Below are 115,343 nucleotides of genomic sequence, written 5' to 3' on the forward strand. Positions count from 1 at the left end.
GCCAAGCAAGTAAACAGCCCTGAGATGAGCTGGTGGTATAATCAGCCAGCAAAAAAGTATTGGGAAGGTTTACCTATAGCAACAGGCAGATTTGCGGCTATGATTGGTGGCAGTATCAACCAAGAAGTTATTCCTTTTAACGATGAAACTTTATGGTCTGGTGGGCCTTACAATCCTAATAATCCACAAGGGCCACAAGTATTGGAAGACATCAGAAAGAAAATCCTCATTGAAAAAGATTATACTGCGGCAAGTAAGGCTTCATCTAGGTTAGGTAGCATCCCGTTAAGGGTACAACACTACCAACCTATGGGTATTCTTCATTTGGGTTTTAATCATGATGAAGCAAAAGCACAAAACTATCAGCGTAAGCTAAGTATGGATAGCGCTACAGTTACCATTACCTACCAGCTAAACGGTATAAACTACAAAAGAGAAATTTTTGCCAGTTACCCAGACCAAGTGGTGGTGATGCGTATTACTGCGAGTAAACCTCAAAGCATCAACCTAAAGGCTTCTTTAAGTAGTTTACAATCATCGGCAGTAACTCAGTTGTTAAACGGCGATATCGTGATGAACGGTACAACCACAGAGCTTAACCGAGAAGAGTATGCTAAAAAGATTTTACCCGCCGCTATCAAATGGCAATCGCGTTTAAAAGTAAATGCAGAAGGTGGTAAAACTAATTTTATAAAAAAGGAAGGACAAACGGGCGATGAAATTCATATCACCAATGCCAATACAGTGGTTTTAATACTTGCTGGGGCTACCAATTGGGTAAATTATAATGATGTTAGCGCTAACGAGAAACAAAGATGTAATGATTACATCGCTAAAGCAGCGAAATTTAAGTATACGGAGCTTAAAAATCGTCATCTGAAAGATTATATGCCGCTTTTTGCAAGTTGTAAAATTGATTTAGGCGGACATGAAAAAGCTAAGATGAATACTACTGATAGGATTTTAGCTTTACGTAAAGGGGCTCATGATCCCTTATATATTTCGCAGTATTTCCAATATGGTAGATACCTGATGTTGGCCGGAGCTAGAGAAAATACCTTAGCTTTTAATAATCATAATATTTGGTTAGACAACATGGAGGGGCGTTGGCAAGGGCGTTGGACATTAAACATCAATATACAAGAATGTTATTGGCCTGTAGAAAGTACAAACTTGGCTGGTTTAAACGAGTCTTTATTAACCTTTACAGAGATGTTAGCGCAAGCCGGAGCCAGAACAGCCAAAGAATTATATGGATGTAGAGGCTGGGTTGCACATCATGGTACAGATATTTGGTTTAATACGGCACCAACAGATCCAAATCCAAAAGCATCTGTTTGGCCAATGGGCGGTGCTTGGATTATGCAACAATTATTCGATCATTACAACTACGAGCCTGATGCTGCTTATCTTAAAAGAATATATCCTTTAATGAAAGGTTCGGCAGAGTTCATTTTAGATTTTCTGGTTAAAGATCCAGAAACTGGTTATTTGGTTACTTGCCCGTCTACCTCGCCAGAGAATAATTTCTTTACCGCTAAAGGAGAAGAAGCTTCTGTTTCTGCAGGTTCTTCTATGGATAATCAAATCATAAGAAACCTGTTTAGAAATTGTATAACAGCTATAAAAGTTTTAGGTGAAGATGCTGCTTTTGCTAAAAAATTAGAAGATACCATGAAACAATTGCCACCACATCAAATTGGGCAATTTGGTCAGTTGCAAGAGTGGCTACATGATTTTAAAGAAATGCAAGTAGGTCACAGGCATATTTCGCATCTTTTTGCTTCATATCCTGATGATGATATCACCCTAAGGAAAACACCAGAACTGGCTAAAGCTGTAAAAGTTGTTTTAGATAGAAGAGGTAATATCAACAAGGGATGGTCTGGTGCTTGGAAAATTAATCAACAAGCCCGTTTTGAACAGCCTGAAGAAGCATATCAGATTTTAAAATCTATGCTTACCGATATCAGCATCCACCCACGAGCAGAGGATAGTGATATCACACCTTCTTTTGAAGGAAACCAAGGTATACAAGGTATTACTGCTGGTGTAGTAGAAATGCTGATGCAAAGTCACTCTAACGAATTATACTTGCTGCCAGCTGTGCCAAAAGATTTAAAAGATGGCAATATCAAGGGCTTAAGAGCCAGAGGAGGCTATGGTGTTAATATCAGTTGGACAAACCGCGAATTAAAAGAGGCCACAATTACCTCAAAATTTACTCAAACCTGCAATTTAAGAAGCAAAACACCAGTGAAAATCCTGCTGAATAAACAGGTAATTAAGCTTACAAAAACAGCGGAAAATTTATATACTTTTAACGTAGAAGCAGGTAAGACTTATACCGTTTTACCCAACTAACCTAAACTAATGACAGATACTACTTTTAAGCCATCTAAAATGCGCTGGGTCATGATAGGCTTTGCGTTTTTAGCAACCGTTTTAAATTATATAGACCGTTTGGCTTTTAATTATTTAAGTGCCGAGGGAGCCTTAAGGGAAATCATTCCAGATGATGCTTTTGGATATATTACCACTGCATTTTTTGTGGCTTATATGGTTTCTAACGGTTTTTCTGGCTTTGCTATAGACAAGTTGGGAACTAAATTAGGTTATGCTATCTGCATGGCCTTTTGGACTACCTCCGCTATGTTACACGCATTAGCAAGGTTACCTTGGCATTTTGGTTTAGCTCGTTTCTTTTTGGGCATAGGCGAAGCAGGTAACTGGCCAGCGGCTATTAAATTAACCAGCGAGTGGTTCCCACAAAGCGAGCGTTCTACCGCATCGGGTATTTTTAATAGTGGTTCTGCTATAGGTGCTGTAGTTGCACCACCATTAATTGCCTTTTTAGGTACTGTATATGGCTGGAAAGCAACATTTATCATCGTAGGTTCTTTAGGCTATATATGGCTTATTGCATTTTGGTTTACTTATTATACCCCCAAACAAGCTCTAGAAGAAACCAAATTAAGAACCATCCCCGCTAAAAAACTCATCAAAAACAAATTTGTATTGGGTTTTACTTTATCTAAAGTACTGATGGATCCTGTGTGGTATTTCATAACCTTTTGGATTGGGCGGTATTTGGTTGATGTACACGGTTGGGATTTAGCCATGATTGGCTGGTTTGCCATGATACCCTTTATCTCTGCCGATTTTGGTAATATTTTAGGAGGCTTATTTACTCAAACCTTAATTAAAAGAGGCATGCCAGTACCTAGAGCCAGAAAATTAGCCGTTACCATCTTCGGTTTGATGACGGCTGGCTCATTAATATTAGGTCCGTTGATTATCACCTCGCCAGCAATTGCAATAGCTGTTTTAGCAGTAGCGGGTTTTGGCTACTCTTCTTACACCGCTAACTCTATGGCTTTCCCTGCTGATGTTGTTCCAAAAAATGCAACAGCTTCTGTTTGGGGTTTGGCAAGTGTTGGTTCTGGTTTAGGAGGCGCTATTTTTCAATCTATATCTGGTGTAACGGTTAAGAATTTTTCTGATGCATACGGCTACTCATCGGCATACAATACGGTTTTCATAGGTTATGGCGTATTAGCACTTTTAGGCTTATGTGTAGTGTTATTTGTTATAGGGCCTTTGGTAAGAGACGAAGAATTACATGCTTATGTAAATCAGGATAATCTTCAAGAAAATCAATCAAATTAAATTTGCCATGTTAAAAACACAACTACTACACCCCGAGATATTAATGGAATTAGGCCGAAATGGACATGGCGCTAAAATTTTAATTTCTGATGGTAACTTTCCAGTAAATACCTGTACGCCACAAACAGCAAAAAAGGTTTACTTAAATCTTACTCCCGGAGTTTTAAATGTTATTGATGTATTAAAAGTAATCAAAAACTTCATACCGGTAGAAAAAGCTTACATCATGCAACCACCAGATGAAACACCACAACCTATCCATCATGAATTTAAACAAATTCTTGATGAGGATACGCCATTTGAAGTGCTTAAAAGGTACGAGTTTTATGATATTGCCAAAACGCCTGATGTTTGTTTAGCTATTGCTACTGCAGAGGTTAGAAGATTTGCCAATATCATTTTAGAAATAGGAGTTATTAGGCCTGAATAAATCAACAACATGCAAACATTACATCATATATATCAACATAAAATAGTAGCCATTATCAGAGGCGTTTCCGCCGATAAAGCTAAGGATGTGGCTTTTGCTTTAGCAGATGGAGGTGTGAAAATTTTAGAAATCACCCTAAACTCACCAAAAGCCTTACAAGTTATAGAACAACTGGCAGATAGTATTGGAGACCAAGTTTTAATAGGCGCAGGTACTGTATTAGATCCTGAATCTGCTAGAGCAGCAATTTACGCTGGGGCAAAATTTATTTTATCGCCAACGGTAAATATCGATACCATACACATGACCAGAAGACATGGTGCGGTAAGTATTCCTGGGGCATACACACCTACAGAAATTCTAAATGCTTATGCCTGGGGCGGCGATATTGTGAAAGTTTTTCCAGCAAGCGCAGGTGTAGCCTATATCAAAGATGTAAAAGGGCCTTTGCCACAAATTCCTATTATGCCAACTGGAGGTGTAGGTTTAGATAATATCAAAGAGTTTAAGAAAATTGGTGCTGTGGCTTATGGTATTGGCAGTTCTTTGGTTGATGCTAAGCAAACCATCAATGATGAATATTTAAAACAATTGAGCTTAAAAGCGAAGCAGTTTATAGATGCTGTTCAATAATATCCATATTTAAAATGAAAATTACAGGTTACGAATTATATCAGGTTCCACCAAGATGGTTATTTCTTAAAATAGAAACCAGTGAAGGTATTGTAGGTTGGGGCGAGCCCGTTGTGGAAGGTAAAGCAGCTACAGTTAAAGCCGCTGTTATAGAATTAATGGAAGGCCTAATCGGTAAGGATCCTCAAAATATAGAAGACCATTGGAATATGATGTACCGGGCAGGTTTTTATCGTGGTGGCCCTATTTTAATGAGTGCCATTGCTGGTATAGACCAAGCACTTTGGGATATAAAAGGTAAATTCTATAATGCACCAATTTATCAACTATTAGGTGGTAAAGCTCGTGATACCATGAAGGTTTACTCATGGATTGGTGGCGACCGCCCGGCTGAAGTAGGCACTGCCGCCAAAGAAATGATAGACAAAGGCTTCAAAGCAGTAAAAATGAATGCTACCGAAGAGCTTCAAATTATAGATACTTATGATAAAATAGATGCCGCTATAGCTCGTATTGCCGCTGTTAGGGAAGCTGTTGGTCCGGCGGTTGGTATAGGTATAGATTTTCATGGTAGGGTACACAAACCTATGGCTAAAATTTTAGCCAAAGAGCTAGAGGCTTACAGGCCGATGTTTATTGAAGAACCTGTTTTACCAGAAAATAACGAAGCATTAAGAGAAATTGTTAACCTAACCTCTATTCCTATCGCAACTGGAGAGCGTATGTTTTCTAGATGGCAGTTTAAAGATTTATTAATAGGTGGTTATGCAGATATCATTCAGCCCGATTTATCCCACGCAGGTGGTATAACAGAGTGTAAGAAAATATTCTCTATGGCTGAGGCTTTTGATGTTGCCGTTGCGCCACATTGCCCATTAGGGCCTATTGCTTTAGCAGCCTGTTTACAAGTAGATGCCACCAGCTACAATGCTTTTATTCAAGAGCAAAGTTTGGGTATCCATTATAATCAGGGTAGTGATATTTTAGATTATATCGTTGATAAAAATGTGTTTAAATACGAGGATGGTTATGTTAAAATACCAGACGGACCAGGCCTCGGGATAGAAATAAATGAAGACCACGTAAAAGCTATGGCTAAAATTGGGCACAACTGGAAAAATCCGGTTTGGCGCCATCAGGACGGCAGTATAGCAGAGTGGTAATCATTAAAAGATAAAAAGAAGGAGTCATAAGCGTTCATTGTTTGAAGGGTGTATTCATTGGTTTGGTTTAATAAATCTTCTTTCAGAAAGATGTGCATTTTTGATTTCCTTCTTTTCTTAATTCTCCTACATGAATAATTTGTTTTTAAGTTGCGACTGGGGTACATCATCTTTCAGACTACGTTTGGTAGATGCTTACGGTTTAAAGGTTTTAGCAGAAGTAAGCAATGCCGAAGGTAATGCTAGCTTATTCCAGAAATGGAAAGCCGCTGGAGCTGATACTGATAGAAGAACAGACTTTTATCTATCCTTTTTAGAGGAAAATATAGATAAAATAAGTTCAGAATTTGGTAAAAGCTTAGATGGCCGTCCTATCATCATCTCTGGTATGGCATCTTCTACAGTAGGCATGCAGGAGGTACCTTATAAAGAGCTTCCATTCTCTTTAAACGGTGCCGATTTAAAAACTGTTCATTTTTCTGCTACCTCAAATTTTCCGCATCCCTTTACCCTAGTTTCAGGTGTTTGCTCTACAGATGATGTAATCAGAGGCGAAGAAATACAACTAGTAGGTTGCCAGCCCGATAAGAGAATTAAAGAACAGGTTTTTATTATTCCGGGTACACATTCTAAACACGTTTTTACTGTTGATGATAAAGCTGTAGGCTTCTGTACTTACATGACGGGCGAACTTTTTAGCTTATTAAGCACCCAAAGTATTTTAGCAACAACAGTAGAAAAGCAAGGTGTTTTAGCAGATGAAGACAATGCCAAAAGCTTTAAACAAGGTGTTTTAGATAGTTTTAAAGCCAATTTACTGCATGCCATGTTTTGGGTAAGAACCAACCAACTGTTTAATAAGTTTAGTAAAGAGAGCAATTACTATTATTTAAGTGGCTTGTTAATTGGTGCAGAATTAAAAGAATTAAAAGGAACGGATAAAGCTATAACCTTATTGGCTTCCGGTATTTTAAGCGAGAGTTATTTATGTGCTTTGGAAGCCCTTGATTTGACCAAGCAAGTATCACAAAAAAGTATAGATGAAGCTATCATAAATGGGCACTACCAGCTATATATGCTCCATTATCAATAGAAAATACTTACTTTCATCGGCAAAATAAGATGAATGATATTTAAAGCTCGCTACTGTTTGGTTTTAATAGGTCTCATTTGTTCCTCCTTTATGCCCAGCCAAAGGGTGGTGGAAACTTACGAAATCAAAGGCTATACCCAAGGTACAACCTATAGCATAAAGTATTACGCATCTAAAGCTTTAATTGCTGAAGCAGAAATTGAAGCTATTTTAGCCGAATTAAATCAATCTTTATCGGTTTATCATGATACATCACTCATCAGCCAGTTTAACCAAAGCAAAAGAGGCGTAGTATTAGATAAGCATTTGAAAAAAGTGGTAAACGAAGCTCAGAAAGTAGCTAAAGCCTCTAACGGAGCCTTTGACATCACCGTTTTTCCTTTAGTAGAGGCATGGGGTTTTTTAGGGAAACCCAAACAGTCTTTACCAGATAGCCTAACAGTAAAAAAAATACTAAAAAATGTAGGGTATCAGCAATTAATCCTTAAAAAGGATAGCCTAATCAAAAGTAATCCTGCTGTAAAAATAGATGTAAACGGTATAGCACAAGGCTATTCGGTAGATATTCTTGCCGATTTTTTAGAGCAAAGAGGTATCAAAAGATATATTGTAGAAATAGGTGGCGAATTAAGAATGAAAGGAAAAAAGCCTGATGGTTCTTATCCTAAAATTGGTATAGAAGCCCCCAATCTACAGGAAACAGCCTTTCAAAAAATCATCATCCCTAAAAAAGGAGCTATCACCACATCCGGAAGCTACCGTAAATTTGTAGAGACCAAAGGTTTAAAGCAAACACACTTGATTGATACCAAAACTGGTTATTCTATCAAAAGTAAAAATATCAGTGTGACGGTTTATGCTAAAACCGCTATGCTGGCAGATGCTTATGATAATGTTTTAATGGGTATGGATGTAGCAGAAGCTCTTCACTTTTTAAAAAAACATCCAGAGTTGGAGGCCTTTTTTATTTACCAACAGCAAGGTCTGCTAAAAGATACCGCTACAACTGGATTTTACAAGCTCCTAGCGCCTTAATTGACTATAAGTTATGTTGTTTTCTTTAGCCAAGAAAGCGTGTGTATCATGATGTCTAAATCTATAGCTAACAGGGTACTAACAGGGTGCTAACAGGGTCATAACAGGGTTGTTATAAGGTTAGTTACCCTGTTATATTCCTATAAATACCCTGTTATTTACTTATTAATTCCTAATAAATACCCGATATGGCTCTTTCTTGGACTTTTATAGAAGATGCTACTTAACAGTTTTCTAAATAAATGGGCTGTAGGTCTAGGTAATGAGATGGATGAAGGGGTGTTTCCTATTCAAAATCGGGTGTAATTTATATCAATCTATTTAACTCATACTAACAAATCGAATTAGTATTTATAGGTTTACATAACCAATTAAACCAATTGTAAACTAATTAATTTTCGTATGAAGTTTTATACCCTTTTATTATTGATGTTAATTTCATCGAGTGTCTTAGTGGCACAAAATGTCATTAGCGGAAAAGTTGTTTCTGATGATGACAAAGAACCTTTGCCTGGTGTAGCTGTTAAAGTTTATAATACAGATAGGAGTACAGTAACCCAATTAGATGGATCTTTTAAAATTAATGCTCAGCCGACTGATATTCTTGTTTTTTCTTTTGTGGGTTTTGAAAGTAGGAATATCACAGTAGGAAATCAAAAAGTCATTAATGTAAGTTTAAAATTATCTACAACCTTATTAGATGAAATTGCTGTAGTAGGTTACGGTACTCAAAAGAAAATTAATTTAACTGGTTCTGTTCAAACTTTAAGGTTGGATAGCGCTGTTAATGTCCCTGTTACCAATACTGCCCAATTAATGTATGGGAAGTTTTCTGGTGTGCAACTAACCCAAGGTAGTGGTTTGGCTGGTGAAGATGGTTCAAATATCAATATTAGAGGATTAGGAACTTTTGGAAACTCAGCACCCTTAGTGGTGATTGATGGTATGCAGTTTGAAGGATTGGCTGAATTTAACCGATTAGCCCCATCAGACATCGAGTCTATAACTGTTTTAAAAGACGCTTCTGCTGGTGCCATTTATGGTGCTAGAGGCGCAAATGGTGTAATAGTAATTACTACTAAGCAAGGCGATGGAAACACATTTAAATTGGAATATAATAATTTTGTAGGTTTACAAGAAGCTACCGTTGTTCCTGAGTTTTTAGATTCTTACAACTACGCAATTTTAAATAACGAGAAATTTAAAAATTTAGCAAACGGTGGAACATTTGCACCAAGATACACTGATGAGCAAGTTCAGTTAATTTTAACAGGATCTGATCCATTTAGATTTGCAAACACCAATTGGGCAAAATCATCACTTCAACAAGCTCTTTTACAAAACCATTTTATAGCAATCTCAGGAGGAAAGGGCGATACCAGATACAGAATGTCTTTAGGCTATTTAACTCAAGATGCGATTGTTAAAGGTGATTTCGAAACTGACAGGTATAATTTTAGATTGAATGTAAATTCGAAGTTAAGAAAGTGGCTAGATATGGGGAATAATTTAGCTGCAAATTATCGTCAGATAAATGGTCCTACTGGTGGATTGGGGGCCGTAAATGGTATAATTTCTTCTTTTGCCCGTAATGCGCCAACTATCCCTTTGATAGCTGAAAATGGAAGACCAGGATTTCAGGATGGAGCAAGAGGAAATCAAAATGCATCATTCCCAGTAGAATTTAACTTCGTAAGATCTGGTGTTGTTGGTGATTACCGTTTAGACGATTATGACTTTAACAATAGATCGTTTCTTAGAGCCACAATCGTGAAAAATTTAACTATAGAAACTGCCGTTACCTTAAATTTAAATTTTACAAATACTTCTGATTTTAATCCTACCAATACTGACCAAGATGACTTTGTAGTATCAACTCAATTAAACAGATTGTTAAACATTAGCTCTTTCAATTATGGTATTTTGAGCGATAACTTATTACGTTATAATTTTAAAATTAATAAAAAGCACAACTTCAATACATTAATTGGGTACTCAACAGTTTATCGTAAAAATGATGGTTTCAGAGCTTCATTATCTGGTTTTCCTTCAAATGCTATTCAAGAGTTCGAAGGTGGTGGTACAGCAAATCCGATAGCTGAAGGTGGTGGCGCAAATGAAAATGCTATACAATCTATTTTTGGTCGTATTAATTATAACTTTAAAGAGAAGTATCTATTTGAATTTAACCTAAGACGAGATGGTTCTTCAAGGTTTGCTCCAGTTAACAGGTATGCCAATTTCCCTTCTCTATCAGCAGGGTGGAATATTTTTAAAGAGGAGTTTATGTCTGGCTTAATTAAAAACGATGTTTTATCAAGCTTAAAGTTGAGAGGAAGCTGGGGTAGAACGGGGAATAATGGTATTGGAAACTATTTATTCGCTCAAACTTATAATGCAGGTTTAGATTATATTTTAGGTAATAATAATAACGTAGGAACAGTTGTTTCAGGGATAGCATTAACAAGGCTAGCCAATCCAACTATTAGATGGGAGACTACTGAACAATACGATATTGGTTTGGATGCAGCATTCTTTAAAAATAAATTGACTTTGGAGGCCGATTATTTTAATAGAAAAAGTTTTGATGTTTTATATACTAATTTCCCAGTTCCAGCAACCTTAGGGGTATCTAGCTTAGCAGCGCAAAACTCAGCAACGGTTTTAAATAGAGGGCTAGAGTTAAATGTAAACTTTACTCATAAAAAGAGAAACGGTTTAAATTATAACATTGGTTTTAATGTGACAAAAAATGCTAAAAACAGAGTTCTAGATTTAGGTGATGGAGTGCAAACTGTTAATCTATCAGATATTATTAGACCAGGAGACCCTTTCAGAGCATATTACGGATATCAAAGAATTGGTATTTTTCAAACACCAGAAGAGATAGCTGCTGCACCCGTTCAGTTCGGAAGTACTACTACACGTCCTGGAGATATCAGATACGCCGATTTAAGCGGTCCAGATGGTGTTCCTGATGGTATTATAGATGGTAATGACCGTACAGTAATTGGTAATCCATATCCAATTTGGTTATATGGTTTAAATACTAGCTTCAACTATAAGGGTTTTAGTTTATCAACATCTATTCAAGGCGTAGCCGGAGTTGATAGATTATTAACTTCTGGCGGTGCCGAACCACTAGCTGGTGATAGAGATAATGCATTATCTTACTGGGTAAATAGATGGACTCCAGAAAACCCTAGTACTACATTACCAAGAATTGGAGGCGTTAATAATACCCTTGTTTCATCTTTTTATGTACAAAACGCATCTTATTTAAGATTAAGAAATATAGAATTAGGATACGATTTTCCTAGAAAAGTACTTAACAGAATGAAGATTAACGGTCTCAGGTTGTTCGTGTCGGGGCAAAACTTAATTACTTTCACCAAAATGGAGAACTATGATCCAGAAAGACCTGCACAATCAAACGGGAGATTAGTGCCTTTATATAAAACTTATACAGCTGGTTTAAACTTCAATCTATAACTATAAAATTAACATGAAAAAGATATTTGTTTTATTCATAGCAGCAGCCTTGTTTACAGGCTGCAAAAAGGATTTCCTTTCAAGGTCATCATTAACTGAGCTTGCAGAAGATAACTTTTGGCAAAATTCTTCGGATGCACAATTAGGTATCAATGGTATCTATGATGTATTGCAGGATAGAATTATGTATGGAGGTGGTTTAAACGAATTTAATGGTATAGGCATACCTGTTTATGATACCTTTACTGATAATGCATTTAACTCCTATAGATTTGAAGGCCCAGCGAATTACATTGAAGGAAACATTGATCCATCGATAACTAATGGTAGAATATTTAATGGTTTTTGGGCTTCTAATTACCGAGGCATTGCTAGAAGTAACGCGGCTATAACTAGTATCGGACGAATGACAACAGAACAAATTACGGATGAGAATAAAGCATTTTTAATTGCTCAGGCTCGTTTTCTTAGAGCACTATTTTATTTTAACATCGCTGTTTATTTTGAAGATGCCCCTTTGATTACCACTGTACAAACAGTACAAACTGCGTCTGTTCCAAAAAATACACAAGCAGAAATCCTTGCTCAAGTTGTAGAAGATTTAACGGCTGCAAGTGAAATTTTACCTATAACAGTTCCTACATCATTAACTGGATATGCAACCAAAGGTTCTGCTTTAGGTTTATTAGCTCGTGTACAATTATTCAATAAAAATCACGAAGCAGCAGCAGCGGCAGCAAAGGCTGTAATAGATTTGAATTATTACAATTTGAATACACCTTTTGGAACCATTTTCACAGAAGCTGGTGAAAATACTAGGGAAATTGTATTTTCTGTAAAATTTCAAGAAGCGGCTGGTTTTAGCACTGGGTCAACTTTTGGAGCATCTTTTAATGGTCAACCTAAAGTAAATAGTCAGCCATTGGCAAATTTAGTTAACGAATTTTATAACACCGCTGGGCAGCCAGTTAGCTTTCCTACAACAGCAACCGGTGCAGTGCAAAAAGCGAACAGAGACCCAAGATTAGCCTTAACCATCTGGTTTAGAGGGGATGCTTTTGCTGTTCAAAATAATGGCAATAATGTATTTTTTAATGCTAATAGCGCATCTAACTTTACAAGTTATGGGCAAAGAAAATATGCGCATACCAGAACTTCTCCCTTGGGTACAGCAATTGCCGGGGCACAATCGCAAGATTTTTATATCCTAAGATACGCCGATATATTATTGATGAGAGCAGAGGCGTTGATAGAATCTGACCCTACCAATCCAGAGATTTATACACTTATTAACGCTGTAAGAGCTAGGGTAAATATGCCAAGTATTGAAACTGCAGAAGGTGCAGGTAGGTCTCAATCACAATTGAGGGATATTTTAAGACACGAGAGAAGAGTTGAATTGGCGTTTGAAGGTTTACGCTTTTTTGATTTGAAAAGATGGGGAGAAGTGGAAGCCGCTTACAATAGAATGAGAGCTGATAATATTACTGGTTATAACCCCCAGTATAGAGGTTTAAAATCAGAAACTTTCCCTATTCCACAAGGCGAGTTAGATGCTAATAAGAAATTAGAGCAACATCCGGCTTGGAAATAATAAAATGACTAACTGAATTTCATGCAAATCCGTAGCTTAACTATCTAAGCTCCGGATTTGTAATTTTAACTACTATGGTATTATCCTTATAGGCTAAACAATCTTTTAAAACTTATTTATGAAAATAGCTGTCTTATCCATTTTGTTATTTTACTTTTCTACTGGTTCTATATCCGCCCAACAACCACCTTTACCAGAAACTAAAGAAGCATTTGAGACTCGTATGAAATGGTTTAAAGATGCCAAATATGGTATGTTTATTCATTTTGGGCTATATAGTCAGCTAGGAGGAGTTTGGAATGGTCAGGATATTCCCAAATATGCAGAGTGGCTACAGGCTAACGCAGATATATCACCACAAGAATATGCGTTGTTAGCGCACCATTTTAACCCTAAAAACTTTAATGTTGAAGCTATAGTGAAAATGGCTAAGAAAGCTGGGATGAAATACATTATAATTACAACTAAGCATCACGAAGGTTTTTGCCTTTGGGATAGCAAATACACCAGTTTTGATGTAGGTAATTCGCCATTTAAAAGAGATATCTTAAAAGAACTAAGCGATGCCTGCCGTAAACACGGTATTAAATTTGGTACTTACTACAGCCTTTTTGATTGGCATCATCCATCACAAGAAAAAAATAATATTAATAAAGGTAAGGATGATGAATGGCCTTGGGCTAACAACATCATGAAACAAGGGCAAAAAACAGCCTATGTTAACTACATGAAAAATCAGGTTAAAGAGTTAATAGACCTTTACGATACTGATTTGATGTGGTTTGATGGAGATTGGGTTAGCTGGTGGACTTTAGAAGATGGTTTAGATTTGTATACCTATATTAGAGAATTAAAGCCTAACATCATCATCAATAACAGGGTAGCCAAAAGGAAATCATTTACCAAAGATTACGGTACACCAGAACAATTTCACTTTGATAGTGCAGTTGATTATGAATGGGAAGCTTGCTATACTTTAAACGATAATTGGGGCTTTAAAAAGAACGATTCTAATTGGAAATCTCCTGAAAAAGTTTACCAAATGTTGCAAGATATTAATGGTAAAGGTGGTAACTTTTTACTAAATATTGGTCCGGATGGTACTGGTAAAATACCAGTAAAAAGCAAAGAGATTTTGTTGCAAGTGGGTAAGATGTTGGAAGCCGATAATAAAAAATAGCTTTAATCTATTATGAAAAGAAATGCCATTATTACTGCTTTATTTAGTGTTTTCTGTTTAGCCACCCAGGCTCAAGAAGTTGCTAAACCTAATATTATGTTTTTTTTGGTTGATGATTTAGGCTGGGCAGATACAGAACCTTACGGAAGCAAATTTTACGAAACACCTAACATCAAAAAGCTGGCTCAAGATGGTTTGCTTTTTACGCAGGCCTATGCAGCAAACCCAGTTTGTTCGCCAACCAGAGCAAGTATCATGAGCGGTAAGTATCCTAGCAGTATAAAAGCTACCAATTGGTTTGGTGCGCCACAACCCGATGAAGAATTGGCAAATCTTAAAACAAAAGCTAACAACTCATTGCTATCGGCAGCATATCATGAAGATTTACCTTTAAAAGAAGTAACCATAGCCGAGGCTTTAAAAAGTGCGGGCTATAAAACTTTTTTTGCAGGTAAATGGCATTTGGGCGAAACCGAAGATTTTTGGCCAGAGCATCAAGGTTTTGATATCAATAAAGGTGGATATCACAGCGGAAGCCCTAAGAGTTATTTCTCTCCTTATAAAAACCCACGATTAACTGATGGCCCTGTAGGAGAGCATTTGCCGGATAGATTGGCCACAGAAACCAATCAGTTTATACAAGCTAATAGCAAAGAACCTTTCTTTGCTGTTTTATCTTTCTATTCGGTACATAATCCTTTAGCCGGAAGAAAAGATTTGCTAGAAAAATACGAGGCTAAGAAAAAGGCTATGGGTTTAAAAGATGAATTTGGCTTAGAAGGGAAATTTAAACTACGTTTAAACCAAAGTCATGCTACTTATGCCGCTGTAGTAGAGGGTATGGATTTAGCCGTGGGCAAGGTAATGCAAAAACTAAAAGACTTAGGCTTAGAAGATAATACTATCATAGTTTTCTTTTCTGATAATGGTGGTTTAGCTATTAATGAGGGTACACCAACATCAAATTTTCCGTTAAGAGCAGGTAAAGGCTGGTTGTATGAAGGTGGAATAAGAGAACCCTTAATTGTGAAATGGCCTAAAGTTATCAAAGCAGGGAGTAGAACAGAGATACCTGTAATTAGTAATGATTTTTATGCAACTTTCTTGGCGGCAGCTAAACTTCCTTTAATGCCGAAACAGCATACAGGTAGCACCAATCTTTTACCACTTTTGAAAGGGCAGCATTTAAAGGAACGAACCTTATTCTGGCATTATCCACATTACAGTAATCAGGGAGGAAGCCCAGGCTCTGCTGTAAGAAAAGGAGATTGGAAATTGATTCGTTGGTATGAAACCGGAAAAGAAGAGCTTTTTAATTTGAAAGATGATATAAGCGAGCAAAATAATTTATTGACTAAAGAACCTAAAATAGCCAAGAGCTTAAGTAAAGCGCTTAATAAATGGTTAAAAAGGGAAAAGGCATTATTCCCTACCGAATACCCGGCATATCCAAATAATTAGATTAAGTTTTAATACAATTATATTGTCATTTATAAAAAAGCTTTGATTCGTGATTTTATATTAATGTACAATAAATTTTAAAGCCATGTTTTTATCTGCACTATTAATGGTAATGATGTAGATATTATTGATTTCTAACTTTCCTGAAGTAGTTAGATTGATTAGATTCTTTCCGTTTTGTAAAGCAATTTTATCATTAAAGATTCTTTGTCCTTTTAGATTAAAAATACTGGTGTTTACAGTTTCGTCTTGGTTCCAGTTTAGCCTTAATTGGGTAGATTGTAAATTACTATAAACTTTTAACTGCGTATCTTCATCTGTAATTTTAAAATTAATAGCAATGGGTGGGAACGTTTCTGTTTTACCATCTCTATCTATTTGAGAGAGTTGGTAATAATTAACACCATTAGCAGGGAATTTATCAGTAAAATGATAAGCCCTCGTTACAGAAGAATTCATGGCTCCTGGTATAGATGCAATTTGAGTGAAATTTTTACCGTTAGTACTATGGGATAAAGTAAACTTTTCGTTATTAACCTCAGTACTTGTTTGCCAATTTAAATTTATTCCATCCTTATTTGCTTTACCAGTAAATGATAAAAGCTGTATAGGTAATGGGATAAGCTCTATAAGGGAAACATCATCTAAATAAGCTATATCTGCCGTTTTATTGAATCTCAACCTGATTGATGCTTGGCTCATGGGCACAGTATAACTAGCAAAGCGTGTGATATTGTTTGATGATGTGGTTGTTAAAGGAGTAAACGTTGTTGCAGCCTGATCGCTTCCGTTTACAATGGTAGCACTAAAAACTCCACCTCTGCTAGGGCCTGTACCGCCACTTGGGCCAGCGGCAGATTGTATGCGGGCAGTAAATTGTAATTGATAAGTTTTACCGGGTATTACGGTTATTTCATTTGAGGTTAAGGTTCTATTGTTTGTAGCCGAGGCAAACCTTACAGTGGTTATATTAATATCATCTATAGTTTCTTTTACAAAATCTGCCGGATTTGCAGTTATCCATCCATTAATAAAAGAAGTGTTATTTTCAAAATCGCCGTTAAAAACTAAATTCTCGTCAGATGAGGCGATATTGGTAGTCCTATTGTCTATAATATTGTTAGTTAAACTAGGAGTAGATACATGGTTTTTATAAGTTTCTCCTAAAGGTGTGAGCGTTCCATTTATCGATGCTGGGAAACTAGTTTCAAAAAAATAAGCATACCGTTCTATTCTGTTATCGTTTTCTAAATAGGGCAATGCCAGTCTCATAAAGGCATCTTGTACAGCTGCCGGCCTGTTAACATTAGCGTTAAATTCGGTTATCCAAATTGGCTTTTTATAAAGTGCATAAACGGCGTCTATATAATTCTTAAATCTATTGAATAAATCATTAACATTTGGATTGGCATTTTGTGTAGCAGACCAATTTCCCCAATCATACCAATGTATAGCAACAAAATCTATTCTTGCATCTTGGGCTTCTGCTATAGTAGTAAAATCGGCTAACCACCTATTCCAGTTTTCTTCTTTGGTAGCTGGCGAACCCATCCTGTAACCTGTTCTTAGTAAATTTTTATATACCGGAAATGCAACATTTACATCCGGAATATTAGCTTGTCCAGTACCGTCGGGTTCGTTAAACGCTAATAATGTATTTACATCTGTTCTGGTTGGGTAAGTATTTAAATTTAAGAAGTTATTGGTCAAATTGATATCCCAAGCCATAAGTACAAACTCATTATTTACTGTACTTACATCTAAAGCACCCCAATCATAAAACCAGCTTGGGTTTACGTTTGCAACTAAATTATTATCCTTTGTACCCATACCTTTTTTAGTGATATTGCGTAGCGGCATTACTCTTATAAAAGAAACTTTGTTTTGCAAAACAGCGGCTAAATCTACGGTTATAGTACTTACAGCTGCAACATAATTAAAGCTTTTCCCGGTTCCGTCTTCATTCTCTGCTAGGGTAGCCATATAGCCCCTATCAAGCTTTATGGATTTTATTTTATTATGAAGCCCTCCAGGAATGTTAGCACCTATATATAAACCACTAGCCGTAATTAAATGGCCAGTGCCACCTTGGTTAAAAGCTGGGTAAATGGTTAATTGTGCTTTCGCAGGATGAAAAATATTTAAACATATAAATAGGGCTATAAGTTTCTTTACCATGATGTTGATTATTGTTTTTTCTGATAAATTCTTACATAATCTACTTCGTACGTGATAGGAAATTTAGATAATGATGGATTTCCTCCATTTTGTCCTCCAATAGCCAGATTAAGTAAAAAATAATGTTCTTGATGAAAGGGATTAAAGCCATCAGGGTTACGTGTATTTGCGATATCAATATCATTAAGTAACTCGTCATCTAAATAAATTTTTATAGCTTTTTCATCCCAATCCATACGCCATACATGAAATTTTTCTAACCATTTTGGGTCTTTTTCCAAGAAATAGCCAAGTGGTATAACTTTATTATTCCATTTAGGCTTTAAGTTATTGCCTAAGTGTGCGGCATTGGCTAAAATGCTTTGCTTTTGGTTTTTGATATAAAATTCCATAATATCTATTTCGCCATTAGCAGGCCATTTTTCTTGATTACCTAAAGTCCATATAGCAGGCCAAGAGCCTTTGGTAGAATCTATTCTAGCTCTAATTTCAAAACGCCCGTACTTCCAAGATTTTAGTCCTCTAGTATTAATACTTGCGGAGGTATAATGTCCAAAAGCTCTGTTTTTCCTCCAATCTTTACTATTTGCATCGTAATCTGGGTTTTTTACTTTTTCTCTTAAAGCAGTAATGGTAAGAATCCCATCTTTACAATTGGCATTTTCTGCTTGATACCATTGCAATTCGTTATTGCGCTTAAAACCTGTTTCATAAGACCAATATTTATTGTCGGGTTTTCCGTTTTGATTAAACTCATCGTTCCACACTAATTGGTAATCTTTTATTTGTTGAGGTGGGTTAAAATCTGCTTTTGTAGCATCGTTTTGTTGGCCAAAAAGCTGTAAAGAAGCTGATATTGTAATAAAGGTTAAAAAGATCTTTTTCATGATGAATGTTACCTGCTAATTTTAATACTTTTTTGATAGTTGTTTGCTGTAAAATTAATGATGCCTATAGCTCCGCTTGATTTAGGAACGGGAATATCAAAAGTATTTAAGCCCTTTTCTAAATAAACCTGTTTTTTAAACAAGACCCTTCCATCTGTAGCTATGTAAGCAAGCATAGCCTCTTTAGCTTTTGAGGTAGACAAACTTACAGTTACCGAATTTTCTGAAGAGTTTAAGAGTTTTAAATCCTCGGCTTTAAATCCAAAATTTAGAGCTATTGGATTGAAACTTTCTGATTTTCCATCACTATCATATTGTTTTAACTGATAATAGTTTGTACCTGTTTTTGGGTTAAAATCTGTAAATCTGTAAAATTTAGGAGTATTAGAATTTACGGCACCATCAATTTTTGCAATGGCTTTAAATTCATTTTGATCATCTGCTTTAAGTAATTCAAAGTATTGATTGTTAGTTTCTTGTGCCGTTTGCCAATTTAATTTGATACCATAATCTTTTACCTCTGCACTAAAATTTGTTAAGGTAATAGGAAGTACAGAAGATGGTAATTTAATAATTTGTATCCTATCTAAAATAGGTGTTTCTGAAAACTCTATATTGTTATTGCCTGAAGTTAGTGCTATAGTTACATCGTGAAAACCGGCATTAGCACCTTCAAAACAAAATTGAGAACCTGTTGCAGGTAAAGCAATAGTGTTTGATTGTCCGTTATTTATTTTATAGGTAATATTTTTAGCTGTGTTGATGGCATAATAGTAAATTCTGAGTTTATAATTTCCAGCAGTTGTGGCAAACAGGTTTTCAAAAATAACTTTTTGACTACCAGTTCTTACAGGTACTATTTTACTTCCGGATGCAAAATTACAATTAGATGTAGTGGTTAGCCCAGTAAGAGTTGCATTTTCTGCTTCTAAAGAAAGCGTATCAGGCATACCATCCATATCTGATTTTATTGCCAATGTAGAGGTGTTAAAATTGCTATAGGCTGTACCAATTGGCGTTAAATTCCCATTTATATCAACCGGTTGTAAAGTCGGAGGAAAGAAATAAGCATAGCGCTCTACAAAAGGTTGTGCTTCTAGCCATGGTAAAGCTAAAGCAATAAAATTTACATGCGTTTGTTGGCTAGTGTTTCTATTAGCGTTAAACTCAGTAATCCAAATAGGTTTTTTATAGGTATTGTAGATGTTATTAACATAGGCCTTAAACCTGTTAAAAACGTCTTGAGCGCTGGGGTTAATATTTCCAGTACTTAACCAGCTACCCCAATCGTACCAGTGTATGGCTACATAATCAACCCTAACATTATTTGTAGTTGCCAAGTTCATGAAATTACCCAGCCATTTTCCGGTTTGTGCTTCACTTTCTGTAGGTGCCGGAGAACCAAGTCTGTAGCCTGTAGCTTGTAAATTGCTATGTAAAGTTACAGCTTCGTTAAAAGGGATATCAGATTGCTCTGTGTTGTCTGGCTCATTAAAAGAAAGTAAATGTGTGATTTCTGTTTTAGCAATATAATTATTTACATTGGTTGAATTAGCTGCGTTTCTGCCCCAAGCTAAAGGAGCATATTCTTTTGAAGTGGTAGAGACATCAGCAGTGCCCCAATCGTAAAACCAAGAAATATTTAATTGATTTATAGCCGAATTGTCTTGAAAACCTACTCCTTTTTTTAAGGTATTTCTGATAGGTAAAATCCTTATGAAGGATACTTTATTTTTTAAATTATCATTTAACTCAATAAATAGATCACTATTTACAGCTATAAATGGATAAGAACTACCTGAGCCATCTTCATTCTCAGCTAAAGTAGCCATATAACCTTTAGTTAATCTGATAGAGGCTATTTGATTGTCTAAACCAGCAGGAATGCTACTACCTCTATAAATGGTACTTATCGCACAATCAGCAAAGGTACCCGTTTGCTGCGACCCTTGATAAATTCTTAGCTGTGCAGAAACGCTATTTATATATACAATACTAAAAACGAATGTAGCTGATAGTAGGCTTAAAAAGCTTTTTGTATAAAGATTAAAAGTCATATACAGTTTTTTATATGAGGTACCTAAGGTTTAAATGAGACAAATGTTAATTTAAAATTTAAGTTTTGTTGTAGCTAAGCGGAGTTAAAGATTATTATCTTTTAACTCCTTGCCTACTGCGGGCAAATGCTAGGATTACATTCCCTTTAACTCTGCTTAATTTTATAATTTTGATATAAAATATATTAAAATCTTAGCGTGAAACTTTAATGCTTTGCTGCTCTTTATGAGCGCTTACGCTGATGATTCCAATATTTCCTGTTGATTTATTAACCGGAAGCGTTACACTATTTAAGCCAGCTGTTAGATAAGTTTTTTGTTGAAAAACTATTCTCCCGTCTAAACTTAGATAAGTAATTACTGCTGCTTTATCCGTAGCTGATGATATGCTTACGGTAACAGCCATGTCAGAAGAGCTTAATAAACTAATTTTATTACTGGTTAAACCAAAACTAACAGCTATAGGTGTAAATGATTCTGTTTTTCCATCATAATCTATCTGTCTTAATTGGTAATAGTTATTACCTGTTACTGGGTTAAAATCATCAAAAGAATAAGATTTAGTAGTTGTAGAATTTCCAGAACCATCAACTCTTCCTATACTTACAAAGTTTTTGTTTTCTCCTGCTTTTAATATTTCAAAGTATTGGTTATTGGTTTCGCTAGCGGTTGTCCAATTTAACTTGATACCATAATTACTAGCTTGACCAACAAAACTTGTTAATGTAATGGGTAATACCCCTAAATCTTCTAATGTTACATCATCTAAATAAGCAATACCTCCATCTTTAGTAAATTGGAGCTTAATTTTTGGAGTAGGATTGGTAATGGTAAAATTAAAACTAAGTTGTGTATTTGTAGGTGAAGTGGTAGATACAGAAGCTATAGTAGCTCCAATTGTAGAACCATCTGCTATGGTTTCAATAGCTCTTCCGGTAAAAGTATTATTGTCTGTATTCACACCTCCTGAAGCACCAGCTGCTGTTTGTATTCTACAATTAAAGGTAACTCTGTAAGTTTTCCCAAGTTCAACAGCAAATGATTTTGCATTAGCGGTTGTAAGTGTTCTTGTATTACTTGCTCCTGCTCCTGTGAATCTAACAGAATAAGTCCCATTAATCTGATTTAATAATTCAGGTTGCATATCTGCGTTAGATTCAAACCAATCGCCAGCCCAATTTTGAACGTTTGTACCTGTAGGATTAGCTGGAGTTTCAAAATCGCCATTAGGAACTGCTATAGTTTGTGCTATAGTAAAAAAAGGAATGCATATTAATGCAAAAAGTAATTGTTTTTTCATAATTCTAAATTTTAAGATTTAATACTTTGGTTAAAGTAAAATTAGATGATAGCATGGTAATGAAAGGGGTTACAAAATTCAAAAAGGGGATAAAAAGCGGTCATTTTATCCCCACCCTAGAATGAAGTTGTAAACAAGTTATTTAATTTCTTCAAAAACTATATCATCTACATAGGCAATATCTTTATTCTTACTTATAAGTAATTTTATGGATGTTACACCTGTTGCAGGTACTTTAAATGTTCCGGTAACGGTTTCATTTGAGCCAGATGTAATGCTAAGTGCTTGAAATTTTGTTGGAGTAGTTTTATTACCATCCCAAATGAGAATGTTTAATTTTAATGAAGCACCTTCAGAAGTTTCTAATGTGCCTGATGCACCTGCTGTTTTATGAATTCTACCAGTAAATTTTAAACGATAGTTCTTATTTGGTTCAACGGTAATAGCGTCTGATGTGATATATGCCGGAGAAGTATTGGCAGTTAGTCTTAGGCTTATTTGTCCGTTAATTTTAACCGGAGATATATCTTTTGCGATGTTAGAATAGGTTGCAGCATGTGTCCAATTAGCAAAGTTTTGTGGTGAAGTGCCTGATATTTCAAAATCTCCATTTTGTACCAGATTTTGTGCTTTTACAAGAAAAGGAGTACATATAAGTACTATTAGCCATAATTTTTTCATTTTTTTGTTGATTTAATAATTTATTATTTTGTTAGTTTTTTCTGGTATAGTCTGCTTTTATTTTTTCTAGTAATGCCTGCATTTTTTTTACCTTTTTGGGATAAATAGTTGCAATGTTGTTTCTTTCGGATGGATCTGTTTTTAAATCATAAAGTTGTACATTCTTACTTAGTCCGGCTTCAACGTTTTTGTCGTTTAACCATTCGGGTGTTGCCATACTTACAGGGTGTATGTATTTCCAATTTCTATTCCTAATTGCTAAAGTAAAAGCTTCTTCAATGATGTATTTACGGCCTTTTTTACTTTTACCTAACAATAGTGGTAAAGCATCAAAACTGTCTAAAGCTTCGTTACTATTAAGTTTACTATTGGTTAGTTTTGCTAATGAATGATACAAGTCAACTTGCGTAAATAAAGCGTTACTTACCCCAGGTTTTATTTTAGAAGGCCAATAAGTAATGGTAGGTACTCTGGTTCCAGCTTCAAAAGCACTGTATTTACCACCTCTGTATGGTCCGGCAGGTTTATGGTTGCCTAGCATTTCAACGGCTTTATCATCATATCCATCATCTAAAACAGGTCCATTGTCACTACTAAAAATAACTAGCGTATTTTCTGCAATGCCTAAACTGTCTAAAGTTTTGAGTAGTTCGCCGGTATAATAGTCCATTTGTGCAATAGCATCACCTCTAGGGCCCATGCTGCTTTTTCCAACGAAATCAGGATGTGGTACTCTGGGTACATGTATATCTTGGAAAGCGAAGTATAAGAAAAACGGGTTGTTTTTATTAGAATTGATATATGCTTTGGCTTTTTGAGTAAAAATTAAAGAAAAATCTTCATCCTTCCATAAGGCAGATTCGCCACCACTCATAAAGCCAATTCTACTTACACCATTCACAATGGTATTACTATGTTGTAAATCGGCCTTCATTTTTAATAATTCAGGATTTTCTATTCCAGTAGGTCGGTTACCAATTTTTTGACCATAACTTACCTGAATAGGGTCTTTAGGGTTTAGGTTTACCACTCTTTGATTTTCGGCATATACGGTAGGTACTCTATCACCTGTTGCCGGGATTAAGAAGCTATAATCAAACCCTATTTCTTTAGGCCCCATATTAATGTAACCATTCCAATTGATATTACCTGTGCCTAAGCCTAAATGCCATTTACCAATTACAGCCGTGTTGTAGCCACTTCTTTTTAACATAGACGCAATAGTTGGTGTTTCGGGGGTAATTAATGCAGGTGCATCACCAGGTAAAATAGCTGCTTTATTTCTAAAGGCATAGTTACCTGTGAGTAAAGAGTATCTGGAAGGCGTACAGGTAGAGGCACCACAATGCCCATCAGTAAGTATTAATCCTTCAGTAGCCATGCGGTCTAAATTTGGCGTTTTTACACCTTTTGCACCAGTAATACCTAAATCGCCATAGCCTAAATCATCTACATAAATAATTATAATGTTAGGTTTTTTTTCTTGAGCGTATATTGCTATTGACCATGTTAAAGCCATTGTTAAGGCAGAATAAAAGCTAAAAAAGAATTTTTTCATAATCGAAAATCTGAATCTTAAAACTAATGTGTAAGCAAGGTTTTATAAGTGGTTTATATTTTCAAAAATAGATATCAAGAATTTTAGCGATGGGTATTTACCATTCAAAAGGGTAGCCTATCCATGTCAAAATTTAGAATCTGATAGCTTTAGTAACTTCACACTGGTTTATGATAGCTTATATCCTGAACAGATAGAAAATTGTATAATCATTTAAAATAGGTATTCCATGACAGGTCTTATTGAACTAAAATTGCCCTTATATTGAGTGCTTTGTAGCTGATAGGATAATTTGTTTGCTCTATTTTTGGAAGAAACAAACCGATTATATTTAACCGTATTTGTAACATGAAAAAAATATTATTAGCATTTTTGCTTACCTGCGCCTTTTTACCTGGCGAAGCCAAAAATTATTACTTTAATGCTCAAAATGGGCAAGATAATTATAGTGGTTTATCTCCTAATCATGCTTTTAGGAGTTTAGCTAAAATAGCCGAATTAAAACTTATTGCCGGAGATTCTATCTTATTGGCCGGTGGAATAACTTTTTATGAGCCTTTAATTTTAAAAGGATTAAAAGGAAATCATGACAAACCTATTGTGATATCAACTTATAAAACTGAAGGATTTACAAAAGCTAAGATTGATGCAAAAGATTTTGCAAATGGAGTCTTACTATTGAATTGTTCTTCTGTAGAAGTTAGCAATCTATTTATAACAGCAAATGCAGGTAGGTTAGAACCCGTAAATGGTAAATTACCAGAGATGAGGTGTGGGGTATTGGTAAAGTCAAACTATGCTGGCAAGTTTAGCCATATAAATCTTAAAAACTTAACCATAAAGGATGTTTATTATGAAGAACCAGGCTTTACCAGAGGGAAAGACGAAGTAAAAACATCAAATGGTACTCAAAAATATGGTTGGGGTATACGTTTTATTGTCGAGGGTGAGGCTCTATTGGACAATATTAAAGTAGAGGCCTGCGATATTGCTCATGTAAGCCACACTGGATTAAAACTAACTGGTAAAAAGGAAAGTATCCTGAATATCAAACTCCTGAATAATAAAGTTACCAATGTGGGTGGGCCAGGAATACAAATGTCTGGTGTAAAGAAAGGTTTGGTAAGCGGTAATCTTATTGATAGTTCTGGCAGTAAAAAAGATAGTAGAAACTGGGGTAGAGGAAGCGGTTTATGGACATGGGGTACCTCTGATGTTATTATTGAGAAAAATGCTTTCTTAAATGCTAACGGTCCTGGGGATTCTGCCGGATGCCACATTGATTATAACTGCAACAACATTATTGTACAATATAATTTAAGTGCAAACAACGCTGGAGGTTTTTGCGAGATTTTAGGTAATAATTACAATTGCGCTTACCGTTATAACATCAGTATAAACGATGGTTTTAGGATAAAGGGAAAAGATGGCGCTTTTCAGGAGGGTAAAATATTTTGGTTAAGCGGATACGTTGGCAACAAGATTAAACCTAAAGGGCCGTTTAATAGCTACATTTATAACAATACCATTTATACCAAAAATGAGATGATAGCACAAGTAGCTATAGCAACAAGTGCTTCGGGTGTATTGGTAGCTAATAATATTTTTCATCTAGAGGGGGTAAGTAAATTTGTTGCAGGCGATCAGTTAAAGGCAGAAAGTATTGAACAGGTTGAAATCGATAACTGTTTTTTCCAGAATAACCTATTCTTAAGAAAAAATAGTTGGCCTAAAGAAGCCATTATAAAAGATACAAAGCCCCTTTACGGTGATGCCGCTTTTACCAATAAAGGTGGTTTTAAATTAGAAGATTATATCCCCAAAAACACCGCTTTAATAAAAGATAAAGGTATAGAAATAAAAAAAATTAATGGCGATGCTGTTGGTTTAACAGTAGGATTAGCCGTTGAGTACGATATTTTAGGAAATAAAATAACAGCTATGCCAGATTTAGGCGCCATTGAAATTAAATAGTAGTATGAAAAAAATCATGTTTTTACTGCCTTTATTAGTGTATTCGGTAATACACATCAAGGCGCAATCTAATAACCAAAAACCTAATGTTATTATTATTCTTGCTGATGATTTAGGTTATCAAGATGTTGGTTTTAACGGTTGTAAAGATATTCCTACACCAAACATAGACCGTATTGCTAAAAATGGTGTAACATTTAAAAATGGTTATGTTACGTTTGCGGTTTGTGGACCTAGTAGGGCAGGTTTAATTACGGGAAGGTATCAAGATAGGTTTGGCTATTCAAGAAATCCGTTATATGCACCGCAAGATGTTGAAATGGGCTTGCCATTAACCGAAGAAACCATGGCCGATATCCTAAAAAGAAATGGATATTATAGTACTGCAATTGGTAAATGGCATTTAGGTACACACCCAGATTTACATCCTCAAAAAAGAGGATTTAACGAGTTTTTTGGCTTTTTAGAAGGTGGACATCATTACATGCCAGAAATGTGGACTTTAGAAGATGATACTAAAGCTAAAACACAATACGATGGCTATAAAACCAAGATATTAAGAAATACAACACCTATTGAAGAAAAGGAATATCTAACAGATGCTTTATCAAGAGAAGCGGTTAGCTTTATAGATAAAAATGTGCAAAAACCATTCTTCATTTACTTAGCCTACAACGCTCCGCATACCCCATTGCAAGCAACCAGTAAGTATTTAAATAGATTTTCGCATATCCAAAACCCAAAAAGAAAAACTTATGCAGCCATGGTTAGTGCCATGGATGATGGTATTGGTGCCGTACTTAAACAATTAGAAGATAAAGGTTTAGATAAAAATACCATTGTTGTTTTCCTTTCGGATAACGGAGGCCCAGAAAATGATAATGCCTCTGACAATGGCCCGCTACGCGGCCAGAAATCTAACTTTTGGGATGGAGGCATTAAAGTGCCTTTTGCCATACAATGGCCTGCTAAAATTAAGGCGGGTACTGTTTACGAAAAACCAGTTATATCTCTAGATATTTTAGCTACAGTGGCCGCAACTGTTAAATCAAAAATTAATCCTGAAAAACCTTTAGACGGTGTTAACTTATTGCCTTATTTAAACGGAGAGAATAAAAAAGCGCCACACCAATATTTGTTTTGGAGAAATTATGATAAAGATATAATTGCAGTAAGAACCGAAGAGCATAAAATAGTGGTGACTAAAACACACAACGAAGAATTATTCAATAGCTTAAAAGATATTTCGGAGAAAACAAATCTTTATCAACAAGAAAAGGACACTTTTGATAAACTTCTACAACAATGGAAGGTTTGGAATAAGCAGTTAAAAAATCCCTTATTTTTAGGTTTGACGCAAGAAAAACAATATAACGAACTTTACCCTAAGCGCTTTGTTTTTGATAAATAAAATTGGTTTTATTATTTGTTAATAGTTTGTTATAGTTGTCAACAGCGTCTATCTTCTTGAGGACGCTGTTTTTATTTCTAGTTAGTGTTAAATGTTTTAATGCTCTCCTGGAGTAAAAATTCTAGCTATCAGTCTTCGTCTTTTACCTGTTGCCCGCCTTCTTTCTTGATATAATCAGAAGGAGTCATATTATACTGTTTAATAAAACATTTTCTAAAATGTTTGGTATCATTAAACCCAACTTCATAAGCAATTTGCTTAATAGTAAACTCTCCGGATAAAAGCAATTGTGCACTCCTTTGGATTTTAATAAATCTGATAAATTCTGAGCCAGACATGTCTGTAATAGCTTTTAGCTTACGATAAAAGGTAGAACGACTCATGTTCATTTCTTCTGCTAATTCATCCGTATTAAAATCGGAATTACCTAAATTTTCTTCTATTTTAGTGATGATTTTCTTGATAAACTCGCCCTCAAAAGATGTGATTTCTACTTCGCTTGGTCCTAAGCTAACTTTTTGTGTAAATAGTTCTTTTAGCTTTTTTCTTGATTCTAGCACATTTCTAACATGCGAAAGCAAAATAGGAGAATTAAAAGGTTTAGATAAGTAAACATCGGCACCTTTATTCACTCCTTTCAAATGGGCAGATGAATCTGACTGTGCTGTAAGTAAAATAACAGGAATATGAGAAGTGCTTAGTGCTGATTTTACTGCATGACATAATTCATAGCCATCCATTTCTGGCATCATCACATCGCTGATAATTACATCCGGGATAGTATCTAGCGCTAATGCTAAGCCCTCTTTTCCATTAAAGGCAGTAAAAGTTTGATAGTTTGGTTGTAGTAAAGAGACCAGATATTCATTAACTTCTATATTATCTTCTACAATAAGTGCTATAGGTTTTACAGTTTCTGTAGTTGAATTAAGTACTATCGCTGTTTCTTCTTCAACATCCTTTTCGGGTATTGAATCTTCTCCAAGATTTTCATAAATAGGTAATTGGTCTACTTCATGGTGTGCATGTAGGGGTAGTAATATGCGGAAAGAACTTCCTTTTTGCAGCTCACTATCAACCTTAATGCTACCATTATGTAATAATACCAAGTCTTTAGTAAAAGCTAAGCCAATACCTGTACCTGCAAATTTACCAGCTTCTGCTTTTGCAACTTGGTAAAATCTGTCAAATATTTTTTCTTTTTCGCTCTCGCTGATGCCTTTACCTGTATCGCTAACAATAATTTCACAAAAAGGAGTTTCTTGCTTTTCTATAGCGTTCACTGTTAAACTAACCGTTCCTCCAGATTCAGAAAACTTAAAAGCATTAGCCAATAAGTTATACAAAATGATAGTCATTTTTTCCTCATCAAAATCAAGCATCATTTGGCTACTAGAGCTAGAAAACTGGAATTTTATATTTCTTCTGTTAGCTTCATTTCTGAAAGAGTAAAATATTTGCTTGCTAAAAGAAACAATATTGCCTTTACTTGCATTTAACGTAAGCTTATTAACTTCTGCCTTTTGAAAATCTAAGAGTTGATTTACCAAATTCAATAGTCTTTTGGCTTGGTCTTGAAGGCTTAATATGGTTTTTCTTACACCAAAATTTAAATTTTCTGTTCTGGATAAATCATCTAGAGGAGCTATCATTAAAGTTAATGGCGTTCTAAATTCATGTGAAATATTGGTAAATAATTTTGATTTTATTTCAGTTATTTCACGCTCTCTTTTCAAGTTAAGATTAGCCAGCTCTAATTTGTTTTTTAATCTTAACCTATTTAAACCAATATATCTGGATAACCATAGCAAGAATAAGAAAACTGTTATATAAATAAGTTTAGCCCACCATGTTTTCCAAGGAGGGGGTAAAATGGTGATTTTTAGGGCTGCACCTTTGTTGTTCCAAATATTATCACTGTTAGATGCTTTTACCTCTAAAATATAATTGCCTGCAGGTAAGTTTGTATAAGTTACATTACGTCTGCGGCCGGCATTAACCCATTCTTGTTCAAATCCTTTTAATCTATATGCATATTGGTTTTTATCAGAAGCATGATAATCTAAAGCTGCAAAAGATATCGTAATAAAATCTTGCTTATAGTTTAACGTTATTTGTTGCGTTTTTAGTAAAGATTGTTTTAAAACTATGTTTCCTTCTATTTCTTCGCCAACGGCAATTTGTTTATTGTTGATAATTAGATTAGTGAAATATACAGGAGGTAGCATTTCATTAATTTTTATACTATCCGGATGAAAATAAGTGATACCTTTTATACCGCCAAAGTAAAACATACCTTTAGCATCTGCAAAGGCTGCATTTTCTGCAAATGCGTTAGATAACAGACCGTCTCTAATGTCAAAGTTTTTGAATACTTCTGTGTTCGTGTTAAAGCTTACAATTCCTTTATTGGTACTTATCCAGATTCTCGATTTTTTATCGGGTAAAATAGCGTGTATATAATCGTTAGGGAAATTATTACCAGCAAAATAATTTTTAAAAGTGATATGATTTTTCCGTTCTACTAACTTATTTAAACCGTTGGGCGTACCAATCCATATTGTACCCTTTTGGTCTTGTGCTATACTTAAAATAATACTATTGCTAATAGATGTTGAATCCTTGATATAGTGTTGGAAGTTTTTAAAGCCATCTTTACTCCTGTTATAGAGGTGTAATCCATTAAATGTACCTATCCATAACCTACCTTTATTGTCGTTAAACATAGAGGTAATGCGTTCGCTCTGTAATTCATCCTGAGAGGAAGATAGCTCATATCTTTTTACCAATGGTTCTCCAGTTTTTTTATATCCTATAACCCTGTTTAAACCATTACTTTGTGTCCCAAGCCAAAGAATTCCAGCTTTATCTTTTAAAATAGCTGTAATCTTATTAGCGCTGATGCTTGTTTTTTCTGTTGTACTTATATACCTACTTATTTTACTGTTGGGATTTAAGCCATCCATGATAAATAAGCCCTCATTAGTGCCTATCCATAATTTATTACCATTTTGAAAGACAGCATTTACCCTAAAATTAAAGCTAGGAGCTAAAGGTAAATTAACTTTACTAAAGGTTTTGCCATCATTAGAATATACCAAACCACCATCTTTAGTACCTATCCATAGGGCATGGTTACTATCTTTTAAAACAGAAACTACAGGGGCATTTAATAAGCTTCCTGCTTTATTGTATTGATGGGTAATATTATAAAATTTCTTTTTGTGCGGGTTTATTCTGTAAATACCGCCCTCGGTGCCAAACCAAATTACGCCAGAATGATCTTGTTCTATACTTAAAACAACTTTATTGAAATAGGTTGAGTTTTCTGCCGATGAAAATATATAACGAGTAAAACTTTGCGAGTTAATATTAAATTTATTCAAGCCACCACCCCAAGTACCCACCCATAATACGCCGGTTTGGTCTAGTAAAACTCTGTAAGTATTATCATTACTTAAACTATTAATATTTTTAGGGTTGTGCGTATAATTTTTAAAGGCTTTAGTAATATAATTAAATGCAAATAAACCCTTGTTCCAACTTCCTATATAAAGCGTGTTTTTTGCTTTGTCTATAGCCAAAGAAGTTAGTGTAATAGAGTTAAGTCCAAATTTAAATTCAGCTATAAGTTTTTTAGCTCCATTATAATTTCTTAAGCCACTTGTAGTGGCTGCCCAGATCATTCCACGATCATCAGCTACGATACTATTGGCAATACTTTTATCTATTTGTTTAAACTTTTTTGTTTTTTGATTTAGATAATATAAACCTTTAGAAGAACCAACATAAACATCCCCATTCTTATCCTCATAAACAGAGAATATGTCGATAACCCCTGCCACATCGGGTATGGTATAGCTGGTAACACTATCTTTTAAAAAGTCGTATTTATTTAACCCTCCAGTTTTAGTGCCTATCCATAGGTATTCTTTACCCGCATACATGGCTTCTACTGCTTGGCTTGATAGATTATTGGCAGAGCTTGATTTATTTCTTAATAATTTAAGGTTATATCCATCATAATGATTAAGCCCTCCTCTGGTACCAAACCATAAGAAACCGTATATATCCTGCTTTATAGATGTAACTTCATTGTTTACTAATCCATTATCAATAGATAAAAATGTATAAATGTGCTCTTGAGCTATAACGCTAAAAGAACAACATAATAGATAAAAGAAGTATATTAAATGTTTAAACATCGTTTTGAAACAAAATAATAGCTTTGTCATCGTACTTGCATACGAGTACCAATATGAAGCATTAATTAGGTTTGTTTAGGTTTTATTATTAAATATAATTTTAATCGGTCAAAATATACAGCGTTCCTAAATTTTATTTTACATCATTATCAATAAAAGGAATACTGCTATTAATGCAAAGTACACAACATATTCATAGCGATTTAGTTTCATCATGTTCAATTTTATTGGCAAATTCAATTCTAATTGTTTCTTCTAAATTAAGAGTAATATGTCAAGCAAGTTAACTCATACCATTCAAATGAGGGGGTGATTTGGTTCATATAGATATTTTATTGACATGTATACACCCTTCTTTTGAGCTGTTTAAACTAAAGTTTATTAAATCTAATGATGAAATTTATTTGATGATTTAATGCTTTAAATATGAAATTTTTCAACCCTAAATTTTTTATTTTCTCTTTCTGTTTTACCTCTTTTCATGCGTTTGCTCAGGATATTAAAGTGGCAAGTATTTTTGATGATAACATGGTATTGCAACAAGGTATTCAAATTCCAGTTTGGGGTATGGGCCCAGCAAAGGAAGAAATTAGTATATCTTTTGCAAATAAAAATTTGAAAACCATTGCTGATGAAAAAGGTAAATGGATGTTAAAGCTACCTAAGATGCAGATTAATCGTATTCCACAAGAACTCATCATTTTATCAAAAAATGATACTATTATTTTTAAAAATATTTTAGTAGGGGAAGTTTGGTTGGCCTCCGGACAATCTAACATGCAGATGAAATTATCAGAAAGCAACCATGCTGCACAAGAAATTAAGTTGGCTCAGTTTGATGAAATTAGATTCTTCAACGTAGGTTTAAATATTAGTCATCAACCCTTAAATAGGGTTAAGGGAAGTTGGAAAGTGTGTAATCCAACTAGCGCAGGTTCTTTTTCTGCCGTGGCTTATTATTTTGCTAAAGATTTACATCAAGACCAACGTGTACCCGTTGGTATTATCTCTGCATCATGGGGAGCAACTCCTGTTGAAGCATGGACATCTAGTGAAAGCCTTATCCAACATCCAGATTTTAAAGATTCTATCTTCAAATATCAAAAGCTTGAAGCCAATTGGGAATTACTTTATCGTAACTATTTAAACGAGGTAGAGCTAGCAAAAAAATCAATTCCTGTTGCTAAAGCGCCAATGCTTCCGAAAGAGAAAAATTATCCAACGGCACTTTTTAATGCCATGATAGCACCTCTTATCCCTTATGGAATTAAAGGTGTGATTTGGTATCAGGGAGAAAATAATGCCAGTAGAGCAGCACAGTACCATAGTTTATTTCCTCTATTGATTAGAGATTGGAGAACAAAATGGCAAAAAGAAGAATTGCCATTTTTATTTGTGCAATTGGCAAATTTTAGAGCCAGAAATGAAGAACCTGTTTTTAGAGACAATTGGGCTTTATTAAGAGAGGCACAAACAGCTACCTTAAGAGTTCCACATACAGCAATGGCTGTTGCTATAGATATTGGCGATGCTAAGGATATTCATCCTAAAAATAAAAAAGATATAGGTAAAAGGCTTTATTTGGCAGCTAGTGCTGTTGCTTACCATAAAGATGTGGTTTATAGTGGGCCTACTTTTGCGTCTTCATCCATCAAAGGAAATGAGATTATATTGAGTTTTCGCAATGTTGGTAAAGGATTAACTAGCAAAGGCGAGCTTAACTCTTTTGAATTGGCCGGTGCCGATAAGAAATTTTATTGGGCCAATGCTAAGATGGTAGGTAATAAAATTATCCTCCAATCAGACAAAGTAGCCCAACCTGTAGCGGTCAGGTATGCGTGGTCTAGTAATCCAGAAGCAAATTTATATAACAAGGAAGGTTTGCCAGCAGTGCCCTTCAGAACTGATGATTGGTAAAATAACACAACACAAAAAGAATCTATTAAAATCTATATCAGCAATAAAAATATTTATGAAGTACCTATTCTTTTTCTCAATTATTACACTTATTTCTTTCACTACAATAGCTCAGGAAAAAACGTCAAGAAAACCCAATATCATTGTTATTTTATTAGATGATGCAGGTTATGCAGATTTTGGTTTTATGGGCTCAAAAGATTTGAAAACACCAGAGATTGATAAGTTAGCTAAAAGTGGTATCGTTTTCACCGATGCGCATACCAGTGCAACGGTTTGCTCTCCATCTAGAGCCGGATTAATTACCGGCAGATACCAGCAACGTTTCGGTTTCGAGTGTAATGGAACTGGAGATAGCCTAGGTTTAGATGTTTCTGAAATTACCCTTGGCGCAACCTTACAGCAAAAAGGTTATAAAACTATCGCCATAGGGAAATGGCATTTAGGAGATAGAGAAATTTATCGGCCAAATGCAAGAGGTTTTGATGAATTTTATGGTTTCTTAAGTGGCTCTAGAAGTTATTTTCCAAATCCTCAGCAGGATAAATATGGAGATATCAATGCTATCAGGCATAACCAAAATCATGTGAAGTTTGAGTCAGGTTACCTTACAGATGTTTTTGGCGATGTTGCCGTAAATTATATCGATAAGTTTAAAAATCAACCCTTCTTTATGTACTTGTCTTTTAATGCGGTACATACACCTATGCATGCAAAACAAGAAGATTTAGAAAGGTTTAAAAATCATCCGAGACAATTACTTGCTGCTATGACATGGTCTTTAGATGAAAATATTGGTAAAGTGATGAGAAAGCTAGAAACTGAAAAATTACTAGAAAATACCTTGATATTCTTTTTAAGTGATAATGGCGGTGCCAATAATAATCAATCTACGGTATTTCCTTTAAAGGGATGGAAAGGGAATAAATTTGAAGGCGGCCATAGGGTGCCTTTTATCATGAGTTGGAAGGGGCAATTACCTGAGGGAGTAAAATCAGATAAACTGGTTTCATCTTTAGATATTTATGCTAGTTCTTTGGCTATTGCAGATGCTAAAAATCCTACTCATAAACCGATAGATGGTGCTAGTTTGATACCTTTTAAAGCTAAGGAAAAAGGTCATCAGCAATTGTTTTGGCGTAAAGATGAAGCAGCCGCAGTACGTAAAGGCGATTATAAACTTATCAGGATTAAAGAAGGCGGTACAGTTCTTTATAATTTAAAAGCTGATATTGGGGAGACTAAAGACTTATCTAAACAAGAAACAAAACAATATAAATCATTAAGTAAAGCTTTATTAAGGTGGGAGAGGGGCTTAATTGACCCTTTATGGTTTGAAGAACCAGAATGGATGCAGATTACTTCTGATATTCATAAAGCTTTAATGAATAATCAGAAACCTAAAAAGATTCAGCCTCTTGAAGTGAAGTAAGTATTTGCTTTAAGTTAAATGTTCAATAGTATTTTTAATATTCTTATAAAACAAGAATCAACCCTTTTTTTTAACGCCTTTTTATTTAGTATCTCTTAGAAAAGATTTATAAACTTACAACAAGCATTAACAAAATAAGGCTGTCTCAATTACCACTTTGTGTCAGGCTGAGCGGAGTCGAAGCCTTTCCTGAGTATATCAGATAACATTTCGACTCCGCTCAATGTGACAAATATGATTTTGAGATAGCCTCTTTAAGTTTATTTTACACTTACAGCCTTTAGTATATAACTGTATGCATATTTACTTTCTAGCAATCTGTATTGTTTATGGGGTAAAGCTCCCCAGCTATTATCACCGCCAACACCTCGTTGTTTTAAATCAACATGTACGGCTATAGATTTTGCCAGAGGCACATCAACCGGATGTTGATTTTTCTTAGTTAAACCAGGGTCTAAATTCTCTGTCATGTATTTTAAAGCACTAAAACCCAAAGGTTGTAAGCCATTTATTTGGATACCAGTTCCGTTTTTATCTTTTAATGTTATCCATCTTACATCGGTTTTATAACCATTCTCTTGCGGTCTGATATAGTTTGCCGTAAACTGATTAGCTACCAGATCTTGGTACAGACCTAAGAAAGAAGAAGTATTTCTATCGCTGTAATTTTCCCATGGACCACGACCATAATAGGCTAAGTTGTCTAAACTAAGCGGAATTTGTAAACGCATACCAAAACGAGGAAGCTCTGGCAACTTCTTATTCGTCATATCAATGCTAGCATCCACTTTAATAGCTCCATCATTTAAAATGGTGTAATTTATGATGTAGATTGCATCAACCTCAGTTAAACGATAAGTAGCGTTTATGGTTAAACCTTCAGCAGTTTTTTCTCCAATTTCAACTTTTGTGGCTATTTTATTAAGATGTGCAGTTCTCCAGATGTTACTTGTATTTTGCATTTTATTACCAAAGTCATTATCAGTTGGTGCTCTCCAGAAATAAGGTTCTGGTATAGCATTTAAAACCGATTCGCCTTTAATACTATAATGTGTTAAGAAGCCTGTTTTGATATTGAAAGTACCTTTAATATCTCCCGAACTGAAATTTAAAAAGTTACCATCTTTTTGAATACTTAAAGTTCCCTGGTTTTGGATATCCTTTTTGAAATAATTTACAGCATCATAACCAAATTGTTCTTTTGCGATCTCAAAATTTGCAGGCACTAGGGCAGAAGCTTGTTTGGTATAAGCATAAACATTTAATAGATACTCGTTACCATCATTAAAGTTAATAGGTGGTAATTTTATGGTCACTTGTTTTTCTTGTTGTGCATCTACTACCGCATTAAAAGTGCCGTTTTTAATAGGTTCTCCATTTTTGATGATTACCCACTTAAAGTTATAATCGTTTAAATTTTTAAAGCTAAATAGATTCCTTACAGTGATGATGCCTTTTTTCCAGTCTTTATCTTTAAATAAAATATCTTGATAAACCTTTTTAACCTCGTATAATCCTGGATGCGGAGTTCTATCGGCAGCTACTAACCCGTTTGCACAAAAGTTCTCATCGTTTTGAAGGTGCAAACCGCCCAAATCGCCACCATAAGCATAATATTGCTCGCCAATTTCGTTTTTAGCTTTAATGCCTTGGTCTACCCAATCCCAAATAAAGCCACCTTGCATATGCTTACTACTCATGATGATGTCCCAATAGCGTTGGAAATTACCAGTACTATTACCCATAGCATGGGCATATTCGCACATAATGTAAGGTCTGGTTTTGGTATTATCTGCAGCATAAGATTCCATATAAGAAATACTTGGATACATAGGGCTAACAATATCTGTATTAGATTCTTCCATGGCCTGCTCAAACATAACTGGTCTGCTAGGGTCTTTAGCTTTTAACCATTTGTAAGCGTCAAAAAATACTTGTCCGTTACCACACTCGTTTCCCATGCTCCAGATAACAACCGATGCATGATTTTTATCTCTTTCAAACATCCTTTCTATCCTATCTTGAAAAGACGGAGCCCATGATTTTAAATAAGCAGGATGTACAGATTGATCAAAGCTGCCAGGTAAAACACCCATGCCATGCACTTCGATATTAGCTTCATTAACTATGTAGAAGCCATACTCATCGGCCAGTTTATAAACTATTGGGTCATTAGGATAATGTGCTAATCTTATTGCATTGATGTTGTTTTGCTTCATCAGCTGCATATCCTTGATAATGGTTTCTTTATTAGGAACACGCCCTGTTACATCATCATGCTCATGCCTGTTAACGCCATGGAAATAAACTTTTTTACCATTTACCAGAAGCTGTGCATCTTTAATTTCTATCTTTCTAAAACCTATTCTGCTACTTGTAGTTTCAATTAATTTTCCTGCTTTATTTTTCAAGCTAATCACCATGGTGTATAGGTACGGCGTTTCTGCCGTCCACTTAAATGGAGCTTTAACTTTAGCATCAAACCTGGCCGATAAGCTATTATTATCAATATTTTTAGCTTGCTCTAAAACCAATTTCTGCTGGGCATCATATAAATGAACAACAGCTTGATAGTTATGAGCAGGCTCTTTCTTGAAAGACGAGAAAGCTACATCAACGTTAAATAAACCATCTTTATAGCTGTTGTCTAAATCTGCTTTAACAGAAAAATCAGTAATGCTAAAATCGTTTTTAGCAAAAATGTAAACATCTCTTTCTATACCAGATAAGCGCCAAAAATCTTGGTCTTCTAGGTAGCTACCATCATGCCACCTAAAAACTTGTGCAGCAATGGTATTTTTTCCTTTTTTCAGATATTTAGTAATATTAAACTCTGCCGGGGTTTTGCTCGCTTTAGTTAAGCCCACTTCTTGTCCGTTAATGTATAAATACATAGCGCCAGAAACAGACCCAAAGTGAATATAAGTTTGCTTAGCTTCCCAGTTTTCTGGTAATGTAAAGTCTTTTCTATAAGTACCAACCGGGTTAAAAGCATGGTCTATATAAGGCGGGTTTTTAGGAAATGGATAAATAATATTGGTGTAAATAGGGATGCCAAAACCGTTCATCTCCCAGTTTCCGGGTACTTTTATGGTTTTCCACTGGCTATCATCAAAATTAGCTTGAAAAAAATCTAAAGGACGTTGTGCTGGTTGGTTAACATGATGAAATTTCCAATCACCATTTAATAATTTGTATTGGTTTGATTTCGAAAAATCGTCTTTTAAAGCATCATTCACATTTTGATAAGTAGTAAATGTTGCATGTGGTTTTTCTAGATTGATATGGACAATCTTTTCATCTTCCCATTCGCGGTAAGAGAAAATTTTGTTTTGTGCAAAGGCATAGTTAGCCACAAGCACAGCCGAAAGTGCTATTTTAAAAAATATAAATTTATACATGGATAAAATAAGTTTATCCTTCAAAAATAGCTATAAGATGTGTTAAGAAGGGGCTTTAAAAGGTTCAAAATAAGGGTGAAATTCATTCATTAGCTATTTCAAAACATGAATTTTATTTCAAAAAACTTTATTTTCTATTGATAATGGCTTAATAAAAACAAAAAAGAAGCTGCCAGAATGATTTTCGTGGCAGCCTGCTAAACCAATTTTATTAGAAAGGTATTCTAAATAGAGATGAGTTATACAAAATTCAATATTTTAAAAAGGCAAATCCTGCAATATTTGGGCAATCTTTTAAACTAAATTGTCATTTAGATTTTATGAATTTTTGTTTTAAAATTTGTTTCCCGTCTTGTTGCATAATGTTTAAGATATAAATTCCTTCTGGCAGTGTTGCTACATTAATTTGTGTTTTTCCTATATCATGATGCGCAAATTGCTCTAAAACTATTTTTCCTGTAATATCAGTGATAATAATTTGTTTTATCTGATTAGAAAAATTATTCAAAGTAACATTCAATATATCTTTGGTTGGATTAGGGTATACCGCCTCATGGTTAAGATTTTCATCAATAAAAATAATATTAGAAACTATAAATTGCCCATCAAAATCAATCTGTTTAATTTGATAATAAGCAGGTTTATGCTCAATATCCAAATAATTATATACTACTTCTTTTTGATGATTTTTTAAAGGTTTTATTTGAGTTAAACCATAGAAAGTTTTGCCATCAGTAGATTTTAAAACTTCATAATAATTATTGTTCTCATTTTCTACCACACGCCAATTCAGAGCATTCCCTTTAAAGGTTTTATTACCATAAAAACTTATGATATTAACCGGAAGAACTTCATCAGGCTCTATCAAAATTGTGTTTACATCAAAATTACCAATATCAGCCATTACCCTAACAAGGTGCAATCCTTTGTTTAAATAAACATGATAAGGTAGCGATATTTGATTTTGGCCACTGATACTTTGCGGATTTGAAATCATGCTATTTCCATCAATACTAAATTTTAATACAGCATTGTTTGCCCAGCTATAATTAATTTTAATGGCATAGTTACCATCTGCTTCAATATGGATAAGGTATCCTAGCCAGTTTTGTTGTTCTAGTCTCTGTGTGCCAGTACCTGGGCTTAACCAACTTGGTTTAGACAAGTTAAAATTTTTACCATCAATATTAAAAGGAGGTTTGTTGCCGATGGTAATAGCAGCTTTAGGTGTATTATTGATAATATCTAAGGCCCTATATTTAGGTGTATTTAAATCATAAACATTTTGGGTGAAACCCCATTGAGAGTCTCCGGTTGTTTGAAAATAACATAACAAATCGCCACCAACATTAGACCATACTTCATGATGGGCCACAATTAAATCTGTCATCCGAGGATCATGATTTGCCTGCTCTTTTACAGTTTCTACAGCAGCGTTTAAAGGTATACTTCTATCTAGAGAAGGCCCCCCTTCATAAGCAACTCTTTTAAGTCCCATGGCAGCAACATAATTAGCATCTTTAGTTTGTGCAATCATCCAGTGGTTTACATCAAAGCTTTTACTTGTCCAAATATTATTTAAGGTTAAATTAGGGTCGTTATTATCTGGATTATAATAGGCAGAACCGCCACCACCATATAGGTAATATTGTATAGGTTTATTTTGTGTGTTAGCGTAATGGTCAAGCCATGTTAGCATCTCCTCAGCAGTACTTTGGGCATTTCCTTGCTGCCACATCAATACAGGTCTTATCCTTGTCATCATGCTAGCATCACCACATACTGTTCTAAAAATATTACTTATTTCAACTGTTCTTTTAGCAATTCTGCGCCAAGCCCAATACCAAGTATTGTTAGTATTATCAAAATTAAGGCTCGAGTTTCCGCTTGCAACTTCTTTTTTTGCTAAATCATGATTCTTATGCGATTGACTAAAAGCCGAAGCTGTATTCCAAACCTCATTACTATACTCTATATAAAGTTTTAAGTTTGGATTTAAATTTTGATGCCATAGATCTGCTAAGCTTGCAACATAATTGTCATCCGCGAGAATAGGTATATTTATCCAAGCGTCAACATTCATTTCATTACAAAAAGCAATCATCGTTTCCCAAGAGGTGCCTCTGCCTTCCCAGCCATATCCTTCGGTATTTAATGAGCCCCAATAATAATCATCCGGCACCCTTTGGCTCCATGTGGTGGTAAGGGTATCGCCATTAGTTGCTGTAAAACCTAAAAATCTAACACATTTTACTTTTGCCATGATATTTTTAATCTCATTAGTAAAGGATGTACTAAAATCATAAGATTGTGTGCTATGAGGAGCAATTGGGCGCATCATTTGAACATTTTTAATTCCATTGTTGGTTTCAGTAAATCTAAGTCTCAAGAAATAGGAATAAGTTACCACAACATCTGCCGTTGTAGTATTGGTAGTTGGGTTATATACTTGGTTCACTATATTTCCGCCAGAAATTACTGCCGTACCATTAAATCTTAGTTTATAAGTGCCCTCCATATTTTCTAGGCCATGCCATACATAAAGTTCCGCATCTTCTGTGGGCCAACCATAATTGTCAACATCTGCTTTAACCGTATAATTTGTACCAATCTTATACCATGGTCTAGCAATCCTAAATACATCTGTAAATGCTCTGTCCTCACTATAATCATGTGCCGAGCCCATATTTATACCAATATAATTGCTATTGTTTTGAGCTTGAAGAAAAGAAGAAAAAATTAAAACAATAAATAGGGTTAAATTAATGAGTTTCATAGTTGAACTTTTAAGAACTTGCTCAAACATGTTGCCACAGCCTAAACATATAGAGTGGTATGAAGAGATGGAGGAATTGCGATTTTTGGATTTTATGTATTGAAAATCAGCATATTGTGTGTAGATATTGATGCGATAAAGCTTTGCTTTGAATTATCATTATCGCTAATATTATTTAACAATAAGCCAAAATATTATAATCATAATCTGCATTTAGAAAATAACTTCCGTTGCTAAAAAAGTAAATAACGAGTTTAAGTTAAGATAGAATAGCATCAACGTTTAAAAAGGATTTATACTTATCATAAGAGTTTAAGTCAAAATAGTTGTAGTATAGGCTCAAAAATGTTTAAATAATATAAGCATCATAATTTATTTTAGTTATTTATTAAACCTCCAGATAAAACCTATAATGAGATACCTTAAAGTAATTTTTTTGTTTTTGTTTATCCTGAAGCCAGGGTTTGGTATTTGTCAAAAAGTAGGTTTTACAGATGCAGCTCAATTTGGCTTCTCACCTACAGCGACAGGCATACAAAATTCGGAAGCATTACAAAAAGCAATCAATCTGGGTGGTACTATTATCGTAAGTAAGCCTGGTGTCTATAAGTTTGCTCAAACAGTATATGTTGGTAGCCATACAACTATAGAATTTGGAAATAATGTATTCATAAAAAAGGTTAACGAAAAAGGTAATTTTTCTCATGTCTTTCTTAATAAAGGGGCATTAACCAAAACTTATAATGAGCATATCAGTATTAAAGGACTTAATTTAATGGTTAATGGTATAGATAAACCTTTTTCAGAAGTATATGGGTTAAGAGGGCAAGTAGCTTTTTTTTATGTAAAAGATGTTAATATTGAACGTTTTAGGTGTGATGATTTAACAAAAATGCAGTTTGGTATACATGTGTGCACTTTTGAAGATTTAATTATAGATGATGTAATCATAAGAGGTGAAAAAGATGGAATCCATTTGGGCAGAGGGAAAAGATTTACGATTAGAAACGGTGTTTTCCAAACTTTTGATGATGCCATTGCACTGAATGCACATGATTATGCAACAAGTAATCCAGAGTTAGGTTGGATTGAAAACGGAGTTATAGAGAATTGTCATGATTTAAATGCAGAAAATACGACTGGATATTTCTGTCGGATTTTAGCAGGTGCATGGATCGATTGGCAAGAAGGAATGGAAGTTCAACAATCAGATGCAGTTGTAGCTAATGGAAGAATTTATAGGGTGCAAGCTCAACCAGATGGCACAAAATATGTTTCCAAAACAAAACCTACACATAAAGAGGGTAGCCAAATCATAGATGGAATTAATTGGGGTGTTGTTCAAACTGATGTAACATATACCGCAGGCGTTAGAAATGTAGTTTTTAACAATATTTTTCTCGAAAAGCCTCGTATCGGCTTATCTATTCATTTTGATAACGATAAATATAGCCGTTCTTATTATCCCAATGCCACTATTCCATTACAAGAGCAATTAAGCTTTAACAATATCCGCATATTACACAATCAAGATATTCCATTTTTACTTATTGCAACTCCGGTTGATTTAATTACCATTAGTAATTCAAGCTTTAGAAATAATCATATTCAATTTATAAGTAATAAAGCTATGGTTAACTATCTAAAAACAAATATCAACATCTACGCATGTTCTTTCCAAAAGGAAGGAGAGTTTGAATTGTTAAAAAACGATGTTGATGGGAAAGAAATTTACTTAAAAACTTTTGGTAATATAGCGTTACATGAGAATTTCAAAGCAAAAATTAATCCAGGAAAGGGTTTAATTAATATACAATCAGACTTAACAGGTTTAAAAAAAGATTAAGTATCCTTTTAAGTGAATATTCTATTTGCTTAATTCTATTAGCTTTTTGTTTATTATACATTATAAGATAAAGGCTAGTTTAAAAGCCCATTCATTTTTGTTATGAGTATTTGGGTAAAAATAGTTGTAATAAATGCTTAAAATGTTTAAAACTTAAAAGGGCTTACTTTTTAACTTTATACCCTAGCCAAAAGACTATTTTAAACACAATGAAAATAAAATTACTCCTTGTCATTTTATGCCTAGCATCAATTTGTAAAGCGCAAACACCAACTGAAACTTTTAATGTAGTTACAGAATTATCTATTCCTACCCATCCAACAAATGGAACGGATTTCCCAACTTCCATTGTTAGCCATAAAGGAAGTATTTATTATGCTTATATAGATCCTTCATTAAATGGATGTATAGCTAAAAAAGATCCTAACGGAGTGGTTACATCTGCAGTGGTATTACCAGGTATCCAAAATAATCCTTCGCATACCATGGTTGGTATAGCTATAGATGCAGAAGGTTATATACATTACATTGGTAATATGCACCAAAACCCAATGGTTTATTTAAGATCTGATAAACCTGAGGACATCACGGCTTTTACATCTTTAAATGGAGATGTAGCAAACGGGGGGATGTGGGGCCCGGTAGGGGTAACCTACGGTAGGTTTGTGCAAAGTAGAAAAGGAACTTTATTTTTTCTTTCAAGACAAAGACTAAATACCGTTAATGAAGGCTGGGTGCAAGGTATCATGGGAGGCCACATACAAGTATATAATACTGATACCAAAAGATGGACCCAGTTAGGCTCATTAAATTATAGTATGGTAAGTGATAGGGGCCAAACCATTACAGGTGGTATGGATAGTCAGCACCAAACAAGAGCTGTAATATGGGATAATTCGGGGGCAGGAGCTTTTCCTGGTCCAATAGGTAACGCTTATCAAGGATATAAATTAAGAGTAGTTTTTGATAAAAATAACAGGATGCACATGGTATGGAATGTTGCAAAAAACCCAGTTTTAACAACTGTTTCTGATACCCATACCCATTTAATGTATGCCTATTCTGATGATGAGGGTGTTACTTGGAGAAAATCTGATGGCTCTTTATTAACCCTGCCAATTGGAACTACCAACGGCGAAGTTGTGTATAGCGAAGATCCAAACGTAAATACGCAAAGAATGTACAATTTCTGTAATATCATGTTAACAGCTGATAACAGACCCGTTCTACTACAGTTTTCTTACACTCAAAATAAAACTTTAGCTTTTAAATTTAACGGCACAACTTGGGAAGAAGTTTCAGGGACTTGGAATCCAAGTTGGCCAGGCGAAGGCTTAATAGATGATAACGGTTACATGTCATTGGTAAGTGGTAGCGGTGGCGGAATGAGACGTTCTAATGATAATGGTACTAGCTGGAGACAATATACAGGTGTATCAACCTATCCGGGTGCCATATCATTCGACTATGAATATTACAGAGAAACCGGTATTTTAAGGCTACAAAGTGCAAACGGAGGTACTCTAAGTGAGGTAAGAACTGTAACATTTTCTAATGCTAGTGAAGGCCAGCTTGTTCCGCCAGTATTTAGTGTTTTAAGCGGTTCTACTTTTAATGCGGCACAATCTGTAAGTATTACTCATCCTACGGCTGATGTTGTTATCAGATACACCACAGATGGTTCTTTACCAACTGAAACAAACGGAACCGTTTATACAGCACCAATTACACTCAATAATACTACTACCATTAAGGCTGTAGCTTTTAAAACAGGTAGGTTAAGCAGTCGTTTTGCTGCCTCCAGAATTCTTGTTTTTATTGGTCCGGATACACAAGCACCTTCTGCTCCAACCAATCTAAGTCCTACCAATATTTCATCCAGAGGTTTTACCGTAAACTGGACAGCATCTGTAGATGATCGTACAATAAATCCAACTTATGAGGTTTATTTAAACAATACCATGGTAGGGGTTTCTACCTCAACAAGTTATATTTTTAATAATTTAGATGCAGGTACTAATTATAGCGTAACTATAAAAGGTAAAGATGCCGCAGGTAATGTCTCCGCTTTTAGTAATGTATTAAGTGTAAGCACCCTATCATCAAATGCTATTGGTATTTTTACCAGTAGGTTGGATATCGGAGGGGCATCACCTGCTGGAAGTTCTACTTTTAATAATGGTACTTATACCATTAATGGGGCAGGTAATACCAATGCAACAAATGAAGCTTCCCAATATTTATTTAGAGATGTTACAGGTGATTTTGTTTTAACTGGTCGTGTGCAGTCTTATACTTTTGATAATAATGTAGCTAATATTTTTGGAAGAGCGGGCTTTATGGTAAGACAAGGTACGCAAGCTAACAATCCGCCGGGTTTGTACCTAGCTTGTTTTAATAGTGCAAATGGTATCGAGTGGCGTACAAGGGCAACCCAAAGTGCAAATTTCATACAAGCAAATGTTGTTTATAGTAAACTATTACCTCATTGGATACGTTTGACCAGAACTGGGAATAGCTTTAGGGCAGAATACTCAGAGGATGGTTCTGCATGGACAGTTCTAGGTAATCAAACTGTAGTTTTAGAAAGTACAGTGCAAGTGGGTTTATTTGTAGCTTCCAACCTAAATGCTTTAAGATCTGCCACTTTTACCAATGTATCTATCACTACACCAAATGCTGTAGCAGATAATGTAGCACCAAGCGCAGCAACCAATATTTTTGGTTCAGAAATAACCACTAATAGTTTTAAAGTTAACTGGACTGCTGCTACAGATAATGTGGCTACTACCGCCTATGATGTTTTAATTAACGATAATTACGTAGGTACTACCACCAGTACTTCTTTTACCGTAACAGGTTTAACATTAGGCACAGGTTACAATGTAATTGTTAGAGCTAAAGATGCTGCGGGTAATACTACGCCAAGCGCACCTGTTAACATAGCTACTAGGTCTAATGATGCTTCTGTTGATAAAACAAGCTCAGCTATTGTTGTTGATGGTGTTAAGGAAAGCTCATGGGCAGGCGTTACTTTGCCTATCGCAAAAGTAACAACGGGTACTGTTTCCGGAGCTGCAGATCTAAGCGGTACATGGCAAGCAAATTACGATGCAACAAATCTTTATATTTTTGCAGATGTAACTGATGATGCTATCAATACCACATCTTCAAATTGGTATGAAAATGATGGGATAGAAATTTACATCGATGCTACAAATGCAAAATCAGCTTCTTATACAAGTTCTACTTTCCAATTAACTTTTACACATGGTAATGCGGTTCTAACTTCAAGAAACGGAGCTTCAAGACCTGTAACTGGTGTTGAGCTAGCTTTTGTTAATAAGGCAGCCGGCGGTGGTTATGTAGTAGAAATTAAAATACCTTTAGCATCACTAGCTATACCAACTCCTGTAGCAAACGGGCAAAAATTAGGTTTTGATATTTCGCTAATTGATAATGATACAGGTTTTAGAAAAGGCAAAATGAGCTGGTTTAATAACCAAGATAATTCTTGGCAAAGCCCTGCTAATTTTGGTATTGTAACTTTTTCTGAAGTATCAGATAATCAAGCGCCTACGGTGCCAACAGGATTAGTTTCTTCAAACATTACCGCAACCGGATTTAAATTGGATTGGACAGCTTCTACAGACAATATTGGCGTAGCAAGTTATGAGGTATTTAGAAACGGTGTTTCATTAGGTACTACTACACAAACAACTTTTAATGTAACTGGTCTTTTGGGTAGTACAACTTATAGCATGACCGTTTTAGCTAAAGATGAAGCTGGTAACGCATCAGCACAAAGTACGGTATTAAGTGTTACTACACTTGCACCGCCAGATACTGAAGCTCCAACTTCACCAATAGGTTTAGCTTTCTCTAATGTTACAGAAACAAGTGCTGTTATCAACTGGTCTCCTTCTTTAGATAATGTAGGAGTTACAGCTTATGAAATATTTGTCAATGGTACGTCTGTAGGTACAACTAGTATCACAAATTTTGAAGTAACAGGTTTAACAGCGGGTACAACTTATAACATTACTGTTAGAGCTAGAGATGCGGCTGGTAATAATTCTTCGGCAAGTCCCGCTTTAGTTGTAGCTACACTTGCTGCGCCAGATACGCAGGCTCCTAGCGTACCTACAGGCTTAGCTTTCAATACACTTACCAATACGAGTTTTAATATTACTTGGATGGCTTCAACAGATAATGTTGGCGTTACTTCTTATGAGATTTTTAATAACGGTGTGTCTGCTGGTACAGCAACAAGTACTAGTTTTTCTTTAACAGGTTTAAATGCCCTTACAGCTTATTCCATAACCATAAAAGCTAAAGATGCAACCAATAATATTTCAGCAGAAAGTGCAGCATTGGTGGTTAATACACTTGCAGCTCCTGATGTGCAGGCACCAACCGTACCAACGGCTTTAAGTTTTGCTAACCTAACTTTTAATGGCTTTACTTTAAATTGGACAGCCTCAACAGATAATATTGGAGTAAGTAGTTATGAGATATTTAGAAATGGTAGCCTTATTGGTTCATCTACAACTACAAGTTTTGTGGTATCAGGTCTAGATGGTTCAACTACTTATAGTTTAACGGTTTTAGCCAAAGACGTAGCTGGTAATTCTTCGGCTCAAAGTACAGCTTTAAGTGTAACCACTCCGGCAGCTCCAGATACACAGGCACCAACCGTACCAACTGGTTTAGCTTCGTCTAACCTTACCTTTAACTCTTTTACATTAAGCTGGACAGCCTCAACAGACAATGTAGGTGTTACTTCTTATGAGATTTTTAGAAATGGTGCATCTATAGGAACATCAACTACAACTAGTATTGTATTAAATGGCTTAACAGAATTAACCAATTACAGTATGACAGTAGTAGCTAAAGATTTAGCTGGTAATGTTTCATCACAAAGTGCGCCATTGGTAGTAAGAACCCTGGCAGCACCAGACACACAAGCACCTACAGTACCAACAAATCTAGCTTCCAGCAATATCACAGTTACTGGCTTTACCTTAACTTGGAGTGCCTCTACAGACAATGTTGGTGTGGTATCTTATGAAGTATTTAGAAATGGTACCTCTATAGGAACATCAACTGCAAGTAGTTTTGCGCTTACGGGTTTATCACCTGCAACAAGTTACGCACTAACTGTATTGGCAAAAGATGCGGCAGGAAATGCTTCGGCTCAAAGTGCTGTTTTAAATGTTACCACTTCTGCTGGTGATATACAAGCACCAACAGTACCTACTGAACTTATTGCTTCAAATATCAATTCCGCTGGTTTTAGTGTAAGTTGGAAACCTTCATCAGACAATGTAGCAGTAACATCTTATACCGTATATGTGAATGGTCAAGTTTATGGTAATACTGCTAGTAATACCATTTTCATCAAAGATTTATCTCCAAATACCACTTACACCATTACGGTTGCTGCTGCTGATGCTGCTGGTAATGTTTCGGCACAAAGCACAGGTTTAGCAGTAAAAACGCTTACTTTTTCAACAAATAATTTAGATGTAGTTGTAGCAAATTTATTGTCACCTAATGGAGATAATATCAATGATGTTTGGATGATTGAAAACATTCATTTGTATCCTAATCATCAAATTAAAGTATTTGATTCTTTAGGAAGAGTTATGTTAGACAAAAGATCTTATCAGAATGATTGGAATGGAACCATAAATGGTAATTTATTAAATCCGGGAGCTTATTTGTACATCATAGACCTTGGAAACAATAAAACATTAAAAGGATTTATAACCATAGTTTATTAAGCTACCTATAACTCATTTGAAACAAGCTTTAAAGAATAAAAAAATGTTAAAAAGAAATATATTTATCATACTTCCTTTACTGTTATTAGGTAGTTTAGCTTTTGCTCAACAACCATTTATCAATCAGTATTACCATAATCAATACCTGATAAATCCTGCAAATGCAGGTATTAATGATGGGTTGGTTATAGGCTTGGCTTATCGTAACCAATTTAACAGTGTTGCGGGTGCACCTGTTAACCAAGCCATTACTGCTTCCTATAAAGCGGGTAAAAATGTTGGTTTAGGCTTGCAGGTTAACAATTCTTCTATAGGGTTGCTAAAAAGTACTGGTGCAGTTTTAAGTTATGCTTACCACTTGCCTTTAAGCAAAAGTTCAGAACAATTACATTTTGGGGTATCCGTAGGCGGACGACAGTTAAGGTTAGCTCAGTCAGATATTACGGCTTCTAATAGCGACCCCGTTGTAGGACAGTTTTCAGATAGACCTTTAACATTAGAATCAAATTTTGGTGTAGCCTATACCAATGATAAATTAAACCTTCAATTTAGCTTGCCTAACCTAAGCCGTTTACTCAAATCAGATATCATCACCACAAATAATTATTCTTATTACGCTGCAGCAAGTTATCTGTTTTTGGCAGATCAGAATTTAGGCTTTTCTGTTGAACCTATTTTAACCGCACAGGGTATTATTGATAATGACCCTTTAATTGGTGGTGGTGCCAAATTAAATTTTTTAGATGATAAATTTAATTTGTTAGGCTATTATGGTAATAATAAAGTCTTAAGTTTTGGTTTGGGTTTCACCTATGATGAAATCATATCTTTCCAAGGTAATTACAATGCTTCTAACAATCAACTTCCTGGATTTAGTAATAGTTTTGAAATTGGTCTGAATATATTATTAAAGAAGAAGAAATAAATTTAACGCTCTTTTTTTTCTAACCTCAGTAATCAAAATTCCTTAACTGATATTGCAATATATTGTCTCCGAGTTTTAATATTTATGTCAAAATAGTTTAAGAAAGAGACAATATATTGGTTAATATTCTTTCATAAGCTTTCTACTTTTGGATATAAACCGAAAATTATATTTAATCAATTATGCAAAAACTAATTATTTCAAAGCAATTAAAATTGCTATTATGTGTGAGCACATTAATGTTTTTACATGTCCATTTGTTTGGACAAGCCTTAAGAGAAATTAAAGGTGTTGTAAAAGATGGTACCGGGGAACCATTAGCCGGGGCAACAGTCAAAGTAAAATCTACAACAAGAGGTGTTACTACTGATTTGGATGGTAAATTTACAATATCTATAGCTGATGGAGCCACTTTAGTAGTGAGCTATGTAGGTTATAAAACACTAGAAGTTAGAACGGGGACTTCAACTTATTATCCTATAGAACTAGCTTCTGAAAATGTTTTAACTGATATTGTAGTAACAGGTTATGGTGTGCAAAGAAAGAGGGATATAACCGGTTCTACAACATCTATTAAGGCCGAAGAAATAACACAAGTTCCGGTAATGAGCCCGGCACAAGCTTTACAAGGAAGAGCAGCTGGTGTAAACGTTATCCAATCTAGCGGTGCACCAGGTGGTGCAACCCAAGTGCAAATTAGAGGGGTGAACAACACTGGCGAAAGACGAGGTTCTAACTCTCCTTTATTTGTAATAGATGGTGTGCCTTTGTTTGAAGTTACCGGTGAGTTTACCGCAGGTGGTGGTGGCGCTAGTACACCAGACTTTAACTTAGGTAACCCCTTAGCAACCATCAATCCAAATGATATTGAATCTATGGAGGTGTTAAAGGATGCTTCTGCAACTGCTATTTATGGTTCAAGGGCTGCCAATGGAGTGATTATCATTACCACCAAATCTGGTAAAGCTGGCAAAAGTAAAATCAATTTAGATTATTACTATGGGGCACAGCAAATGACCAACAAATGGGATATGCTTAATGCTACCGAGGGTATGATGGTGAGAAATCAAGCTATCGTTAACGTAGTAAGTGGTCCAAGAAATATTGAACCAGAATTATTCAATCCTTTTTCTTTTGCTTCTAGCCCTGATTATCCAGGCAGCACAGATTGGCAAAACGAGTTATTTAGAACAGCACCTGTTCAGGATTTAAATTTATCGGTTTCTGGTGGGGTAGATAAAATCAGATATGCCGTTAGCGGTAACTATTTTAACCAAGAAGGTATATTTTTAGATACCTATTCAGAAAGGTTATCAGGAAGAGCTAATTTAGATTTTGATGCTACAGATAAATTATCTTTCGGTATAAGAACAACTGTATCAAGACAAACAGGAGATAATGCTTTCGACGCAAATGGTTTCCAAGGAAACGTCCTTATGGCTCTTACTTCTTTTTCTTATCAGCCAGCATACTTTGCAGATGGTTCTTATTGGGGGCCACCTAATACTAATGGAGTCGTTTTCGATAATAGAAACGGCGTTACAGAAGCTATCGAGTTCGATAAACTGGTAGATAGAAATCGTGTTATTTCTAATGTTTTTGGAGAGTATAAAATAGCTAAAGGTTTAACTTTTAAAAGTTCTTTTGGTATTGATTTAGTAAATGTGAAGCAGCGTACTTATACTCCAGCTATTCTTAGAGGTCCTACCTTTACTTATGCAGGGCCTGACACTGCGCCAAACAATTTTTCTAGATCTCAATTAGATAACACCTCTGGAAGAAATTGGATTGCAGAGCAAACTTTAAACTACAATAGAACATTTAACAATGATCATAAATTAGACGTTTTACTAGGTTTTTCAGCTCAAGAATTTAATTTGGAAACGAATTTTATGAAGGCAGACGGCTCGTTAAATCCAAATTTATTATTGATAGGTCCAAACAATGCTACAATGGTAGCTTTTGCGGAATCTGTTTCTCAAAATACATTAGTATCTCAATTTAGTAGAGTTAACTACAGTTATAAAGGTCGTTATTTATTCACCGGTACAGTACGTAGAGATGGTTCTTCAAACTTTGGTCCTGATAATCGCTATGGTATTTTCCCATCAGCATCGGTAGCTTACCGTATTTCTGAAGAAAATTTCTTTAAACCATTAAGAAGTGTAGTTGATGATTTAAAAATCAGAGCGAGTTACGGTATAACCGGTAATCAGGATATTGGGGCTTTCGCTTTCATAGCTTTAATGAACCCAAGCAATTATGTCTTTAACAATGCTTTAGCTACAGGTACAGCTCCTAATGGTATCCCAAATGCAGGTTTAAGATGGGAAGCTAACAAACAAACCGATATCGGTTTAGACGTTTCTTTCTTAAAAGGTAGAATCGTGTTTGCGGCAGATTATTTTGTTAAAAATGCAACGGATTTATTGTATAATAATTTATTACCAAGAACATCTGGCTTTTTCTCTCAACAGCAAAACTTAGGGCAAATTCAGAACAAAGGTTTCGAGTTTGCTTTAAACACGGTTAATATTGATAAAGCTTTAAAATGGACTTCTAGCATCAACGTATCAACCATCAAAAATAAAGTTATTAATATTGGTGTAGACGGTAGCGGAGCACCTTTAGAAATTAGAGGTATAACTCCAAGAGGCGTTGCGGGACCTATAAACTTAACAAAAGCAGGATATCCAATAGGTTCTTTCTGGGGTTATCAAACTGATGGTTTATACCAAACAGTTGATGATATTTACAGAAGAAACCCTGATGGCTCTTTTATGGTAAATGCTACTACCGGTCAAAGAGTACCTTATCAAATTGGTCCGGGTAACAGAATTCCACAACCTGGAGATCAAAGATATATTGATGTTAACAACGATGGGATTTTAAACGATGCAGATAAAGTGATATTAGGCTCGCCATTTCCAGATTTATTTGGAGGTATCTCTAATAACTTTACCTATAAAAACTTTGGCTTAAATGTTTTTGCTAATTTCTCTTTAGGTAATGAGTTATTTAACCAGGCCAGACTACAAATTCAACAAGGTTTAAATTCTTGGGGTAGTGTAGATAATTTAAATGCGTGGACTGGTCCTGGAACTACAAATACTTATCCAAGAGCTACTGCCGGAGCGCAATCTCAATTAAATTTGCTAGAGTCTAACAGGTTTATTGATGACGCCTCTTTCTTAAGAATTCGTAACATCACTTTTTCTTATCAAGTTCCTGCTAAGTTTATTAACAAATATAAAATGCAGTCTTTACGCTTATATACCAGCGTATCCAATGCTTTTACATTTACCAAATATCAAGGTTGGGATCCAGAGGTTAGCAGTAATGGTAGTAATGGTATTAACGGAGGTCACGATTTAGGTTCTTACCCTGTTGCTCGTACTTTCCAAATGGGTATTAACATAGGCTTATAATTAAGATTTTTAAAAGATGAAAAAGAATATAATCATATTTGGATTAGCATTTTTATCACTTACATCATGTGATAAGATGTTAGATGTAGATCCAAAGATATCGGGTAGAGCTTTAACAGATTTTTCTTTTGAAACGTTGCAAGGCGTTAGACAGGCATCTGTAGGTTTATATCCTCCTGTTTTGGGTGTGTACAGAAATATCTGGCAATTAGATGTCATGAGTGATGATGCACACAACACCGTTGCAGATGGATTAGAGACCAACTCTTTAGACAACAGAAGTGGGTTTGCTTATAACCTTTGGGCCGATTCTTACACAGGAATAAGCCGTTGTAATACTTTTTTAACTCGTGTGCCGGCTTTACAAACTCTTCCTGGTAATGAAACAGCTTTAAAAAACCAATTTTTAGGCGAAGCCTATTTTTTAAGAGCTTTACACTATTTTAATTTGGTGAGATTATACGGAGATGTTCCTTTGGTAACTGTAGAGCCAACTAATGTTAACCAGTTGTATATCCCTAGAACGCCAGCGGCACAGGTGTTTGCACAAATTGAAAGCGATTTATTACAAGCCATTTCTTTACTGCCAGCAAGATACCCTAATGCGGCTATAGTACAACCTATAGCTCCAAATATTGGTGGACATACAGAAGTTGGTAGAGCAACTTCTGGGGCAGCCAGAACATTATTAGGCCACATGTATCTTACTACTGGTAATAATATTAAAGCAGAAGAGCAATTACAAGCTGTAGTAAATTCAGGTGTATACTCTCTAAATAGCAATTACGCAACTAACTTTGGCGCTTTACCAGGTGGTACAAAAAATGGTGTTGAATCTATTTTTGAAGCGCAATTTGCTCCCCAAGGTACGCTAGCTGGGGCACAAAACGACTTTGGATGGCAGTTTGCACCACCAGATGAGTTAAGTGGCGGTGTTGCTGGTTTTAACCGTTATATGCCTACCAATAAGGCTTTAACTTTAGCATCAGACCTAAACAATACCTTGGTAGAAAGCTTTAGCACTTCTGATTTAAGATTAAACTTATCTGTAAGAACAAATGGTGGTACGCCTACCGTAGCAGTTTCAAGAAAATTTTATTCACAAGGTACGGGTAATACTTCTTCCATAAACTGGGTAGTATACCGTTATGCTGATGTTTTATTGATGTTAGCAGAAGCACAACAAGCGCAAGGTAACAAAGATGTTCAGGCATTGGCTAATTTAAACCTAGTACACAATCATCCAAGAACAGGTTTAGCAGCTTATGTGGGCTTAACGGGTAATGCTTTACGCGATGCAATCAGATTGGAGAGAAGATTAGAGCTGAACTTAGAGGGAAAAAGATGGTTTGATTTATTGAGATGGGGAAATATTGTACAAGTGATGCAAGCACATAACAGACCAATACAAGCTAATACAGGTGGTTTATTGCCAATACCTAGAGCCGAAATGGATCTTAATCCTAACCTAACACCAAATCCAGGTTATAATTAATTTAAAATCAGAAAAATGAAATCGAAAAAATATATCCTATATAGCATAGCTTTATTTGCTGCTGCTTTTAGCGCTTGTAAAGAAGAAACTAGAGAAGGTATTACAGATGCGCCGGACATGGCTAAAGTTGCCATTATGCAAACAGCTACTGAAGTAAGACCGGGTTTAACCACCCATAATCCAACTAGTTTGGTATTAGGTTATTACTTTAACTTAGATGGAAGAAGGTTATATTCTCAAGTAATGCAAGTTAACCGTACTACTGGTTATTTTTTAACCTCTCCAGGAAGCAAAAATTTATTAATAGACAGCACAAGGTATGTAGCTGATTTTATCCAGCCACACGCTAATGTTGCTTCTGTTCCTTTAAATTTAGAAAGAGGTAAATATTACTCGGTATTTTTAGGTGGTAGGATTCAGGCACCAGACGTTTTAGTTACTGAGGATAATTTTACCAGACCAGTTGCGGGTAAAGCAAGTATCCGTTTTGTACACATGTCGCCAGATACAGGTCCAATTGATTTGGCAACAGGGCCTTCTACTGCTACACCAGCAAGTTTATCTACATTAATCAGTAATTTAGCTTTTAAAAATGCAAGTCAGTTTGTTACAGTAGATGCAGGTGGTTATAAATTGAGTATTCGTCCAACAGGGGTGACTACAGCTATTCCAACATTTACTTCTTCTGTCGCTGTTAATAATAGCCAGATATTGCCAACTTGGATCAATATGGCTACATCTACAAGCGATGAGTTTACTTTGAAATTTGAGTCTGGTAAAGTTTATACCATGGTGTTAAGAGGTTATCGAAACGTTAACTTAACTAACCCAACCCAAATTGGCTCAAACCTGAATAGAATAAATGTGGGTACAGTTATCAATATGTATTGGTAGTTTCCCATTAAAGTTTAATTTGTTGTGATAATGTTAAAGCGCCCGGATTTATGCCGGGTGCTTTATTTTTAAAGAAACCTTTATAATATGAATCTAAAACCAATCATTTTTGCCTGCTTGTTCTTTTTTGGAAACCCATTATTTGCTCAAAAATTTTTTAATAAGGCTGTTCTTACTGCTGAGACACATTTAAACAACATGGTGGCTAAAGAAACTGATCCTTTAGTTATACCACGCTCTCTTTTTAATGATGGTTCTTTTAAAAGTGTTGATATGTACGATTGGACAAGCGGTTTTTTTGCTGGTAATTTATGGTATGGTTACGAGCTTAGTGAAAACACCAATTTAAAACAGGAAGCCATTAAATGGACAAAAGCTTTAGAGCCTATTAAGTTTTATACTGAAAATCATGATTTAGGTTTTATGGCCTATTGCAGTTTTGGAAATGCGTACAGGCTTACTAAAGAAACTTATTATAAGGATGTACTGATAGAAGCAGCAAAGTCTTTAGCTACCAGATATAACCCAACAGTTAAAGCTATCAAATCATGGAATGATTTTCCGGCTGCCGATAGCGTAAATATTTATAATTTCCCAGTCATCATAGATAATATGATGAATTTAGAACTGTTATTTTTTGCTAGTAAAGAAAGCGGAAATCCTTATTTTAAAGATATAGCTATTGCACACGCCAATACAACCATTAAACATCACTTCAGAGAGGATTATAGTACTTATCATGTGCTGTGTTATGATACCCTCACTGCAAAACCCATAGTTAAAGAAACCAACCAAGGTTATGCGCATGAGTCTGCTTGGTCTAGGGGACAAGCTTGGGGCTTATATGGTTTTACGGTTTGTTACAGAGAAACAAAAGACCCTCAGTATTTACAACAGGCAGAAAAAATTGCACAATTTATCATCAATCATCCAAACCTTCCAAAAGATGGGGTTCCATATTGGGATTATCATGTAAATCAACCAAATTACAAACCTGTTTTTAACTATCAACCAAATCAATATCCTATTGTGCCGAGAGACGCATCAGCAGCAGCTATCACAAGTTCTGCATTGTTTGAATTGAGTAAATACAGTAAGGAATCTGCGCAGCTTTATGAAGATTTTGCCATCAAAATTTTAAAATCATTAAGTAAAAAGCAGTATTTAGCTAAACCTCAAACAAATCATCATTTCATTCTAAAACACAGTGTTGGAAGCCTACCTCATAACAAAGAAGTAAATGTACCTTTAGTATATGCAGATTATTATTATCTGGAAGCTTTGTTAAGATATCAGGCTTTAAAATAAAGCAATTAAATTGTTTTAAAAATCAGCTGTTTATGATAAGATTTTAATAAATTAAATCAAGTGATTTTTTAATAAAGATATAGTTAAAAAATGCCAATAAAGTTATAAAGATGGTCAATCTAATTTAAAACTGTAAAGCGTAATATAATTAATATAGCCGCAGATTTATAAATTGATATCATGCCATTAAAATTCTTGATTTTACATTTTTTAATATTTTTATCTTCTTATTTGTACGCACAAACGCCTAGTGAGTTAGCTAACGTTAACATAGATTTAACTTATACCACTCACGCTATAAACGGCACTGATTTTCCAACTGCTATTGCTTCCCATAAAGGAAATATTTATTATGCGTATTTAGATGCTACACTATATGGTTGTATTGCTAAAAAAGATAAAAATGGGATAATCACTACCCAAATCATCATACCTAACGTTGCTGATAATGCCTACCATACCATGGTTGGTTTAGCTATAGACGCCGAAGGTTATATCCATTATATCGGTAACATGCACCAAACCCCAATGGTTTATTACAGATCTGTTAGGGCCGAAGATATAAGTGCTTTTACTGCGCTACATGGCGATGTTGCCAACGGTGGAATATTTGGCCCAGTAGGTGTAACTTATGGTAGATTTGTCCAAAGCAGAAAAGGAACTTTATTTTTCTTATCCAGACAAAGGTTAAATACCGTATCAGAAGGTTGGGTACCGGGTATTATGGGTGGTAACATACAAGTTTACAATACCGATACCAAAAGATGGAGCCAACTAGGTTCTCTGGATTATACCTTTACAGGAGATAGAGGGCAAACCATTACCGGTGGTATGGACGCTAACCACCAAGTTAAAGCCGTATTTTGGGATTTATCCGGAGCCGGAGCCCCACCCAATAACGCTTATCAGGGTTATAAAATCAGGATAGTATTTGATAACAACAACCGTATGCACATGGTATGGAATGTGGCCAAAAATCCGGTGAGGACAACTGTCTCAGACACTCATACACATTTAATGTATGCTTATTCTGATGATGAGGGCATCACTTGGAAAAGGAGTAATGGTACTACATTAAGTTTACCCATAGCAACAGCTAATGGAGAAGTGGTGTACATGGAAGATCCTAATGTAAATGCACAAAGGATGTATAACTTTTGTAACATTATGTTTGGAAATGATAACCAGCCTACGATTTTACAACAATCTTATACACAAAACAAGATGTTAGCTTTTAGGTTAACAGGAGGCAATTGGGTAGATGTGAGCAGCACCATCAATTCCGCCTGGCCAGGCGAAGGTTATAACGATGGCAACGGTTGGATTACCTTTCCAGCAGGTTCATCCACCTTTAGAAGAACCAATGACAATGGAAGTACTTGGTTAAGTTATTCAAGTTTGCCTAGTAATACCGGAACACACAGTATAGATTATCAGTATCTATATGAAACAGGTAAAGTTAGACATCAAAGGGTATCAGGTACAACATCAACCGTACAAACCATCACCTTTAGTGGCTCTACCGGTGGGCAGGTAGCGCAGCCAGAAATTAGCGTGGTAAGTGGTAGCCATTATGTTGGTCATACTGATGTTGAGATAACTTGCCCTACATCCAATACCACCATCAGATACACAACAGATGGTAGCCTACCTACGGCTACAAACGGTACCGTTTATACCGGGCCTATTACCATCAACAATTCTGTAACATTAAAAGCCAGAGCCTTCCATAACACTAAAACCGAGAGTAGATTGGCGGCTTCTGAAATTGTTATAGAAGCTGTTTTACCTGTTTCTATCATCAACTTTAAGGGTTCTTTAAATAAACAAGGTATCTTATTAGAATGGAATACTTCGGCAGAACTAAACACAAAATATTTTGAGATTTTGGAATCTACAAACGGCGAAAATTTTAAAATCAAAGCCACACAAAAAGCTTTTGGCAAACCTTCTACTTATGCTTTTTTGGATAAAAATGTAAGTTTTGGCGAAACTTATTACTACAAGCTAAAAGCTGTTGACATGAATGCAAGCAGTACCATGAGCCAATATGTAGTGGTAGATTATCATGAAAACACTTATGGTATGATGATTCATACGGATATGCAAACCAAATCTATCACCTTAACTTCAAACCATGAAGATGTGATAGACATGGAGCTTTATAATTTAAGCGGTCAGCGTTTGCAAAAGAATAGTTTTTACAAAAAATATCATATAGATACAGCACTACTACAACCAGGTATTTATATCATTAAATGCTCAGCCAGTAAAGTTGGCATAACAAAAATGTATAAAGTAGCACTTTAAACTTAAAAGTTTATGGCATTATAAAATGCTTATAATGTGTAAGATACTGCCAATATAGTTTTATTTACAAGGGGTTAATTAACATAAATTTAGTTTAACCAATTATAAAACTATATGAAACTAAAACTACTTTTCCTAAAAGTGGTGATGTTGTACTGTTTAGTGCTTCATGCGCAAACTCCAGCAGAAACCACCAGTATCACTACCGATTTAACATTGACTACCCACGCCATCAATGGGGCAGATTTTCCTACAGCTATTGTAACTTACAAAGGGGTTATCTATTATGGTTATATAGATGCTAATTTGAACGGATGTATAGCCCGTAAAGATGTAAATGGTAATATCACCACAGCCATTGTAATGACAGGCATGACAGCCGATGATAACCATAATGAGGTTTCTATTGCCGTAGACGCAGAAGGATATATCCATTGGACAGGTAATATGCACCAAACCCCAATGGTTTACTATCGCTCTGCCCAGCCAGAAAGTATATCAAACTTTATCATGCTTAACTCAGATGTTGCTAATGGAGGTATCTCTGGTCCTATTGCTGTAAGTTATGGCAGGTTTATCCAGAGTAGAAAGGGAACCTTATTCTATATATCTCGTCAAAGAGTTAATACCGTATCAGAAGGTTGGGTACCGGGTAATATGGCTGGTAACATACAAGTTTACAATACCGATACCAAAAGATGGAGCCAACTAGGCTCTTTGGATTATGCCTTTACAGGCGATAGAGGGCAAAATATAACTGGTGGTATGGATGCTAACCACCAAACCAAAGCCGTGTTTTGGGATTTATCCGGAGCCGGAGCTCCACCCAATAACGCTTATCAGGGTTACAAGATCAGGATAGTATTTGATAACAACAACCGCATGCACATGGTATGGAATGTGGCCAAAAATCCGGTGAGGACAACCGTTTCTGATACACATACCCACTTGATGTATGCCTATTCTGATGATGAGGGCATCACTTGGAAAAGGAGTAATGGTACTACATTAAGCTTACCTATTACAACAGCTAATGGAGAAGTGGTGTACATGGAAGACCCTAATGTAAATGCACAAAGGATGTATAACTTTTGTAACATTATGTTTGGAAATGATAACCAGCCTACGATTTTACAACAATCTTATACACAAAACAAGATGTTAGCTTTTAGGTTAACAGGAGGCAATTGGGTAGATGTGAGCAGCACCATCAATTCCGCCTGGCCAGGCGAAGGTTATAACGATGGCAACGGTTGGATTACCTTTCCAGCAGGTTCATCCACCTTTAGAAGAACCAATGACAATGGAAGTACTTGGTTAAGTTATCCAAACCTTACCAGCAATACAGGTTCGCACAGTGTAGATTATCAATATTTATATGAAACAGGTAAAGTAAGATACCAACGTGTTACAGGCACCAGTACCTCTGTACATACCATTACTTTTAGTGGCTCTACCGGTGGGCAGGTGGCGCAGCCAGAAATCAGCATTGTTAGCGGAAGCAGTTTTAACATCAGCACCAGTGCTACTATAACTTGCCCTACACCCAATACCACCATCAGATACACAACAGATGGTAGCCTACCTACGGCTACAAATGGTACCGTTTATACAGGGCCTATCACCATCAGCAATTCTGTTACCTTAAAAGCCAGAGCTTTCTATAACACTAAAACCGAAAGCCGGTTGGCAGCTTCGCAAATCATCATCATAGGAGATAGTCAAGCTCCAAGTACACCGCAATCTTTAAATTCATCAGCAATAACCAGTAGCAGTTTTAGTTTAAGTTGGCAAGCATCAAGCGATAATGTTGGCGTAACAGGCTACGAAATTTTTAGAAACGGAGTATCTATTGCCAATGTAACCGGAACCTCTTATAACGCAACGGGTTTAAACGCTTCTACCACATATAGCATGGCAGTAAGGGCTTATGATGCAGCAGGGAATAACTCATCTTTAAGTAGCGCTTTAAATGTTACCACTCAGGCGGCAGTATCTACCTACAGGTATTTACGTTTAGTTGCCCAAGGAACAGTAGGTTTGGATGTTACCTTGCAAAGTATAAATTGGTTGGTAAACACAACTACTTATCCAAACCCACGTATTGATAATACCAGCAGCAGTAGGGTAGCCGCTAATGTATCTCTTACAAATGCGTGGCGGGCTTATGATAATAGCCTTACTTCTGGCTGGACCATAGCTTCTAATTTCCCGGCAACTATTGATGTAGATTTAGGTGCAGGTAATGGTATTACGCCTACAGGGATTGAAATTGACGCCAACTCTGCAAACAGAGGTTTAAGTGCATTTATGTGCTATGGTTCTAATGATAATACAAATTGGACATTATTACACACCAGTTCTGGTTTAACCAGTAGCCATTACCCAAACAGCATAGGTACATTTACTTTTAATAACAATAACCAAAGCTATAGTGATGAGCGAAAAACACCTTTTTTAGCTTATCAAAAACAGGATGATGATTTTTTAAATGCTTATCCTAACCCTACAAAGGATATCATTTATGTTAACCAAGATGCTGCTAAATGTTTTCTTACCCTTTATACCTTAATAGGTACACAGCTTTATCAAAAGCAAGGTAATTTCCTTAACCTGGCAGAACTGCCAGATGGTATTTACTTACTTAAAATAACTGTAAATGAAAAAATTAACTTTAAAAAAATTATATTAACAAAATAGATGTTATGTATAAAAGTATCTCATAGGAATGCTAATAAAGTTTAAGAAAATGTAAATATTGGTAAAAATATAAGTCGACAGTTTTTTTACTTTTAAATTCACCAATTATATAATATGTTATGAAAATAAAATTCTACAAATCTTTGATTATTCCTGCGTTATGTTTAGCTTTTAATGGAGTTGAAGCACAAACGCTTACCGTGGCTTCTGTTAAAGAAGCAGGTTTTGGTACGCCAAGTACGAACTCTGTTGTTGTAACAAGCGATGGGACTATTTATGCGATCGATCAATCTTCTATATCAGGTAGTCCTCGAATTACGAGAACTTTTTCTACTGGTCAAACTCAAACTACTTTTTTAACCATAGGTGCTGGGGCAACTGGTTTAACTTTATCTCCAGATGGAACAACTTTATATTATGCTACTACCGATGGAGTAATTAATAAAGTTGACATAGCTACTGGTACTCGTACTGATTTATTGACTGGACAAGGTAGCGATGTAAGTGATATTGTTTTAGACGAGAATGGAGATTTAATTTTTGATAAAAGATTTAATGGTGATATTCATAAAATATCAAAAAATGGTGGAACAAGAACTACTCTTATAGACGGAACTAGAGCTGGTGCAGCTACTAATGGTGGAGATGGGGCATTACATACCGTTGCTAACACTTTTCAAACTCGAGATATTAGTGGTTTTGCCTATGACAAAGCTAGAAAAATTTTGTATGTAGCAGACCGCTCAAGCTCTCGCATTCGTAAAATAGATTTAAATCCGGCTAGTCCAACTTTTAATTTAATTTCAACTTACGCAGGTACAGGTACTGCTGGTGATGGTGCTGGTGGTAGTGCAGCCAATGCTACTGCAATTGGTAACGGAGGAACAGGAAATAGCTCATTACTTGGAATGCATGTAGATGGTAATGGTAATTTATTCTTTACAGACAGACAATATGGTAAAATTAAAAGAGTAGATTTTGCAACTGGAATTTTAACAGTAGTTGCCGGTGGTGGTGCAACAGCTCTAAGTCCTTCTGCTAGCGCTTCACCAACCAGTTTTAATTTAGGTACAGGTGATATAGCAGACGTTTACATCGCTAATGGGGCTTATTATATCGCTAATGGATTTAATGGTAATACAGTATTAAAAGTTATAGACTCTACCCTTCCAGTTACCATTACAGGTTTTGCAGCAAAAGCAGTAAACAATGCTATTGTAGTACAGTGGAGAACACAGGAAGAAGTTGATTTTAGTAGGTTTGAGCTTTTAAGATCTACAGATGGTACTAACTTTAGCGTGGTTGATGTACAAGCAGCAAAAGGAAATGGTTCTTCCTACAGCTATTCAGATGCTAATGTTGCTTTAGGTACCACTTACTATTACAAGCTTAACAGTATAGACCAAAATGGTACATCAGTTTTAAGCCAGCCAACAGTAGCAAGTTTAGGTGGTGCAAGTGATGATATTGTGGTATTCTCTAATACTCAAAATAATGCTATCAACATCAATACAGCTAGTGCAGAGAAATTAAGTGTTAAACTTGTTAATTTAACGGGTCAGCTTATTTATAAAGGAGATTTTTCTGGCAATCAAAGTATAGCCACTTCTTCTTATGCAAAAGGTATTTATGTGGTAACCATTACAAATGCTAGTGGCAAAGTTATTAAAGTACAAAAAGTTGTAATTTAAGTTTAATAGGTTGGATGTGTTAAAATCCTGTGTTTTTAAACACAGGATTTTTTTATTTAAATATAAATTATAACAGATATTTAGGTAAATATAATTTAAAGATATGCCAAGTTAATAAAATCAGAATCTAAAAAATAGCCTATTTTAGCCATTTCAAGCCAATATAAATTATAAAGTTAAAATCATGAAAATCAAATTTGCTTGCTTAGTATTAAGCTTATTTATCACAACAACAGGTATTGCACAAAAAAAATACGAACCTACCTGGGAGTCTATAGACAGTAGGCCAGTACCACAATGGTTCCAAGATGCTAAATTTGGTATTTTTATACATTGGGGTGTATATTCTGTCCCTTCTTATATTTATATCAACCGAGAAGGGTCTGTTTATGATTGTTATGCCGAATGGTATGAAATACTTGCCATGTCTAGAAAAGGGCCAAGTAGAGATTTTCATGATAAAATGTATGGTAAAAATTTTGGTTACAGACAGTTTGCGCCTATGTTTAAGGCAGAACTTTGGAATCCGGATAAATGGGCAACCCTTTTTAAAGATGCAGGAGCTAAATATGTTATCCTAACCTCTAAACATCACGATGGTTATACCTTATGGCCTTCAACAAGTCCATATTCTAAAGGATGGAATGCCTTAGAAGTAGGCCCTAAAAGAGATTTAGTTGGTGATCTTACAAACGCTGTAAGAGCTAAAGGACTAAAAATGGGGCTATATTACTCCTTAATGGAATGGGAAAGCACCCCAACAGTTAGGCCAGGTAATTTTAACGGCTATTACCTTCCGGATTCTATCATCTCAAAATATAAAATCCCTGCTGATAAAATGATATCTGGACATATTATTCCACAAATGAAAGAGCTTGTGATGAAATATCAGCCGGCAATCATTTACCCTGATGGTGATTGGGACGAGGATGATGAACGTTTACAAAGCAAAGAGTTTTTAAGCTGGTTATATAATAATGCACCTAATAAAGATGAAGTAGCAGTAAACGATAGATGGGGAAAAGTAAGGGGCGAGCATGGTGGTTATTATTCAAGAGAATACGCTGATACAGATGATGTAAGTAATGACCATCCATGGGAAGAAATACAGGGAATGGGTTATTCTTTTGGTTATAACAGAAATGAGGATATACATGACTACCGTAGCTCTGAAGAATTGATCCACTTATTGGTAAATACTGTGGGTAGAGGCGGTAATTTATGTTTAAACGTTGGTCCAACGGCTGATGGTAGAATTCCAGTAATTATGGAGCAAAGGCTATTAGATATTGGTGAATGGCTAAAAATTAATGGCGAAGGTATTTATGGTACAAAAGCGTGGCATAACCCGGCAGAGGCAAAACTTGCCACAGCTAAAGTAGCAAGCACAGAAGAGAAAAAAGAAAAATCTGCTGCTGAAGCGGCAGCAACTTCAACCAACAAAGAAGTATTTTATACCTATAAAGGAAATGATTTATATATTTTAACAACCAAGTTACCAGAAAGCCATTTACATGTAGAGGGTTTAACTTTACCAAAAGGTCTTAAAATAGAACTACTGGGTGCTGATATATTACCAAAATACAAATCTAAAAGCGGAAAACTAAGTATAGAGCTACCAAAAGTTGCACCTAATGCCATTAAAAGTAAATACGCCTATGTGTTTAAAATTACTGGAGGTGCTGTAGATTTACCATCAAAATGAAATTAAAATTATAAATAAGCTATAAGGTTATATGATGTAAAGCTTGCTGAAATGATAATCAGCAAGCTTTATTTTTTAAAGAGCTTTAAATTTATAATTTGTCAATTTAGTTTAAAAAATAGCCAATTTATTATAATCAGCCAGCTTGCTTAATCAATATCTTTAGCATTTATAAACCCCAATATTATAGTCCCACTTCTTAATAAAAATTTTTAAGAATTAAATTTAATATGCTTACGAACAGGAAATATTTACTTCCATTTATACTTATTACAACGCTTTTTTTCTTGTGGGGTTTTGCTCACAATTTAAATCCCATATTAATTCCGCACTTAAAAAAAGCATGTGAGTTAACAGATTTAGAATCAGCACTGATAGACTCTGCCTTTTATATTGGTTATTTTATAATGGCCATACCATCGGGTATGCTCATGAAAAAGTTTGGCTATAAATCTGGTATTGTATTTGGCCTTTTATTGTTTGCCATAGGCGCTTTTTTGTTTTGGCCAGCCGCAGAATTGAGAAACTTTAGTTTCTTTTTACTTGCCTTATTTATCATAGCCAGTGGCTTAACATTTTTAGAAACAGCAGCCAACCCTTATATAACAGTTTTAGGCGAGCCAGAAACCGCCACCATCAGGCTTAATTTTTCGCAATCTTTTAATGGCTTGGCTGCCACATTGGCTCCTTTCCTAGGAGGGATATTTATATTATCAGGTGTTCATTTATCTGATGAACAAAAAGCAAATATGTCGCTTCTGGAGAAAGAAGAATTCTTAAGACAAGAAGCCCTTAGTGTACAAATCCCTTACCTTCTTATTGGTATCATTGTATTATTGGTTGCTATCATCATCTGGCGTGTAAAATTACCAGAAATAAGCGTCGATAATCATGAAAATTCCATATCCAAACGAAGCATTTGGAAAAATAAAAATTTAATTTTTGGTGTTATTGCTCAATTCTTTTACGTAGGAGCACAAGTGTGTGTATCAAGCTTTTTTATCAGATTTATTGGTGAGGCAGCCGGTGTAGCAGAAAAAGACGCAGCTATGTACCTATCTGTTGCCTTATTGGTGTTTATGATAGGCCGTTTTGTTGGAACATTTTTAATGAAGTATATCTCTCCAAGAGTATTATTAGCCATTTATAGTATAGCTAACGTGATATTGTTAATAATGGCTATTAATTTCGGTAATATGCTCTCTATCTATGCTCTAATTGGGGTTGAGTTTTTTATGTCTATCATGTTTCCAACCATATTTTCTTTAAGCTTAGATGGTTTAGGAGAAGAAAAGAAAATAGGCTCATCTTTATTAGTGATGGCCATAGCTGGAGGTGCTTTTTTTCCTTTAATTATGGGCAAAATATCAGATATGGTGAATATCCAAATCGCCTATATCGTACCTCTATTTTGCTTTTTAATAGTTTTCTTATTTGCAGTACAATCAAAAGTTAAGTTTAATGAATAGATATTGTTTAGCTCTGGATCTGATAGATGATGATGCTTTAATACAGGAATACGAACGCTATCATATTAAAATATGGCCAGAAATAGAAAAAAGTATAAAGGATAGTGGTATACTCAATATGCAGATATACAGGCTGCACACCAGATTATTCATGATTATGGAAACTACGGATGATTTTAGCTTTGCTGAAAAGGCAAAGAAAGACCAAGAAAATCCAAAAGTACAAGAATGGGAAAACCTGATGTGGAAATATCAAAAAGCTTTACCCCAGGCCAAAGAAAATGAAAAGTGGATTTTAATGAAAAAAATATTTGATTTATAAATATATAAATGAACCCTTCAAACAAGAATTACCTCCAAATACACCCTCAGGATAATGTTTTGGTTGCATTACAAGATCTTCCTAAAGGAACCGTAATTGAACATCTAAAAGAAAATTTCATTTTGTTAGATGATGTTAAAGCTAAGCATAAGTTTGCCACAACCGCTTTACAACCAAATGATGAAGTTATTATGTATGGTGTACTTGTAGGAAAAGCAAATGAACATATTAATCAAGGTGCTTTGTTAACCATCACCAATGTTAAACACGCTACAAATGATTTTTCTTTGGGTAAAAGAAATACCAGCTGGACTTTGCCCGACACTCAAAAATGGCAAGATAAAACTTTTAATGGCTATCACCGTTCTGATGGTTCTGTAGGAACAGCTAATTATTGGTTGGTTATTTCTCTGGTATTTTGCGAAAATCGGAATATGAATATCCTGAAACAGGCCTTGGTAGATAAACTAGGCTATGGGAAAACTACCAGTTATCAATTAAAATCTGATATACTTGTAGAGTATTATAAATCAGGAAAAACGGTTGATGATATTTTAAGCATTAATTTCGATGAAATTAAGACTGATGAGCATAAAGCCAATCCATTATTCCCAAATGTGGATGGAATAAAATTTTTGACGCATGATTTAGGGTGCGGAGGCACACGTAACGATGCCAGAAATTTATGTGGTTTATTGGCCGGATACATCACAAATGCCAATGTTGCTGGTGCTACGGTATTAAGTTTAGGATGCCAAAATGCACAAGTAAGTTTATTAAAAGAAGAAATTTGTAAACGCGATGCGCATTTTTCTAAGCCTTTGTATGTTTTTGAACAACAAGTAGAAGGCACAGAAGAAAACCTTATCAATAAAGCTTTAAAGAGTACCTTTTGTGGTTTAATAGAAATAAATAAGTTAACCCGTAAACCAGCACCTTTAAGTAAACTTTGTGTCGGTTTAGAGTGTGGTGGTTCCGACGGATTTTCTGGAATATCCGCCAACCCGGCCATTGGTTATACTTCCGATTTAATATCGGCTTTAGGAGGCTCTGTTATACTGGCAGAATTTCCAGAGCTGTGCGGTGTAGAGCAAGAACTTGCAGACCGCTGTGTGGATGATGAAAACGCTAGCAGATTTATAAGTTTAATGAAATCTTATAATGATAAAGCAGAAGCTTTAGGCTCGGGTTTCTTCGCCAATCCATCACCAGGAAACATCAAAGACGGCTTAATTACTGATGCTATAAAATCGGCTGGGGCCGCAAAAAAGGGAGGTACTTCACCAGTTACTCAAGTTCTTGATTATCCTGAAAAAGTTGAAAAACCAGGTCTTGTTTTACTTTGTACACCAGGTAGTGATGTAGAAAGTACTACCGCAGTAGTAGGCGCTGGCGCAAATATCGTATTGTTTACCACTGGCTTAGGAACCCCAACCGGAAACCCTGTTGCCCCTGTTATAAAATTATCTACCAATACAGCTTTATACAAAAAAATGCCCGATATTATTGATATCAATTGCGGTTCTATCATAGAAGGGGAAGAAACTATAAAACAAGCTGGAGGAAGAATTTTAGAGTATGTTATAAAAGTGGCAAGCGGCGAGGAAACACCCAAATCTGTTAAACTTTGCCAAGATGATTTTATACCTTGGAAAAGAGACATCTCTTTATAAAATTGTGTAATCAAATTTATTCAATGAAGACATCATGAAAATTAAACTTAGTTATTTATTATTTTTTTGCTTATCCCTTCCATTTTATAGTACCCAAGCTTTTCAGCATGATGCTTATTTAAAAGTACAAGAAAATTTAAAACAAGGTTGGCATACCTATAACCATAGCAGTATTTTAAGTTATGTTTATATGCCCGGTAATTTTTCGGTTAAATTAAGCTTAAAAAGTAACAATATAGGCTTATATGGCTACATGGGCGATGCCTATATTTCAACAAAAGTAAAAAGACCAGAACAAGTATTTCCTATAGCTTATAGTGCAAACGGAGATTATAGCGAAGTTTTATTAACCTATGAGGGAATAGAAGTAAACATTAAATCTGCAAATATCAATGACGAATTATATTTGCTGGTTACCCCAATAAAATATAGTGGGCTTAAACCAACGATAGTTCTTGAAGGTGGTATCTTGTGGAATGCGGCTGGTACGGTGCAAAAAGATGGTCATACCATCATAGCCCAATTGCCTCAAAAAAAAATTCAGGTACAGGCAACTCAACAAGCAACAAAATCTATCTTACCTATCAATAACCCTTATCTGGCTTTTGACATGGAAGGAAAAATTGCTTTTACAAGCAAAGCCCACTTAAGTTTAGCCAATATAGAACAAGCTATTGAAACTGTTAAGTTAAAACATCAGAAAAGCTTGGAACAGTATAAAAACCAAGCAGAAATGGTTAGTATCATTCAAAATGCTATTGGTTTTAATACTACATATGACCCTTTGAATGATAGGGTTATTACACCCGTAAGCAGATACTGGAGCGAATCATTTGGAGGTCCGTTTGTATTGTTTGCCTGGGATACCTATTTTGGAGCATACATGGCTTCACTTTTTAATAAAGATTTAGCCTTTTCTAATGCCATAGCTATTACCAAGAGCTTAACGCCAGGCGGTTTTGTACCTAACTATACTTCCGGAGAAAATAGAATGTCTGCCGATAGATCTCAACCCCCTGTTGGTAGCACCATGATTAGAGAAATATATAGAAAACATCCAGAAAAATGGTTCTTAGAATACGTTTTTGATGATCTATTAAGTTGGAACAATTGGTGGGTAAAGAGTAGAGCTACCTCAGAAAATTTATTATGTTGGGGTTCAGATTCCTTAGGAGATGCATCAGCAAATACTTGGCAAGCAGCAGCTTACGAATCTGGTTTAGATAACTCACCCATGTTTATCGATGTTCCATTTAATAAGAAAACACACTTAATGGAGCAAGCAGATGTTGGCTTACAAGCACTATTTATTATGGATTGCGAGGCTTTGGGAGACATCGCCCAAATACTAGGCAAACATAAAATTGCTAAACAATTAAAAGACAGAGCAGCTATTTATAAAAAGGCATTAGGTAAATTATGGGATCAAGAAACAGGGCAATACTTAAATTACAGAACTGATATTAAAGCGTTTAATCAGGTAACTTCCCCAACAAATTTTTATCCTTTACTCATCAATTTACCTAAACAATCACAGGCTGATAGGATGATTAGTCATCTGCAAAACCCCGAAGAATACGCTGGAGATTGGATCATACCATCCATACCTAAAAATAATAAGTATTATCAGGAACACGACTATTGGAAAGGTAGAGTATGGGGTCCATTAAACTTATTGGTTTATTTAGGTCTGAGGAACTATAATACCACTTACAAAGCAGAATTGGTTGAGAAATCTGCAAAATTATTGGTAGACAATTATAAAGCAACAGGGGGCTATGTTTACGAAAATTATCATGCTATAGCAGGAGTAGGTAGAACCCCAGATGAAATCATCAATCAATCAGATAATTTTTACCATTGGGGCGCATTGCTAGGTTTTATTTCTTTAATAGATGAAGGTTACATGGGTAAACCACTTCAAAAGATAAGTAAATAGCCTAAATAGATATTTTGTAGATAAATATTAGTGATTTGATTTTTTTTAATGGATTTAAATTTAAAAGATAAGGTAGTTATAGTTTCGGGCGGAGCTAAAGGTATAGGCGAAGGAGTTGTAAGAGTTTTAGCAAATGAAGGCGCAATACCAGTAATTATAGGTAGGAATATTGCAGATGCTAATAAAGTAGTAGAAAGTTTATCAAGCGCTGGTTATCAGGCTTTTGCTGTACAGGCAGAGTTAAGCTCGCCAGAGGAGTGTAAAAAATCTATTGAAGCTGTAGTGGATAAATTTGGTAGAATTGATGGCTTAGTAAACAATGCAGGCGTTAATGATGGTGTAAATTTAGAACACGGTAGTTATGAGAAATTTATGGCATCCTTACATAAAAATTTAGTGCATTATTATCTTCTAGCGCATGAGTGTTTACCTTATTTAAAAGAATCTAGCGGTAATATTGTTAATATAGGCTCCAAAACAGCCGAAACAGGGCAAGGCGGAACATCAGCTTATGCTGCCGCTAACGGAGGTAGAAATGCCTTAACCAGAGAATGGGCTGTAGAACTTTTAAAATACAATATCAGGGTAAATGCAGTTATCGTAGCAGAATGTTATACCCCCATGTATGAGAGCTGGATTAAATCTCTTGAAAACCCCGAAGAAAAACTAAAAGAAATAACCAATACCATCCCTCTAGAAAACAGAATGACAACAGCAGAGGAAATAGCAAATATGGTGGCTTTTTTATTATCTGAAGTATCAAGTCATACCACTGGGCAACTTATCCATGTAGACGGAGGCTATACACATTTGGATAGAGCATTGAATAAATTAAAGTAAAACATTAGAGTTTCTAAAATTTATTTTCTTGCTAATTTATTGATTATGAGTTTTTTATTTAAAGTTATGAGTTTAATGCGGATGTCTAAAACCTATCCAGTTAGGGTTTTAGTAATGATATTTTTAATATGGAGTTATGGTTCTGCAAGTAACGCTCAATATAAAGATGATGATGTTAGTTTGGCTGTTTTTTTAGAACAAGACGATAAAGAACCATTACTAGTAGCTGAGATAAAAAAAGATAACAGCAATATATCAAAGGTTGTTGATGGTATAAGAGTGGCTATCTCCGTTACAGAAGCTAATAATCAAATTCGGGTAAATGTAATTGCTTCTGCTAAAGAAAAGAGGAATGCATTTATTACACTCAGATTAACAACTAACTCTGGAGAATTTTATAGTTATTCTGGCATAGAAAATAAGGAGAGCTTATTTAGGCAAAGCCCTCATGACCCGATGAATCATGTTTTTCCTAATTTAAAAGCTCAGGCGGTTCCAATGGTAGCCGTTAAAATAAAGGATACTTATACAACACTAATTAGTGATGCACCAGCTTTCTATGATAATTACACAACGCAATATATTAACCCTAATAAAAATATAGCTTCAATTTCTTCTGGAGATAACGGTAAAGATTTTTCTAATCTTAAACCAGATGCTATTATAAAATCATATTATCCCGAATTAAATAAGCAAAAGTCACATCATTTTAATGCTATTATCTTTAAATCTAAAAACATAGATAACTTAAATGATTTGCGAGAGGAAGTTTTGAAAAATATTACTACGCATTGGGGGGATAAAAGTGAAATTAATAGATTTTACGCCACTTCATTTGGCTCTAATTACATGCACTTGCGAAAAAATGAAAAGAATAATAGCGAGTACTGGATTGTTCCTGGAATTGAGTATAGTAATAAACAATACAGTAGAGATGCTTTCTGGCAATCCATGATTTTACCCCCAAAATTTGAAGCAGAATGTTATAAAAATGAAGCTGTTGATCAAACTCCAGGGGCAGAACGTCCGCTTTTTGCACTAATTTGGGCTTATCGCATAGCTAAAAACGGAGGAAAACCCAACTTACAAGCCGCTAAAAATAGCCTTAAATACATTGAGGAGCATGTTCGTAATGGCAAATATTATGCTGCAAACGACCCAGTAAAGAAAAATTACCAATCTTGGTATGATTTAGTTGCTTTTGAGGATGATGATGTCATAGCTTATAATCAAGGGTTACTTGCTGTAGCTTTAATGTCTGCTCAAGAACTTGGATTAAAATCTCAGATACCCTTAGAATTAGTTATATCTAATTATAAGAATATGTTCAATAAAAAAGGGTACTATCCATTAAGTGAGCAAAAAGATATCATTTGTTTAGATGCAACCATTGGAGATTTACTAAGTCAATTATTATTTGATAAAAAGCTTTTACCTGATGCTGATGTACAACAATCTTTTGCTACTGCAAAGAAACTTTTAAAGACTCCATTTGGATACAAAATTACTGCAAAACCAAATGGAGCTTACGCTTCTTATGATGATTATACAGTTCCGAATTTTAAGGTAGATGTTAGTGAAGGCGGAGGAATAGGTAATTACCAATGGGGAGGTTCGTGGTATTTATATGATATGTTATTTTTAATTAATGCTTATTTACATGATAGTCCAGGGGCTTTAGAAGAAGTTTTATGGAGAGGGAAATTGGATTTTGATTTAGGTGGTACTTATTTCGAATATAATAATACAGTAACAGGTAAATCCTATAAAGCTAATCAAGGATGGAATGCAGCTATATATTCAATATGGAATTCATTAATAAATAAAGGGCTGGCAACTGATAAATTATTCGAAGTAATTAACTCAAACTAGATATAAGTTAGGATGATAAAACTCATGAAAAAATTGTTTTTTAGCCTTTTATTGGCTTTTTGTATTAGTCTTTTTTCTTATGCACAGCAAGGGACTGTCATCAAAAACTTATCCTTAAAAAGTAACATCTTAAATAAAGAGATGAAATATGCTGTTTATTTACCAGCTAATTATGATAAAGAGGATAAAAAATATCCTGTTTTATATTTACTACATGGTTACGGTGATAACGAAAATGCTTGGATTGATAAAGGTAAAATAGTGGATGCTTTAAACAGTCAAACATTAGCTAATCTTAATTTTCCGGTAGTTATCGTTATGCCCGATGCTATGAAAACATATTACATGAACTTTCACGATGGTTCTGTAAAATATGAAGACTATTTTTTTAAAGAGTTTATTCCGTATATAGAAAATAACTATAGGATAGAAAAGAAAAAAAATTCTAGAGCAATATCAGGTTTATCTATGGGTGGTTTTGGCTCTTTTTTATATGCTATCAAATATCCAGGATACTTTAAAGTAGCAGCACCTCTTAGTTCTGCAATAAGAACAGATGAAGAATTAGTGAGTATGAAAGATTCTCTTTATAACCGTTCTGCTTATGCTTCATTATTAGGAGCTAACTTAAAAGGGAAAAAAAGGCTTAATAAAACTTGGTACCAAAACTCCATCATTAACCTAATAGAACGTGGCCAAATAGATAGTTTAAAAAGTGTGAAATGGTATTTAGACTGTGGAGATGATGATTACTTGATAAATGGAAATATCATGACCCATTTGGCATTAAAGAAAAGAGAAATTCCACATGAGTTAAGAATAAAAGATGGTGCTCATAATTGGGCCTATTGGCAAGCAGCATTTATAGATGTTTATCAGTTTATTTACCAAAATTTGAAGTAGTTTATGCTTTCAACAAAATATTACCTTTACTTATTTACGGCTTTGTTATTCCTATTTAAAACTGCAAAGTCTCAAGATTTATTTGCAAAACAAAAAGAAGCGTGGTTAAAAATTGCCGAGCAATACCAGCCAAAGCTTGAATATGAAGCTGTAGCACCTAAAAGTATAGTTAATATTGTAAAGGATGAAAATGCTTTTCAAGGGTACAAAGCTGTTAAGGTTAATGGTTTAGATAGTTTAAACCACCAGTCTTTCAATAAATTAAGCCAGGTAATTGTTGATTTTGGCGCTCACTACACCGGTTACTGCGAAATAGATTTTAAAATATTAAAAGGTACTGCTGATGCACCAACTAGGCTAAAATTTACTTTTGGCGAAGTGCCATCAGAAATTATGGCCGTGACAGAAAAATACACTGGCGTACTAAGTAAAGGCTGGACACAAGAAGAAATCATCAATATAGAAAGTATACCTTACCAATTAAAATTACCAAGAAGAGTAGCTGGCAGATATTTAAAGATAGAGCTATTGGGCGCTTCGCCGTGGTTTGAATTTGCTATAGATAAAATAACCTTAAATACCACAACATCTGCCTCGGGTTGGGCAAATCAATTCAGGAAATTTGATGACCCCTTAATCACCAAAATAGATAGTGTAAGCGTACTTACTTTAAAAGAGTGTATGCAAACAGTTTTTGAAGATGGCCCTAAAAGAGATCAAAGATTATGGATAGGCGATTTATACCTGCAAAGTTTGGCTAATAATTATTCTTTCAAAAGTCACGATTTAACCAAAAGAAGTTTGTATTTATTAGCCGCTTTAAGTGATTCATTAGGTTATTTACCTTCCAATGTATTTGAGAAACCTTATCCGCATGCACAAAAAGGTGCTCATATTATAGATTATAGCTTACTCTATATCGCAACTTTAAAAGAGTATGTAAGCTTTTCTAAAGATTTAAATACCGGAAATGATTTATGGCCTTTAGCTTTACATCAGTTTAATTATTTGATGAAATTTGTAAATCAAGAAGGTAAATTTAATTATGCAGAGGCCAATAAAAATGGAGGTTCTTTTTTTGATTGGCATCCAGATTTAGATAAAGAAACTGCCACACAAGCCATCTTAATTTTTGCAGCAAAAGAACTTATTTCTTTGGCAAAAAGTTTAGATAAAGTAAAAGAGGTAGAAGCTATTCAAGCTAAAATATCACTTTTAGCCAATTATTTAATTAGCCATAATTTTGACGAAAAGCAAAGGCTTTTTGTAAGTGGAGCGAAAAATCAGGTTTCTTATGCTTCGCAAATTTGGGTTGTTTTGGCTGATATTTTACCTAAAAAAACAGCTAAAGAAATTCTGATAAATGTTAGCCGTTATAAAAATGCTGTAAAACCAGTTACTCCTTATCTGCACCATTATTATGTACAAGCATTAATCAATACCAAGCAAAATGCGGCAGCAGCAGAGCTGTTAAAGCAACATTGGGGCAGTATGATACAAAAAGGAGCAGATACTTTTTGGGAAGTAAATGTGGTGGATAATGATTTTTCATCGCCCTATAATTTCTATCCTATAAATAGTTATTGCCACGCTTGGAGTTGTACACCTATGTATTTTATAAGAAAGTATCCAGAAATTTTTCAAAAGAGTAAATAGGCTGATTCCAGAAATTTTTATCATTTCTTGTACAAAAAGTTTAAAAAACTGCCAATTCTAATCATTTTTTAGTAAAGCTTACTTTTTAGATTTGAGCCATAAACCTTGATGATGCTTTACAAACTTCGTTTAACTTTTGTACTTATTGCTATTGGTTTAAATATAGGAGTTCAAGCTCAAGACTTTATCCCAATACTTAAAAAAAGAGCCTATTTAAACAATAGTTATCAGAAACTTCTTAAAGTAACAGATACTTTAAAAATTGCCTTTATAGGTGGTAGTATAACAGAAACAAATAAAGGCTGGAGAGACCAAACCATGCAATGGTTTGCGAGTAAATATCCAAACGCTAAGTTTAAACAAATAAATGCGGGTTTAAGTGGTACAGGCTCATCGCTAGGGGTTTACAGGATAGATGAACATGTATTAAACCACCAGCCCGATTTGGTATTTATAGAATTTGCTGTAAACGATTATAAAGCGTCAAAACATCATATTTTAGAAGCTTTTGAAGGCATGGTTCTGAAAATCAAGAAAGCTAATCCTAAAACAGATATTTGTTTTATTTATACCTTCTCAGAGGCCATGTTAGAGAGCTATGAAAAAGGCTTTTATCCTAACTCCATTATCGCAATGGAAGAAATCGCAAGCCATTACAATATCTCATCAGTAAATTTTGCGCCAGATATTATCCAAAGGATAAAAAATAAAACATTGGCTGTGATTGGGCCAAAGCAGCATCCAGATAGTACTTACTTCTCCTCAGATGGTGTTCATCCTTATGAAAATACAGGACATCTGTATTATACGCAAACCTTAACCAAGGCTTTAGATAAATTATTAAACAAAGGGAAGCGGTTTAACTCTAAAAAAGACATTTACTACTCTGCTCAATTGGAAAAAGCAAAAATGACTCATCTTGAAACGCAGATGTTTAATGGTATAAAGGCAGAAATTCCTCCGCCTAAATTTTCATCCTTGATACAAAATATTTTCGCCTTAAACCAAGTAGAAGACCTTTTACAAATACAATTTAAAGGAGATAGAATTGGTTTTATGGATATTATTGGACCATCATCAGGAACATTAAAAATAAAAATTGATGATCAAGAACCCCAATATATCACCCGTTTTGATAGATTTTGCTCCTATGAAAGATTGCATTGGTTTATTATTGATGGCCTAGCGCCAGATATTCAGCATAGCATCAGCATAAGCTTAGCCCCAAACAGGATAGATAAAGCAAGAATTTTAGGTAAAGCCACAGATACTGAAGATTACAAAAAAGAAACTTGGAGAGTTGGTAAAATTTTAATGGTAGATAAATAATTAGTAAAAATGAAAATATACAAAATAACAGACGGTATCGTAATTGAAGATGAGAAAAACAATTACTATTTAACAAAAGAAGAAAATTTTGATCAGTTCATCAATCAGGAAAATTTATATAATTTTCTTGAGAACAAGATTGCAGGTTTAACACCTTTGATAGACACAAATTTCCAATCTCAAATACAAGCGCCATTGGCATCGCAAGAAGTTTGGGCAGCAGGGGTAACCTATCTTAGAAGTAGAGATGCAAGAATGGAAGAATCTCAGGAAGCTGCAGGGGCAACATTTTATGATAAAGTTTATGATGCAGAAAGACCTGAGATATTTTTTAAAGCTACAGCACAGAGGGTAGTAGGTACCAACCAAAAAGTAAGAATAAGAAAGGATTCTACCTGGAATGTACCAGAGCCTGAATTAACATTATTGGTTACATCAAGTGGTAAAATTGTGGGTTATACCATTGGTAATGATATGAGCTCTAGAAGTATAGAGGGCGAAAATCCGTTGTATTTACCGCAGGCAAAAGTTTATGAAAAATGTGCTGCTTTAGGGCCATGTATTTATGTTCCTAAAGCTCCTATCTCGCCAGAAACAAAAATCAGTATCATCATTGATAGAGGTGGGAATACATTATATCAAGATAGTGTTCAAATAAGTCAAATGAAAAGGAAACATACCGAGTTGGTTGAGTTTTTATTTAGAGAATGCGACTTCCCTTATGGATGTTTTTTAATGACAGGTACATGTTTGGTGCCACCAAATGAATTTACTTTAGAAAGCGGAGATGAGATAAGTATCTACATAGAAAATATTGGAACACTTAAAAATAGCGTAGAATAATGGATATAACTGGAAAACATCTTATAAATGGCGAATTTGTAGCTAGAGGAAATACAAGTTTTAACGCCCATTTTGCCGACGGAGATAAAAACTTAACGCATAGTTTTTACGAAGCTACCTTACAGGAAGTAAGCGATGCTTGCAACGCTGCACAAAAAGCTTTTGAAGCGTATAAGCTTAAAAGTGATACCAAAAGAGCAGAGTTTTTAGAAGAAATAGCCTTAGAAATAGCAGCATTAACCAAACCTTTGGTAGAAACTGCACAAAAAGAAACTGGTTTGCCAGAGGCAAGACTAAACGGAGAAATTGGGCGCACCACTTCGCAGTTAAATTTATTTGCCAAATTATTAAAAGATGGACATTGGGTTAATGCGATTATAGACGAAGCCCAGCCAGAGCGTTTACCTTTGCCAAAAGCAGATATCAGAATGTTACAAGTACCACTAGGGCCGGTTGCAGTTTTTGGAGCTAGTAATTTCCCTTTTGCATTTTCTGTAGCAGGCGGAGATACCGTTAGTGCTTTAGCTGCAGGTTGTCCTGTAGTGTTTAAAGCACATCCTGCGCATCCTGCAACTTGCGAGATAGTAGCACAAGCGATAAAGAAAGCAATCATCAAGTGTCAAATGCCCCTTGGCGTATTTAATATGCTGCAAGGACAAACCCACGAAACGGGTGGTGCTTTAGTTCAAAATGATTTGATTACCGCCGTAGGTTTTACAGGTTCTTTCAAAGGTGGAAAAGCCCTTTATGATTTAGCAACCAGAAGAGCATGCCCTATACCCGTATATGCAGAAATGGGGAGTGTTAATCCTGTATTTTTTCTTCCAGGAATTTTGAAAGAAAAGAAAGAAGAACTAGCTAAAGGCTTAGCAGCATCTGTAACCTTAGGGGTTGGGCAGTTTTGTACCAATCCGGGTTTGTTTGTAGTAGAGCAATCAGAACAAGCAGATGGTTTTATCAAACAAACAGCCTCAGATTTGTCAAGTATTACCTTAGGTCCCATGCTAACGCCAGCGATAAAAAAGGCCTTTATAGATGGTATTCACCACATCAAACAAGAAAATGGTGTAACCAGCCTTACACAGGATGCACAAAATGCAGAAGTAAGACCACAGTTATTGCTTAGTCAGGTTGATACGGTTATCCGAAACGAGAAAATAATGGAAGAAGTTTTTGGCCCATCTACTGTAGCTGTTAGTGCAGCAAATGTTTCAGAGGTGATTAAATTTGCTAAATCATTAAAAGGACATTTAACGGCTACCGTATTTGGTACAGATGATGATTTAAAACAATATCAGGAGCTTATCCATATACTTCAACAAAAAGTAGGAAGACTAATTTTTAATAATTTCCCAACTGGGGTTGAAGTTACGCATGCCATGGTACATGGTGGTCCATATCCTGCAACAACTGATGCTCGTTCTACATCAGTTGGTACAACAGCGATATATAGGTTTACAAGACCATTATGCTTCCAGAATTGTCCAGATGACTTGTTACCCGATGCCTTAAAAAGAGGAAATCCTTTAAATATTATCAGAACCGTAAACGGAGTATCATCTAAAAATTAAAGCTTAAATTCTTCATATCATGATTAATAAATGTACCTGCTTCTTGGTTTTGATAAGCTTTTTTAATACTGCATCAGCACAAGAAAAAAATATAGAAAGAAAAATAGATAGCCTGATTTCTTTGATGACACTTGAAGAAAAAGTAGGGATGATTCATGCTAATTCTTCTTTTACCTCTGGCGGAGTTCCGCGTTTAGGTATTCCAGAACTGATAACTTCTGATGGACCACATGGAGTAAGGGTAGAACACGGTAGAGATTGGGATTATACCAATGATAACGTAGATGATGCCGGTACTTATTTACCAACCGGAATTGGACTTGCAGCCACTTGGAATACCAAATTAGGTTATGAATTTGGGAAAGTATTAGCTAATGAAGCCAAAGCAAGAGGAAAAGACGTGATTTTGGGACCCGGTGTCAATATTATTAGAACACCTTTAAACGGAAGGAATTTTGAGTATTTAAGTGAAGATCCTTATTTAAATGCCCGTATGGCTGTTGGTTATATCAAAGGTGTACAAGACCAAGGCATATCTGCCAGTGTAAAGCATTACATTGCCAACAACCAAGAAAAAGACAGAAATACCATAGATGTAAATATGAGCGATAGAGCTTTGCATGAAATTTATTTACCGGGTTTTAAGGCTGCTGTTTTAGAAGGCGATGTAAATACGGTAATGGGTTCTTACAATAAATTTAGAGGGCAGTGGGCGGCTCAAAATCACTATTTAATCAATCAGATTTTAAAAGGACAATGGGGCTTTAAAGGGGTATTGATAAGTGATTGGGGTGCTATACATAACACCATGGAAGCCTTATACAATGGTACGGATATAGAGTTTGGCTCTGAGTTTACCTTACCTAAAGGGGCAGGTTATAATGATTTCTTCTTAGCAGATACCGTAATTAGTTTAGTTAAGGATAAAAAAGTACCTGTAGCTATTATTGATGAAAAGGTAAGACGCATTTTAAGAATCATGTATAAAACCAATATGTTGGAGAATGCTAAACGTACACCAGGTGCATTTGCTACACCAGCACATTTTAAAAAAGCCCTAGAAATTGCAGAAGAGTCTATTGTGCTTTTAAAAAATGAGAATAACATTTTGCCTTTAAATGCAAAGAAAATTAAAACTATTGCAGTTATCGGACTTAATGCAAAACGTCCGCATGCTTTTGGTGGAGGTAGCTCTCATGTTAAAGCAAAATATGAGATTACTCCCTTACAAGGTATAGAGAGATATTTTGCTGGTAAAGCAAAAGTAGTTTATGCTGATGGTTATGAAATCAAAAGAGGTGCTGTAGCTAACCCTCAGTTAATTAATGAAGCAGTTAAGTTAGCAACAAACGCAGACCAAGTAATTTTTGTAGGAGGCTGGCATCACGGTTATGATTATACCAAATGGGAAGAAAAAGCTTACGATACCGAAGGGGAAGATAAACCCGATATGAAATTGCCATCCGGACAAGATGAACTGATTAAAGCACTATTAAAAGTAAAACCAAATACCATCAATATCATGATGGGAGGCGGTCCTGTTGATATGTCTGCTTGGATTAAGGATGCCGCCGTAGTTGTACAAGCGTGGTACCCTGGTATGGAGGGTGGTACAGCTTTAGCTAACATCATTTTTGGTAAAACAAATCCATCGGGTAAGCTTCCAGTAACTTTTCCAGTAAAGTTAGAAGACTCTCCGGCACATAAACTAGCTGCCTACCCAGGTACAAACGGTGTAACCTATTACAGCGAGGATATATTTGTTGGTTATAGATATTTTGATACCTATCAGGTAAAACCACAATTTGCTTTTGGCCATGGTTTGTCTTATACTCAATTTAAATATGATGATATAAAGGTATTGGTACAGCCAGATAGCACCATAAAAATTACTTTTAATTTAAAAAATACAGGTAAAAAAGCAGGTTATGAAACCGCTCAATTATATGTTGCAGCACTTAACCCAACCATAGCAAGACCTGTAAAAGAGCTAAAAGGCTTTGAAAAAGTATGGTTAAACCCTGGTGAAGCTAAACAGGTTTCTGTGTCTTGTAGTTTAGAGGCTTTTAAATATTTTGATGAAAAAAAATCAAATTGGACTTTAACAAAAGGAAATTATCAAATATTAATAGGCGCTTCTAGTACAGATATTAAACTTAGCGGAGATCTGAAGTTTTAGGAAATATCATCAGCATATTAAATAAGGTATGAATATTAAAGTGTTTTACATCAGTGTATTTTTTTGCTTGGGGCAGATAAATTTTTCTTTTTCGCAAAAGGCTAAAATTTATCATCAAGGATGGATAGATTTTAATAAAAATGGAATTAAAGACATCTATGAAGACCCAAAGCAAGATATAGATAGCCGTATTAACGATTTGCTGTCGAAAATGACATTAGAAGAAAAAACAAACCAATGTGCAACCTTATATGGCTATAAAAGGGTTTTAAAAGACGAACTTCCAACACCTGCATGGCAAAATGAAATCTGGAAAGATGGTATTGCCAATATAGATGAACATTTAAATGGTTTAAAGCCTACACAGTTTTCTTTTCCTTATACCAAACATATCGAGGCAAAAAATACCGTTCAACGCTGGTTTGTAGAGCAAACAAGATTGGGTATCCCGGTTGATTTTACCAATGAAGGGATACACGGTTTAAACCATGATAAAGCCACGCCTCTACCTGCACCTATTGCTATTGGTAGCACTTGGAATAAAACCCTCATTAAACAAGCAGGGCAAATAGTAGGTAAAGAAGGTAAAGCTTTAGGATATACCAATATCTATGCGCCTATACTTGATTTAGCCAGAGACCCAAGATGGGGAAGAGTTGTGGAATGTTATGGAGAAGACCCTTTTTTAGTAGCCGAGTTAGGCAAGCAAATGGTTTTGGGAATACAAGCTCAAGGCCTTGCTTCAACCCTAAAACATTATGCAGTTTATAGTATACCCAAGGGCGGAAGAGATGGAGACGCTAGAACAGACCCACATGTGGCACCAAGAGAATTACATCAAATCCATCTTTATCCATTTAAAAGAGTTATTAAAGAAGCAAAGCCTTGGGGGGTAATGAGTAGTTATAACGATTGGGATGGTGTACCTGTAAGTGCCAGTACTTATTTCCTTACAGATTTACTAAGAAAAGAATATGGTTTTAAAGGTTATGTAGTATCTGATAGTGAAGCTATAGAGTTTGTAAATACCAAACACAGGGTTGCCAATGGCTATAAAGATGGTGTGAGACAAGTAGCCGAAGCAGGAATGAATGTAAGAACGCATTTTACACCGCCACAAGATTATATCTTGCCATTAAGAGAACTGGTAAAAGAGGGTAAACTTTCTTTAGCAACTTTAGATAGAAATGTAGCCGATGTATTAAGAGTTAAATTTAACTTAGGCTTGTTTGATAAGCCTTATGTAGAAGATACTAAGCAAGCAGCCAAAATTGTGAATGATTTGGCTGCTCAAAATTTTGCTGAGGATATAGCAAAGCAATCTTTAGTACTTTTAAAAAACGACAAAAACTTATTGCCCCTACAATTAAAAAATCTTAAAAATATTTTAGTTACTGGTCCTTTAGCGGTAGATAAAACAGTTTATATCAGTAGGTATGGGCCACAAAAATTAAATGTAACATCAGTTTTAGAGGGCATACAAAATTACGTTGGTCAACAAGCAAAGGTATCTTTTGCCAAAGGTTGCGAGGTTATAGATGAAAACTGGCCCGAGAGTGAAATTATTCCTCAAAAGATTACCAAAGCAGAGCAAGCCGGTATAGATGAAGCAGTAAAACAAGCTCAAGCAGCAGATGTTGTTATTGCCGTTTTAGGTGAAGATGAAATTAGGGTAGGAGAAAGTAGGTCTAGAACTAGCTTAGGTTTACCCGGTAAACAATTACAATTATTACAAGCCTTACAAGAAACTGGTAAGCCTATAGTTTTGGTACTGATAAACGGAAGACCTCTAACCATTAATTGGGAGAATAAATATATCCCAGCAATTTTAGAAGCCTGGTTTCCTAATACCAGCGGGCCAAAAGCTATTGCAGAAACTCTTTTTGGAGATCACAATCCGGGCGGTAAACTTACGGTAACATTCCCTAAAAGTGTAGGACAAATAGAATTCAATTTTCCTTTCAAACCTGGCTCACATGCTGGGCAACCAAGTGAAGGCCCAAATGGTTTTGGAAGTACTGCCGTTGAAGGGGCGCTGTATCCATTTGGTTACGGCTTAAGTTATACCACTTTTGCATATAGCAATTTAAAAATTTCGCCAACAGAACAAAACAAAGCTGGTTTAATAAACATTTCTTTTGATGTTAAAAATACAGGTAAATATGATGGAGACGAGATTGTACAGCTGTATATCAAAGATGTGGTAAGCAGTGTTACTACTTATGATAGCCAGCTTAGAGGTTTTGAGCGGGTAAATTTAAAAATTGGTGAAACAAAAACCCTTAACTTTACCCTAAAGCCAGATGATTTGGCATTGTTAGACAAAAACATGAATTGGACAGTAGAGCCCGGTAAATTTGAGGTACGCATAGGTAGTAGCTCAGAGAATATTCAATTAAAAGGTAGTTTTAATATCAAAGAATAAAACAAATAGGTGAAAAATGAGGTGCAAAATATATTTAAGCGTTATTGTTCTTTGGTTTTTATTTACATATCACGCTGCTGCACAGCGTAAACAAAATCGGAAAGGTAATAATGAAATAGGCAATGTTTTTAAAAATGACATTACTGTACCCTCTAAATTTTACATGCTATCGGGTATTCAAAACGATTTATTTGTTGAGCCTATCATCAAAAGATGGAGACCCTACGATGATGTGGTAAGGTTTTCTGGTACGGCCAATTACAGCAGAAGGCTACAAAGGGTAGCGAGTATCGTTAACCCTATAGATAGTACCAGTATTATTTTTAATTTAATTAATACCCAAAATTTTGATACGCTAAAATCTATCAAAACAACCCTATCAGTTGCCCAGCCAGGGGTAGGTAATGATAGTGTCAAGGTTGCCATTATTGGTGATAGCTTTACCAATGGCGCTTTTTTTAAAGATGCCTTATTGATAAAAGGTTATGTACCTAAAATTAAATTGATAGGTTTAAGAGATGTTATAGGTTTTAAAGGGCAGTTTGATGAAGGGCGTGGCGGTTGGACATTGAAACGCTATTTTTCTCCATCTATGGATAGAATAGAACCCTATAACGGTTTTTGGCAACCGCATGGAAATTATAAATATTGGGGAGCAACACATTTTTGGCAGTTAGCAAATGCCATAAGCCAGCAACCAGATGCGAACTGGACTGTTGAAGAAACCTATTATGCCGGCAGGTATACTACCCAAGCTTTAAAATTTGATACTAAAACTGGCTTAAAAATAAATCCTCAAACCGATGATATCATGTTTGATAACGAAACATGTTATTTCATAAAATTTAATGGAAAAAACTGGGAAAAAGTACGCTACGAGGATTTTGATTGGGCTTTTAATTATCCTAAATATTTAAAAATGTGGAATTTAGAAACCCCGCAAATTCTAGCAGAGTTCTTAGGTTTAAATGATTTTAGAGATGTACCTCAGGTTAGTCAGATTGATTTTTCTGAGTGGAATAATCAAATATTAGCTTTAAAAAAATCTTATCAGGAAGCAGCTCCTCAGGGTAAATTTGTGCTCATGATACCAGCCTCAACCTGTGGTTTATTAGATAATACCGCTGGCGATTTTACCATCAAACAAAATGCAGCGATGTGGGAATTAAGAAAAAATATCATCAATAATTTTGATCATTGTGAAGAAGAAGGTATTTATATAGTTGATGCCGGTATAGCCATAGATGGGGTAAACGGGTATGATTATACGCAAGATACTACCTATACTAAACCTTTTACATCTTACCAAGGGAAAAATTATTTTGAGGTACAAACCAAAAACCCTCATCCTTATAGCAATTACGCTACCATGGGTTTATCTTTAGCGGCTTTTATACAAAGGTTTAGATAGTAAGGTTTTGTTCATCCCAAACAAAAATAACCCACATAAAATCTCTGTAAATAGCACTCTTTTTTAACAAGATATTTCTGTTTTCTTATACCTCAAAAGGAGCTATCTTACGTAAATCACCATTTTGTATCCGTAAGCAGAGTCGAAGCCTTTTTCAACTCTGCTCAGGATAACAACTAAAGTCTGATCAATGCGACAAATAAGATTTTTGAGAATCTTCTATTTTATTTACTCTTTTTCAATAAAATCATAGAGCTGAAAGGCTTTAAAATAATAGAGGCATCAACTTTTTCGCCGTTAGGGTAATAATAAATAGCGGCGTCTAAAGTATAAGTTTTATCCTCTTTAGTATCGTTTACAATAATCTCTGCTTCGGCGTTTTTTGCCCAATCGGTTAATGCAGTAACAGCTTTGCTATTTTCTTCTTGTTGATAAAAATTACGCCATTGCTCAAAAGTAAGATGCAATTTAGCATGCTCTGGTATTTGCTTGGTTTCAAAATAAATAGGTGTACTCGACTTGGTGTTGATATAAGTATTATGATCAAATTTACCAACCTGAAAAACTGGGCCTATAAAATTTTTCAAACTAAGTGCTTTTTGCGAAGGCTTATTGCTGGCAATGACATTTCCAGTATTTACGCAATCAAAAATTTTCCCAAGATTTCCCCACTCTGCATAACCCAGTCCTTCTTGGCAATTAAATACATGGTTGCCAATAAAGCTATTTTTAAAAGAAGCATCGTTATTAACCATGCCAGATGCGCCTGTGCTAATAATCGTATTATTAATTACTGTAACATCATTAGAGTTATTATCTAAATAAATCCCAAAAGCTAAATTAGGATTATCAGGAGTAGCCTCACTATCTCCAATGCTGTAGCGTACAATGTTATTTCTAAAAATAGAATGATGAGTAGCGCTAGGTTGGGCGCCATAACAATATAAATTTGCCCCGTCATTTAAAGTTAAACTGCAATAATCAATGATATTATATTCAACCAAATTATTGTAACCATCAACCCTGATACCATTATAACCACAGCTATCTACCTTATTATAACTTACCACATTATGGTGTGCAAAAGTATTATCTATAGTTTTTTTTCGCTCGGTATTATAAATAAGAATACCTGTTGCGCCGTTTACTCCAGTAAAGCCTTGAGCTCTAACCAGCCCAATACGCCTTACAATATTATCAGAAATACTGAGATTATTGGGTTCTAAGGCAGAAATACCTTTTCCAAGGATATCTGTAATGCTATTCCCTTTGATGTTGCAGTAAGAAGATGCGCTATCCAATAAAATGCCCGCTCCATGTATATTTTTAAATTGATTATCCAATACCTGAATATTTGATACATGCCAACCACTGCCAACACCTGCTTTTTCATATTGTTCAAATGCAATATCTTTAACAATAATGTTTTTAATATGATGATTAATAAAAACACCATAATGTTGGGTTACTGCCTTAATATTTTTTGGCGATTTACCTGCTGGCAATTGCACCATTAACTTGTTGTTTTTCCAGCTCCATTCAAAAGCGGTATCTATCATTTGTGGTAAGCCTTCTAAATAAAAGCCATAACCCGCCTTAAACTCATACAAAGAGGTTTGTCCGTTTTTGGTCCTTTCAAAAAAACTTTTATCAATAAAATACCTGTCTTGTGGGCCCTGTATCACTAATGATTTCTTGTATTTGGCAACAGTTCTGGTTTCATAAACCCAATCAATGGTGCGTACTCTTAAAATAGCATCGTTCCAATAGCCATCTGGTTCCTGAAGACTTAAAGCACTTAAAGAATCTTTGCCAAATCCCTTATCTATTTTTAAAAAACCTTTATTGGGATATCTGGCAGGTGTAAACCTAAAATTGTTTTCAAAAACATCATAAATCTTAGTATTGATGTAAGCTTCATAAATATTGTTTCCTACGGCTTTCCAGTTATGGATGGCTGTAGAACCTGTAAAAATAGGTTTTTCGCCCTGGCCATAAGCCGTAATTACAATAGGCTTATTTGTAGAGCCAGATTGCTTAATATCTAGCATCCCTGTAAAGGTATCGCCTCTTTTAAAGAACAAGGTATCGCCCGGTTGTAGTTTAAGATTTTTTAATCGGTTTAAAGTTTTCCAGGCGGATGCAGGCGATTTCCCATTAGCTTTATCATTTCCAGATTCAGAAAAGTAAAAGTTTCTGGCATAAGTAAAGTTGTAAATAAAACATACAAAGAAAATTGCTAAGACTAATTTTTTCATCGTTAATGGATAAAAGAAGATATATTTAATAAAGGTTATACAAAACAAATTTAAAGCTATAGCTATGCAGTATATTCACTGAAATTGACATTTTCTTAAACTTTTCTACATGATACATGCTCATAAATAGTATATCTAGTTTAAACTTTAGATAAAATAGTTTAAAATAAATTTATAGCTTTTGATTTCTTTTACTGTAAATATAAAGAGATGAAATTAGCTAGTTTATTATTGTTTACGATTATAAGTCAACTTGCTATAGCGCAATATAAGCAAGCCGAGCGTCTTAAAAATCAATCGAGTTTAGATATTGATAAAAATTTTTCTATTTACAAAGCCGATGCTTTACAAATCTATCATCATGCTGAATTAGGCTATCAAGAATATAAAAGTAGCGCTTTATTAAAAGATAGGTTAAGAAGTAATGGTTTTGTTATTGACACAGTTTTACAAATGCCTACTGCTTTTGTAGCTAGCTATGGTAGTGGTAAACCCGTTATCGCAATTTTAGCTGAGTATGATGCTTTACCCGGTTTCTCACAGCAGGTAAGTACGGTAAAGCAGCCCAATCCTAAGCAAAGCAACGGGCATGCCTGTGGGCATCATTTATTTGGTGTAGGTAGTGTGGCCGCGGGTATAGAAATTAAAAAACTGATAGCCCAAGGTAAGTTAAAAGGTACTGTAAAAATTTATGGATGCCCAGCAGAAGAAGGGGGAAGCGGTAAAGTTTACTTAGTTAGAGATGGTTTTTTTAAAGATGTTGATGTAGCCTTGCATTGGCATCCATCTGCCAGAAACAGGGTTATTACTACCGATGCTTTAGCAAACATCTCTGCTAAGTTTAGATTTAAGGGCGTTTCTTCCCATGCGTCTGCATCTCCACAAAGAGGTAGGAGTGCTTTAGATGGCGTTGAAGCTATGAATTTTATGGTGAATATGATGCGTGAACATATCCCTCAAGAAGCAAGAATACATTACATCATCACAGATGGTGGTAAAGCCCCTAACGTAGTTCCAGATTTTGCAGAGGTATATTATTATGTTAGGTATCCTGATAAAGAGCAAGCAAGAGAATTATTTAACCGTGTGGTATCTTGTGCAAAAGGTGCAGCCCTAGGTACTGAAACTTCTGTGGAACATGAAATTATTGGCGGTACGCATGATTTACTTCTGAATATCAGTTTGGCAAAGCTGATGTATAAAAATCTGGAAATGGTAGGAGGAATTAATTATACAACAACTGAATTTTCTTTTGCTCAAGAGCTATCAAAAACCTTAAATAGAGAATTAATTGTGCCTAATAAAGTAGAAACATTTTCTTTGTTAAAAGAAAGTACCAATGGCAGTACCGATGTAGGAGATGTGAGTTATACCATACCCACTGTAGGTGTAAATACGGCAACATGGGTGCCTGGCGTTGCTGCACACAGTTGGCAGGCAGTGGCTTGCGGAGGTACTGATATTGCTATAAAAGGAACTGTAAATGCCATAAAAACAATGGTTTATACGGCTATAGATTTATATACGCAACCCAAGCATATAGAAGCTGCTAAGTTAGAATTTAATCATGCGCTTAAAAATTATCAATACAAACCCTTATTAGGTGATAGAGCGCCTGCATTAAATTATAGAGACTAATGTTTATTGCCCAAAATTCTTTTGATAATCAAAAGGTGTTTTACCTGTGATAGATTTAAAGCATTTATAAAAGTTTGTTAAGTTATTAAACCCACTCTCATAACAAACTTGTGTAACTGATAATTTATTTTCAATCAGGAGTTTACAGGCATAACCTACCCTTATCTCTTTCAGGAAATCAGAAAATCTTTTTCTTGTTTTGGTCTTGAAATACCTGCAAAAGGAGTTAGGACTTACACTGGCAATATCAGAAATTTCTTCTAATGTTATTTTCCTTTTAAAATTAGATGAACAGTAAGCATAAATTTTACTGATATTATCTTTATCCTGACTTTCCATTTGTAAATCAAAACCTACAGAGGAAAGTAACCTATTATTTTTACCTTCTGCAATGGTATGCAAAAGGGTTAACAACAAAATAATTCTTAATTCGCCATTAGAGTTTACCAAATCTTTCATCAAAGAAACAACTTTAGGCTTTATTTCTTTTGAAATGATAATGCCTCGTTTAGCATTTATCAAAAGCTCCTTAATTTTTTTATTCTCAGGTAAATTGATAAAACAGTCTGACCAAAAATTGGTTAAAAAATGCGCTACTAAGGCTTCTGCTTTTAAATCTGCGCTATTTTGGAAATAGCTATCATCACACCTCCAATAATGCGGTAAATTGCTGCCAATAAGTAAAATATCGCCCTTTTTAAATCTTTCTATACTGTCTCCAACAAATTGTGTACCGTTTCCCTCTTTGATATAAATCAATTCAACTTCCGGATGATAATGCCATTTGTCATAAAAATAAGGTACAATATCATGCCTGATACTAAAAGAATAATATTCGGAGGGATTTATTTTAAGTAAAGTAGGCTTCATCTAATACGTTTAAAAATTGGCTAAATTTATTGTAGAATACGACTAATATAATATTAATTGTAATAAATATTTACAAGATATTTGTTACATCTATTAAATATAATAAATCATACCATTAACGCACATCAACTTAGAAATACCAAAGTTTTGAAAGCAAACATACATAATTTTAATATCGCATTATTAAACCATATACTATTTATAAAGGACTGTATTTTATACTACTGATTTACAAAATCATATAAAGCTTTAACAAGGCAGTTAGGTTTCTTGCTTATTTTAGTGAGTATTAAAATAACTATAAACATGAAACTTACCTCATTACTAACTTTAACGATTACACTTTTATTTGGTCTTAACTTAGCTTTTGCACAAACTTCTTTAGTAAACACAAATAAGCAAATTGTCCTTAACTTTTATAATGGTTTGTTTGGAGATAAGGATTCTACCGTTATTGATAAATATGTGGTTGAAGATTATATCCAACATAACCCTAACGTAGCAGATGGTAAAGAGGCTTTTAAGCAAGCGACCAGAAAATGGAATATTTACCATACACCTAAAAAGAAAATTGATATTGTTAAAGTTATAGCTGATGAAAATTATGTTGTTTTACATATTAGAGAACCTTGGCAAGATAAGGTTTTCTCTTTGGTGGAAATTTTTAGATTAGAAAACGGCATGATTAAAGAACACTGGGATATCAGGCAACAAGTACCTGCAACAGCGAAAAATAACCATCCTATGTTTTAAATTTTTATTTCCAGAACTCATTTAAATAATTGATGAGCTTTTCTACAGCCAAACCAAATATAGCGCAATATAGCCTAAGCCTGTGTTATAGCTTCTTATGCTTTCCTTGTATTTTTTTCATTTCATTTGTGTTAAATTAAGGCACAAGAAGCTTTTACCCGCTTGCAGCACCCCTAGAAGCCGCTTAATGACTGAAATTTTAGAGAAGACCGGACTGGTAGAACGAAGCGGTCAAGGTGTAGATAAGATATTCTCCATCACCCTATCTGAAGGTAAAGCAGAACCTGATTATAAGAATTCAGATATGTTTCAGGTTTCACTTACCCTACGGACTGAAATTATTGAAAAGGCATTTCATGTTTTCGTAAGTCAATATCAAAACAGCGAGAAAGAACCAAAATTTGGCGTTGAGCAAATCATTACGCTTTGTAAAATCCGTAATAGCATTTTTCAGAACCTTAAAGCTGAAATTGTAAGTCAGTTAGAAAAATCAGGGTTGATTGAAAAAATATCAGGGCATACTAACAGATATACTTTATCTCAAGAATACCATGCACTGGTAAATGATGGTTTGAAAATTGGCAAAAGGTATTTGATAAAAGAGATTGAAATTCTACTTCTGTCATTACAAGGAAACGCTTTGAAGATTGGTGATTTAGAAGGTTTATTAAAAGAATCCCTATCAAGAAATCAGATAAACTATTTGAAGATGAAACTAATGGAAGATAATATACTGAAAGTAGAAGGTAAAATAAAAGGTGCTCGATATTCTATTACTGATAAATATGCTGATTTAAGAGGTGATGTTTTACTAAGTGCAGTTATTGCAGAACTAAGAAGTAAATATGAATAAGTAGCTAATTATCTATATGCTGTTAATGATTCTCTGTATGCTAAAAATAAAATAGCTAAAGAAGATGCTGCTATTCTTTGTATTGCAGCTACTAGAGATAGTGCTAGTAATACGTAAATACTTAAAAATACTGATTATCAGCTTTTTAAAAATAAACTTATCGGGGTTTCAATTCTCTGTATCGGGTTCCGGATTCTCTGTATTCATTCCGGCACTTGGAAATTCAATTCTCTGTATCGGGTATCCAGTTCTCTAAAAATTAAAAAGTAATGAACACCCACAAGATGGCTAGAATATAGCCTAAACCTCTGTAATAGCTTCTTGTGTTTTCTTTACATTTATTTCCATTTCATTTGTATAATTATTAAGGCACAAGAAGCTTTTACCCGCTTGCTTTGGTTTTTATTGCGTTATTGGAGTAGAAATAGAAACTTCCAATTCTTTATTTATTATTTATTAGCTTCAACTTCGTAATTTTAATATCATTGTCTTTTATTTTTATTAAAACATCATTTGTCTTTTTGGTATCTTCTTCTGAAAAAGCAAAATCAGTCACTCTAATACTGCCATCTAAATTAATATTGAACAGCCTAAACCAATTAAAGAAATAAGCTTCTTCCCAAAAAAACACAGTTATAATCTTTACATCTTTTGTTTGTTTATTATAAAATAGCAGGTTGCCAACCTGTAAGAAAAATTGATCTGATTCGCCGTAATTTTTGGGCCTATTGATTGGATAAGATAAATAGAAAACTTCATAGTTACCCATTTTCGGGAGTCGATAACTATAATGTGTAGACTTTTGCAATTCGTTTTCAGTTCTATTATTTAATGGTATATATTCATAATTTTTAATTTCGGGTAATTGATAATTTTTATGGATACGATTTAGTTTTAAAAAACAATCAATGATATCATTCATGGATTTCTGAAATTTTGTTTGAGCAGAATCATCAAATGGTGGAGTTATTTCCCATTCGATAGGAAAATTTGTCTTTTCAAACATTTCACATCCAAAGGGCAGTACTTTTACATCTTTATTATAAACTGAAATCAATGTATCAGGATTAGATATTTTGGCATCAACGCTCAATAAGTTTTTCTTAGTTGATTTTAAAGTATTCTCATTGGAATCTTCGACACTTTGAGTGCCTTTCATTGCTTGATTGTTCGGCGAAGTACAAGAAATTATTAATGTTAGTATTAATAATATGTAAGAAATGCTTTTAGTCATGACTATTATTTATTTTAATCAAAAAGTTCGTATAATGAATATGCCCTTAATGCAAACTGGGTTTTCCCTTCTCTTGCAAGTATGCAGCCTTAGCCATGTGCGGCTATGTACTTGTGCATTGTAAAAAGAACTTTTCATAATCATCAATTTATTTTTTAATATTAATGCCTCCTCATTCAAAGGCATAAGTACTCTTCCCTCATTCCCCTGCTGCATACTTGTACCAAACTGGGTGTTGACAATGGGGAGATGAAGATATATGACATAGTTATTGCTATTTAATAATAATATTTTATGTATGTTGTGACTTCCAACATGGATATTATTTATTTGGATATACTCTTATATTTGTATACCTATTTCCTAAGAAAAATGTCAATGTGTCGTATTCTAATACGTAATCTCCTGCTAAAGAATCTAAATTACCCAATTTCAATATATCGGCCTTTGATTTATACTCTTGTCTGGAAACGATAGTTAAAAATTTAATTTCTTTTGTATAGGGTATATAACAAATAGATAAGCTAATAGTAGAGTCTCCACGAAACTTCTCATAAATCCGATAAGAATGGCTTCCTCTTGTCTTGAGTACTCCTTTCTGATTCTTGAATGGATCATGGTCGGAATAATTATTACCTAAAATATAAGTAACTTCATCGATATTTTTACCTATCAATGAAGGTATGTCAAATACGACTTTAGGCTCTGGATAAAAACAACCTGCCAGGAATAAAAAAGAAGAAAGCATTATTAAAATTTTATTTTTCATATAAAAATTATTTATATAATTTCGGAAACTCTTCTCGGGCGCAAAGTATGCAGCCTTAGCCATGTGCGGCTATGTACCTGTGCATTGTAAAAAGAACTTTTTATAATCATCAATTTATTTTTAATACCTCTTCAAAGGCACAAGTACGCTTCTCTTATTGCCCAGCTGCATACTTGCGCCAAACTGGGGGATACAGAAGAAGTACTTGAATACCGTTTAATTATTAAATTTTTGTAATAGACATTATTTAGCAAACCACTAATGCCAGACGATATAAAATTAAGCTCCTCCGGTACTTGGTTAGGAGAAACTAATGTTGATAATGGGGAAATAAACATATCTGACATAAATCTATAGCTATTTTAATTTTTAATAAATGTCAATCATTCAAATAATATTCTAACAGAAAAAAATTGTTAATATTTTGGGTATACATTCACTGCCGTAAAATCATTAGTGTAACCGCCATTCACATCATTACCTTGGATATCATATTCGCTCCAGCCGTCGCTAAGAGTGATTCTGTATTTACTAGAATTTTTATCTAAATTTCCTATTAATAACAAATCTTCTATCTCTGCCATCGAAAAATTTAATTGTCTAAAGTTTTTTAAATCTGAGCAATAATTAAAAAGTTCAGCTTTCTTTGTTTTATCATTATATTCAATAAACAGAAACCAACCATTTTTTCTACAGGTGAAAATTTTATAACCTTCTTTATCGGAATCAGTCAATCTTTTATTTTCTGCCGAAATTCTAACTATTTCATTAATATCTTTACCTATTAATGAAGGAATATCGAATACAACTTCACCAACTATCGGTTTCGGCTTACAAGAAACCAAGAAAAATGAGCTCATGATTAAAAAATAGAATATCCTCATATCAAAGTTTTCCAGAAATTTTACACTTAAAATTCACTTTCGAAATAAATGGCACATATCCTTTTCTGTGTTGCAGAACCCACTAAGCAGAAAATCCTTTATCGACCCCAAGGATAACACAATATAACCTAAGCCCATATAATAGCTTCTTGTGCTTTCCTTGTAATAAAAAACGAGGCTTTACCTTTATAAACCATTTAAGTAATGAATAAGCTTTTCTACAGCTAAACCCCTGTGGCTGATATTATTTTTACTCGCCATATCCATCTCTGCAAAAGTAATGGGGTAACCTTCGGGTTCAAAAATAGCATCATAGCCAAAACCGCCTGTACCGGCTCTTTCTGTGCGAATATTCCCATTTACAATACCTTCGAATAAAATTTCTTCTCCGTTTAATATCAAAGAGATAACGGTTCTAAAACAAGCCTTGCGATTGCCCTCGTTTTCAAGTTTCTCTAGCACTAAATCGATGTTTTTTTCAGTATCTCTACTTCCGCTGTACCGGGCAGAAAATACACCTGGTTCTTGGTTAAGGGCTTCAATTTCTAAGCCTGTATCATCAGCAAAGCAGTTTATTTGGTAATTATCAAAAACATAATGGCTTTTAATAGAGGCGTTTTCTTCTAAAGTTAACCCAGTTTCGGCAATATCCTCAAAGCAACCAATATCAGCCAAGCTTAAAACCTTAATCTGTTGGTTTATTTTTGATTGTACTTCTGCTACTTTGTGTGCATTATTTGTGGCAAATACCAATTGCATAGCTTTTTAATATTAGAAATTTTTCAATTCGTTCCAGTAGATAGTTTTCTTTTTTACATCGGTATCTAACAAAGGTAAAGCCCATGTGCCTAATATTTTTACCCCCTCAAATTCTCCGGCTTTGTTTGCTATAATGCCTTGTATTTGTAGTGATTTTGGGTCTATTCCAAACGTTAAAATTTTGTTACAAGCAAAATATTCTTTTAAATCTTTAAAGGCTAAATCCGCATAACTATTGGTGTTTAAGATGGCAATATCATGTAAATCAAGTTTTTTAGCAGCCAAAATTTTTAAAAGAAAAGCTAAGTCTTTATCGTTTATAAACTGATGCGTTTTATCGTTTACAATAATGAGCAGATATTTATTGTTATCACCTAAATAATTAAAAACTGGTTTGCTTGCAACAGCTTGTGGTTTTGATGCTTCTGGCGTTTCTATTGGCTTATTTTGTAAAACGGGTATAACAATTTTACTTTCTACAGCTGTTTCAGGTTCTTCTTTTGGGGTTATAATAATTTCTGCATTTTGGATGTTTTCAACAGGTTCAATAACATATAAATCCTCATTCAAAAGAATACTTAATGCTAAAGGGTGGGCTGTATTTAAAGAATCCATAAGGGCAAATTTAGGGTTAAATATTGTTAAAAATTTTAAAATGCTTCATGTTTTACATAAAAAGACTTTACATTCGTTTAAATTCATGAATAACTATATACTTCGCATTTTTTGTTTGGCTATTTCAGTTGCTTTTGCCTCTTGTGGCAAGTTTACCAGCAATGAAGAGCAGCCCATAGCAAGAGCCTATGATAAATATCTTTACGCTAAAGATATCGAAGGTATAGTCCCTCCAAATATCCATGGTAATGATAGCATAGCCATTGTAAGAGGCTTTATAGACCAATGGCAGCATGATATGGTCTTACAACATCAAGCAGAGGAAAACATCCAAGTTGATGAAAAATATATCCAAGAGCAGCTTGAAAATTACCGTAAATCTCTCATCCGTTTCCAGTACGAGCAAGAATTAATTAACCAAAAGTTGGATACCACTGTTACCGAAGAAGAAATTGCGAAATATTATGAAGAGCATAAGAAGAACTTTCAATTAAAAAAACCGATATTAAAGGTCTCTTACATCAAACTTAGTGATAAGGCGCCTAAAATAGATATGGTGAAAAAGCTTTTTACCTCTAAAGATGTTAGAGACAGAGATTTACTTGAGAAATATTGTTTTAAGTACTCGCCAGCATTTTCTTTAATGGATACCAGCTGGCATTATATTGATGAACTGGAGAAAACACTACCCATATCAAAAATTGGATCGTATAATTACGAAACATTAAACCGTATTTTTCAGATTTCTGAAAATAATACATTATATCTCCTAATTTTGCGAGGCTCTAAATTTCGCGATAGCTTATCGCCTTTAGCGTTTGAAAAAGAGAATATTAAAAATTTAATACTAAATCAGCGTAAGCTGAAGTTAATAAGCCAAATGGAAAGAGAAGTTTTTCAGGAGGCTCAAAAAAATAACGAATTAGAAGTGTACAAGAAATGAAAAATTATTTAATAATAGCGCTACTTTTAGTAAGTAACAGCCTTCTGGCACAAAAGAAGGTAATAGACAAAGTAGTTGCCGTGGTGGGCGATAATGTGATTTTACAATCTGAGGTTGACCAACAATATGCGCAATACTTAGTGCAAGGTACCAAGCCAGACCCTGGTATTAAATGCTATATTTTACAAAATATGTTGAGCCAGAAACTGCTATCGCAACAAGCCGTTATAGATTCTATTACGGTTAATGATGATGAAGTGGATGAAGAAATCGACAGAAGAATGCGTAGATCTATTGCTAACGCAGGTGGGCAAGATAGGTTAGAAGAATTCTTAGGGCGCTCTGTTTTACAGTATAAAGATGAAATCAGACCAGATATCAGAGAGCAATTGGTAGCTCAAAAAATGCAGGCTAAAATCACTGAAAAGGTAGAGGTAACGCCTTTAGATGTAAGAAGATTTTTTAACGACATTCCTAAAGACTCGCTTCCTACCTTTAATACCGAAGTAGAAGTAGGAGAATTGGTGGTTTATCCCGAGCTAACTAAAAAAGAGAAAGAATTTTATAGAGACAAAGCAGAAGCTTTACGTTTAAGAGTTAAAAGTGGCGATAACTTTGCAACCTTAGCGAGGTTATATTCTCAAGATCCTGGCTCTGCAGCCGATGGTGGAGAGCTACCTTCTTTTGATAGACAAACCATGGCAAAAGAATTTACAGCCTGGGCTTTTAAACTCAAAGAGAAAGAAATGTCTCCTGTTTTTGAAACAGAATTTGGTTTCCACTTTTTAGAAGTTCTAGAAAGAAAAGGCGAGCAAGTAAGAGCAAGACATATTCTCATTATACCAGAAACAACTCCGGCTTCTTTAGACAGAGCCAAAGTAGAAATAGACTCTATTTACAAAAAAGTTATAGATAAAAAGATGGATTTTTCTACAGCCGCATCTCTGTATTCTGATAATAACGATACCAAGTATAATGGTGGGATGATTTTAAATTACGAGAGTTCTAATAGAACTACATTTATTCCTACCGATAAGTTAGACCCATCAGTATTTTTGGTTGTAGATACCATGAAAGTTGGATCTTATTCTAAGCCAGAAATTTTTACTGATGCCAGAGGTAAAAAAGGCTATCGTTTTTTATATTTAAGATCTAAAACCCCACCTCATAAAGCTAATTTAGAGCAAGATTTACCAAAACTTAAAGAAGCTGCTTACGAAACTAAAGTAAATAAGGTAGTAAGCGAGTGGTTTGAGAAAAGAAGAAAAGCAAGTTATATTAAAATAGATAAAGAATTTCAATCTTGTGATGTTTTGCAAGAATGGATAACCAAACCAGTAACAGCTAATAATGAATAAATATCAGTCAGAAGTAGAGGCTATTGATGCATTATGTTTATCCTACAAAGAAATCAGGAAAGAGATTTCTAAGGTGATAGTAGGGCAAGACAAAGTTGTTGAAGCAGTATTAATATCTGTTTTTAGCAATGGCCATTGCTTATTGGTTGGTGTACCAGGTTTAGCTAAAACTTTATTGGTACAAACCGTCTCCAGGGTACTAGATTTATCTTTTAACCGAATACAATTTACACCAGATTTAATGCCTTCTGATATCATTGGAAGCGAAATTTTGGGCGAAGAAAGAGTTTTTAAATTCATTAAGGGACCTGTGTTTGCCAATATTATTTTGGCCGATGAGATTAACAGAACGCCACCTAAAACGCAGGCTGCTTTATTAGAAGCTATGCAAGAGAAAGCTGTTACTGCCGCTGGTGTTACACATGCTTTACCAAAACCTTTCTTTGTGTTGGCAACTCAAAACCCTATAGAACAAGAGGGTACATATCCTTTACCAGAGGCCCAACTAGATAGGTTTATGTTTAATGTAAGTTTAGATTATCCTTCTTTTGAGGATGAAATAGCTATCGTAAAAAATACAACAGGTACCAAAGTTCAGGATTTGAGAAAAATTATCAATGCCGAGCAGATTACCTATTTCCAACAATTGGTAAGAAATATTCCGGTAACAGACCACGTGGTAGAATATGCCGTGGCGATGGTAGCCAAAACCAGACCACAAGGAACCATGGCTACCGATGCCATAAAGAAATATGTAACTTGGGGCGCAGGCCCTAGAGCTTCTCAGTTTTTAGTGGTAGGTGCTAAATGCCATGCAGCTATCCATGGTAAGTATTCTCCAGATATTGAAGATGTACAAGCCGTAGCAACCGCAATTTTAAGACATCGTATGGTAAAAAATTACAAAGCCGAAGCAGAAGGTATAAGTATAGAAGATATTATAGAAGGCCTGTTTTAACCAGCGTATTATTTAGTGTAAACATCTAAAATAATATTCCATTTCATATCATCATCCAGCTTCCAAACCCTTACATAATGGTATTTTTCCTGGTTAATACTGGCATCGCCATAGGTGAAGGCTAAATCGCCACTTATTGCTCTTTCAGCGGTAATTGGGTTAGAGATAATGTTTAACTCCTTTTTATCAATAAAATCTAAAGCTTTTAACTTGCCAATTACGGGTAAATATTCCGGGAAATACAATCTTACCTCAGGGTCATAAAATTCTTTAAAATTTTTACTTCCTGATAGCTTAAGTGCTTTCCCTAGAAGAATATCGGTATTAAAGACAATATCCTCACGCATCTGAATTTTTTGAGGGCCTAATAATTTGGGATATTTATAGTTAGAGGGGTCATAATATTCATACTTTAAAACCGTAGGAGGTTTAGCATGGGTAATGCCTACATCTAACCATAACTTCCATTTGCTGTGGTCGTTTTTCCAGATAGAGAGGTAATGGCCATAAGTGGTATCTTGAGCAGAAACTAACTCATAAGGCCCTGTGGTAAAGGCTAAATCACCTTCTTTAGATATTCTGGCATATTCTGGTTTCCAACTTATTTGATATGCTGATTCGCTATTTTCAGCATAATACTTTCTCATATCAACAGGGCCAGGTCTAAAAACAATACCCTTAGCATCAGCAAATTTGAGAAAGCCTTTTTGTATGCCTTGTTTTTTTACCAGAAGATTAAAAAAATCCTCAGTATTGATTAAAGATTGTATTGTACCATCTGCTTTTTGTGCTAAAGCAGGGATACTAAAGCATAAAACAAGAATAAAATAAATTATTTTTCTAATCATTATTGCTGAAACGCTAAATTTTAGACCATGTTGTACCTTCTTTACTATCCTTTAACTGGTAACCAATCTCCTGTAAACCTATTCTTATCTTGTCAGAAGTTACATAGTCTTTGTTTTCTTTGGCTTCTTTACGGATATTAATCAGGAAACTAATCAAAGGCTCTATATCATGCGCTTGATTTTCGTCTTGTAAACCTAAAATATCAAAAACATAAGTTTGGATAAGATTTTTTAAAGCAGTTAAATCATCAGCAGAGATAGCTGTTTTTCCATCGTAAATAGAATTGATTATCCTAACAGCATCAAAAAGTTCGGCAATAAGAATGGGCGAGTTAAAATCATCATTCATAGCCTTAGCAAACTTTTCTTCTAAAGCCTTAACATCAACTTCAGACTGGCTAGATGTTTTAACTTTATCTAATAGGGCTAATGCAGCCATTAACCTTTTAAAGCCTTTCTCGCTGGCGTCTAGTGCCTCGTTAGAAAAGTCTAAAGTGCTTCTGTAATGTGCTTGCAACATGAAAAACTTAACCACCATTGGGCTATACCCTTTTTGCAGTAGGGTATGTTGACCAGAGAAAAGTTCATGTGGTAAAAAGCTATTTCCTAAAGATTTAGACATTTTTTGCCCGTTAACCGTAAGCATATTGGTATGTATCCAATAATTAGCCGGATGCTTGCCGCAAGAAGCCACATTTTGGGCAATTTCATTGGTGTGATGCGTGGGTGCTAAATCCATACCACCACCATGTATGTCAAATTGCTCTCCCAAGTATTTATTACTCATGGCAGAGCATTCTAAATGCCAACCCGGGAAACCCATTCCCCACGGAGAAGGCCACTGCATCAAGTGCTCTGGCTTAGCTTTTATCCAAAGGGCAAAATCAAGTTTACCTTTTTTCTCATCCTGGCCGCCTAAATCTCTGGTATTGTTTAATAAGTCTTCTAGTTTACGATTGTTTAAAACACCGTAATCTTGCTTTTGGTTATATTTTTCGACATCAAAATATACCGAGCCATTAACCTCATAAGCAAAACCTTTTTCTAAAATGGTTTTCACCATTTCTATCTGCTCAATAATATGACCGGTAGCTGTTGGCTCTATGCTAGGTGGCGAAACATTAAATACGGCCATCATGTTATGGAAACCATTGGTGTATTGTTGTACAATTTCCATAGGTTCTAAAGATGCCAGTTTTGCTTTTTTAGAGATTTTATCTTCCCCACTATCGCCATCGCCTTCTAAGTGGCCAGCATCCGTAATATTCCTAACATATCTTACCGTGTACCCTAAATGCTTGAGGTATCTATAAATCAAATCAAAAGAAATAAAAGTACGGCAGTTGCCTAAATGTACATCGCTGTAAACGGTTGGTCCGCAAACATACATGCCTACATAAGGTGGGTTTAAAGCCTTAAATTCTTCTTTCTTTCTGGATAGGGTATTATAAATAGTAAGATTGTTGTGCATGGCGCAAAATACGAATTTTGATGATGGTTTAAATTAATCTGCTAAAGTTACATGCGAAGTAACAGGATAATGGTCTGAAAACTCTTTTTTGATGATTTTATAAGTTTTAAAATCAAATTCTTGTGAAGCCAAGATATAATCTATCTGAAAATTAGGGAAATCTCCGTTATAGGTAATTCCTAGCCCACTACCTTTTTCTTCAAAGCTATTTTTCATATTCTTTTTTAAGCTTTGTAAAGTATAGGAAACCGGTGTATCATTAAAATCACCCATGATGATGTATGGTGTCTTACAAGAATCAATATAAATTTGTAAATTTTTAACTTGATTACTTCTTTCTATAAAAGCATTCTTTAGTCTTTTGATGATTCTTTTACCTGTATTTAAATCTCTTTTGGTATCGAGTTCTTTTTTTAGATTATTGAAATCATTATAATCCTCTGGCTGAAAGGATATGGATGCTAAATGAACAACAAATACCCTAAATACTTGATTGTTTTTCTTTACATCTATCCAAACTCCTTGGTTTCCACCATTTTCATCCATCAAATGGATGTCTCCTTTATTTAAAATCGGTAGTTTACTAAATACAGCAATACCAGAAGATTCATAATCATTACCCGATGTAGTATTATACTGATAATATGGAGTGTTAAGAATAGTTAATACAGAATCTTTAATATTATACTTGCCCTTTTTTCGGGTAAAAAATTCTTGGAAGCCAATAATATCTGGTTGCTCTTGTCTTAAAATATTTAATATCCCGTTTCGTGTAAAAGTATCTAACGCTAAACCAAACCTTTTAAAATAATGAACATTATAAGTCATCAGCTTTATTGAAGCACTATCATTTAAGAAAGTAGTTTCTTTTTTTCCTCTTAAACCAATGCTTGAATTAAAGGCATCATAACCTATTAAAATCGTAGATAAGGAAAGAAGTGCATACCACTTTTTTCTCATCATCCAATACATCATAAAAACAATATTGATAAGTAAGATGATGGGATAAGATAACCCAAAAAAGGGAATATACCAGTAAGTTATAGGATTAGTGTATTTTGCCAGATAGCTTAAAAATAAGCCAACAACTGCTAGTATATTAAAAAAGAGAATAACCTTACTAACAAGACTTATTTTTTTATTTTTCCTCATTGCTTTTGCTGGCTCTAAATAAAATTTCTTTCTCTCTTTTGGTTAGCTTTTCATAACCCGATTGCGATATTTTATCTAAAATTTCATCGATAGTTTTTTGGTCTGGATGGAAAGTTTCTTGATACGGTTTGCCATAATTTGTTGAAACTACTTTTAACTTCTTACGAGGTTTAAACAACTTCATAAAAGGCTTACTCCAATCATTACCATTTTGTAAAGATTTGATATAGAAGAAACCAAAAATAGCACCTCCTAAATGCGCTACATGCCCTCCAGCATTAGCTCCAGCCAAACTGATGATATCTAAAACAATGTAAATTAAAGCAATCCATTTGAGTTTTACAGGCCCAAAAAGCAGTAAAGAAATAGTATAATCTGGTAATAAAGTTGCTGTAGCTACAATAATAGCAGTAACAGCAGCAGATGCCCCTACAGCAGTTGCAAACATCACTTGGTCAGAAAAAGCAGGAAGAAAATTATAACTGATGATGAATAAAAAGGCTCCTGCCAAGCCTCCGGCTAAATACACAAAAGTTAACTTTTTAGCGTTTAAAAACTCTTCAAAAATTCTTCCCATCCAAAACAGCCAAAGCATATTAAAAAGAATATGAAACACCCCATGATGTAAAAACATATAGGTAAAGGGTGTCCAAAATTTAAATAAGAGCTCTTTGGTATAAGTGGGTACAGCTAAATAATCAATAATGGTTTGATACACCGTAGTTTGTCTGGTAAACAACCATTGTACAACCCTGATCAGGTTAAAAGCAACAAATACAATCACATTTATCCCAATAAAAAGATTTACCCTACTGCCCGAGTTAAAAATTTTATACCGTAATTCTTGGATGGTATTCATAGTGCTAATTTAATTAATCCAATTGATTGATGTTTAATAATAAAAATCGCCGGGCCTTCTCACTCGCCACAGTTTTATCAAAATAAAACCGATAAGCATGCCTCCCAAATGGGCAAAGTGTGCTACATTATCGCCCGGGTTGTTGGCTATACCGCTATAAAGTTCAAACAAACCATAAAAAAATACGAAGTATTTAGCCTTTAACGGGAAAAAGAAATACAAGTATATAAGCGCATTAGGAAATAACATCCCAAAAGCTAATAATAAACCAAAAACAGCACCAGAAGCACCAACTGTAGGGATATTAGTTTTAATAGCTGTAAGTTGTCTCACCAGCTCAACCGAGTTGTTTTTTGCGTTTAAACTTGTTGGGTCTGCCTGCCAAAAGTTATATAAACTGTTAAAATCACGCTGATAATTTTCTGGAACTGCATTCTCAATAAACTGTCCAAAACGTCCAAGGGTTGGGTTGGCTAAATAATCTCTTGAGTTTTCTATAAAAGATGAAAGTTCTATATACTGCACTCCGGTATGTAAAAGAGCAGCACCTAGCCCAGTTAAAATATAGTATTGTAAGAATTTTTTAGAGCCAAAGAAATTTTCTAGTACAGCGCCAAACATCCATAAAGCCAGCATATTAGAAAAAATATGCATAAAATCTCCATGCATAAATAAATGCGTTATAAATTGCCATATCCTAAAATTTGGCGACTCGTAATAGTACAGCGCAAAATGCTGATACATATCAAAGCCTAAGCTATTTTGAAAAACATTTGTTGCTAAAAAAACAATACCATTGATAATCAGTAAGTTTTTTACAACCGGTGGAAATATAGTGTTGCCTAATGGCCTAAATTCTCTCATACTACTAGCCTTTGTTAAAGCGTTCTGCTAATTCTTCTAAGCTTATTTTTACTATAATTTGTTTGCCATTAATGGCGATGCCCGGCATCTGGCAAGCAAACAGTTGGTCTATTAAATCTACCATCTCCTCCTCGCTTAATTTAACACCACTTTTGATGGCTGCATTTTTAGCAAGTGTTCTCGCCAAATTATCCCTCTTATCAAGCTTTAAAACGGTATGATTGTTTTTAAAACCTTCAATTAATTCTTCCATCATGGTAGCCAAATTGTTGTTTTCCGGAATATCTGCCGGTACACCTTCTATAACCAAGGTATTTTTGCCAAATTCTCTGATCTGGAAACCTAAAGCCTGAAAAGCAGGAAGCAATTCGGTTACCAAAGCGTAATCTGTGGTGTTTAAAGTGATGGTTTGCGGAAACAAACTTTGTTGGCTTAAACCTTTATGGTTTTCTAACTGCGCCAAAAAACGCTCATATAAAATACGCTCATGTGCTGCCTGTTGGTCAATCAGCATAAAGCCAGATTTTATAGAAGAAATGATATATTTATGATGTAGCTGAAAAACCTGTCTGTTTAAAGCTGCTGTTTCTGTAACACCATTTACGGCCGATGAAATAGTATTTGATGATGAATCTAAATCAAAAAAAGTTTGAACAGACTTTTGTTCTTTGTTTATCTCATATAATGTATCCCAATTTTGTGGGATAGCTTTTTTTTCTCCTAAATCTCTTAAAAAAGGTATTTCTCTATCTTTTTTCTTTTCATCCGCAAAAGGGTTAAAATCCGGATTAAACTGTATGGCTGGCGGTGTTATATCTTCCCATGGCTTCTGAGATATCATTCTTTCAAAACCAGTTTCCTGATTAAAATCTAAAGTAGGTGTAATATTATACCGACCTAACGAGCGCTTTACAGCAGAGCGGATGATGGCATAAATAGCTTTTTCATCCTGATATTTAATTTCTGTCTTAGTAGGATGAACATTGATGTCGATTTTAGAAGGGTCTATCTCAATAAATAAAACATATAGCGGGAAACAGTCATCGGGCAATAAATCCTCGTAAGCGGTCATCACTGCATGGTTTAAATACGGATCCTTAATGAAACGTTTGTTTACAAAAAAGAACTGATCGCCACGTGTTTTCTTAGCAAAAGACGGTTTACCAATAAAACCTTTTACTTCAATAATGCTGGTTTCCTCGTCCAAAGGGACAAGCCTTTCGTTATAATTATTCCCTAAAAGATGGATAATGCGTTGCTTAAGTTGTGTTTGCGGCAAATGGTAAACCTCTTGCCCATCATGGTGAAGGGTAAAATGTATTTCTGGATGTGCTAGTGCTACCCGCTGAAATTCATCAATAATATGACGTATCTCTACGGGGTTGCTTTTTAAAAAGTTTCTCCTTGCAGGGATATTGTAAAACAGATTTTTAACCGATATAGATGTACCAGCAGTTGCAGCACAGGGTTCCTGACTTAAAACTTCCGAGCCTTCAATCACCAGTTTGGTTCCTAATTCGTCTTCATGCCTTCTGCTCCTTAGCTCCACTTGGGCAATAGCAGCAATAGAAGCCATAGCTTCGCCTCTAAAGCCCATGGTTTTAATCGCAAATAAATCCTCAGCTTTCCTAATTTTTGATGTAGCATGCCGCTCAAAACACATTCTTGCGTCTGTTGCACTCATGCCGCAGCCATTATCAATAATCTGGATAAGGGTTTTGCCAGCATCTTTAACAATCAGTTGTATTTTATCGGCACCGGCATCTATCGCATTTTCTATGAGTTCTTTTACAGCAGAAGCAGGTCTTTGTACTACCTCGCCAGCGGCAATCTGGTTAGCAACCGAATCTGGTAAAAGTTGTATTATATCTGGCATATCTAAGATGTCGCTAATTTATTAAAATTTTAAGGCTTTAATCAGTAATATCCCTTTTTTTAAATTTAAATGAGATAAGTGCCTATTTAATATTTATTTTAACAATTATTTTAAAATAGAGTATCCAACAAAATAAAAAGCTGGTCGTTTAAACAGTATGAAACATTTTTTAAGTTTAGTAGCCTTAGTATTTTTTTTAGCCATTCAGGCTTGCGGTCAAGCCCGCCAAAATCAAAATTTTAGCTTAGAACAAATACAAGAAGCCCATAAAAGTTTGGTACTTTTAAATAATCAGCAGCAAATTATTCCTTTAAAATCTTTACAAAATTTAAAAATAGCCAGTGTAACTTTTGATTTTCAAGAAGCCACACTTCTAGATAGCATATTAGGTAAATACCATAGTATCCACACAGAAAATGGAAATGCTTTTTTTAATGATTTAAATGGATTAGAAGATGATTTAAAATTTTATAATCTCATTATCCTTACTTTAACAAATAAAATTTTAAATCAGCCTCAAATAATAAGTTTTGTTAAAGATTTGGCAACCAAAAAAAGTGTCGTAATAAATTTTATGGGCGATGGGGAATTACTTACAAAACTTGAAGGTTTTAAACAACCCATCTTATGGAGTAGCCAAGCCAATACGGCAAGTGCTTTTATATCTGCACAAGCTATATTTGGCGGTACAGCTATCTCAGGGAAACTGAAACAAACTTATAGCAATCAATTTAAAATAAATGATGGTTTTGAGACACAAGCTATAAGATTAGGTTTTGCACTGCCAGAAGAGTTGGGTTTAAAAACTAAAGATTTTGAAAATATAGATGCCATTGCCCAAGAGGCCATACAAAAAAAGGCTGCTCCTGGTGCGGTAGTGTTAGTAGCTAAAAATGGTAAAATTGTTTACAATAAAGCTTATGGTAAACACACCTATACCTCAGCAACTTTAATGAATGTTGATGATATTTTCGATTTAGCATCTATCACTAAAATTGCAGCCACTACTATAGCAGCCATGAAATTGCAAGAGGAAGGTAAGCTTAACCTTGATGCTTCTTTAGCTGCCTACATTGCTAGAACAAGAAACACCAATAAAGCCAATATTAAGGTTAAGGATGTGATGCTACATCAAGCAGGTTTTGTGCCTTTTATTCCTTTTTACAAAGATTTAGAAAAGGATGCTTTTAGTAGGGTAGCGGATGACCGTTACACGGTTAAAGTAGCAGATAGTTTTTATATCAATACCAATTATTACCGTGATGTGATGTGGAAACAAATGCTCGCTAGCCCACTTACCACTCCTGGGAAATATGTGTACAGTGATTTAAGTATGTATTTTATGAAAGAAATTATAGAAGGTATCACACAAAAGCCTATCCCAAATTACATCACCCAAAATTTTTACAATAAACTAGGATTAGAAACGATGGTTTTTAACCCTAGAGATAAGTTTAAAAAAGGACAAATTGTACCCACAGAAGTAGATAATTATTTTAGAAAAACATTGCTTTGGGGCTATGTACACGATCAAGGTGCCGCCATGGCAGGCGGTGTAGCAGGGCATGCCGGTTTGTTTTCTAACGCCACTGATTTAGCAGTTTTGATGCAGATGCTCCTTAACAAAGGCAGTTACGGTGGAGAGCAGTTTTTAAAACCAGAAACGGTTATGCTTTTTACCCAACAGCAATCACCAGTAAGCAGAAGAGGTTTAGGTTTTGATAGAAAAGATCCAGATTTGTCAAAAAAATATCCATCAGCCTTAGCCTCAGATGAAACTTTTGGACATACTGGTTATACCGGCACATGTGTATGGGTTGATCCTGCTAATCAACTCATTTACATATTTTTATCAAACCGGGTTCATCCACAAGTAAATAATAAGTTGCTTGATTTAAATATCCGTTCACGTATTCACGATGAAATTTACAAAGCAATTTCTAAAACTAAATAAAACATTCTGAACCAAAACACCTTTTAATACGTAGATGATTACATTAAATATCAAATAACTATGATCAAAAGAATAGCTTTTATAGCAGGTGCAAGTGTTTTAATAGCCGCCTGCTCACCAAAAACAACCAATCCAGATATTTTAAAACTAGAAAAACAAGAACAAGTTTTAAGCTTAACATCAAAGGTTAATAGTTTAAAATTAGACCTGGAAAAAGAATTGGTGAAAGTTCAGGAATTAACCAAGCAAGTGGAAGATGCTAATGATAAGGCATCTAAATCTTCAAAAGAAGCAAAATCAGTTTCAGACAATTTAAGTGATAAGCCAGGTAATGCTAAGCTATCATCCAAAGCAGATAGAGCTGCAAGAGCTTCGGCAAAAGATGCAAAAGCGGCTCGTAAATTAAATGATGCGCTAAGCAAGTCAAATAAAAAGGTAGAATCACTTCAAAAAGAAATAGATAAAACCCAACAACAGCTTAATACCTTAGACCAAAAAGTGGATTTTGTGCCAACGCAAGAAGTTAAGTAATCCCATATCAAATAAGCGCTTTTTTAGGCGCTTATTTCTTTTAGCAACAAGCTACAATAATTGTTACAAAAGCTTAACATAACTATCCTGATTAAATACTTAATTTGCTTAAAATAACTGGTAGGTTCTAATATAAAAAAATGAGAATAGGAATAGTTTGCTATCCAACTTTTGGAGGAAGCGGAGTTGTAGCTACAGAATTAGGTAAAGCACTTGCTGATCATGGTCATCAGGTTCATTTCATAACCTACAGCCAGCCTGCCCGTTTAGATTTCTTTTCAGAAAACTTATTCTATCACGAAGTTTCAGTATCAAACTATCCTTTGTTTGATTATGCACCTTATGAGCTTGCGCTCTCTAGCAAAATGGTAGATGTTGTAAGGTTTGAAAAATTAGATATCCTTCATGTACATTATGCCATTCCACATGCTTCTGCCGCTTTTATGGCCAAGCAAATTTTGGCTACTTATGGTATACATATACCTATTGTAACCACCCTACACGGTACAGATATTACTTTGGTTGGTAAAGATTTAACCTACAAACCAGTAGTTACTTTTTCTATCAACCAATCAGATGGGGTCACAGCAGTTTCAGAAGATTTGAAAAAAGCTACCTACGATCATTTTGATATTCAAAAAGAAATACGGGTTATCCCAAATTTTATAGATTTACAAAGGTTTAGCCTAAAGCCTAAAGACCACTTTAAAAAAGCTATTGCGCCATTCGGAGAGCGTATTCTGGTACATACTTCAAATTTCAGAAAAGTTAAACGTACGCAAGATGTCATCCAGATTTTCAAACAAATCTTAAGCAAAGTTCCTGCTAAATTATTGATGGTTGGCGATGGTCCAGAACGTGTAAATTGTGAAGCATTATGTCGCGAGTTGCAAGTTTGTGAACATGTAAGATTTTTAGGCAAACAAGATGCAGTAGAAGAGATTTTATCTGTATCAGATTTATTTTTGATGCCTTCAGAATCAGAAAGCTTCGGTTTAGCAGCTTTAGAAGCTATGGCTTGTAAAGTCCCTGTAATATCTTCAAATACCGGAGGCTTACCAGAGCTTAATGTAAATGGTGTTACAGGCTTTTTAAACAATGTAGGTGATGTTGACGGAATGGCAGCTCATGCAGTTTATATTTTACAAGACGCCCAAATCCTTCAAACTTTTAAAGAAAATGCCATTAAAAGAGCAAAAGAATTTGATTTAAGTTTGATTTTACCCATTTATGAAAATTACTACGAAGAAGTTATTGAGAAAAGTAAAGTAGTGCTTTAAATTTTTTAAGTATTTATGAGGCCCTCTACGTAACAGAAGGAAGGGTAAATATTTACAAAATGGAATATTTATGAAAGCTTTGAAGAAATTCTAATATCCTGCTAGGTAAAAAATATTTAGGCAACTCTGTGCAATTGCGCCCTCAGCGGCTAAAACATTAACAAAATCCGTGTGATCAACCTATTCAATCCAAGAGATGAAACCAAATCATAATTCCCCGAAGTTCAGCATACGTTTCACTACCATAACCGAACAACACTATCTAACAAACTAACTATCTAACAAACTAACAAACTAACCACCTAACAAACTAACCACCTAACCAACTAACCATCTAACACATACATCACACATAGATCACACATAGCAATCCGAAGGAACACCGAAGGAAGAAAACACCAAAAACCAAGTTTTTTACCATTTTTCACCTATTTGAGCAGCAAGAGCTTTGGAACCAATAAGACCTGATAGGTTCTATTTTGTTCTAAACCGGTTGCATAAGGTTCTATTTTGTTCTTCTAAGCCACAAGTGTTTGGAAGTAAATAATCGGCATATTAAGCTGCAAATGCAAAATTACAATACTAACATAAATTGAAATCATCCGATACAAAAAGTTAGAACCATAAAAGAATTATACTAAGTAACTTTATGACTATCCAGAGTGGTAAAACCATAACGATTGAGCATAATTACAACAGCATAGTAAAACACAAAAATAAAAAGCTTTCTTATTTGCAACATTATTGCATTTGTATATATTTGCAACATTGTTTCACTTATAAAAATAATTATGTCAACAAAAATTAGATTTTACCTTATTATTTTATTCATTTCTGTGTTTGCAGCTTGTAAAAAGGATAACGATACCATGCAGACAGAACAAGTAGAAGAAAATAGGTTTGTAAGATTACTAGTAGCGGATGCCGAAGACAAGACCATTACTTTCATCAACCCAAAAGATGGAGCACAATCATCATTTCAGGCACAATTTGCTGCTAACAATATTTATCCAACCAATAGCAAACGCTTTGCTGGGGTAGTAAATACAGCCAACAACCATGTAAGTTTTTTTGACTCTGGTGTAGAGGCTCACGGAGACCACGCACACTTAAAAGGCACACCCAAGTGGGCTTTAACCACTGCCTTGGCAGCCAAACCAACGCATTTTTACTCTTTAGGTAACGAGATAGCAGTTTTTAATGATGGTGATGCATCTTTAAGTATAGTTACAGAAGATAAATTACATACTCAGGCACAAACCAACCATGTAGTAGTAGACCAAGCACACCATGGTGCTGTAGTTGTTTTTGCTAACGGAACCTATGCGGTAACACAAAAAGACAATAGTATTTCAGGAGCTTTACCAGAGCGAGTAAAAATTGTTAATGCTACAGGACAAGTAATTCATACTTCTACAGTTGCTACCAAAGGTATACATGGTGATGCGGGAGACGGTAATACAGCCATTTTTGGCACCGTTGGCGGGATGTTAATTGTTAAAAGCGATGGAACTCAGAGTCTTGTAAACTGGCCATCTGAAATAGGCGAAGCCAATTGGCTTTCTACTATTTATTATGGTAAAGGATCACAAAAATTTCTGGGGTTCAAATCCAAATTTGGAGCTTTTGTATTAAACCCTGTTAATAACAGTTTTACCAAAGTAGTAACGGCAAATAATATAAGAAGCGCCGTATTTGATGCAGAGGGTAAAGACATATTGGTTTTATTAGAAGATGGTACCGTACAATTATATAGTGGTTCTTCTTTGATAAAATTACAGGAAATAAAGTTAAACGTTTCTTTTGGTACCGGAGCTTTAGTGCCTAATGTTACTGCTACGAAGCATTTTGTATATGTAACCAACCCAAACGGTGGAGAAATTATACAACTAGAACGTGGTAATTTTGCTAAACAAAGCAAAATAGCAGTTGCTGGTAAGCCAGCTAAAATCATCATGCTGGGAGCTGATTTTGATGACGAAGGGAATCACTAAAAATTTGAAATAAGTGTGTTAATAAAAAGGGCAGCTCAATAATTAAAATGGCTGCCCTTTATATTTATTTAATAAGGTGTTTTAAGTTGATAATTTCTTGTTCTGATAAATATCTCCATTTACCCCTTGGTAAATCTTTTTTGCTTAAACCTGCATAAATAACACGGTCTAGTTTTACTACCTCATAACCAAGACTCTCAAAAATTCTTCTAACAATTCTGTTTTTACCACTATGTATTTGTATGCCAATTTCATTTCTGGCTCCGCCCGTAACATAGCTTACAGCATCAGGTTTGATAAAGCCATCTTCCAGCTCCAGTCCAAAAGCAATTTTATTGAAATCGCCTTGGGTTAAGTTCCTTTCTAACTCTACATTGTAAATCTTAACAATATTATTTCTTGGATGAGATAGTTTTTCAGCTAAATCACCATCATTGGTCATTAATAGCAAACCTGTAGTATTTCTATCTAATCGTCCAACCGGATAAATACGCTCTTTACTGGCCTTATCAACCAATTCCATTACGGTTTTGCGCTCCTGTGGGTCGTCTGTTGTGGTAATAAAGTCTTTTGGCTTATTCAATAAAACGTAAACCATCTTTTCACGTTTTAATAACTCTCCATTATAACGGATTTGATCTACTGCCGGATTTACCTTAGCGCCAAGTTCTGATACCACAACACCATTAACACTCACCACACCTGCTGCAATCAGTTCATCTGCCTTTCTTCTAGAGCAAATTCCAGAATTAGCGATATAACGATTAAGCCTGATAGTATCATCCTCTTTTTTGGTATTTCCCTTTGTTTGTCTGGATCTTAATCTTACTTGCTCGTCTTTTACCTCAGAAAATTCTCCTTGAGGTTCTCTTTTTCTAAACTGACGTGGTTCTTGATCATTCAGACGCTCTCTTCTCTCTCCACCAAAACCGCCTTCTTTTTTATCTCCAAAAGGTTTTCTATCTCCGTAAGGTTTTCTCTCTCCACCAAAACCACCTTCTTTTTTATCTCCAAAAGGTTTTCTATCTCCGTAAGATTTTCTCTCACCACCAAAACCGCCTTCTTTTTTATCTCCAAAAGGTTTTCTATCTCCATAAGATTTTCTCTCACCACCAAAACCGCCTTCTTTTTTATCTCCAAAAGGTTTTCTATCTCCGTAAGATTTTCTCTCACCACCAAAACCGCCTTCTTTTTTATCTCCAAAAGGTTTTCTATCTCCGTAAGGTTTTCTCTCTCCACCAAAACCACCTTCTTTTTTATCTCCAAAAGGTTTTCTGTCTCCGTAAGGTTTTCTCTCACTGCCAAAACCACCTTCTTTTTTATCTCCAAAAGGCTTTCTGTCTCCATAAGATTTTCTCTCACTGCCAAAACCACCTTCTTTTTTATCTCCAAAAGGCTTTCTGTCTCCGTAAGATTTTCTTTCTCTGCCAGAGCTCTCTCTGCTATCGCTGTAAGGTTTGGATTTTCTGTCTGATGAGTTTTCGCCTGATGATGGCCTTCTATTTGATGATGAAGATCTGGAAGGTTTGTTGCTGTCTCTTCCGGACTTGTCGTCGCGACTGTTCCTGTTTTTATTGAATGACATGTTATCGTTTTAATCCTCTGCTGAGGGGCTACAAATGTACAAAAAATATGCAATTTTTTATGCCGAAAAACACCTGTATTGTAGGTCACAAATAACGCTGTTTTAGCATGTATTGATAAGGGTTAAAAAGCGTTGTTTTTGTAAGTGTTTGATAATGTGATTTATATGTTGTATATTTGCAGCCTTTTAAAGGTTGAGTGGTAATTAAAACAAGATTTATGAAGCGTAAAAGCATAATAACTTGTAGCTTGATGTTGGTAGTTTGCTTAGTTGCAAAAATGTTTGGTTACAGCTATTCCACCGGGTTTGATAAGATAAATAATCCGTTAAATATTGAGACTATAGAAGAAAAAATAGCAAAAGAAGAGTCTCAAGAATTATTAAGTTTTGCTGATGAAATGATCCCTTTGGGTGACGAAAAGATTAATTATAAAATGAGGAGGGCTTTAAAGGCAAACTCATTTCGTCAATTGCAAACTTTGAAATTACACCAAAGAGCAGAAAAGTGGTTCCCGGTGATAGAGCCTGTACTTAAAAAATATGGTATTCCTGAAGATTTTAAGTATGTCCCCTTGGTAGAAACTGGGATGGCTCATGGAAAGGTTTCTCCTAAAGGTGCAGCAGGTTTATGGCAGTTTATGCCTCATACAGCCAGAAGTTACGGTTTAAAAGTAAACAGTCAGGTTGATGAGCGTACCAATGTATATCTTTCTACCGTAGCAGCAGCTAAATACTTGAGAGATTTATATAAAGTATTTAATAGCTGGACTTTGGTTGCAGCAGCTTATAACGTTGGCGAAGGAAGTTTACAAAGACAAATTAACAGACAGGGAGAGGATAACTACTTCAGGTTGAAACTAAACCGCGAAACAGGTAGATATGTATATAGCCTTATTTCTATGAAAGAGGTTATCGAAAAGCCTGAAAAGTATGGTTATAAAATCAATAACCCTCGCAAACTGATGGCTTATCAACCTTAGATGAAGAGTG

At 34.9% G+C, this 115,343-nt stretch carries 74 protein-coding genes (1 of these 74 only partly in view); 51 read left to right on the forward strand and 23 right to left on the reverse strand.

The window, feature by feature from the left end:
- The 11 genes from H510_RS0115065 to H510_RS19130 all read left to right on the forward strand — a co-directional run.
- On the forward strand, positions 1–2,364 hold the 3' portion of the coding sequence (locus H510_RS0115065) for a glycoside hydrolase family 95 protein (RefSeq protein ID WP_026905069.1). It extends 63 nt beyond the left edge of the window; 2,364 of the gene's 2,427 nt are visible here — the last part of the coding sequence; its start codon lies off the left edge, out of view; its stop codon occupies positions 2,362–2,364.
- Positions 2,365–2,373: 9 nt separating this feature from the next.
- Positions 2,374–3,669 carry an MFS transporter gene (locus tag H510_RS19705; protein ID WP_026905070.1) on the forward strand — a complete coding sequence of 432 codons (1,296 nt, stop codon included), beginning with the start codon at positions 2,374–2,376 and terminating at the stop codon, positions 3,667–3,669.
- A gap of 7 nt (positions 3,670–3,676) precedes the next feature.
- Entirely contained in the window at positions 3,677–4,099 is a 423-nt protein-coding gene (locus tag H510_RS0115075) for an RbsD/FucU family protein (protein ID WP_026905071.1), read from the forward strand.
- Positions 4,100–4,108: 9 nt separating this feature from the next.
- Positions 4,109–4,732, forward strand: coding sequence for a bifunctional 4-hydroxy-2-oxoglutarate aldolase/2-dehydro-3-deoxy-phosphogluconate aldolase (locus H510_RS0115080; protein ID WP_026905072.1), 624 nt, complete (start codon positions 4,109–4,111; stop codon positions 4,730–4,732).
- Between the two features lie 14 nt (positions 4,733–4,746).
- Positions 4,747–5,895, forward strand: coding sequence for a galactonate dehydratase (gene dgoD / locus H510_RS0115085; RefSeq protein ID WP_026905073.1), 1,149 nt, complete (start codon positions 4,747–4,749; stop codon positions 5,893–5,895).
- Between the two features lie 130 nt (positions 5,896–6,025).
- On the forward strand, positions 6,026–6,988 hold the full coding sequence (locus H510_RS19120; RefSeq protein WP_036693100.1) for a 2-dehydro-3-deoxygalactonokinase: 963 nt from the start codon (positions 6,026–6,028) through the stop codon (positions 6,986–6,988).
- A gap of 90 nt (positions 6,989–7,078) precedes the next feature.
- Positions 7,079–8,023: an FAD:protein FMN transferase gene (locus H510_RS0115095; protein WP_211226590.1), complete on the forward strand. Its 945-nt coding sequence runs from the start codon at positions 7,079–7,081 to the stop codon at positions 8,021–8,023.
- A gap of 402 nt (positions 8,024–8,425) precedes the next feature.
- On the forward strand, positions 8,426–11,515 hold the full coding sequence (locus tag H510_RS0115105; RefSeq protein WP_081659299.1) for a SusC/RagA family TonB-linked outer membrane protein: 3,090 nt from the start codon (positions 8,426–8,428) through the stop codon (positions 11,513–11,515).
- Positions 11,516–11,528: 13 nt separating this feature from the next.
- Positions 11,529–13,109 (forward strand): RagB/SusD family nutrient uptake outer membrane protein, encoded by a 1,581-nt coding sequence (locus H510_RS0115110; protein WP_026905076.1) that lies wholly within the window; start codon positions 11,529–11,531, stop codon positions 13,107–13,109.
- A gap of 118 nt (positions 13,110–13,227) precedes the next feature.
- A complete protein-coding gene (locus tag H510_RS19125) occupies positions 13,228–14,289 on the forward strand; it encodes an alpha-L-fucosidase (RefSeq protein WP_051291297.1) in 1,062 nt (353 codons plus the stop codon).
- A 12-nt stretch (positions 14,290–14,301) separates the two neighbouring features.
- Complete coding sequence (locus H510_RS19130; protein WP_051291299.1) at positions 14,302–15,750, forward strand: sulfatase; 1,449 nt, start codon at positions 14,302–14,304, stop codon at positions 15,748–15,750.
- A gap of 60 nt (positions 15,751–15,810) precedes the next feature.
- Here H510_RS19130 and H510_RS0115125 read toward each other — a convergent pair whose 3' ends face one another.
- The 6 genes from H510_RS0115125 to H510_RS0115150 form a co-directional block, all read right to left on the reverse strand.
- Entirely contained in the window at positions 15,811–17,928 is a 2,118-nt protein-coding gene (locus H510_RS0115125; protein ID WP_026905077.1) for a glycosyl hydrolase, read from the reverse strand.
- Positions 17,929–17,936: 8 nt separating this feature from the next.
- Complete coding sequence (locus H510_RS0115130; protein WP_026905078.1) at positions 17,937–18,815, reverse strand: glycoside hydrolase family 16 protein; 879 nt, start codon at positions 18,813–18,815, stop codon at positions 17,937–17,939.
- A gap of 8 nt (positions 18,816–18,823) precedes the next feature.
- A complete protein-coding gene (locus H510_RS19710; protein WP_026905079.1) occupies positions 18,824–20,872 on the reverse strand; it encodes a glycosyl hydrolase in 2,049 nt (682 codons plus the stop codon).
- A 193-nt stretch (positions 20,873–21,065) separates the two neighbouring features.
- Complete coding sequence (locus H510_RS0115140) at positions 21,066–22,172, reverse strand: hypothetical protein (RefSeq protein WP_026905080.1); 1,107 nt, start codon at positions 22,170–22,172, stop codon at positions 21,066–21,068.
- A 138-nt stretch (positions 22,173–22,310) separates the two neighbouring features.
- Positions 22,311–22,853, reverse strand: coding sequence for a carbohydrate binding domain-containing protein (locus tag H510_RS0115145; RefSeq protein ID WP_026905081.1), 543 nt, complete (start codon positions 22,851–22,853; stop codon positions 22,311–22,313).
- A gap of 31 nt (positions 22,854–22,884) precedes the next feature.
- Positions 22,885–24,411 carry a sulfatase family protein gene (locus H510_RS0115150; RefSeq protein WP_026905082.1) on the reverse strand — a complete coding sequence of 509 codons (1,527 nt, stop codon included), beginning with the start codon at positions 24,409–24,411 and terminating at the stop codon, positions 22,885–22,887.
- 348 nt (positions 24,412–24,759) lie between these two features.
- Here H510_RS0115150 and H510_RS0115155 point away from each other — a divergent pair, with 348 nt between their 5' ends.
- Positions 24,760–26,385: a right-handed parallel beta-helix repeat-containing protein gene (locus H510_RS0115155; RefSeq protein ID WP_036693103.1), complete on the forward strand. Its 1,626-nt coding sequence runs from the start codon at positions 24,760–24,762 to the stop codon at positions 26,383–26,385.
- Positions 26,386–26,389: 4 nt separating this feature from the next.
- Positions 26,390–27,796 carry a sulfatase family protein gene (locus tag H510_RS19140; protein WP_036693174.1) on the forward strand — a complete coding sequence of 469 codons (1,407 nt, stop codon included), beginning with the start codon at positions 26,390–26,392 and terminating at the stop codon, positions 27,794–27,796.
- A 128-nt stretch (positions 27,797–27,924) separates the two neighbouring features.
- Here the strand turns inward: H510_RS19140 and H510_RS0115165 are convergent, their stop codons facing one another.
- Positions 27,925–32,001: a hybrid sensor histidine kinase/response regulator transcription factor gene (locus tag H510_RS0115165; RefSeq protein WP_026905084.1), complete on the reverse strand. Its 4,077-nt coding sequence runs from the start codon at positions 31,999–32,001 to the stop codon at positions 27,925–27,927.
- A gap of 426 nt (positions 32,002–32,427) precedes the next feature.
- Between H510_RS0115165 and H510_RS0115170 the strand changes: the two genes are divergently transcribed.
- Both H510_RS0115170 and H510_RS19145 read left to right on the forward strand, forming a co-directional pair.
- The gene (locus H510_RS0115170; RefSeq protein ID WP_051291301.1) at positions 32,428–33,918 is read left to right on the forward strand and encodes a sialate O-acetylesterase; all 1,491 of its coding nucleotides are present in this window, start codon (positions 32,428–32,430) and stop codon (positions 33,916–33,918) included.
- Between the two features lie 55 nt (positions 33,919–33,973).
- Positions 33,974–35,350 (forward strand): sulfatase-like hydrolase/transferase, encoded by a 1,377-nt coding sequence (locus H510_RS19145; RefSeq protein ID WP_051291327.1) that lies wholly within the window; start codon positions 33,974–33,976, stop codon positions 35,348–35,350.
- A gap of 260 nt (positions 35,351–35,610) precedes the next feature.
- Here the strand turns inward: H510_RS19145 and lacZ are convergent, their stop codons facing one another.
- Both lacZ and H510_RS0115185 read right to left on the reverse strand, forming a co-directional pair.
- Positions 35,611–38,751 (reverse strand): beta-galactosidase, LacZ type, encoded by a 3,141-nt coding sequence (gene lacZ, locus H510_RS0115180; protein ID WP_036693106.1) that lies wholly within the window; start codon positions 38,749–38,751, stop codon positions 35,611–35,613.
- 307 nt (positions 38,752–39,058) lie between these two features.
- A complete protein-coding gene (locus H510_RS0115185) occupies positions 39,059–41,527 on the reverse strand; it encodes a T9SS type A sorting domain-containing protein (protein ID WP_162143085.1) in 2,469 nt (822 codons plus the stop codon).
- A gap of 412 nt (positions 41,528–41,939) precedes the next feature.
- On the opposite strand from H510_RS0115185, the gene H510_RS19150 reads away from it, so the two are divergent.
- From H510_RS19150 to H510_RS19170, 25 genes are all read left to right on the forward strand, one after another.
- Positions 41,940–43,373: a glycoside hydrolase family protein gene (locus H510_RS19150; RefSeq protein WP_051291303.1), complete on the forward strand. Its 1,434-nt coding sequence runs from the start codon at positions 41,940–41,942 to the stop codon at positions 43,371–43,373.
- A gap of 209 nt (positions 43,374–43,582) precedes the next feature.
- Positions 43,583–49,159, forward strand: a complete 5,577-nt coding sequence (locus H510_RS19715; RefSeq protein WP_155978002.1) for a fibronectin type III domain-containing protein — start codon at positions 43,583–43,585, stop codon at positions 49,157–49,159.
- 43 nt (positions 49,160–49,202) lie between these two features.
- Entirely contained in the window at positions 49,203–50,084 is an 882-nt protein-coding gene (locus H510_RS0115200; RefSeq protein ID WP_026905088.1) for a PorP/SprF family type IX secretion system membrane protein, read from the forward strand.
- A gap of 227 nt (positions 50,085–50,311) precedes the next feature.
- Entirely contained in the window at positions 50,312–53,512 is a 3,201-nt protein-coding gene (locus H510_RS19160; RefSeq protein ID WP_162143086.1) for a SusC/RagA family TonB-linked outer membrane protein, read from the forward strand.
- A gap of 16 nt (positions 53,513–53,528) precedes the next feature.
- On the forward strand, positions 53,529–55,007 hold the full coding sequence (locus H510_RS0115210; RefSeq protein ID WP_081659302.1) for a RagB/SusD family nutrient uptake outer membrane protein: 1,479 nt from the start codon (positions 53,529–53,531) through the stop codon (positions 55,005–55,007).
- A gap of 15 nt (positions 55,008–55,022) precedes the next feature.
- Complete coding sequence (locus H510_RS0115215; RefSeq protein WP_026905090.1) at positions 55,023–55,901, forward strand: DUF4397 domain-containing protein; 879 nt, start codon at positions 55,023–55,025, stop codon at positions 55,899–55,901.
- 87 nt (positions 55,902–55,988) lie between these two features.
- Positions 55,989–57,209 (forward strand): glycoside hydrolase family 88 protein, encoded by a 1,221-nt coding sequence (locus H510_RS19165; RefSeq protein ID WP_051291309.1) that lies wholly within the window; start codon positions 55,989–55,991, stop codon positions 57,207–57,209.
- A gap of 180 nt (positions 57,210–57,389) precedes the next feature.
- Positions 57,390–59,519: a BNR-4 repeat-containing protein gene (locus tag H510_RS0115225; RefSeq protein ID WP_026905091.1), complete on the forward strand. Its 2,130-nt coding sequence runs from the start codon at positions 57,390–57,392 to the stop codon at positions 59,517–59,519.
- A 114-nt stretch (positions 59,520–59,633) separates the two neighbouring features.
- Positions 59,634–62,219 carry a BNR-4 repeat-containing protein gene (locus H510_RS0115230; protein WP_081659303.1) on the forward strand — a complete coding sequence of 862 codons (2,586 nt, stop codon included), beginning with the start codon at positions 59,634–59,636 and terminating at the stop codon, positions 62,217–62,219.
- A gap of 119 nt (positions 62,220–62,338) precedes the next feature.
- Positions 62,339–63,910 carry a T9SS type A sorting domain-containing protein gene (locus tag H510_RS0115235; RefSeq protein ID WP_026905093.1) on the forward strand — a complete coding sequence of 524 codons (1,572 nt, stop codon included), beginning with the start codon at positions 62,339–62,341 and terminating at the stop codon, positions 63,908–63,910.
- A gap of 184 nt (positions 63,911–64,094) precedes the next feature.
- Entirely contained in the window at positions 64,095–65,615 is a 1,521-nt protein-coding gene (locus H510_RS0115240) for an alpha-L-fucosidase (protein ID WP_026905094.1), read from the forward strand.
- A 230-nt stretch (positions 65,616–65,845) separates the two neighbouring features.
- Positions 65,846–67,084 carry an L-fucose:H+ symporter permease gene (gene fucP / locus H510_RS0115245; protein ID WP_026905095.1) on the forward strand — a complete coding sequence of 413 codons (1,239 nt, stop codon included), beginning with the start codon at positions 65,846–65,848 and terminating at the stop codon, positions 67,082–67,084.
- Entirely contained in the window at positions 67,077–67,406 is a 330-nt protein-coding gene (locus H510_RS0115250; RefSeq protein WP_026905096.1) for an L-rhamnose mutarotase, read from the forward strand. The genes fucP and H510_RS0115250 overlap by 8 nt, the downstream gene beginning before the upstream one ends.
- Positions 67,407–67,414: 8 nt before the next feature.
- Positions 67,415–69,079 (forward strand): UxaA family hydrolase, encoded by a 1,665-nt coding sequence (locus H510_RS0115255; protein WP_026905097.1) that lies wholly within the window; start codon positions 67,415–67,417, stop codon positions 69,077–69,079.
- 34 nt (positions 69,080–69,113) lie between these two features.
- The gene (locus tag H510_RS0115260; RefSeq protein WP_026905098.1) at positions 69,114–71,018 is read left to right on the forward strand and encodes an MGH1-like glycoside hydrolase domain-containing protein; all 1,905 of its coding nucleotides are present in this window, start codon (positions 69,114–69,116) and stop codon (positions 71,016–71,018) included.
- A 48-nt stretch (positions 71,019–71,066) separates the two neighbouring features.
- Positions 71,067–71,858 carry an L-fucose dehydrogenase gene (locus H510_RS0115265; protein WP_026905099.1) on the forward strand — a complete coding sequence of 264 codons (792 nt, stop codon included), beginning with the start codon at positions 71,067–71,069 and terminating at the stop codon, positions 71,856–71,858.
- A 45-nt stretch (positions 71,859–71,903) separates the two neighbouring features.
- Positions 71,904–73,730: a hypothetical protein gene (locus H510_RS0115270; protein ID WP_026905100.1), complete on the forward strand. Its 1,827-nt coding sequence runs from the start codon at positions 71,904–71,906 to the stop codon at positions 73,728–73,730.
- A gap of 24 nt (positions 73,731–73,754) precedes the next feature.
- Complete coding sequence (locus H510_RS0115275) at positions 73,755–74,633, forward strand: alpha/beta hydrolase (protein WP_026905101.1); 879 nt, start codon at positions 73,755–73,757, stop codon at positions 74,631–74,633.
- 3 nt (positions 74,634–74,636) lie between these two features.
- Positions 74,637–76,289, forward strand: coding sequence for an alpha-L-rhamnosidase-related protein (locus tag H510_RS0115280; protein WP_026905102.1), 1,653 nt, complete (start codon positions 74,637–74,639; stop codon positions 76,287–76,289).
- 108 nt (positions 76,290–76,397) lie between these two features.
- Positions 76,398–77,618: an SGNH/GDSL hydrolase family protein gene (locus H510_RS0115285; RefSeq protein ID WP_026905103.1), complete on the forward strand. Its 1,221-nt coding sequence runs from the start codon at positions 76,398–76,400 to the stop codon at positions 77,616–77,618.
- A 9-nt stretch (positions 77,619–77,627) separates the two neighbouring features.
- The gene (locus H510_RS0115290) at positions 77,628–78,461 is read left to right on the forward strand and encodes a fumarylacetoacetate hydrolase family protein (protein ID WP_026905104.1); all 834 of its coding nucleotides are present in this window, start codon (positions 77,628–77,630) and stop codon (positions 78,459–78,461) included.
- Complete coding sequence (locus H510_RS0115295) at positions 78,461–80,032, forward strand: aldehyde dehydrogenase (NADP(+)) (RefSeq protein WP_026905105.1); 1,572 nt, start codon at positions 78,461–78,463, stop codon at positions 80,030–80,032. The genes H510_RS0115290 and H510_RS0115295 overlap by 1 nt, the downstream gene beginning before the upstream one ends.
- Positions 80,033–80,051: 19 nt before the next feature.
- Positions 80,052–82,211: a glycoside hydrolase family 3 C-terminal domain-containing protein gene (locus H510_RS0115300; RefSeq protein ID WP_081659305.1), complete on the forward strand. Its 2,160-nt coding sequence runs from the start codon at positions 80,052–80,054 to the stop codon at positions 82,209–82,211.
- Positions 82,212–82,239: 28 nt separating this feature from the next.
- Positions 82,240–84,636, forward strand: coding sequence for a glycoside hydrolase family 3 N-terminal domain-containing protein (locus tag H510_RS0115305; RefSeq protein WP_026905107.1), 2,397 nt, complete (start codon positions 82,240–82,242; stop codon positions 84,634–84,636).
- 16 nt (positions 84,637–84,652) lie between these two features.
- Positions 84,653–86,047: a hypothetical protein gene (locus tag H510_RS19170; RefSeq protein ID WP_051291311.1), complete on the forward strand. Its 1,395-nt coding sequence runs from the start codon at positions 84,653–84,655 to the stop codon at positions 86,045–86,047.
- Between the two features lie 224 nt (positions 86,048–86,271).
- On the opposite strand, the gene H510_RS0115315 is transcribed toward H510_RS19170, so the two are convergent.
- Complete coding sequence (locus tag H510_RS0115315; RefSeq protein WP_026905108.1) at positions 86,272–88,305, reverse strand: right-handed parallel beta-helix repeat-containing protein; 2,034 nt, start codon at positions 88,303–88,305, stop codon at positions 86,272–86,274.
- Between the two features lie 210 nt (positions 88,306–88,515).
- Here H510_RS0115315 and H510_RS0115320 point away from each other — a divergent pair, with 210 nt between their 5' ends.
- Positions 88,516–89,943: an amidohydrolase gene (locus tag H510_RS0115320; RefSeq protein WP_026905109.1), complete on the forward strand. Its 1,428-nt coding sequence runs from the start codon at positions 88,516–88,518 to the stop codon at positions 89,941–89,943.
- A gap of 3 nt (positions 89,944–89,946) precedes the next feature.
- Here the strand turns inward: H510_RS0115320 and H510_RS0115325 are convergent, their stop codons facing one another.
- A complete protein-coding gene (locus tag H510_RS0115325; protein ID WP_026905110.1) occupies positions 89,947–90,813 on the reverse strand; it encodes an AraC family transcriptional regulator in 867 nt (288 codons plus the stop codon).
- Positions 90,814–91,119: 306 nt separating this feature from the next.
- Between H510_RS0115325 and H510_RS0115330 the strand changes: the two genes are divergently transcribed.
- Together H510_RS0115330 and H510_RS0115335 are read left to right on the forward strand one after the other, a co-directional pair.
- Entirely contained in the window at positions 91,120–91,566 is a 447-nt protein-coding gene (locus H510_RS0115330; protein WP_051291313.1) for a nuclear transport factor 2 family protein, read from the forward strand.
- Positions 91,567–91,663: 97 nt separating this feature from the next.
- On the forward strand, positions 91,664–92,419 hold the full coding sequence (locus tag H510_RS0115335) for an ATP-binding protein (protein ID WP_155978004.1): 756 nt from the start codon (positions 91,664–91,666) through the stop codon (positions 92,417–92,419).
- A gap of 442 nt (positions 92,420–92,861) precedes the next feature.
- Here the strand turns inward: H510_RS0115335 and H510_RS0115340 are convergent, their stop codons facing one another.
- The 5 genes from H510_RS0115340 to H510_RS0115360 all read right to left on the reverse strand — a co-directional run bounded on the left by H510_RS0115340 (position 92,862) and on the right by H510_RS0115360 (position 96,680).
- On the reverse strand, positions 92,862–93,578 hold the full coding sequence (locus H510_RS0115340; protein WP_211226591.1) for a hypothetical protein: 717 nt from the start codon (positions 93,576–93,578) through the stop codon (positions 92,862–92,864).
- A gap of 397 nt (positions 93,579–93,975) precedes the next feature.
- A complete protein-coding gene (locus tag H510_RS0115345; protein ID WP_155978006.1) occupies positions 93,976–94,422 on the reverse strand; it encodes a hypothetical protein in 447 nt (148 codons plus the stop codon).
- A 416-nt stretch (positions 94,423–94,838) separates the two neighbouring features.
- Positions 94,839–95,282, reverse strand: a complete 444-nt coding sequence (locus H510_RS0115350; protein WP_026905115.1) for a hypothetical protein — start codon at positions 95,280–95,282, stop codon at positions 94,839–94,841.
- 210 nt (positions 95,283–95,492) lie between these two features.
- Positions 95,493–96,065 carry a non-canonical purine NTP diphosphatase gene (locus H510_RS0115355; RefSeq protein ID WP_026905116.1) on the reverse strand — a complete coding sequence of 191 codons (573 nt, stop codon included), beginning with the start codon at positions 96,063–96,065 and terminating at the stop codon, positions 95,493–95,495.
- 12 nt (positions 96,066–96,077) lie between these two features.
- Positions 96,078–96,680: a hypothetical protein gene (locus tag H510_RS0115360; protein ID WP_026905117.1), complete on the reverse strand. Its 603-nt coding sequence runs from the start codon at positions 96,678–96,680 to the stop codon at positions 96,078–96,080.
- A gap of 85 nt (positions 96,681–96,765) precedes the next feature.
- Between H510_RS0115360 and H510_RS0115365 the strand changes: the two genes are divergently transcribed.
- The 3 genes from H510_RS0115365 to H510_RS0115375 are packed head-to-tail and all read left to right on the forward strand — an operon-like array spanning position 96,766 to position 99,939.
- Positions 96,766–97,623, forward strand: a complete 858-nt coding sequence (locus H510_RS0115365; protein WP_026905118.1) for a peptidylprolyl isomerase — start codon at positions 96,766–96,768, stop codon at positions 97,621–97,623.
- The gene (locus tag H510_RS0115370) at positions 97,620–98,981 is read left to right on the forward strand and encodes a peptidylprolyl isomerase (protein WP_026905119.1); all 1,362 of its coding nucleotides are present in this window, start codon (positions 97,620–97,622) and stop codon (positions 98,979–98,981) included. Before H510_RS0115365 ends, H510_RS0115370 begins: the two co-directional genes overlap by 4 nt.
- The gene (locus tag H510_RS0115375; protein ID WP_026905120.1) at positions 98,974–99,939 is read left to right on the forward strand and encodes an AAA family ATPase; all 966 of its coding nucleotides are present in this window, start codon (positions 98,974–98,976) and stop codon (positions 99,937–99,939) included. The genes H510_RS0115370 and H510_RS0115375 overlap by 8 nt, the downstream gene beginning before the upstream one ends.
- An 8-nt stretch (positions 99,940–99,947) precedes the next feature.
- Here the strand turns inward: H510_RS0115375 and H510_RS0115380 are convergent, their stop codons facing one another.
- The 6 genes from H510_RS0115380 to mutL are packed head-to-tail and all read right to left on the reverse strand — an operon-like array spanning position 99,948 to position 107,009.
- Positions 99,948–100,787, reverse strand: a complete 840-nt coding sequence (locus H510_RS0115380) for a hypothetical protein (RefSeq protein ID WP_026905121.1) — start codon at positions 100,785–100,787, stop codon at positions 99,948–99,950.
- 13 nt (positions 100,788–100,800) lie between these two features.
- Entirely contained in the window at positions 100,801–102,258 is a 1,458-nt protein-coding gene (gene cysS / locus H510_RS0115385) for a cysteine--tRNA ligase (RefSeq protein WP_026905122.1), read from the reverse strand.
- A 33-nt stretch (positions 102,259–102,291) separates the two neighbouring features.
- Complete coding sequence (locus H510_RS0115390) at positions 102,292–103,410, reverse strand: endonuclease/exonuclease/phosphatase family protein (RefSeq protein WP_026905123.1); 1,119 nt, start codon at positions 103,408–103,410, stop codon at positions 102,292–102,294.
- The gene (locus tag H510_RS0115395) at positions 103,397–104,269 is read right to left on the reverse strand and encodes a rhomboid family protein (RefSeq protein ID WP_026905124.1); all 873 of its coding nucleotides are present in this window, start codon (positions 104,267–104,269) and stop codon (positions 103,397–103,399) included. The genes H510_RS0115390 and H510_RS0115395 overlap by 14 nt, the downstream gene beginning before the upstream one ends.
- Positions 104,270–104,302: 33 nt before the next feature.
- Positions 104,303–105,133: a rhomboid family intramembrane serine protease gene (locus tag H510_RS0115400; RefSeq protein ID WP_051291315.1), complete on the reverse strand. Its 831-nt coding sequence runs from the start codon at positions 105,131–105,133 to the stop codon at positions 104,303–104,305.
- A 4-nt stretch (positions 105,134–105,137) separates the two neighbouring features.
- Complete coding sequence (gene mutL / locus H510_RS0115405) at positions 105,138–107,009, reverse strand: DNA mismatch repair endonuclease MutL (protein WP_026905126.1); 1,872 nt, start codon at positions 107,007–107,009, stop codon at positions 105,138–105,140.
- 157 nt (positions 107,010–107,166) lie between these two features.
- On the opposite strand from mutL, the gene H510_RS0115410 reads away from it, so the two are divergent.
- From H510_RS0115410 to H510_RS0115425, 4 genes are all read left to right on the forward strand, one after another.
- On the forward strand, positions 107,167–108,963 hold the full coding sequence (locus H510_RS0115410; RefSeq protein ID WP_026905127.1) for a serine hydrolase domain-containing protein: 1,797 nt from the start codon (positions 107,167–107,169) through the stop codon (positions 108,961–108,963).
- Between the two features lie 60 nt (positions 108,964–109,023).
- Positions 109,024–109,494: a hypothetical protein gene (locus H510_RS0115415; RefSeq protein ID WP_051291317.1), complete on the forward strand. Its 471-nt coding sequence runs from the start codon at positions 109,024–109,026 to the stop codon at positions 109,492–109,494.
- 140 nt (positions 109,495–109,634) lie between these two features.
- Positions 109,635–110,774 carry an N-acetyl-alpha-D-glucosaminyl L-malate synthase BshA gene (gene bshA, locus H510_RS0115420; RefSeq protein ID WP_026905129.1) on the forward strand — a complete coding sequence of 380 codons (1,140 nt, stop codon included), beginning with the start codon at positions 109,635–109,637 and terminating at the stop codon, positions 110,772–110,774.
- 791 nt (positions 110,775–111,565) lie between these two features.
- Positions 111,566–112,768: a hypothetical protein gene (locus H510_RS0115425; protein ID WP_026905130.1), complete on the forward strand. Its 1,203-nt coding sequence runs from the start codon at positions 111,566–111,568 to the stop codon at positions 112,766–112,768.
- A gap of 64 nt (positions 112,769–112,832) precedes the next feature.
- Here the strand turns inward: H510_RS0115425 and H510_RS0115430 are convergent, their stop codons facing one another.
- Positions 112,833–114,353, reverse strand: coding sequence for a pseudouridine synthase (locus H510_RS0115430; RefSeq protein ID WP_026905131.1), 1,521 nt, complete (start codon positions 114,351–114,353; stop codon positions 112,833–112,835).
- A 218-nt stretch (positions 114,354–114,571) separates the two neighbouring features.
- Between H510_RS0115430 and H510_RS0115435 the strand changes: the two genes are divergently transcribed.
- A complete protein-coding gene (locus tag H510_RS0115435; RefSeq protein WP_026905132.1) occupies positions 114,572–115,333 on the forward strand; it encodes a lytic transglycosylase domain-containing protein in 762 nt (253 codons plus the stop codon).
- The last annotated feature ends 10 nt before the right edge of the window (positions 115,334–115,343 follow it).

Origin of the sequence: Pedobacter glucosidilyticus DSM 23534 (assembly GCF_000425145.1) — a bacterium.
Classification (GTDB): Bacteria; Bacteroidota; Bacteroidia; order Sphingobacteriales; family Sphingobacteriaceae; genus Pseudopedobacter; species Pseudopedobacter glucosidilyticus.

Bases quoted from the DNA above. Each gene is read 5' to 3' on its own strand.
- H510_RS19705 (WP_026905070.1), top strand. From the start codon at position 2,374: ATGACAGATACTACTTTTAAGCCATCTAAAATGCGCTGGGTCATGATA.
- H510_RS0115075 (WP_026905071.1), top strand. From the start codon at position 3,677: ATGTTAAAAACACAACTACTACACCCCGAGATATTAATGGAATTAGGC.
- H510_RS0115080 (WP_026905072.1), top strand. From the start codon at position 4,109: ATGCAAACATTACATCATATATATCAACATAAAATAGTAGCCATTATC.
- dgoD (WP_026905073.1), top strand. From the start codon at position 4,747: ATGAAAATTACAGGTTACGAATTATATCAGGTTCCACCAAGATGGTTA.
- H510_RS19120 (WP_036693100.1), top strand. From the start codon at position 6,026: ATGAATAATTTGTTTTTAAGTTGCGACTGGGGTACATCATCTTTCAGA.
- H510_RS0115095 (WP_211226590.1), top strand. From the start codon at position 7,079: ATGCCCAGCCAAAGGGTGGTGGAAACTTACGAAATCAAAGGCTATACC.
- H510_RS0115105 (WP_081659299.1), top strand. From the start codon at position 8,426: ATGAAGTTTTATACCCTTTTATTATTGATGTTAATTTCATCGAGTGTC.
- H510_RS0115110 (WP_026905076.1), top strand. From the start codon at position 11,529: ATGAAAAAGATATTTGTTTTATTCATAGCAGCAGCCTTGTTTACAGGC.
- H510_RS19125 (WP_051291297.1), top strand. From the start codon at position 13,228: ATGAAAATAGCTGTCTTATCCATTTTGTTATTTTACTTTTCTACTGGT.
- H510_RS19130 (WP_051291299.1), top strand. From the start codon at position 14,302: ATGAAAAGAAATGCCATTATTACTGCTTTATTTAGTGTTTTCTGTTTA.
- H510_RS0115125 (WP_026905077.1), bottom strand. From the start codon at position 17,928: ATGGTAAAGAAACTTATAGCCCTATTTATATGTTTAAATATTTTTCAT.
- H510_RS0115130 (WP_026905078.1), bottom strand. From the start codon at position 18,815: ATGAAAAAGATCTTTTTAACCTTTATTACAATATCAGCTTCTTTACAG.
- H510_RS19710 (WP_026905079.1), bottom strand. From the start codon at position 20,872: ATGACTTTTAATCTTTATACAAAAAGCTTTTTAAGCCTACTATCAGCT.
- H510_RS0115140 (WP_026905080.1), bottom strand. From the start codon at position 22,172: ATGAAAAAACAATTACTTTTTGCATTAATATGCATTCCTTTTTTTACT.
- H510_RS0115145 (WP_026905081.1), bottom strand. From the start codon at position 22,853: ATGAAAAAATTATGGCTAATAGTACTTATATGTACTCCTTTTCTTGTA.
- H510_RS0115150 (WP_026905082.1), bottom strand. From the start codon at position 24,411: ATGAAAAAATTCTTTTTTAGCTTTTATTCTGCCTTAACAATGGCTTTA.
- H510_RS0115155 (WP_036693103.1), top strand. From the start codon at position 24,760: ATGAAAAAAATATTATTAGCATTTTTGCTTACCTGCGCCTTTTTACCT.
- H510_RS19140 (WP_036693174.1), top strand. From the start codon at position 26,390: ATGAAAAAAATCATGTTTTTACTGCCTTTATTAGTGTATTCGGTAATA.
- H510_RS0115165 (WP_026905084.1), bottom strand. From the start codon at position 32,001: ATGTTTAAACATTTAATATACTTCTTTTATCTATTATGTTGTTCTTTT.
- H510_RS0115170 (WP_051291301.1), top strand. From the start codon at position 32,428: ATGAAATTTTTCAACCCTAAATTTTTTATTTTCTCTTTCTGTTTTACC.
- H510_RS19145 (WP_051291327.1), top strand. From the start codon at position 33,974: ATGAAGTACCTATTCTTTTTCTCAATTATTACACTTATTTCTTTCACT.
- lacZ (WP_036693106.1), bottom strand. From the start codon at position 38,751: ATGTATAAATTTATATTTTTTAAAATAGCACTTTCGGCTGTGCTTGTG.
- H510_RS0115185 (WP_162143085.1), bottom strand. From the start codon at position 41,527: ATGAAACTCATTAATTTAACCCTATTTATTGTTTTAATTTTTTCTTCT.
- H510_RS19150 (WP_051291303.1), top strand. From the start codon at position 41,940: ATGAGATACCTTAAAGTAATTTTTTTGTTTTTGTTTATCCTGAAGCCA.
- H510_RS19715 (WP_155978002.1), top strand. From the start codon at position 43,583: ATGAAAATAAAATTACTCCTTGTCATTTTATGCCTAGCATCAATTTGT.
- H510_RS0115200 (WP_026905088.1), top strand. From the start codon at position 49,203: ATGTTAAAAAGAAATATATTTATCATACTTCCTTTACTGTTATTAGGT.
- H510_RS0115210 (WP_081659302.1), top strand. From the start codon at position 53,529: ATGAAAAAGAATATAATCATATTTGGATTAGCATTTTTATCACTTACA.
- H510_RS0115215 (WP_026905090.1), top strand. From the start codon at position 55,023: ATGAAATCGAAAAAATATATCCTATATAGCATAGCTTTATTTGCTGCT.
- H510_RS19165 (WP_051291309.1), top strand. From the start codon at position 55,989: ATGAATCTAAAACCAATCATTTTTGCCTGCTTGTTCTTTTTTGGAAAC.
- H510_RS0115225 (WP_026905091.1), top strand. From the start codon at position 57,390: ATGCCATTAAAATTCTTGATTTTACATTTTTTAATATTTTTATCTTCT.
- H510_RS0115230 (WP_081659303.1), top strand. From the start codon at position 59,634: ATGAAACTAAAACTACTTTTCCTAAAAGTGGTGATGTTGTACTGTTTA.
- H510_RS0115235 (WP_026905093.1), top strand. From the start codon at position 62,339: ATGAAAATAAAATTCTACAAATCTTTGATTATTCCTGCGTTATGTTTA.
- H510_RS0115240 (WP_026905094.1), top strand. From the start codon at position 64,095: ATGAAAATCAAATTTGCTTGCTTAGTATTAAGCTTATTTATCACAACA.
- fucP (WP_026905095.1), top strand. From the start codon at position 65,846: ATGCTTACGAACAGGAAATATTTACTTCCATTTATACTTATTACAACG.
- H510_RS0115250 (WP_026905096.1), top strand. From the start codon at position 67,077: ATGAATAGATATTGTTTAGCTCTGGATCTGATAGATGATGATGCTTTA.
- H510_RS0115255 (WP_026905097.1), top strand. From the start codon at position 67,415: ATGAACCCTTCAAACAAGAATTACCTCCAAATACACCCTCAGGATAAT.
- H510_RS0115260 (WP_026905098.1), top strand. From the start codon at position 69,114: ATGAAAATTAAACTTAGTTATTTATTATTTTTTTGCTTATCCCTTCCA.
- H510_RS0115265 (WP_026905099.1), top strand. From the start codon at position 71,067: ATGGATTTAAATTTAAAAGATAAGGTAGTTATAGTTTCGGGCGGAGCT.
- H510_RS0115270 (WP_026905100.1), top strand. From the start codon at position 71,904: ATGAGTTTTTTATTTAAAGTTATGAGTTTAATGCGGATGTCTAAAACC.
- H510_RS0115275 (WP_026905101.1), top strand. From the start codon at position 73,755: ATGAAAAAATTGTTTTTTAGCCTTTTATTGGCTTTTTGTATTAGTCTT.
- H510_RS0115280 (WP_026905102.1), top strand. From the start codon at position 74,637: ATGCTTTCAACAAAATATTACCTTTACTTATTTACGGCTTTGTTATTC.
- H510_RS0115285 (WP_026905103.1), top strand. From the start codon at position 76,398: ATGATGCTTTACAAACTTCGTTTAACTTTTGTACTTATTGCTATTGGT.
- H510_RS0115290 (WP_026905104.1), top strand. From the start codon at position 77,628: ATGAAAATATACAAAATAACAGACGGTATCGTAATTGAAGATGAGAAA.
- H510_RS0115295 (WP_026905105.1), top strand. From the start codon at position 78,461: ATGGATATAACTGGAAAACATCTTATAAATGGCGAATTTGTAGCTAGA.
- H510_RS0115300 (WP_081659305.1), top strand. From the start codon at position 80,052: ATGATTAATAAATGTACCTGCTTCTTGGTTTTGATAAGCTTTTTTAAT.
- H510_RS0115305 (WP_026905107.1), top strand. From the start codon at position 82,240: ATGAATATTAAAGTGTTTTACATCAGTGTATTTTTTTGCTTGGGGCAG.
- H510_RS19170 (WP_051291311.1), top strand. From the start codon at position 84,653: ATGAGGTGCAAAATATATTTAAGCGTTATTGTTCTTTGGTTTTTATTT.
- H510_RS0115315 (WP_026905108.1), bottom strand. From the start codon at position 88,305: ATGAAAAAATTAGTCTTAGCAATTTTCTTTGTATGTTTTATTTACAAC.
- H510_RS0115320 (WP_026905109.1), top strand. From the start codon at position 88,516: ATGAAATTAGCTAGTTTATTATTGTTTACGATTATAAGTCAACTTGCT.
- H510_RS0115325 (WP_026905110.1), bottom strand. From the start codon at position 90,813: ATGAAGCCTACTTTACTTAAAATAAATCCCTCCGAATATTATTCTTTT.
- H510_RS0115330 (WP_051291313.1), top strand. From the start codon at position 91,120: ATGAAACTTACCTCATTACTAACTTTAACGATTACACTTTTATTTGGT.
- H510_RS0115335 (WP_155978004.1), top strand. From the start codon at position 91,664: ATGCTTTCCTTGTATTTTTTTCATTTCATTTGTGTTAAATTAAGGCAC.
- H510_RS0115340 (WP_211226591.1), bottom strand. From the start codon at position 93,578: ATGAAAGGCACTCAAAGTGTCGAAGATTCCAATGAGAATACTTTAAAA.
- H510_RS0115345 (WP_155978006.1), bottom strand. From the start codon at position 94,422: ATGAAAAATAAAATTTTAATAATGCTTTCTTCTTTTTTATTCCTGGCA.
- H510_RS0115350 (WP_026905115.1), bottom strand. From the start codon at position 95,282: ATGAGCTCATTTTTCTTGGTTTCTTGTAAGCCGAAACCGATAGTTGGT.
- H510_RS0115355 (WP_026905116.1), bottom strand. From the start codon at position 96,065: ATGCAATTGGTATTTGCCACAAATAATGCACACAAAGTAGCAGAAGTA.
- H510_RS0115360 (WP_026905117.1), bottom strand. From the start codon at position 96,680: ATGGATTCTTTAAATACAGCCCACCCTTTAGCATTAAGTATTCTTTTG.
- H510_RS0115365 (WP_026905118.1), top strand. From the start codon at position 96,766: ATGAATAACTATATACTTCGCATTTTTTGTTTGGCTATTTCAGTTGCT.
- H510_RS0115370 (WP_026905119.1), top strand. From the start codon at position 97,620: ATGAAAAATTATTTAATAATAGCGCTACTTTTAGTAAGTAACAGCCTT.
- H510_RS0115375 (WP_026905120.1), top strand. From the start codon at position 98,974: ATGAATAAATATCAGTCAGAAGTAGAGGCTATTGATGCATTATGTTTA.
- H510_RS0115380 (WP_026905121.1), bottom strand. From the start codon at position 100,787: ATGATTAGAAAAATAATTTATTTTATTCTTGTTTTATGCTTTAGTATC.
- cysS (WP_026905122.1), bottom strand. From the start codon at position 102,258: ATGCACAACAATCTTACTATTTATAATACCCTATCCAGAAAGAAAGAA.
- H510_RS0115390 (WP_026905123.1), bottom strand. From the start codon at position 103,410: ATGAGGAAAAATAAAAAAATAAGTCTTGTTAGTAAGGTTATTCTCTTT.
- H510_RS0115395 (WP_026905124.1), bottom strand. From the start codon at position 104,269: ATGAATACCATCCAAGAATTACGGTATAAAATTTTTAACTCGGGCAGT.
- H510_RS0115400 (WP_051291315.1), bottom strand. From the start codon at position 105,133: ATGAGAGAATTTAGGCCATTAGGCAACACTATATTTCCACCGGTTGTA.
- mutL (WP_026905126.1), bottom strand. From the start codon at position 107,009: ATGCCAGATATAATACAACTTTTACCAGATTCGGTTGCTAACCAGATT.
- H510_RS0115410 (WP_026905127.1), top strand. From the start codon at position 107,167: ATGAAACATTTTTTAAGTTTAGTAGCCTTAGTATTTTTTTTAGCCATT.
- H510_RS0115415 (WP_051291317.1), top strand. From the start codon at position 109,024: ATGATCAAAAGAATAGCTTTTATAGCAGGTGCAAGTGTTTTAATAGCC.
- bshA (WP_026905129.1), top strand. From the start codon at position 109,635: ATGAGAATAGGAATAGTTTGCTATCCAACTTTTGGAGGAAGCGGAGTT.
- H510_RS0115425 (WP_026905130.1), top strand. From the start codon at position 111,566: ATGTCAACAAAAATTAGATTTTACCTTATTATTTTATTCATTTCTGTG.
- H510_RS0115430 (WP_026905131.1), bottom strand. From the start codon at position 114,353: ATGTCATTCAATAAAAACAGGAACAGTCGCGACGACAAGTCCGGAAGA.
- H510_RS0115435 (WP_026905132.1), top strand. From the start codon at position 114,572: ATGAAGCGTAAAAGCATAATAACTTGTAGCTTGATGTTGGTAGTTTGC.